General features: G+C 58.9%; 108 protein-coding genes, 1 other RNA gene and 4 pseudogenes (1 of these 113 only partly in view). 43 read left to right on the top strand and 70 right to left on the bottom strand.

Features of this window, described 5'->3' with window-relative positions; translation table 11 throughout:
* Positions 1-14 precede the first annotated feature (14 nt).
* Positions 15-482, bottom strand: coding sequence for a hypothetical protein (locus ACEPAJ_RS04935; RefSeq protein WP_425913868.1), 468 nt, complete (start codon positions 480-482; stop codon positions 15-17).
* 122 nt (positions 483-604) lie between these two features.
* On the opposite strand from ACEPAJ_RS04935, the gene ACEPAJ_RS04930 reads away from it, so the two are divergent.
* Positions 605-1,633, top strand: a complete 1,029-nt coding sequence (locus tag ACEPAJ_RS04930; protein WP_153376404.1) for an IS30-like element ISPa59 family transposase — start codon at positions 605-607, stop codon at positions 1,631-1,633.
* Between the two features lie 60 nt (positions 1,634-1,693).
* Here the strand turns inward: ACEPAJ_RS04930 and ACEPAJ_RS04925 are convergent, their stop codons facing one another.
* Positions 1,694-2,161: an EAL domain-containing protein gene (locus ACEPAJ_RS04925; protein ID WP_425913867.1), complete on the bottom strand. Its 468-nt coding sequence runs from the start codon at positions 2,159-2,161 to the stop codon at positions 1,694-1,696.
* A gap of 107 nt (positions 2,162-2,268) precedes the next feature.
* Between ACEPAJ_RS04925 and ACEPAJ_RS04920 the strand changes: the two genes are divergently transcribed.
* Positions 2,269-3,132: a LysR family transcriptional regulator gene (locus tag ACEPAJ_RS04920; RefSeq protein WP_143508164.1), complete on the top strand. Its 864-nt coding sequence runs from the start codon at positions 2,269-2,271 to the stop codon at positions 3,130-3,132.
* Positions 3,133-3,175: 43 nt separating this feature from the next.
* Here ACEPAJ_RS04920 and ACEPAJ_RS04915 read toward each other — a convergent pair whose 3' ends face one another.
* The 12 genes and pseudogenes from ACEPAJ_RS04915 to ACEPAJ_RS04860 form a co-directional block, all read right to left on the bottom strand.
* Positions 3,176-4,306 carry an HPP family protein gene (locus tag ACEPAJ_RS04915; RefSeq protein WP_143508165.1) on the bottom strand — a complete coding sequence of 377 codons (1,131 nt, stop codon included), beginning with the start codon at positions 4,304-4,306 and terminating at the stop codon, positions 3,176-3,178.
* Between the two features lie 104 nt (positions 4,307-4,410).
* Entirely contained in the window at positions 4,411-4,629 is a 219-nt protein-coding gene (locus ACEPAJ_RS04910) for a hypothetical protein (RefSeq protein WP_143508166.1), read from the bottom strand.
* Complete coding sequence (gene ccoN, locus ACEPAJ_RS04905) at positions 4,629-6,065, bottom strand: cytochrome-c oxidase, cbb3-type subunit I (RefSeq protein WP_425913865.1); 1,437 nt, start codon at positions 6,063-6,065, stop codon at positions 4,629-4,631. The genes ACEPAJ_RS04910 and ccoN overlap by 1 nt, the downstream gene beginning before the upstream one ends.
* A gap of 322 nt (positions 6,066-6,387) precedes the next feature.
* Positions 6,388-6,609 carry a hypothetical protein gene (locus ACEPAJ_RS04900; RefSeq protein WP_143508168.1) on the bottom strand — a complete coding sequence of 74 codons (222 nt, stop codon included), beginning with the start codon at positions 6,607-6,609 and terminating at the stop codon, positions 6,388-6,390.
* Complete coding sequence (locus tag ACEPAJ_RS04895; RefSeq protein WP_425913864.1) at positions 6,594-7,055, bottom strand: hypothetical protein; 462 nt, start codon at positions 7,053-7,055, stop codon at positions 6,594-6,596. Before ACEPAJ_RS04895 ends, ACEPAJ_RS04900 begins: the two co-directional genes overlap by 16 nt.
* 9 nt (positions 7,056-7,064) lie before the next feature.
* Positions 7,065-7,205 (bottom strand): hypothetical protein, encoded by a 141-nt coding sequence (locus tag ACEPAJ_RS04890; protein ID WP_185965445.1) that lies wholly within the window; start codon positions 7,203-7,205, stop codon positions 7,065-7,067.
* Positions 7,206-7,606: 401 nt separating this feature from the next.
* The gene (locus tag ACEPAJ_RS04885) at positions 7,607-8,569 is read right to left on the bottom strand and encodes a bifunctional GNAT family N-acetyltransferase/nucleoside diphosphate kinase regulator (RefSeq protein ID WP_143508170.1); all 963 of its coding nucleotides are present in this window, start codon (positions 8,567-8,569) and stop codon (positions 7,607-7,609) included.
* Between the two features lie 211 nt (positions 8,570-8,780).
* Positions 8,781-9,086, bottom strand: a pseudogene (locus ACEPAJ_RS04880) (methyl-accepting chemotaxis protein); the annotation flags it as partial.
* Positions 9,087-9,131: 45 nt separating this feature from the next.
* The gene (locus ACEPAJ_RS04875; RefSeq protein ID WP_425913862.1) at positions 9,132-10,427 is read right to left on the bottom strand and encodes a tyrosine-type recombinase/integrase; all 1,296 of its coding nucleotides are present in this window, start codon (positions 10,425-10,427) and stop codon (positions 9,132-9,134) included.
* A 593-nt stretch (positions 10,428-11,020) separates the two neighbouring features.
* Positions 11,021-11,458, bottom strand: coding sequence for a hypothetical protein (locus tag ACEPAJ_RS04870; protein ID WP_425913861.1), 438 nt, complete (start codon positions 11,456-11,458; stop codon positions 11,021-11,023).
* Positions 11,459-11,887: 429 nt separating this feature from the next.
* Positions 11,888-12,820, bottom strand: coding sequence for a glycosyltransferase family 2 protein (locus tag ACEPAJ_RS04865; RefSeq protein ID WP_425917945.1), 933 nt, complete (start codon positions 12,818-12,820; stop codon positions 11,888-11,890).
* A gap of 30 nt (positions 12,821-12,850) precedes the next feature.
* The gene (locus ACEPAJ_RS04860; protein WP_425913859.1) at positions 12,851-13,867 is read right to left on the bottom strand and encodes an NAD-dependent epimerase/dehydratase family protein; all 1,017 of its coding nucleotides are present in this window, start codon (positions 13,865-13,867) and stop codon (positions 12,851-12,853) included.
* A 768-nt stretch (positions 13,868-14,635) separates the two neighbouring features.
* On the opposite strand from ACEPAJ_RS04860, the gene ACEPAJ_RS04855 reads away from it, so the two are divergent.
* Both ACEPAJ_RS04855 and ACEPAJ_RS04850 read left to right on the top strand, forming a co-directional pair.
* A complete protein-coding gene (locus tag ACEPAJ_RS04855; protein WP_425913857.1) occupies positions 14,636-15,748 on the top strand; it encodes an acyltransferase family protein in 1,113 nt (370 codons plus the stop codon).
* Complete coding sequence (locus ACEPAJ_RS04850; RefSeq protein ID WP_425913856.1) at positions 15,745-16,848, top strand: acyltransferase family protein; 1,104 nt, start codon at positions 15,745-15,747, stop codon at positions 16,846-16,848. Before ACEPAJ_RS04855 ends, ACEPAJ_RS04850 begins: the two co-directional genes overlap by 4 nt.
* Before the next feature lie 8 nt (positions 16,849-16,856).
* On the opposite strand, the gene ACEPAJ_RS04845 is transcribed toward ACEPAJ_RS04850, so the two are convergent.
* From ACEPAJ_RS04845 to ACEPAJ_RS04800, 10 genes and pseudogenes are all read right to left on the bottom strand, one after another.
* A complete protein-coding gene (locus ACEPAJ_RS04845; protein WP_425913855.1) occupies positions 16,857-18,266 on the bottom strand; it encodes a lipid II flippase MurJ in 1,410 nt (469 codons plus the stop codon).
* A gap of 11 nt (positions 18,267-18,277) precedes the next feature.
* On the bottom strand, positions 18,278-19,696 hold the full coding sequence (locus tag ACEPAJ_RS04840; protein ID WP_425913854.1) for an O-antigen ligase family protein: 1,419 nt from the start codon (positions 19,694-19,696) through the stop codon (positions 18,278-18,280).
* Positions 19,693-20,793, bottom strand: coding sequence for a glycosyltransferase family 4 protein (locus tag ACEPAJ_RS04835; protein WP_425913852.1), 1,101 nt, complete (start codon positions 20,791-20,793; stop codon positions 19,693-19,695). The genes ACEPAJ_RS04840 and ACEPAJ_RS04835 overlap by 4 nt, the downstream gene beginning before the upstream one ends.
* Positions 20,784-22,001, bottom strand: a complete 1,218-nt coding sequence (locus ACEPAJ_RS04830) for a glycosyltransferase family 4 protein (protein WP_425913851.1) — start codon at positions 21,999-22,001, stop codon at positions 20,784-20,786. The genes ACEPAJ_RS04835 and ACEPAJ_RS04830 overlap by 10 nt, the downstream gene beginning before the upstream one ends.
* 3 nt (positions 22,002-22,004) lie before the next feature.
* Positions 22,005-23,338, bottom strand: a pseudogene (locus ACEPAJ_RS04825) (beta-xylosidase).
* Entirely contained in the window at positions 23,328-24,518 is a 1,191-nt protein-coding gene (locus tag ACEPAJ_RS04820; protein WP_425913849.1) for a glycosyltransferase, read from the bottom strand. The pseudogene ACEPAJ_RS04825 and the gene ACEPAJ_RS04820 overlap by 11 nt, the downstream one beginning before the upstream one ends.
* A complete protein-coding gene (locus ACEPAJ_RS04815; RefSeq protein ID WP_425913848.1) occupies positions 24,518-26,506 on the bottom strand; it encodes a GumC family protein in 1,989 nt (662 codons plus the stop codon). The genes ACEPAJ_RS04820 and ACEPAJ_RS04815 overlap by 1 nt, the downstream gene beginning before the upstream one ends.
* Before the next feature lie 18 nt (positions 26,507-26,524).
* A complete protein-coding gene (locus ACEPAJ_RS04810; protein WP_425913847.1) occupies positions 26,525-27,298 on the bottom strand; it encodes a polysaccharide biosynthesis/export family protein in 774 nt (257 codons plus the stop codon).
* Positions 27,299-27,597: 299 nt separating this feature from the next.
* Positions 27,598-29,055 carry a mannose-1-phosphate guanylyltransferase/mannose-6-phosphate isomerase gene (locus ACEPAJ_RS04805; protein WP_425913845.1) on the bottom strand — a complete coding sequence of 486 codons (1,458 nt, stop codon included), beginning with the start codon at positions 29,053-29,055 and terminating at the stop codon, positions 27,598-27,600.
* Between the two features lie 2 nt (positions 29,056-29,057).
* Positions 29,058-30,494 (bottom strand): undecaprenyl-phosphate glucose phosphotransferase, encoded by a 1,437-nt coding sequence (locus ACEPAJ_RS04800; RefSeq protein ID WP_425917943.1) that lies wholly within the window; start codon positions 30,492-30,494, stop codon positions 29,058-29,060.
* Between ACEPAJ_RS04800 and ACEPAJ_RS04795 the strand changes: the two genes are divergently transcribed.
* The 5 genes from ACEPAJ_RS04795 (at position 30,411) to rfbD (ending at position 34,235) form a co-directional block, all read left to right on the top strand.
* Positions 30,411-30,731, top strand: a complete 321-nt coding sequence (locus ACEPAJ_RS04795) for a hypothetical protein (protein WP_425918147.1) — start codon at positions 30,411-30,413, stop codon at positions 30,729-30,731. The genes ACEPAJ_RS04800 and ACEPAJ_RS04795 overlap by 84 nt on opposite strands.
* 162 nt (positions 30,732-30,893) lie before the next feature.
* On the top strand, positions 30,894-31,946 hold the full coding sequence (gene rfbB / locus ACEPAJ_RS04790; protein WP_425913843.1) for a dTDP-glucose 4,6-dehydratase: 1,053 nt from the start codon (positions 30,894-30,896) through the stop codon (positions 31,944-31,946).
* Between the two features lie 11 nt (positions 31,947-31,957).
* Entirely contained in the window at positions 31,958-32,824 is an 867-nt protein-coding gene (gene rfbA, locus ACEPAJ_RS04785; protein WP_425913842.1) for a glucose-1-phosphate thymidylyltransferase RfbA, read from the top strand.
* Positions 32,825-32,826: 2 nt separating this feature from the next.
* Complete coding sequence (gene rfbC, locus ACEPAJ_RS04780; RefSeq protein WP_425913841.1) at positions 32,827-33,372, top strand: dTDP-4-dehydrorhamnose 3,5-epimerase; 546 nt, start codon at positions 32,827-32,829, stop codon at positions 33,370-33,372.
* Positions 33,369-34,235, top strand: a complete 867-nt coding sequence (gene rfbD / locus ACEPAJ_RS04775; protein ID WP_425913839.1) for a dTDP-4-dehydrorhamnose reductase — start codon at positions 33,369-33,371, stop codon at positions 34,233-34,235. The genes rfbC and rfbD overlap by 4 nt, the downstream gene beginning before the upstream one ends.
* Here rfbD and ACEPAJ_RS04770 read toward each other — a convergent pair.
* Both ACEPAJ_RS04770 and ACEPAJ_RS04765 read right to left on the bottom strand, forming a co-directional pair.
* On the bottom strand, positions 34,232-34,936 hold the full coding sequence (locus tag ACEPAJ_RS04770) for a methyl-accepting chemotaxis protein (protein WP_425917941.1): 705 nt from the start codon (positions 34,934-34,936) through the stop codon (positions 34,232-34,234). The two genes, rfbD and ACEPAJ_RS04770, sit on opposite strands and share 4 nt — an antisense overlap.
* Before the next feature lie 39 nt (positions 34,937-34,975).
* The gene (locus tag ACEPAJ_RS04765; protein ID WP_425913837.1) at positions 34,976-35,857 is read right to left on the bottom strand and encodes an MCP four helix bundle domain-containing protein; all 882 of its coding nucleotides are present in this window, start codon (positions 35,855-35,857) and stop codon (positions 34,976-34,978) included.
* A 168-nt stretch (positions 35,858-36,025) separates the two neighbouring features.
* On the opposite strand from ACEPAJ_RS04765, the gene ACEPAJ_RS04760 reads away from it, so the two are divergent.
* The 5 genes from ACEPAJ_RS04760 (at position 36,026) to dctM (ending at position 42,552) form a co-directional block, all read left to right on the top strand.
* The gene (locus ACEPAJ_RS04760; RefSeq protein ID WP_425913835.1) at positions 36,026-37,840 is read left to right on the top strand and encodes a sensor histidine kinase; all 1,815 of its coding nucleotides are present in this window, start codon (positions 36,026-36,028) and stop codon (positions 37,838-37,840) included.
* Positions 37,837-39,225 carry a sigma-54-dependent transcriptional regulator gene (locus tag ACEPAJ_RS04755; protein WP_425913833.1) on the top strand — a complete coding sequence of 463 codons (1,389 nt, stop codon included), beginning with the start codon at positions 37,837-37,839 and terminating at the stop codon, positions 39,223-39,225. Before ACEPAJ_RS04760 ends, ACEPAJ_RS04755 begins: the two co-directional genes overlap by 4 nt.
* 298 nt (positions 39,226-39,523) lie before the next feature.
* Complete coding sequence (gene dctP / locus ACEPAJ_RS04750; RefSeq protein ID WP_425913831.1) at positions 39,524-40,513, top strand: C4-dicarboxylate TRAP substrate-binding protein DctP; 990 nt, start codon at positions 39,524-39,526, stop codon at positions 40,511-40,513.
* A 126-nt stretch (positions 40,514-40,639) separates the two neighbouring features.
* Positions 40,640-41,272, top strand: a complete 633-nt coding sequence (locus tag ACEPAJ_RS04745) for a TRAP transporter small permease (protein ID WP_425913830.1) — start codon at positions 40,640-40,642, stop codon at positions 41,270-41,272.
* A complete protein-coding gene (dctM, locus tag ACEPAJ_RS04740; RefSeq protein ID WP_425913828.1) occupies positions 41,269-42,552 on the top strand; it encodes a C4-dicarboxylate TRAP transporter large permease protein DctM in 1,284 nt (427 codons plus the stop codon). Before ACEPAJ_RS04745 ends, dctM begins: the two co-directional genes overlap by 4 nt.
* A 186-nt stretch (positions 42,553-42,738) precedes the next feature.
* On the opposite strand, the gene ACEPAJ_RS04735 is transcribed toward dctM, so the two are convergent.
* The 5 genes from ACEPAJ_RS04735 to ACEPAJ_RS04715 are packed head-to-tail and all read right to left on the bottom strand — an operon-like array spanning position 42,739 to position 47,569.
* Positions 42,739-43,956: a 2-octaprenyl-3-methyl-6-methoxy-1,4-benzoquinol hydroxylase gene (locus ACEPAJ_RS04735; protein WP_425913827.1), complete on the bottom strand. Its 1,218-nt coding sequence runs from the start codon at positions 43,954-43,956 to the stop codon at positions 42,739-42,741.
* A gap of 14 nt (positions 43,957-43,970) precedes the next feature.
* Positions 43,971-44,453: a DUF4442 domain-containing protein gene (locus tag ACEPAJ_RS04730; RefSeq protein WP_425913826.1), complete on the bottom strand. Its 483-nt coding sequence runs from the start codon at positions 44,451-44,453 to the stop codon at positions 43,971-43,973.
* 3 nt (positions 44,454-44,456) lie between these two features.
* Entirely contained in the window at positions 44,457-45,644 is a 1,188-nt protein-coding gene (ubiH, locus tag ACEPAJ_RS04725) for a 2-octaprenyl-6-methoxyphenyl hydroxylase (RefSeq protein WP_425913824.1), read from the bottom strand.
* A 2-nt stretch (positions 45,645-45,646) separates the two neighbouring features.
* Positions 45,647-46,981, bottom strand: coding sequence for a Xaa-Pro aminopeptidase (gene pepP / locus ACEPAJ_RS04720; RefSeq protein ID WP_425913822.1), 1,335 nt, complete (start codon positions 46,979-46,981; stop codon positions 45,647-45,649).
* A 33-nt stretch (positions 46,982-47,014) separates the two neighbouring features.
* Entirely contained in the window at positions 47,015-47,569 is a 555-nt protein-coding gene (locus tag ACEPAJ_RS04715; RefSeq protein ID WP_425913821.1) for a YecA family protein, read from the bottom strand.
* Between the two features lie 294 nt (positions 47,570-47,863).
* On the opposite strand from ACEPAJ_RS04715, the gene ACEPAJ_RS04710 reads away from it, so the two are divergent.
* The 4 genes from ACEPAJ_RS04710 (at position 47,864) to ACEPAJ_RS04695 (ending at position 49,241) form a co-directional block, all read left to right on the top strand.
* The gene (locus tag ACEPAJ_RS04710; protein WP_425913819.1) at positions 47,864-48,070 is read left to right on the top strand and encodes a TIGR02449 family protein; all 207 of its coding nucleotides are present in this window, start codon (positions 47,864-47,866) and stop codon (positions 48,068-48,070) included.
* Positions 48,070-48,384, top strand: a complete 315-nt coding sequence (locus tag ACEPAJ_RS04705) for a cell division protein ZapA (protein ID WP_425913817.1) — start codon at positions 48,070-48,072, stop codon at positions 48,382-48,384. Before ACEPAJ_RS04710 ends, ACEPAJ_RS04705 begins: the two co-directional genes overlap by 1 nt.
* Positions 48,385-48,417: 33 nt before the next feature.
* Positions 48,418-48,595: non-coding RNA, 6S RNA (ssrS, locus tag ACEPAJ_RS04700), on the top strand.
* 49 nt (positions 48,596-48,644) lie between these two features.
* Positions 48,645-49,241, top strand: coding sequence for a 5-formyltetrahydrofolate cyclo-ligase (locus tag ACEPAJ_RS04695; protein WP_425913816.1), 597 nt, complete (start codon positions 48,645-48,647; stop codon positions 49,239-49,241).
* Positions 49,242-49,282: 41 nt separating this feature from the next.
* Here ACEPAJ_RS04695 and ACEPAJ_RS04690 read toward each other — a convergent pair whose 3' ends face one another.
* On the bottom strand, positions 49,283-49,414 hold the full coding sequence (locus tag ACEPAJ_RS04690) for a hypothetical protein (RefSeq protein ID WP_425913814.1): 132 nt from the start codon (positions 49,412-49,414) through the stop codon (positions 49,283-49,285).
* Positions 49,415-49,581: 167 nt separating this feature from the next.
* On the opposite strand from ACEPAJ_RS04690, the gene ACEPAJ_RS04685 reads away from it, so the two are divergent.
* Positions 49,582-50,031, top strand: a complete 450-nt coding sequence (locus ACEPAJ_RS04685) for an EVE domain-containing protein (RefSeq protein ID WP_425913813.1) — start codon at positions 49,582-49,584, stop codon at positions 50,029-50,031.
* 24 nt (positions 50,032-50,055) lie between these two features.
* On the opposite strand, the gene ACEPAJ_RS04680 is transcribed toward ACEPAJ_RS04685, so the two are convergent.
* The gene (locus ACEPAJ_RS04680) at positions 50,056-50,475 is read right to left on the bottom strand and encodes a flagellar basal body-associated FliL family protein (protein WP_425913812.1); all 420 of its coding nucleotides are present in this window, start codon (positions 50,473-50,475) and stop codon (positions 50,056-50,058) included.
* 157 nt (positions 50,476-50,632) lie between these two features.
* On the opposite strand from ACEPAJ_RS04680, the pseudogene ACEPAJ_RS04675 reads away from it, so the two are divergent.
* Positions 50,633-51,609, top strand: a pseudogene (locus ACEPAJ_RS04675) (NADPH:quinone oxidoreductase family protein).
* A 53-nt stretch (positions 51,610-51,662) separates the two neighbouring features.
* Here the strand turns inward: ACEPAJ_RS04675 and ACEPAJ_RS04670 are convergent.
* From ACEPAJ_RS04670 to trxA, 4 genes are all read right to left on the bottom strand, one after another.
* On the bottom strand, positions 51,663-52,631 hold the full coding sequence (locus ACEPAJ_RS04670; protein ID WP_425913810.1) for a CDP-6-deoxy-delta-3,4-glucoseen reductase: 969 nt from the start codon (positions 52,629-52,631) through the stop codon (positions 51,663-51,665).
* Complete coding sequence (ubiD, locus tag ACEPAJ_RS04665) at positions 52,631-54,097, bottom strand: 4-hydroxy-3-polyprenylbenzoate decarboxylase (protein ID WP_274088236.1); 1,467 nt, start codon at positions 54,095-54,097, stop codon at positions 52,631-52,633. The genes ACEPAJ_RS04670 and ubiD overlap by 1 nt, the downstream gene beginning before the upstream one ends.
* A gap of 135 nt (positions 54,098-54,232) precedes the next feature.
* Positions 54,233-55,492 (bottom strand): transcription termination factor Rho, encoded by a 1,260-nt coding sequence (gene rho / locus ACEPAJ_RS04660; protein ID WP_274088235.1) that lies wholly within the window; start codon positions 55,490-55,492, stop codon positions 54,233-54,235.
* A gap of 259 nt (positions 55,493-55,751) precedes the next feature.
* The gene (gene trxA, locus ACEPAJ_RS04655) at positions 55,752-56,078 is read right to left on the bottom strand and encodes a thioredoxin TrxA (RefSeq protein WP_090241426.1); all 327 of its coding nucleotides are present in this window, start codon (positions 56,076-56,078) and stop codon (positions 55,752-55,754) included.
* Positions 56,079-56,357: 279 nt separating this feature from the next.
* Between trxA and ppx the strand changes: the two are divergent.
* A pseudogene (gene ppx, locus ACEPAJ_RS04650) lies at positions 56,358-57,859 on the top strand (exopolyphosphatase).
* Between the two features lie 34 nt (positions 57,860-57,893).
* Here ppx and ppk1 read toward each other — a convergent pair.
* The 3 genes from ppk1 to ACEPAJ_RS04635 form a co-directional block, all read right to left on the bottom strand.
* Entirely contained in the window at positions 57,894-60,098 is a 2,205-nt protein-coding gene (gene ppk1 / locus ACEPAJ_RS04645; protein ID WP_274088233.1) for a polyphosphate kinase 1, read from the bottom strand.
* 18 nt (positions 60,099-60,116) lie between these two features.
* Complete coding sequence (hemB, locus tag ACEPAJ_RS04640; protein ID WP_322948683.1) at positions 60,117-61,130, bottom strand: porphobilinogen synthase; 1,014 nt, start codon at positions 61,128-61,130, stop codon at positions 60,117-60,119.
* Positions 61,131-61,372: 242 nt separating this feature from the next.
* The gene (locus ACEPAJ_RS04635) at positions 61,373-62,608 is read right to left on the bottom strand and encodes a sterol desaturase family protein (RefSeq protein WP_425913807.1); all 1,236 of its coding nucleotides are present in this window, start codon (positions 62,606-62,608) and stop codon (positions 61,373-61,375) included.
* Between the two features lie 195 nt (positions 62,609-62,803).
* Between ACEPAJ_RS04635 and elbB the strand changes: the two genes are divergently transcribed.
* Complete coding sequence (gene elbB, locus ACEPAJ_RS04630; RefSeq protein ID WP_425913806.1) at positions 62,804-63,466, top strand: isoprenoid biosynthesis glyoxalase ElbB; 663 nt, start codon at positions 62,804-62,806, stop codon at positions 63,464-63,466.
* Between the two features lie 108 nt (positions 63,467-63,574).
* Positions 63,575-64,045 (top strand): thioesterase family protein, encoded by a 471-nt coding sequence (locus ACEPAJ_RS04625; RefSeq protein WP_425913804.1) that lies wholly within the window; start codon positions 63,575-63,577, stop codon positions 64,043-64,045.
* Between the two features lie 3 nt (positions 64,046-64,048).
* Here ACEPAJ_RS04625 and ACEPAJ_RS04620 read toward each other — a convergent pair whose 3' ends face one another.
* Both ACEPAJ_RS04620 and ACEPAJ_RS04615 read right to left on the bottom strand, forming a co-directional pair.
* Positions 64,049-64,504: a YaiI/YqxD family protein gene (locus ACEPAJ_RS04620; protein WP_425913803.1), complete on the bottom strand. Its 456-nt coding sequence runs from the start codon at positions 64,502-64,504 to the stop codon at positions 64,049-64,051.
* Positions 64,505-64,564: 60 nt separating this feature from the next.
* Complete coding sequence (locus tag ACEPAJ_RS04615) at positions 64,565-66,454, bottom strand: FTR1 family protein (protein ID WP_425913802.1); 1,890 nt, start codon at positions 66,452-66,454, stop codon at positions 64,565-64,567.
* 121 nt (positions 66,455-66,575) lie between these two features.
* Here ACEPAJ_RS04615 and ACEPAJ_RS04610 point away from each other — a divergent pair, with 121 nt between their 5' ends.
* Entirely contained in the window at positions 66,576-67,349 is a 774-nt protein-coding gene (locus tag ACEPAJ_RS04610) for an SDR family NAD(P)-dependent oxidoreductase (protein WP_425913801.1), read from the top strand.
* A gap of 15 nt (positions 67,350-67,364) precedes the next feature.
* Here ACEPAJ_RS04610 and rhtB read toward each other — a convergent pair whose 3' ends face one another.
* From rhtB to ACEPAJ_RS04590, 4 genes are all read right to left on the bottom strand, one after another.
* On the bottom strand, positions 67,365-67,994 hold the full coding sequence (gene rhtB, locus ACEPAJ_RS04605) for a homoserine/homoserine lactone efflux protein (protein ID WP_425917939.1): 630 nt from the start codon (positions 67,992-67,994) through the stop codon (positions 67,365-67,367).
* A gap of 82 nt (positions 67,995-68,076) precedes the next feature.
* Complete coding sequence (locus ACEPAJ_RS04600; protein WP_425913800.1) at positions 68,077-68,844, bottom strand: TerC family protein; 768 nt, start codon at positions 68,842-68,844, stop codon at positions 68,077-68,079.
* Positions 68,845-68,849: 5 nt separating this feature from the next.
* Entirely contained in the window at positions 68,850-69,404 is a 555-nt protein-coding gene (locus ACEPAJ_RS04595) for a mechanosensitive ion channel domain-containing protein (RefSeq protein WP_411912016.1), read from the bottom strand.
* A gap of 29 nt (positions 69,405-69,433) precedes the next feature.
* The gene (locus ACEPAJ_RS04590) at positions 69,434-71,344 is read right to left on the bottom strand and encodes an ATP-binding cassette domain-containing protein (protein ID WP_425913799.1); all 1,911 of its coding nucleotides are present in this window, start codon (positions 71,342-71,344) and stop codon (positions 69,434-69,436) included.
* 50 nt (positions 71,345-71,394) lie between these two features.
* Between ACEPAJ_RS04590 and ACEPAJ_RS04585 the strand changes: the two genes are divergently transcribed.
* Entirely contained in the window at positions 71,395-71,859 is a 465-nt protein-coding gene (locus ACEPAJ_RS04585) for a TIGR02444 family protein (protein ID WP_425913798.1), read from the top strand.
* Here the strand turns inward: ACEPAJ_RS04585 and ACEPAJ_RS04580 are convergent.
* Positions 71,856-72,701 carry an AlgP family protein gene (locus tag ACEPAJ_RS04580; RefSeq protein ID WP_425913796.1) on the bottom strand — a complete coding sequence of 282 codons (846 nt, stop codon included), beginning with the start codon at positions 72,699-72,701 and terminating at the stop codon, positions 71,856-71,858. The two genes, ACEPAJ_RS04585 and ACEPAJ_RS04580, sit on opposite strands and share 4 nt — an antisense overlap.
* A 124-nt stretch (positions 72,702-72,825) precedes the next feature.
* Between ACEPAJ_RS04580 and ACEPAJ_RS04575 the strand changes: the two genes are divergently transcribed.
* A complete protein-coding gene (locus ACEPAJ_RS04575; RefSeq protein WP_425913794.1) occupies positions 72,826-73,470 on the top strand; it encodes an FKBP-type peptidyl-prolyl cis-trans isomerase in 645 nt (214 codons plus the stop codon).
* A gap of 4 nt (positions 73,471-73,474) precedes the next feature.
* On the opposite strand, the gene rsd is transcribed toward ACEPAJ_RS04575, so the two are convergent.
* From rsd to ACEPAJ_RS04535, 8 genes are all read right to left on the bottom strand, one after another.
* Entirely contained in the window at positions 73,475-73,942 is a 468-nt protein-coding gene (rsd, locus tag ACEPAJ_RS04570; RefSeq protein WP_425913793.1) for a sigma D regulator, read from the bottom strand.
* Positions 73,943-74,136: 194 nt separating this feature from the next.
* On the bottom strand, positions 74,137-74,679 hold the full coding sequence (locus ACEPAJ_RS04565; protein WP_425913791.1) for a DUF3833 domain-containing protein: 543 nt from the start codon (positions 74,677-74,679) through the stop codon (positions 74,137-74,139).
* Positions 74,680-74,702: 23 nt separating this feature from the next.
* Positions 74,703-75,953: a heme biosynthesis HemY N-terminal domain-containing protein gene (locus ACEPAJ_RS04560; protein WP_425913790.1), complete on the bottom strand. Its 1,251-nt coding sequence runs from the start codon at positions 75,951-75,953 to the stop codon at positions 74,703-74,705.
* Positions 75,950-77,155, bottom strand: a complete 1,206-nt coding sequence (locus ACEPAJ_RS04555; protein WP_425913788.1) for a uroporphyrinogen-III C-methyltransferase — start codon at positions 77,153-77,155, stop codon at positions 75,950-75,952. Before ACEPAJ_RS04555 ends, ACEPAJ_RS04560 begins: the two co-directional genes overlap by 4 nt.
* Before the next feature lie 16 nt (positions 77,156-77,171).
* Positions 77,172-77,945, bottom strand: coding sequence for a uroporphyrinogen-III synthase (locus ACEPAJ_RS04550; protein WP_425913786.1), 774 nt, complete (start codon positions 77,943-77,945; stop codon positions 77,172-77,174).
* Entirely contained in the window at positions 77,942-78,880 is a 939-nt protein-coding gene (gene hemC, locus ACEPAJ_RS04545) for a hydroxymethylbilane synthase (protein WP_425913784.1), read from the bottom strand. The genes ACEPAJ_RS04550 and hemC overlap by 4 nt, the downstream gene beginning before the upstream one ends.
* A 128-nt stretch (positions 78,881-79,008) precedes the next feature.
* On the bottom strand, positions 79,009-79,755 hold the full coding sequence (locus ACEPAJ_RS04540; RefSeq protein WP_425913782.1) for a LytR/AlgR family response regulator transcription factor: 747 nt from the start codon (positions 79,753-79,755) through the stop codon (positions 79,009-79,011).
* The gene (locus ACEPAJ_RS04535) at positions 79,752-80,834 is read right to left on the bottom strand and encodes a sensor histidine kinase (RefSeq protein WP_425913781.1); all 1,083 of its coding nucleotides are present in this window, start codon (positions 80,832-80,834) and stop codon (positions 79,752-79,754) included. The genes ACEPAJ_RS04540 and ACEPAJ_RS04535 overlap by 4 nt, the downstream gene beginning before the upstream one ends.
* A gap of 252 nt (positions 80,835-81,086) precedes the next feature.
* Here ACEPAJ_RS04535 and argH point away from each other — a divergent pair, with 252 nt between their 5' ends.
* From argH to ACEPAJ_RS04505, 6 genes are all read left to right on the top strand, one after another.
* The gene (gene argH / locus ACEPAJ_RS04530) at positions 81,087-82,481 is read left to right on the top strand and encodes an argininosuccinate lyase (RefSeq protein WP_425913780.1); all 1,395 of its coding nucleotides are present in this window, start codon (positions 81,087-81,089) and stop codon (positions 82,479-82,481) included.
* 165 nt (positions 82,482-82,646) lie between these two features.
* The gene (locus ACEPAJ_RS04525; protein WP_425917937.1) at positions 82,647-83,126 is read left to right on the top strand and encodes a GNAT family N-acetyltransferase; all 480 of its coding nucleotides are present in this window, start codon (positions 82,647-82,649) and stop codon (positions 83,124-83,126) included.
* 22 nt (positions 83,127-83,148) lie between these two features.
* Positions 83,149-83,415: a hypothetical protein gene (locus ACEPAJ_RS04520; protein ID WP_274088212.1), complete on the top strand. Its 267-nt coding sequence runs from the start codon at positions 83,149-83,151 to the stop codon at positions 83,413-83,415.
* Positions 83,416-83,525: 110 nt separating this feature from the next.
* Positions 83,526-84,317: a substrate-binding periplasmic protein gene (locus tag ACEPAJ_RS04515; RefSeq protein WP_425913779.1), complete on the top strand. Its 792-nt coding sequence runs from the start codon at positions 83,526-83,528 to the stop codon at positions 84,315-84,317.
* The gene (locus ACEPAJ_RS04510; protein ID WP_274088210.1) at positions 84,314-84,568 is read left to right on the top strand and encodes a TIGR02647 family protein; all 255 of its coding nucleotides are present in this window, start codon (positions 84,314-84,316) and stop codon (positions 84,566-84,568) included. Before ACEPAJ_RS04515 ends, ACEPAJ_RS04510 begins: the two co-directional genes overlap by 4 nt.
* Positions 84,569-84,794: 226 nt before the next feature.
* Positions 84,795-87,725 carry a class I adenylate cyclase gene (locus ACEPAJ_RS04505; RefSeq protein ID WP_425913777.1) on the top strand — a complete coding sequence of 977 codons (2,931 nt, stop codon included), beginning with the start codon at positions 84,795-84,797 and terminating at the stop codon, positions 87,723-87,725.
* A 9-nt stretch (positions 87,726-87,734) separates the two neighbouring features.
* Here the strand turns inward: ACEPAJ_RS04505 and rnk are convergent, their stop codons facing one another.
* The 3 genes from rnk to cyaY all read right to left on the bottom strand — a co-directional run bounded on the left by rnk (position 87,735) and on the right by cyaY (position 88,782).
* A complete protein-coding gene (rnk, locus tag ACEPAJ_RS04500; protein WP_425913775.1) occupies positions 87,735-88,145 on the bottom strand; it encodes a nucleoside diphosphate kinase regulator in 411 nt (136 codons plus the stop codon).
* A gap of 117 nt (positions 88,146-88,262) precedes the next feature.
* A complete protein-coding gene (locus ACEPAJ_RS04495; RefSeq protein WP_425917935.1) occupies positions 88,263-88,445 on the bottom strand; it encodes a DUF1289 domain-containing protein in 183 nt (60 codons plus the stop codon).
* Between the two features lie 4 nt (positions 88,446-88,449).
* The gene (gene cyaY / locus ACEPAJ_RS04490; protein WP_425913774.1) at positions 88,450-88,782 is read right to left on the bottom strand and encodes an iron donor protein CyaY; all 333 of its coding nucleotides are present in this window, start codon (positions 88,780-88,782) and stop codon (positions 88,450-88,452) included.
* Between the two features lie 422 nt (positions 88,783-89,204).
* Between cyaY and lptM the strand changes: the two genes are divergently transcribed.
* From lptM to ACEPAJ_RS04460, 6 genes are read left to right on the top strand one after another with little or no spacing between them, the layout of a single operon-like run.
* Complete coding sequence (gene lptM, locus ACEPAJ_RS04485) at positions 89,205-89,357, top strand: LPS translocon maturation chaperone LptM (protein WP_274088206.1); 153 nt, start codon at positions 89,205-89,207, stop codon at positions 89,355-89,357.
* 9 nt (positions 89,358-89,366) lie between these two features.
* Positions 89,367-90,620 (top strand): diaminopimelate decarboxylase, encoded by a 1,254-nt coding sequence (lysA, locus tag ACEPAJ_RS04480; RefSeq protein ID WP_425913772.1) that lies wholly within the window; start codon positions 89,367-89,369, stop codon positions 90,618-90,620.
* A gap of 12 nt (positions 90,621-90,632) precedes the next feature.
* On the top strand, positions 90,633-91,463 hold the full coding sequence (gene dapF, locus ACEPAJ_RS04475) for a diaminopimelate epimerase (protein ID WP_425913770.1): 831 nt from the start codon (positions 90,633-90,635) through the stop codon (positions 91,461-91,463).
* Complete coding sequence (locus ACEPAJ_RS04470; RefSeq protein WP_274088203.1) at positions 91,460-92,158, top strand: DUF484 family protein; 699 nt, start codon at positions 91,460-91,462, stop codon at positions 92,156-92,158. The genes dapF and ACEPAJ_RS04470 overlap by 4 nt, the downstream gene beginning before the upstream one ends.
* A gap of 32 nt (positions 92,159-92,190) precedes the next feature.
* A complete protein-coding gene (gene xerC, locus ACEPAJ_RS04465; RefSeq protein WP_425913768.1) occupies positions 92,191-93,087 on the top strand; it encodes a tyrosine recombinase XerC in 897 nt (298 codons plus the stop codon).
* Entirely contained in the window at positions 93,084-93,779 is a 696-nt protein-coding gene (locus tag ACEPAJ_RS04460) for an HAD family hydrolase (RefSeq protein WP_425913767.1), read from the top strand. The genes xerC and ACEPAJ_RS04460 overlap by 4 nt, the downstream gene beginning before the upstream one ends.
* Before the next feature lie 250 nt (positions 93,780-94,029).
* Here the strand turns inward: ACEPAJ_RS04460 and sutA are convergent, their stop codons facing one another.
* Positions 94,030-94,359, bottom strand: a complete 330-nt coding sequence (gene sutA, locus ACEPAJ_RS04455) for a transcriptional regulator SutA (protein ID WP_425913765.1) — start codon at positions 94,357-94,359, stop codon at positions 94,030-94,032.
* 316 nt (positions 94,360-94,675) lie between these two features.
* Here sutA and ACEPAJ_RS04450 point away from each other — a divergent pair, with 316 nt between their 5' ends.
* The gene (locus ACEPAJ_RS04450; RefSeq protein ID WP_223181899.1) at positions 94,676-96,520 is read left to right on the top strand and encodes a hypothetical protein; all 1,845 of its coding nucleotides are present in this window, start codon (positions 94,676-94,678) and stop codon (positions 96,518-96,520) included.
* A 61-nt stretch (positions 96,521-96,581) separates the two neighbouring features.
* Here the strand turns inward: ACEPAJ_RS04450 and ACEPAJ_RS04445 are convergent, their stop codons facing one another.
* The 3 genes from ACEPAJ_RS04445 to glnK all read right to left on the bottom strand — a co-directional run bounded on the left by ACEPAJ_RS04445 (position 96,582) and on the right by glnK (position 99,599).
* Entirely contained in the window at positions 96,582-97,832 is a 1,251-nt protein-coding gene (locus tag ACEPAJ_RS04445) for an ammonium transporter (protein WP_425913763.1), read from the bottom strand.
* A gap of 78 nt (positions 97,833-97,910) precedes the next feature.
* Positions 97,911-99,224: an ammonium transporter gene (locus ACEPAJ_RS04440; RefSeq protein WP_425913761.1), complete on the bottom strand. Its 1,314-nt coding sequence runs from the start codon at positions 99,222-99,224 to the stop codon at positions 97,911-97,913.
* Between the two features lie 36 nt (positions 99,225-99,260).
* Positions 99,261-99,599, bottom strand: a complete 339-nt coding sequence (glnK, locus tag ACEPAJ_RS04435; protein WP_021700071.1) for a P-II family nitrogen regulator — start codon at positions 99,597-99,599, stop codon at positions 99,261-99,263.
* A 427-nt stretch (positions 99,600-100,026) separates the two neighbouring features.
* On the opposite strand from glnK, the gene ACEPAJ_RS04430 reads away from it, so the two are divergent.
* Both ACEPAJ_RS04430 and ACEPAJ_RS04425 read left to right on the top strand, forming a co-directional pair.
* A complete protein-coding gene (locus ACEPAJ_RS04430; protein ID WP_425913759.1) occupies positions 100,027-100,296 on the top strand; it encodes an accessory factor UbiK family protein in 270 nt (89 codons plus the stop codon).
* A gap of 38 nt (positions 100,297-100,334) precedes the next feature.
* Positions 100,335-101,834 (top strand): YifB family Mg chelatase-like AAA ATPase, encoded by a 1,500-nt coding sequence (locus ACEPAJ_RS04425; protein ID WP_425913757.1) that lies wholly within the window; start codon positions 100,335-100,337, stop codon positions 101,832-101,834.
* Between the two features lie 63 nt (positions 101,835-101,897).
* On the opposite strand, the gene ACEPAJ_RS04420 is transcribed toward ACEPAJ_RS04425, so the two are convergent.
* Together ACEPAJ_RS04420 and ACEPAJ_RS04415 are read right to left on the bottom strand one after the other, a co-directional pair.
* A complete protein-coding gene (locus tag ACEPAJ_RS04420) occupies positions 101,898-102,683 on the bottom strand; it encodes a gamma-glutamyl-gamma-aminobutyrate hydrolase family protein (protein ID WP_425913756.1) in 786 nt (261 codons plus the stop codon).
* Between the two features lie 290 nt (positions 102,684-102,973).
* A complete protein-coding gene (locus ACEPAJ_RS04415) occupies positions 102,974-103,897 on the bottom strand; it encodes a LysR substrate-binding domain-containing protein (protein WP_425913754.1) in 924 nt (307 codons plus the stop codon).
* Between the two features lie 137 nt (positions 103,898-104,034).
* On the opposite strand from ACEPAJ_RS04415, the gene ACEPAJ_RS04410 reads away from it, so the two are divergent.
* Entirely contained in the window at positions 104,035-105,432 is a 1,398-nt protein-coding gene (locus ACEPAJ_RS04410) for a NorM family multidrug efflux MATE transporter (protein ID WP_425913752.1), read from the top strand.
* On the opposite strand, the gene ACEPAJ_RS04405 is transcribed toward ACEPAJ_RS04410, so the two are convergent.
* The 5 genes from ACEPAJ_RS04405 to ACEPAJ_RS04385 form a co-directional block, all read right to left on the bottom strand.
* Positions 105,413-106,333: an SdiA-regulated domain-containing protein gene (locus ACEPAJ_RS04405; RefSeq protein WP_425913750.1), complete on the bottom strand. Its 921-nt coding sequence runs from the start codon at positions 106,331-106,333 to the stop codon at positions 105,413-105,415. The two genes, ACEPAJ_RS04410 and ACEPAJ_RS04405, sit on opposite strands and share 20 nt — an antisense overlap.
* 88 nt (positions 106,334-106,421) lie before the next feature.
* Complete coding sequence (locus ACEPAJ_RS04400; RefSeq protein ID WP_274089497.1) at positions 106,422-106,769, bottom strand: NirD/YgiW/YdeI family stress tolerance protein; 348 nt, start codon at positions 106,767-106,769, stop codon at positions 106,422-106,424.
* A gap of 84 nt (positions 106,770-106,853) precedes the next feature.
* Entirely contained in the window at positions 106,854-107,789 is a 936-nt protein-coding gene (locus tag ACEPAJ_RS04395) for an SdiA-regulated domain-containing protein (RefSeq protein WP_322948107.1), read from the bottom strand.
* Positions 107,790-107,915: 126 nt separating this feature from the next.
* The gene (locus ACEPAJ_RS04390) at positions 107,916-108,581 is read right to left on the bottom strand and encodes a fumarylacetoacetate hydrolase family protein (RefSeq protein WP_322948108.1); all 666 of its coding nucleotides are present in this window, start codon (positions 108,579-108,581) and stop codon (positions 107,916-107,918) included.
* A gap of 128 nt (positions 108,582-108,709) precedes the next feature.
* Positions 108,710-110,104: an FAD-binding oxidoreductase gene (locus ACEPAJ_RS04385; protein WP_274089500.1), complete on the bottom strand. Its 1,395-nt coding sequence runs from the start codon at positions 110,102-110,104 to the stop codon at positions 108,710-108,712.
* A 184-nt stretch (positions 110,105-110,288) separates the two neighbouring features.
* Between ACEPAJ_RS04385 and serA the strand changes: the two genes are divergently transcribed.
* Positions 110,289-111,518, top strand: a complete 1,230-nt coding sequence (gene serA, locus ACEPAJ_RS04380) for a phosphoglycerate dehydrogenase (protein WP_274089501.1) — start codon at positions 110,289-110,291, stop codon at positions 111,516-111,518.
* A gap of 203 nt (positions 111,519-111,721) precedes the next feature.
* Here serA and ACEPAJ_RS04375 read toward each other — a convergent pair whose 3' ends face one another.
* Positions 111,722-111,995, bottom strand: partial view of a DUF4399 domain-containing protein gene (locus tag ACEPAJ_RS04375; protein WP_274089502.1) — the 3' portion only. The gene runs 161 nt beyond the window's last position; 274 of the gene's 435 nt are visible here — the last part of the coding sequence; its start codon lies off the right edge, out of view — the gene reads right to left on this strand; its stop codon occupies positions 111,722-111,724.

Below are 111,995 nucleotides of genomic sequence, written 5' to 3'. Positions count from 1 at the left end.
ACTCACAAAAACCATCACACTGACACATCAAACATATTCTTTAAAAGCCTGTCGCTAAAAATAATTAGTTCTCGCAACACATCAACAAGTATTTCATCAACCAGTAGGTATAACTGCAAGTCTTTGTCATCATGAATCAGGCGATGTTCAAGTTCTCCGGCGAAAGTTGAAAGGAGCTGCGTCCCCTTGGTGCCACACGCACCTCTCATCGCATGAAGCACAGATGCTGCACCGACAGGATCTCGACGCTTGGAAAAACTACTTAACCGATCAAGTTGATTTAATTGTGAAGGCGCAAGGCTATTCAACACACTCTTTATTAAACCTAGATTGCCACCAAATCGAAAGCTAATGAACTCAAACGACTCGACAACGGAACCACTACCTACCTCTCGCAACGATACAAGTGACATCACCCCGCCACTGATTAAATGCACCTGCAATCTAGCCACAGACTTAACCAACTCAGCAGGAACAGCCAAACAATCTTCACCTAGAGTATATGGCGAGTTATTTGACATTCTATAGCCACTGCATTCCAATACGACTGGCGGCGGCAAAAACTGAGTGCAACACCTGACCTTTCCGGTACGGTGCTGCCCCTATGTCTTATTCCGAACTCAGCGTTGAAGAACGCGCCACCATTCAAATCAGCCGTGCCCAAGGGTTCAGCCTGCGCAAGATTGCTTGCTTGATCACCCGATCCCCTTCGACCATCAGCCGGGAGCTGCGCCGCAATCGAGATGTCTGTGGTGGCTACTCGGCCCGCATGGCCCAGCAGCAGATGCAGGCCCGCCGCCAAGGCTGTCGACCGAAACGAAAGCTGTTGCCGGGTGGTGAGCGCTTTCAGTTGGTGGCCCATATGCTGCGCGAGCGTTTGTCTCCCGAGCAGATTGCCGGCAAGCTGCGCAGCATGAACATTCCCAGCCTCAGAGATGCATACGTCTGTCGCGAGACGATCTATAACGCCATCTATGCCTTGCCGGTCGGCGAGCTGCGTAAGGAGCTGATCATCTGCCTGCGCCAAAGTAAGACGACGCGCCGGCCGCGCTCTGGCGGCGTGGATCGGCGTGGCCAGATCCCCGAGATGGTCAGCATCCATGTGCGCCCACCGGAGATCGAAGACCGACTGATGCCAGGGCATTGGGAAGGCGATCTGATCAAGGGCAAGGCCAACGCCTCGTCTGTAGGCACGCTGGTAGAGCGCACCAGTGGCTACCTGATGCTGGTAAAGATGAACGACGCGACGGCGACCTCGGCGATGGAAGGCTTCAGTGCAGCGCTCAATGGCATGCCGCTGGCGATGCGCAAGAGCATGACCTACGACCAGGGCCGAGAAATGGCGCGGCATGCTGAAATCACCCAGCAGACCGGGGTGGCGATTTACTTCTGCGATCCGCATAGCCCTTGGCAACGCGGCAGCAACGAAAACATCAATGGCCTGATCCGCCAGTACCTGCCCAAGGGCACGGACTTGTCGGTACACAGCCAAGAAGAACTCGACGCTATTGCACTGCAACTGAACATGCGACCGCGTAAGCGCTTCGACTTCAAGTGCCCCATCGAAGTTATGGGTGAGGTGATGCAGAAGGCCATGGCTATGCGGCATGATGCTCCAGCTTCAATTCAATGACCGTGTTGCACTCAGCTCCTGCAACCGCCACTCATAAAAGCCCCGAAATAACAACCAAAACTATTTAAAACCAAACCTACCAGAATGAAGCAGAGCGACAAACTCCTCATAAGTAATAGGTTTTGAATGCATAATCCGGCAACCTAATGACTGCAAGGCAGATATCTGCTCCAGCGTTTCAACACCCTCCGCCACCAACTCAAACTCAAACTCAAACGCTTGAGAAATCCTCACAATCGCATCAACGATTATCGCATCACTCTTATCGACTAACATGTCAATAATATTGGCGCCTTGATCTATAAGCGACTTTGCATCAAAACACGCCTGCTGCAGCACATACTTTCCCAACGGAATGATCAAGCCGGTTTCTTCAGCCAAGGGGATAAAATCTGCCGGGGAAATTAACTCACCATCTTCACCACGCCAGCGCAACAAAGCTTCCATACCAACAACCTTGTTTTCATCAGCAACTACTTTGGCTTGATAAAAAACCTCAAAAACCCGAGCATCCAATGCACTGCGCATGTGCTGTTCAAGTAGATGGCGCCCACGTGTAGACGGTGGCTTCTTACCGCCTGACAACAGGTTGAGGTGGTTATAATATTGCCTCAAAACTGCCACTGACCCCATCCATGGACATTGATCTCGCACGCACCTTCCTCGAAATCGTCCGTGGCGGCAGCTTTATTGCGGCCTCCCAGCGCATGCACGTAACCCAGACCGCGATTACCGCGCGCATCCAGAGCCTGGAGAGTCAGCTTGGCTGCAAACTGTTTGTGCGTAACCGCGCCGGGGCCAAGCTGACCGCCGACGGTGAGGTTTTCGTCGTGCACGCCAACCAGATGGTGCTCACCTGGGAAGCCGCGCAAAGGGATCTGCCCCTGGTCAAGGGCTATCACAACATCCTCCACGTGGGTGGGGAGGTCAGTCTCTGCAACCCGTTGATGCTTAAATGGGTACGGGCCTTGCGCGAGGGCATTAGCACCCATGCCGTGCGGGCCGACGTTGGCGATGCTCAACGCCTGTTGCAGCAGTTGGAAGTGGGTACACTGGATGCGGCCCTGGTTTACCAACCGAGCTATTGGCCAAGCCTACAAGTCGAGGAGTTACTGGAAGAAAAGCTGATCCAGGTTTACCTACCCGCCAATCCAGAGCCCTATATCTACATTGACTGGGGTGACGCGTTCCGACGTCAGCACGATGCCGCCTTGCCGGAAAAAGCCAAGGCATCCCTGGGCTTTAACCTTGGGCCGTTGGCCTTGCAGTACATCCTTGAACATGGCGGCAGCGGTTACTTTCGCACCCGCGTGGTGCAGAGCTACCTCGACAGCGGCGTACTGGCACGGATGGAGAAAGCACCAGAGTTCAGCTATCCGACTTATCTAGTGTATTCCCGCGAACGTGATTCGGCGGTGCTGCAGCAGGCCTTTGCCCTGCTACGCGAAGTCGTCAGAAGCGATACGGACTGGTCCCAACGCTGGGACCCGATGATCTGATCCACATACCCACCCGGGAATGACTCTCGGCAATGCCCGGATTTCAGCCCAGATGGGCAATCAGGTCACGGTGCAAGGCCGTAATCAGATCCGTCTGGGTCACGATGCCCACGAGTTCGCCTTTTTCCAAGACCGGCAGACAATGCAGCCCCATACTCGACAGCAGTGGAATCAGCTCGACCACATGGGTATCGCTGTCCGTCGAGATCGCCGGCTGGCTCATCACACGGCTGACCGGAATATTCCCACGTCCAGGAAATTTGAGGCGGCGAGCCCTGCGTGAATGACCGAGCAAGTCCGTCAGGCTGACCACACCGACCAGTCGACGCTGTTCATCAAGCACCGGCAGACTGCGCACATGGTGGTGCTCGAATAGACGCAGCGCCTGGCGCAATGTGGTGTTCGGCGTCACGCTGCGCACATCCAGGGACATGATCTGCCAGGCGCGGATATTACCCATGCTGCGCCGCAGTGCGTATTTCTCAGTGGCACGGATAAGCTGCTCTAAATCCTCGCGGGTCACGTCAATAAATTCGCCCATATCTTCCAGGGCATGATCGAGGTCACCAGCCGTAATGCCGACGCGCTCCTGCGGTGCCAGATCATCGGTATTGTGAGTTTTGCCGGTAGGCACAGCGTGCGCCCGTGGATAGCGCACCCAGCTCAGGTTGTTGTACAGCAAGGCGAAGACCAGCAGGCAACAGGCGTTGAGCATCACCGGGTAGATGATCTGCCAATCCAGGCCGCGAATATGTCCATCACCTATGGCAACACAAAACGCCACAGCGCCACCCGGCGGGTGCAGGCAACGCAGCGGGCACATGAGGATCAGGGCCAAACCGACCGCTATGCTGGCACTGAGCATAGAACTGCCAGTGCAATGGACAACCAATAGGGCCACCACCGTCGCGGTGAGGTAGCTGCCGATGATCGACCAGGGCTGCGCAAGCATCCCCGAAGACACCGCGAACAACAGCACCGCCGAGGCCCCCAGCGGACCGACTAATTGCGCGGCCACTGTGGGGCCGAATAGCTGATGACAGAGCCAGGTAGTCAACAACACGCCCAGCCCCGCGCCCAGGCCGGCACGCAGCCACTCCCGGGGATGGGTGTTCATCGACTGAGGGACGAAAGCGTAGAGCCAGTTCAGCAGCGCAGAGCGAGGTTGGGGCATGGTTCGGTGCATCTGTAGTGAGAAAAAGGGCTCACACGCGTAAGCCCTGAAGCGTGCCAAGGGGTAAGGCACGGGTCCCCTCCGTGGGTATGGAAACTCCGGATTCAGGCATCCCACCTGCTCGCTCGCGGACACGCCACTGGCTCTGCCAGCGGCTCCATTACCCGGTCGCAGACGCGGCCGGTGGCGGCGGTCATATTGCGCGCGGCCAGTGCGTCATCGGCGAACGGCAGCAGTGCGGCTTGCTCCAGCTCGTCGCACGAGCTCAGGCCGATGCAGTAATAAAGGCCGCCGCAGAACACCACGAGTCCGAGAATAAACATCAGGCATGCACTCCAACCGACTTATGTGCGGTGCGCTCGCTGGAGCGTATGGTCATCCAGGTATTCCAGGCCATCAACAACATGCCACTGGCGAAGATCGCGCCGCCCACCAGCCGCACAATAAAGCCTGGATGGCTGGCCTCAAGGGCCTCAACGAAGGAGTAAGTCAGAGTGCCGTCCTCATTGACCGCACGCCACATCAGGCCCTGGGTTATACCATTGACCCACATCGAGGCGATGTACAGCACGCTGCCCAGGGTGGCCAGCCAGAAGTGCGTGTTTATCAAGCCGACGCTGTACATCTGCTCGCGGTCATAGAGCTTGGGAATCATGTGATACAGCGTGCCGATGGAGATCATTGCCACCCAGCCCAAAGCCCCGGCGTGAACATGGCCGATGGTCCAGTCGGTGTAGTGCGACAGGGCGTTAACCGTTTTGATCGCCATCATCGGACCTTCAAAAGTCGACATGCCGTAGAACGCCAGCGAAACCACCAGAAAACGCAAGATCGGGTCGGTGCGCAACTTATGCCAGGCACCCGACAGCGTCATCATGCCGTTGATCATGCCGCCCCAGCTGGGTGCCAAGAGGATGATCGACATCGCCATACCCAGCGTCTGCGCCCAGTCCGGCAAGGCGGTGTAATGCAGATGGTGCGGACCAGCCCAGATATACAGGGCGATGATGGCCCAGAAGTGAACGATGGATAGACGGTAGGAGTAAATCGGTCGCGCAGCCTGTTTGGGCACGAAGTAATACATCATGCCTAAGAAACCCACGGACAAAATAAAGCCCACCACACTGTGCCCATACCACCACTGGATCATTGCATCGGTGGCACCGGAATAGATCGAGTATGACTTCAGTAAGCTGACGGGAACAGACAGATGATTAACCACATGCACCATGCCCGTGACGATGATGAATGCCCCGTAGAACCAGTTCCCGACATAGATATGCTTGACCGTACGCCGCGCGATGGTGCCAAAGAACAGGTAGGTGTAGGCCAGCCAAACGATGGCCACCCACAAGGCTATCGGCCACTCCATCTCGGCATATTCCTTGGAGGTGGTGATGCCTAATGGATAACTCACCAGCAAGGCTACGATTGCAGCTTGCCAGCCCCAGAACACGAAGCGCGCCAGGCCGTCGGAAACCAGCGCTGCTCGACTGGTGCGCTGCACCACATACAGCGAAGTAGCAAACAGCGCTCCGCCACCAAACGCAAAAATCACTAGATTGGTGTGAATGGGTCGGATACGCCCGAAACTGGTCCAGGGCAGACCGAAGTTCAGTTCCGGCCAGACCAATTGGGCGGCGATAAACACACCCATGGCCATGCCAAGAATGCCCCAGAGCAATGTCATCAGCGTGAACTGGCGGACGACTGCGTAGTTATAGGCAGGAGAAGGACGGGTATCGTCGGTAGCATTCATTATCAGAAGGTCCAAAGCACAGGATACGCGGCAAAGAAACCTGTCTACGCGATTTTGCAAAGCTGTCACGTAGCCGAAGAGCTCTCACAAACAAGCTCGCTAGCGCGTGATACTGGCTTCTCGGTCGACAGGGGCGCGTAGTGTGCCGGGCCTTATAGATAACAACAAACTAATAATATTATTAATTTAGTTCACTATTAATGAACTAAAAGATTACCGCTTTCTGCCAAATTGGTGTCCCTACCACGCAATAAAGCAATAACCATGGACGACTCAGCCAATCTGCTAAAGACATCGCAGCGCTAACATCGGGAGTGAACTTCTACTTGCCCCGCACTGCCAGGATACGTGTTGCGCCCCGGGTTTTCTGGCAGTACCAGAAGACCCGGCTGACCCCGCGGGTGATCGCCACGTAGGCCTGGCGTAAGCATTCATCCTGCATGGCCTGGTCGTAGCTGTTGCTGAAGAAGCCAGAGTAGACATACAGCGCGTTGCGCAGCGGGTGCGACTCAGGCGGTTGGCAATCATTTAGGATGATCTCCACTTCGGCTTGAAAACCGTTGGCACGGTGGGTGGTATAGGCCTTGACCGGCAGTCTCTTGTCCAGTTGCGCTCGGCCGCATAGGCGCACTGCTCGCTGATCTGCTTGAGTAGTTCCGGCAGGTTTGCCTTGCTGTCGAAACGCTGAATTAGGCGTATGCCGTGATCGCCCGGCTGCGTGGTCTTGATCGCCTGGCTGGGTTTCTGCTGCTTGTGCTGCACATCGCCCAGCAGCGCTTCGGCGTCACGGATAATTAGCTCGACCGAGTGATAGTTGTTGGCCAGGGTCAGCACCGCGCTGGGCTTTGCCCGCCGCTTGCCCGGAAAGTGCCGGTCGAAGTCAATAAACAGCTCCGGCGAGCTGCCGCGCCAGCCGTAGATCGAATTCCAGTCGTCCCCGATTGCCATCCGGCTGACAACATTACCCAGGCTGGCTTGGGCACGCTGCACAGCCTGCAGTCATAGGACGATCTGCGGCGAGATGTCCTGGAACTCTTCGATCAGCAGATGACTAAACGATACCAGCATAGATGCTGCCACGCCCTGCCCGCCTGCATTCAGCCACTCTGTCAGCTGGGCGAAGGCGGTATTAGAGGTCATCAGCCCCTACGCCTATGACAACGCTCGAAGTAAGGCCAAACAGTAGCAGGGCTTCGCTGAACTCACGTACCGCTGTCGGGCCCTTTAACGCCTACGGCTGCAGCGCCGCAACAGTAATGCCGACACTTTCGGCAAACCCTGCCACTCAGGGCTTGGACTTATACTGATTGTCCTGGCCACAGGCTCAAAAGCTACTTCATTTCATTCTACGGGAGGCTTTTCAATATCTACCAGCATAGCGTGGGACTTATCATTTTTGCCTTGGGCTTAGCGATTAATGGGGTTAGGGTTGCTCTTCAATTCCACCTGCTGGACGGAATTACTGGATGTCAGTGCACCCCGAATCACCAAATAGAAATACGCCTCGCTTCAGATAGGCGCACATTGAACCAAAAGCGCGCTCACAGATGGAAATGGCCAGCAGCCTCTGGCTGGTAGAGCACTTTCCTGATCTCAATCCGGCAGGTCCGATCTGAAACGCGCCATTCGATGGCGTCCCCCTCCTGATAACCGAGGATGGCAGCGCCGATATCAGAGCACACCGAATACTTGCCGAGGCTTGTGTCTGCATGCTCCGGATAGACCAAGGTTACTTCGATCTCGTCTTCGTCCAGTTGGAGCAATGCCCTGGAGTTCATCGTGACGACGTTACTTGCAACCTGCTGCGGTTTTACGACTATCGCTCTTTCAAGCTCATGCTCTAGTTCAATAACAGCGGGGCCATGCTCCAGCACGATCAGGCTCTCAAGCATAGTTTTGTCGATTTCAGTGATGTAGATCCGGCTGGAATCATCGCCAGCACCTTCGCGCAATAACTGGAGATAGCGCCGGACCGTCATGGAAAATAGCTTTAGTGCCGGCGTTTCACTCTCAAGAATAAAACCACTTCGTAAAAAGGCTTTTAGCGAGCGCACGTTGTCAGGGTGAATCTTGGCGATGAGCTTTTCTGCCCGCATCTCAAGAAAAGCCAGCTTCATGCCTTCGCGGATTGTGCTGGCACCAAGGTTTCGGCCCCATTTGTCGCTGTCCCCGATCACTAGGACAATTTCGCAATTTACGCCGGACTTAATGAGGCGGACAAAACCCACCGGAGCATCATGTCTATCATAGGCCATGAAAAATCGGCCGCCCCGGTTGAATAGATGCGTCAGGATCGGTAGTTGAGTCCGATCGATGGCTTGCTCAATGAAGCGGGAGGTATGACGCGAGTCACTCAGGTAACAGGTGACGTGCTCATCCTCCAACCAGTCCATTAGCTTCAGCGCGTGTTCCCGAGTAATTTCAGGGCACAGCGAAATGAAAGGCTTGTTCATCTTCACCACACTTGTCTGTAAAGAATGAAAGCCCTTCATGGCCATAGCCATGACGGTTCTTTCGGTAGCAGGCTATCTTAAGACATAACTCGGATATTGCCGAACGGCACGGAGATTTCGGGAAGGTCACCATTTTGCTGAGCTCGAATCAGGCAACCTCTCTTGTAAATGGTGACGTCCCCAGTGGGACTTGCTGAACAAATGTACAGGATGCACTCATTCGCGTCAGTGCTTCTGGGCGCCTAGGTCTGCCAAGCCATGATTACTGTAATTCGTTAGCGAAACGTCCAACCGCGCCAACAACTTGTTTAGCACCGTCCTGGATTTCCATAATCACGGTGCCAGCTTGGTTGGCCAGCGCTAGGCCTTGCTCGGCTTGCTCACGGCTGCTGAACATCTCTCGCATAGCTCGTTCGGCAAGCGCCTGGTTCTGCTGTACTACATTAACTATTTCTTCAGTGGCTTCGCTGGTTCGGCCAGCCAGCTTGCGCACTTCATCGGCTACTACGGCGAAGCCGCGACCATGTTCACCAGCGCGGGCAGCCTCAATAGCCCTGTACGCAGCAATGCCTCCGGCAGTAGATGGCCTTGCAACTCAGGCCAGCTCTGCCACTCAGGACTTGGACTTGTCTTTGTCCTCACTAGACGTAACAGCCTCCATGCGGCGTCCGTAAAACTCCACCCAATCCACGTCGCCAAACTCCTTCTGCAGCAACCCCTTCAGATAAGCATGCCACCCCTGGAGAGCCTCTGCCTTTTCTTCAAAGTAGGCATAGCGATCATAAATCGCATCTACCGAAAGGTCCTTGTGGTTAAGGATGCGACTACGGACTTCCTTGCCCAGGCCGTGCTTGGACATGTGTGTGGTCGCCGTGCGTCGCAGGTCATGCACGGTTGGACGCGGATAGCCATCGGCAACGCGCAGCAGACTCTCTTCTTCGACCCGATCTGAATCCTTCACGTAGTCATCGTAGAAGCGGCGCATCGCGCGATTGAGCGAAGGCTGCGTCTGCGGCTTCGTAGGCCAACGCCCGGGAAAGACGTACTGCCCAGGGCTGGGCAGCTTTTTACTGTTCGCCCAGTGCTCAGGGTCATTCGACATCACTTTCTGAACTTGCCGCTCGCGCAGATATTTCAGAATGCTCAGCACATCCTCGGACAGCGGAATAGCAATTGGGTTGTTGTTCTTTTCGAACTTACCGCTGCGATCCCAGATCCGGTCATCGAGGTCAAAGTCGACCCAACGCATAGCCACGATGCGTCCGGAGCGCTGCGCCAGCAGCAAGCTCAGCAACAGGGAAAAGCGCGTATTGGTCGTCAGCGAGGCACCGGCCAACTGGTGCAGAAACCACACGATCTCATGCCGATTGAGGCTGCGCTCCCGTGGCGTTTCCTTAGCCACCCTCTTGATCTGCACCAGGGGTGTCGCAGCCAGGATCTCGCGCTCGACGCAGAAGTTAAACATCTTGCGGATCACAGCCAGCAGACGGTTGGCCTGCACCGGTGCGGTCTTGGCCTTGTGATCAAGCAGCGCCATGACCTGCTTGCGTGTGACGTCACCGATTTTGGTGCGACCGAGGTGCGGAACAAACTCGCTGCGCAGCATGCGCTCATCTTCACGCCACGATTTTTTGTTTTTTGCAGCCCACTCTAGGTAGCTGACAACTGCCTCTTCGAACGTTGGACTGGTGCGGTACTCGACCAACTCGACGATCTTCTTCTGCCCCGGATCAATGCCCTGCTTAAGGAGCTCAACGGCCTGCATGGCTTTTGCGCGCGCTTCTGCGAGGGACAAATCGGGGTAAGTGCCCAGGGTCAGGCGGCGCGGATGGTTATGGAAGCTGTATAGCAAGATGAAACTTTTGCATGTCTTGCTGACCCGCACCCCGAAGGTGCCATGCCCAGGCATGGAAGGATCAAGATATTCGGTACGCCCTTTGGCGGGTCATATTTGAGCCGTTTGAGGGTATGTTCGTTCATGGCGACGCGCGTTTTCATACCGAAATCCTGACCGTTTCTGGGGTAGGGTTGGGGTAGGGATTATAGCGCTCGGGGTAGGGCCGGGGTAGGGTTTTGACTAAAAAACAAACAAGGGTTATATTCAGCCTCGAAAGCCATAAAAAACGTTAAAAACCTTTAAATATAAGAATTTACAAATCGTAAATGCTGTCAATTTTCATCAACCGACCTGTGAATAATTAGCCTTTGTCACTGACTTGTAATCAGTAGGTCCCGAGTTCGACTCTTGGTGCCGGCACCATACGAAACACCAAAAGGCTCACCGCAAGGTGGGCTTTTTTCGTTTGTGCTCAACACTCCTCTTGCGCTAGCCTTTTCCGCTCAACACTCCGCACCTCAGGGGCGCCTGCTTTGCATTGCAGGCTAGAACACACTCGCACTTGGTTGCGGCAGCTATGACCAGATATAGAAACACTCAGAATTTATACCCTTGCCTAGCTTTGAATGGGATGCTGTATACCACCAGTAGCCCAGCAAGAAACGTCAGGCGTATTTCTTCGCCGGACGATTTATCCATGTTGGCGCCGTCCGAATAAGATTCGCCACTAGCAGCGCATCACTACCAGCCTGCCCGGCTATGTCGTGCGGCTCCAGATGGCCACAGCCCAGAAGCGCGATGGGTTGAACTCCCAGCAGTCGCGCAACCCGCACAAGCCAGGCACCCAAGAGCTTGGGCACGATCAATGGTGATGGCAAAGTCCCAGCAAGCGCCTTAAGGATCTCAGCCTCATTTAGAGGACGCTCATAGCTCGGCACGGCCACAACAACTAACAAACTTCTGCCGTATCGCTTACGAGCGTCCCGCTCAACATTAGCGGCAGTCAAATTGCCGCAATGCTGAATAACGCAACCATCTGCGAGGACCAGTAGGTGCAGCCATGCGCCGGATTGGTGATCGTTTACGGCACCCAACTCGGCCAACAGCGCCGCTTTATAATCGCGCAGATATTGGCGAATCTCTGGGGTCAGTCGCTCAACTGGCGAGACCCACAGCTTTCCGGCAGAGCCTCGACAACCACTCCAGGCCCTCGCAGATAGTCCAGGGCGGCCACGACTAAAACTCCTCGAAGTCAGCGTCAGCGGTAGCAAATGCCTGTGAGTGCGGAGTCTGCGGAGAGCCAAGCCATTGCTTGCTTTCAGACTGCGGAGGCGCTGTGGATTCTTGCGGAAAAAATACAGGCTCAAGGATCGCATCAGTAGTAATAGCGACACGCTCCGCAACTTTCCGCACCTCTCTCTGCCCGCGGCAGACTGAATGATCTTCTGGTCACGTGAACACCTCATTGCTAGGCGAAGATTAACGCCCTATCAGGGTGCCCAGAATCATTGAGCCACAACAAATATAACCCCCTAGCCTCTGGCGTAGGGACTATCCCAATAACGCCTATACATACCTAATTTCTTTTTCACGCGGAGAGACATTCCTTTCTCACTCTGCCCTAGCTTATATGCCAACAGCTTGCAGGCATTACGAAAAATAGCCGACGGCCAAAGAGGGACATGAGGAAGCCCGAGATAAGTCAGCTCAGATTTAACGAAACGCAACCCCTCTCCACCAGCCCCACCGAAGTGCTCACGGATCCAAGGCTCTCGGGCGTGAAATACGCCCATGTCGAAATAGCGACGAAATTCCTCCCCCACACTGTAGTTATGCGAATGACGACAGCTCGCATCACCGGCGTAGGCCACCTTCCAACAGGCAAGCAGCATTTTGGCCGCCACATACATGTCCTCGGCAAAAATCACATGCTCTGGAAACCCTCCCACACTTAATAGCGCCTCGCCTCGATACGCCGCGAAGGAGTTGGACATGAATGCCGCTTTGATCCCCAGCGTAGGAACATCCGCCACCGACTTCACCTGAGAGACATGCGAATAATTAAACAAGCGCGCATGCTGAGCCAGCGGAGTGGCATCCAGATGTGGCAACTGCCGCCCACAAACCGCGCCAACACGCTCATCCGCAAAAGGTACCAGCAAACGCTTTATGGCATCTGGGTCCTCCAGATAAGCGTCCTGCGTCATGAAGACATAAATGTCATATCCCGGATTGAGACCAACCATCATTTGCCGGGTGCCGCCATGATTGAACTGGCTGCTCGGAATGGAAACAACTGACGGCGCCCGCATACGTGCAAGCTCGGCGGTGCCATCTTGCGAACTGGAGTCCACAATGAACACATCGAAGGCCGCGCTCTGTCGCTCCAGCGAGTCAAGCAATCGACCCAATTCTGCACAGCCGTTATAGGTCGGCACGATGCAAGCGACACGAAGACTCGATATTTCAGTTTGATCAGACATGCGCGTTCATACTCATTGCCACTCTTCCGGACAGTTTTGCTTCCAGTCCGCGAAAGCACTTTCCAAAGAATATTGGTAGGGATAACCATTCGCCACCAGATAGGCGGGCAGAATGTTATTAGATCTAACTAACTTACGGATGCGCACCGGACTAAATGGATGTTTGATACCCAGCGGCCTAGCCACTACATCAATGGAGTAAGCCACTGCTAGCAATAGCATGTAAGGAACGCCTGGAACCCTGTGCGTCACCCCCGCCACATTACAGACGACCTCGACATACTCTTGAATAGACGGCCCAGGATTCATCGACATATTGAACAGGCTGACATGTTCTTTATTGACCTCCTGCTGTTGTAACACCCACCACATTGCGTTACATAGTTCCTTCACATAAGTACCCGCCTTACGGGTTGCGCGGTTACCCATGTAAAAAAAGTAGCGATGCAGTACAGCATTGATCAGCCGAGATACATTCCCGCCCTCACCCGGCCCAAACACAACTCCTGGCCGCACTATCACCAGGCGCCGATTAGTGTCATCCCGCGCTTGCCAGAGTTGATGAATCTTCTCTGCTACCAGCTTGGAGCTACCATAAGCCGTGGCTGGCACGGGCAGAGAGCACTCATCCTTGACCGCCTCGCTCGGACCATAAGGAGAAATAGAGCTCGTGAAGATCATTCGGTCACAAGCAACCTTCTCTGCCCAAGAACAAACATTTTCCGCACCTAACAAATTAGTCTCGTAATACTCGATATCTTCATGGCCTGGCTCACGATGCACGGCCGCAAAGTTGGCAACCAGAGCAACCGGCTCGGCAGGCAGCCACTCAATAGGCCTGCGAACATCACCGATAATTACTTCGACTCCTTTAGAAGCCCCTAACAATTGCTGCCTGAAGAGACTACTTTTCTGCCCAAGCGCCTCATGGTCAAAAATGTAGACCTTTTCAAAGCCTTTACTCTCAAGCAGGAAGTGAGCAAAAAAACTACCAATGAACCCATTACCACCAAAAATAACAGCAACCATTTGCACCCCCAGCCAGCAAAATTAATTAACTGCCAATCCGACAGCTGAACTCATAGCCCTGCAAGCCTTAACAACCGCACACCAAGGCACACCTCATAACTGGACCACCCAGCTTGCCTCATTAAAGTTCAAACGCACTCCGACCAAAGCTAACGCCCCTCTCGACTGTAGTGCGCACCACGATCATAAACCTCCAGCACCTTGCATTCGGTATTACTGCTGAACCTTAGTTTATTATCATCGGAATAAGGCACATAAAAAAGAATGGCATTTTCACTGTAAGCCGACTCTAGACAGTGATCAGTTCTGATATATAGAAGGCCATCCATGGTGGTGTATACATCCCGATTATATTGTTTAATCAGCACTCTCACAGGGTCATCATCGGCAGCATGAAGCAAAGATGAAAACAATAGAAAAAACATCAATACAAATCTAATTAGGTGTCTTGACGTTAACCCCTTAACCATAGGTGCCCCCATAACTCAATATCACTCATCTCCGCACGAGCCGCCCTATATAAGAGCCGACATACGCCAACTTACTGCATGCAGAGGCCGTGCCAAACGACAGCTTCCACTTCCAACCCGATGGATGTTGCTTGCCAGCATTCGTCGCATGATGGCATGCTCACATATATGCCGCACGCAAAATCTAATAGACTCTTCCGTCAGACCTTATTACTTACGCCAAACTATTGATGTCATTTTTCCGACGGCGCTATTCGCCCGTGTAACAACCACGAATCTGGCATACTAGGAGCTCGCCATGTCAAAACTTAATACCTTGCAGGCATTTCGCTGCATAGGCCTAACGGGGGTCGTTATCGGTCACATGACATTCGCCGAGGAAAAATATGCTGGCGCCACTTTATTGCCACTCGCGATAAAGGACTTCAATCAGCTATTCATCGATTGGTTTTTCGTTGTCAGTGGCTTCATCATGGTCATGGTCTCTCGAGGCCGATTCCAAGTACCAAGAGAAATAGCAAAGTTCGCCTACGCCCGTGTCGCACGCATTTACCCACCGTACTGGGTTTATTTCTTTATTACCTTAGCGGTATTTCTGGTAATGCCCCAATGGGTCAATAGCGCTCATGGCGAACCCAATCTCTGGAAGTCATTCTTCTTATTTCCCGACAAAAACCTGCCCCTCGTGATGGTCGCCTGGTCACTGGTTTTTGAGATGTGGTACTACTTAGTTTTCACTTTACTCATGCTCTGCCGAGAACGTTACCTTCCATGGATTTTGGGGGGTTGGGCAGGTTTTATCATCTGCGCCAACCTAAGCCTGGACATTTCCACCCTCAGCCCTGCACTGCGTCTTGCCCTGCACCCTTATGCCATTGAGTTTGTGATGGGCTGCATGATCGCCCTGTTTTACTTCAGCCCTTTGAGCGAGCGTGTATCTACCCGCACAGCGATAGGCATGCTGCTGTTCGTCCCGCTCATTGGCGTTCCGATCGGATACAATTTTGGGCTGTTCCGTGGTGAAGGCCTTGTTCGCGTCTTTAGCCTTGGCACCCTTTTCAGCCTACTAACCATTGGCGCCACGTTGCTGGAACGAAGGGACAAGATAAGCGTACCAAACTTCATGGTGGCTATCGGCGATAGCTCCTACACCACCTACCTGGCACATCTTTTAGTCATCGGCGTGATCGGAAAACTCTGGGTCATGCTAGATCTGGCCTCGAGCGGTATTCTCGGCAATATCGTTTTCTTGGTCATAATGTTTTCGGCTGTGATCGGCTACGGGTTAGTCGGCTTCAAGTTCATTGAGGAACCGCTTATGAACAGCGCTAACCGCCTAGGAAAAAGGATCTTCAGCAAGAAAACGCCGCAGGCGGATACCGCCAAGCTAACGGCAAAGACAGCCAAATGAGCCGCTCCGTCATAAGCCGTGACAACTCGCGCCTACGCCAAAACAACTTCGACCTGATACGGCTGCTGCTGGCGTTAGCCGTCTGCCTGCTGCACGCGTACGAGCTATCGGGCGCCGGTGATCTGTCCATCATCGATACCCTGCTGTCAGGCAAGATCGCTATCGAATCATTTTTCGTGATCAGCGGCTTTCTTATATTCATGAGCTATGAAAAATCGCGCTCGTTAGTCGACTATTTCGAGAAAAGGGCGCGCCGTATTTACCCGGCCTACTTTTTCTCGGTAACCCTGACCGCGTTACTGCTCTCAAGCATCAGCGAACGCTCGCTGAGCGAGTATTTCCTGTCAAGCGAGTTCATTCGCTACATCACGTTCAACCTGGGATTTCTTAATTTCCTTCAGCCGGATCTGCCCGGCGTGTTCAGCGATAATCGCATGGCAGCGGTAAACGGCGCCCTATGGACGATCAAGATCGAAGTCATGTTCTATCTGAGCGTCCCTGCCATCGTCTGGCTTTGCCGACGAGCAGGCCGTATGCCTGTGCTGCTCATCCTGTTCGCGGCCTCAACGGCCTACTCACTGATCATGTTCAGCCTGTATGAAAGTAGTGGCCGCAGCATGTATTTTCAGCTGGAAAAACAGCTGCCGGGACAACTGCGCTTCTTCATTGTGGGCGCCGCGCTCTACTACTTGCTGCCATTGTTCGAACGCCACGTGAAACTACTGGTGCTTGCTGCCGCAATCTACTTTCTCGCCAGACCGCTGGGAGAGATTGAGGCAATTAGCCCGATCGCACTGGGCGTGCTGGTGATCTTTTTCGCGCTTTACAACTACGCTGGCAACTTCTGCAAGTTCGGCGACTTTTCCTATGGCGTTTACATACTGCACTTCCCCATCGTGCAAACACTGGTGCAGTTCGGAGCTTTCGAGGCCAACGCCTGGCTGGCCCTGCTTACCACGGTCGCCCTGACACTCACCGGCGCTGCCCTGATGTGGCACTGCGTGGAGAAACGCTGGCTACTCAAAAACAGCCACTATGTACGCGCAGGTAAGGAGACTAAAGCTGATGAGCCAACGAGAGAGGTACGTACGCCGCACTGAGCCATTCCCTAGCTGATGAGCCAGGGCCTAAGCCAGGCAGCAAGCCCCAGCATCAGCGCCAGAGCAGCGATAATAGTCACCCCGAGCTGCCAACCCGCCTCCGGGACTCCTAACGGGATCAGCAGGGCCAAGCCGGGTAATGCCAACCCAAGGCCCCATTGCCGCGCCCAGTCGAGCTCCACCAGCAGACGCTGCTTGCGCATCAACAAGAAACCAGTCAGCAGAACGCCAAGTAAGGCCGCCAGGGCAATACCCTTCAGCCCTAATAACCAAGGTAGAAGCAGCAGGAAGGCCACATTGCATGCATTGCCGCTGAGCTCACAGGTCAGCGGCAAGCGCGTGTCGCCAACGGCATAGGCATAGCGCGCCAGCAACGCATTCCAGGCGGCGAACAACAGCGTCAGCCCCAGCCAGCCTAGCAAGGCGGCCAACACCCCTCCGCCGGCCTGACTGGGAAGCAATAGTTGAATCAACGGTTCGCCCGCGCCCACCAGCCCAACGGCCACCGGAAGCGTGAGTAGGGTTGCCATAGCGACCCCTCGACTTAACAGCGCTAGGCGCTCCTGCTCAGACTTACCCCCCATCAGACCAAGCAGTACCTGATTCAGGCTCATCAGAGCGATCATCGGCAGGTTGATGAGCTTGCGCGCAAAATTCAGCCAGGTCACCGCCCCCTCGCCCAGCAACGAGGCAATCATTCTTTCCAGCAGTGCCAGCCCCTGGCTGGCCAGGGTGCTCATCAACAAAGGTCCAAGACGCTGCACCAACTGCTGGCCACAATCACGGTCGGCTTGGATACGCCACGGTCGCCAGCCCATGCCACGCATTGCCGGGATTAGCACCAGCGGCATCAGCAAGCTGCCAATCAGGCAACTGGCCGCCAAGTGCTCCGGGCTTGCCTGCTCGCCTGACACGGCAAGGTAAAGAACCGGCGGCAAGTTAAACAACAAGGATCCCAGCCCCGCCAGTACGAAGCGGGTATGCGCCTGCAGCGGGATGCAGAGCAACGCATGCAACATAAAACCGGGCACACACCAGGCCAGCAACTGCAGACTCTGAGCGGCTATCACTCGGCCTTCTTCGGACAAACCAGGGCCAATCAGCAGAACCCATAGCGGCGCAGCCAGGTAGAACAAACCGCCGACCAGCAGAGCACAACTGACAACACGTACAGTCAACGCAGACAGCCACGCCTCGCGCTGAGCAACATCGCGCTCCTGGTAAAGGGGTAAAGCCGCAGAACTGAACAACCCCGTGGCGAGAGCAATGCGCACAGCCTCCGGCAGAAATAATGCAACCAGAAAGGCATCGCTGCGCAGGCTTGCGCCCCAGGAATCGATCAGCAGCCATTCACGCGCGAACCCGGCCACTAGCCCAATCAGCGTGGCCAACGTCAGCCAGAGGGTTGAACCCAACATGCCTCAGTTCCTCACACCAGGCCTCGCCCGCTAGACCCGCTAGATTCGGTCGGCGTCACGTCGCCTGAACGCAGGCGCCGAGACTCCTGCAAGTTCAACCCAACCATCAACCAAAACAACCCGACCAAAACCGGCTGGAAGCTGAAATAGTGGTCGAACCACCCACTGAAAAGTGCCGCAAGCAGGCCTGCGGTCGTACCCAGCCAGACTGCGTTATCTGCATTCAGGTCAGTGCGTTTATCACTCGGGCGCGTCTCCTTCCACCAATTCCAGATGGCCGCAATAAACAACAGCATGCCGGGAAGACCCAACTTATAGGCGATGTTTAACCACAGGTTGGAGATGCCATGTAGATCCGTCCCGGGCACTGGTGGCTCCACCTTGAAACCTATACCCAGCGGGTAAGACGCTATCGCCCTCGGAAAGTTGGCGTACTCGGTAAAGCGCATCGAAGTACTGGCATCTCCGACGTTGAACATGGCGATGATGCGATCCTGCAGCGGCGGGTAGGACAGCACCAACAACGCGCTAAACGCAACGCCGCACAGCAGTAGGCGTCCGGTGTATGGCACCCGCCGGATGGCCATCCAGATCAGCACCACCGCCAGGCTCAATAGCGCGCCACGCGAACCGCTGAGCAGCAGCGCCACGATACCAAGCACACCAACGGAGACCCCCAGCGCGCGACGCCAGCCAACACGGGTGACGCCATAGCAAAAGGCCAGTGGCAGCACCAGCGCCATGGCCCCTCCCAGGGTATTGGGGTGAATCCAAGGCGAGCCCATACGCAGGAATATGGCTCCGGAAGTATCACCAATTACATCTTCCAGCGTCGCATAGCCCAGCTTGGTCAGCAGTGGATTGAGCGCCGCAGCAGAGTGCTCGACAAGAAAGACGGGCAAGGAGAGCAGCAGCATCGCCAACGTGCCAATCAACAGCGCTTGCACCATCGACTCTCTCGAAGCACCGTCACGCAGTAGACGGGCCACCAGGAAAATCAGGGACACGTTGGCCATCCAGCGCAACCAGTTGGAAACGCCATTGCCATCGGCATGAACCATGACCTGGCCAACCACGAAAGGAAATGCACTAAACAGGATCAACGCGAGCACATAACGCTCAGTGACCCCTTTTTTCTGGCTCCGCGTGGAGCCTTCAAAAATGCCCTGAAACAGCACGCAGGCCCATATGACCAGAATCAGCAGCTCCGATACGGTGGTACGGACACCGAGATTAATGGTCGAGTAAGGCAAGAAATTGGCGACCACTCCGAACAGCAGCAGCCCTAGTAATGGGCGGCGCAACAGGTTGAGCCCAATCACCAGGGCGATGATCAACACCATGACCTTAACCGGCGAAAGGAACCACAAGAGGACGCCGAAGATCAGGCCCGAGACCAGGGCGATGGGGAGCCCGAAAAATGATGTCATGCCTGCAACTCCTGTAGCAGTTCGGCCACACGAGCGCGGTAGGGCTGCTCTGAATAGCGATGGGCCCAGTCACGCAGAGCCTGGCGGTCGGGATCTTCGGGGTGCGCCAGACGATGCATCAACTCGACCACAGCCGCCTCATCATAGGGGCTGAAACGCGGTGTATCAGGTGGAACGATTTCATCTAAAGACGTACCGCTCGCCACGGCCACTGGCGTACCTGCAGCCATTGCCTCGATCACCGGCAGACCGAACCCCTCCGCATAGGAGGGATGCCAAAGACGCTCCGCAGCCTTGTAAAGCCCATGCAACTCGGCATCGTCAAGTACTGGCATGAGATGGACACCTGGTAGGGCTCGTTGCTCCGACGGCACAAACTCTCCACCACCGACCAAAACCAGATCCGGGATTGCTGGGTTAGCCGTGCGCGCCTTCAGCCAATGCTCGATAAACCAGGAGATATTTTTGCGCGGCTCGCGCGTACCAACCAACAGCCAGAAGCGCGAGGGCAACGGCAACGCAGGCATTACCGACTCCAGAGTAAAGGCAGGCACCAGATTGGGGAGCACACGGACCTTGTTAGCCGCGGATGGGAAAACCCGCACCACCTCGTCCGCGCTGTACTGCGACGGTGTCCAGATACGATCCGCGGCATAGACCGCGTAGCAAATCGAAAGGTTGTCGCTAATGCGATAAACCGTTTCACGCAGCCAGGTGCTGTGGTGGTTCTTAAGATGCAGCTGGAACAGGTCATGCAGCTGCAAAACGTAACGAACACCCACCGGCCGAGGAGGTAGGGGAAGCCCCATATTGAAGGTGCAAATATGCACGTCGATCTCCGACTGCCTTAACGCCCATGGCATGTAGCAGAGCTCGAAACGCAAACGCCGCGGTAGACGCTGCTGCCCCTCGACAGGGCTCTCCCAGCGCGGGCAGTGTGCCCGGCCTCGTAGTGGATGACCGGCGGGGGCGGGTGTGAATAGGTGCAAGTCGACGCCCGGTAGCTCACCCAACACCTTGGCCAACGCCACGTTCTGGCGCCCAATCCCATTATTAGGATTACTGATCCCAGGGCGGTAATCCAAGCCTACTCGCATGCTGATTCCTCGGGGCTACCAATAGCTTCGTACACCGCCAGCAGTTGCTGCGCCGCCACGCTCCAGTCATGTGCCCTGTCAACATAAGTACGACCAGCGCGCCCCATTTGCGCTGCAGCTGCGGGGTCGCTGAGCTGCCCTAATACAGCGACAGCAAGGGCCTCGGCATTCTCACCCCCGTCATATTCAATCCCCGCCGTTACGGCCAATCCAGAAACTCCCTGCGCAGTGGTGACCACCGCCAGGCCTGCCGCCATGGCTTCGAGCACCTTAAGTTTTGAGCCCCCGCCCGTGCGTAGCGGTGCCAAGAACACCGCAGCCTGAGCCTGTAGATCTCTCAGATCAGGCACGAAGTCGTGCCACTCGATTCGCTCATCCGGCCAGCGTTGCCTCCATTCGGCCGGTAAGGCATTTCCGGCAATGGTGATACGCGCACCCGGCCGCGCCTGCCAGACACGCGGCATCACCTCATCCATGGTCCACTCCACCGCATCCACATTCGGCGGATATTCGTAGTTACCGATAAACAACAGGCGCTCGCTGTCATAGGTGGGGCTCACCTGCGCATAGCGCGCGCAATCGACACCATTGACGACCACCGGAACGTCCCGGCCCGTCATATTCCCTAGCATCCGCGCATCGGCTTCAGTCACAGCCACCACCTGCGCAGCCAAGCACATGACATGCCGTTCCCAGCGGCGATAGCGCCACTGGTCGATCCACACCAGAGGCCTGAGCCAGGTCGGGAAGCGATCATAAATCGCCCCACCCAGCGCGGACTCAACATTGTGCTCAGTGAGAATGAAGGGTGCTGCAGCCTGCCGCAGCGCCTGCTCATAGGGTTGAAAGCTGTAGCTGTGCTCGATCTGCACCACATCCCAAGACTGACTCAGTAAGTCGACGAAACAACGACTAAGTTTCGGCGCATAGCCATTAATGCTGGCCAACATCGGCAGCGGTGATGCCATGACGGCCAGCAAGGTAGTCGGGCTACGTAAAGAACGGCGCGGCAGCACAATCAGTTGCTCAAGCAGTGGCTCGAGGGCCTGCCGTGCGGCATCGTCGAGCTCAGTCTTGCTCTGTACCAATAGCGTGATGCGATGCCCTGCCTGCGCCAGTGCGCGCAACAGGTGGAACTGACGCGTCTTGCCGCCACTGCTTGTCGGCCACGGTAGGTAAGGCAGAACCCAGAGAACTCTAAGCGACATCACTCAATCCCATACCAGCAGTTGCAGGCTGGGTTTGAGCCCCACCACCAATGCATCGCCCTCAGCCTGCAGAGCCTGCTCCGTACCACGCAACGGATCATAGAGAGCCGCCTGACGGATTCCATTGAGGTGCAATTTGCCTGCCGAGGCACTCCAAACCATCAGCAAATGCCGACCATCCGCGCGCGTCCACGCCACGCTGTATAGATCCTTCGGTGTCTGAGCGAATACAGGAGGTTCTGCAGGCTCCAGGCGAGGTCCGGTGACGGTAAGAAAGTTCTTCAGGGCATGAAAGACCGGCTTAGGCTCACCATCAAGATCGAGCAGCCCGTAAGACTGGTCGCGCACGCTGGCGCGAGCATCTAGGTCACTCAGGTTGAACAGGAAGATACGGTCGTAATCCAGTGCGCTCATCAGCGCTAACCGGCGAAGGGTGTAATCTGCCTGCCCGGAAACACCGATAAGTGCCTGCATTTCCTTCGGTCCCGAGTAGCTGGACCAACCCCATTCGGTAGCCCAGATCTGCTTGACCCCTCGCCACGCAATCCGCCATTAACGAAGCGCGCGGTCTCAAGAAAGTCGTTTTTGCCGATCTCATTGCTCTCGGGGTACTCAGTGTAGGGGTGGTAAGCGACGATCAACCCATAGTCTGCCAGACCCTTCTCTAACAGAGACTTCAGCATCAGATCCATATTGCGCGTGGGCATTTGACTGAAATAGGCCATGCCTGCCGTTACCAGTGGCTTGTCGGGGAAACGCTTGCGCACCGTCACCACAGCATCGTGCAGCAACGCTGCGTAGGCATCCGGATCTTCCCTAGGTCTCCAGAATGGAGGCAAATTCGGCTCATTCCAAATCTGCCAAGCCTCGAACTGTGGATAGCGCTCGATGAATCGAGTCAGGCTGTCGCTGTACAGGCGATTATCCTTAGGCGGAAAGGAGTCCTGATAAGGCGAATTGGCCGGCGCAGTGGTCGCGAAAGGCGCGGAGCCCGAAAGAAACCCCACAGCCTTGAGTTGCTGTTCTGCCATGACCTTGGTCGCGGCATCGAACGGGGCATAGTAGCGGCCTGGCTCGGCCTCCAACAAGGCCCAATGCATGGCGATACGAACCCATTGCAGATCAAGCTCGTGCAGGCGAGCCATCTGCTTGCGGTAGGTGGCCTCGGGGAAAAAATGGAACTGCGCGTTGACGCCCAAATAATCCTTCCAAACCACACTTCTGTTCGGCTTGAGGCTAGTGACCTCCGCCTCGGCATTACGACTACCAAGAATAGTTACACCGAACAGAACCCCTGCAACCAAGAGCACCGACAGAAGAATACGTTTATTTCTCATGGGTTCTACCCTCACACAGACTGGTGAAAAGTGTCTTGAACCGCTGAGCAGTCAAAGGCCAGAGACGTTCGCGACCTACCTGCGCCGCACGTTCAGCCCACTGGAGGCAGCGCTCTGGCGCCTCCAGCAAGCTTTGCAACTCGTTAGCCAACGCGTGGATATCACCCTGCGGAAAGAGCGCTCCATTTCCCGCTGATACCTCCTCAGCAAAGGCGCGGGCATCTGACGTCAGAACGCCACGCCCGCAGGCAGCCGCCCAGGACAATGCACCACTGGTACCACGCTGCTCGCCCAATAGCCTCAGCTTCTTCGACTCACGGTAAGGCAGGACCATTACGTGATGTGCCTGAATTTGCGGCGCAATTTCCTCGACTGGCAGATCCAGGCGCCACTCGAGAAGTGACTCCAGCCCCAGCTCAACGATGCGCTGGCGCAATTGATCGAGATAGCTACCGCCTGGCTCGAAGGCCATCTCCGGCGCACTCCCACCTGCCAGGGTCAGGCGCACGCGCGAAAACAGCTGCGGCTGGCGACGAACCACCAAAGCCAGAGCATCGAGCAGGTCCTCAATTCCTTTTCCCCGATAGATAAAGCCGAAATAGAGCAGCCGAAGCGGCTCTAGCGGCGGCAGCGGCACTGAGGTTATAGCTTGATTGCCATGCGCGATGACATGAACCTGGGGCGGCGGCAAATGCATCCGCCGCACCAAGCAGTTACGCCCGGTTTCGGTGAGGGTCACCAAGGCGTTTAGATTCCTGGCCAGTTGGCGCTCCTCATACAAGCACAAGGGGTCAGCCAATACCGTTGCCGCCTGCGGCCAGGGAGACCGCCAGGACTGCACTAACGACAGGGGCCAAGGCAACGACACACGCCGCCATACCAGCCGCTCGGGATCATGCACAGTTGCCGACAAGGGTAAGCGTGGAAACCGGGCTCGCAGAGCTCGCAACGCCTGAAACTCGGCCAAACGCCCGCCACCTAGTTCGGCATGCACGACGTCCACACCCGCCCAATCGAACTCCATTATGCGTGCCACGGCACGTTGCGGATCATTGCCGCAGCCGGCCAACGGAGTAATCACCTGCACTCCAGCTGATTCCAGAGCGGCCTTAAACACGGCCGCATAGTCAGCGATGCCCGTCTGCTCGGGCGGCAGCGGTGCCAGCAGTGCAACCCGCATCAAACCAAGCCTCGTACCTTGGTGATTATCTGCAGAACGCGATCAGGCACCTCGAAGCGACGACGGTTGATGATTACGCCATCTATCTTATTGAAGGCAGTGTGCAGCACACCGATGGCATGTTCGACTGTAGGAACATTACTATGCTGCGCCTCGACGACCAGCACGAGAAGATCGGCGCGACGCAGACTGACGAAAGCCTCTGGACTGGACAACAACGCCGAAGCATCCAGCAGCACGATTTCACCTGGCTGAGCCGGCGCATCACCAATACGAACCTTATAGCCACGTTCTTCAAGTAAACGGCGTAGATGACTAACAATAAAACTGACCCCCTCGCCACGGCGCGCAGACGTCAAGCCCAGCACCAGACCACGCTCAGCCACCTGATCCAGTGGCATCAGGCCATACAAACGGTAGAGTGCGGCTAGGAAAGCACTGTTATGAGTAGGCTCGCCGGAAACCTCGGGCAGCGTGGTCCACAGAGGGATACCAAACATGTTTTCGAAGCGGCCACCATCGTGGATACGCTGATCCAGCAGATAGCAGAGGTAGATCACAAGAAAACCGACCACGATGCTCAGCGGCAGAGCCAGCAGCAGCATCAGTAGGCTCTTGGGGAAAACCCGGCTTGGGTTAAAGGTGGCCTGCTCGATCATCGCGATATTGCTGATACGACTGTTATCCAACTCGCGATCGATACGGGCCTTTTCCAGACTTTCGTCATACAGCGCGAAATTTCTCTCGGCGGCTGTCAGCTCACGCTGCAGGCGGGCCAGCTCCGGTTCAACTGACAGCGCCTTGACCCGCGACTGCTCGAGCAGCTTGAGCTGTTCGTCCTGACGTACAAGCTGAGCGTTGAGTCGGGCAAGGTCCGACTGCTGGTCCATAAAGTTGCTGCGCAAACGCTCAGCAATAGGGTTAGGCGCCCGGTTCTGGGAAACCTGCAAGGTATCGGACTCGGCCTTTACCATGGTTTCCAAGCTGGTGATGCTCTCATCGATACTCTTTACGGGCGGGGCATTCTTGGTGAAGGTCCGCAGCAAGTCCTGACGCTCAGCGCGCTTGCCGTTGAGCATACGCAGCAAGTCCTGCTGAACCGGGTTGAGCGCGACTTCACGCGAGGTGCTGATTTCAGCAGGCAGACTTTTGATCTGCTGAGCAAGTGTGGCCAGGCTCCCTTCAGTTGCAGCAATCTGCCGGCGAGTGTTGAACTTATCGCTGCGTAACTGGTTGATGCGCTCGGAAAGATTCTGCAGATGCGCTTCGATACTAATGGCACCTAGCTCATCCAAACGCCCTGCCAACTCCTGCTTGAGTTTGAAAATCTCTGCCGCACTGGCTTCGCTCTGGGTTAGATAGAAGTCATAAAGGCTACGACGCCCCAGCGCACGAGTACGCTCCTCCAGATAAAGCTCGACCCAACTCTGCACCACCGTCTGAGCCACGGCCGGATCACTCCAGCGGAAGCGGATATCTATCACCGACGAGCCTGGGGCATGGGTGACACTGAACTTGTCTTCTAACTTGGTAGCCAGCCGATCGACTGGCGTCTGCTCTTCGGCAAGCCCCAGCACCTGCAAAAAGCCACGGACAAGCTCGATGACACCACTGACCACCTGGCTGACATAGTACTTAAGTGTAGGGAGGAAACCTTCTGGGCGCGGAGCATTGGCCAGCGTTTCTAGATAGCGCTCTGCCACCTGCCGACTGATAGGCCGACCGGTCAACATTCGCTCCTCATCCAAGATCGGGTCACGCTGAGTGGCAGGCATCACAATAGATTGCCGGTCTGCCACTTCGATCGGTAGCGTGTTGCTGTCACGCCCCGGCTTGACCAGCAAACGAGCACTGGACTCGAAGGAGGTCGGCAACAAAAAGGCACCAAGCAACACCACTACTAACGTAGCAATGACCGCCAGCTTGAACTCCTGAAAGAAGATGAAAAATAGGCGCAGCAAATCACGGAATGTACGAACTTCGATCATGAGGGCTGTCCTTAGTGACTAATTACTGTTGCCACGGAGGTCATAACTAGCCCCGATGCCAATGGTTTTAACAAAGGGAATCAATTGATTGAGGTAGAGGTCGACTCCCTCAATACGATTGCCCAACCCGGACTTGGGTACGAACACCACGTCACCACGCTGCAGCGCAACGACTCGATGACCTTGCTCGCCGCCTTGTAGCAACTGACTGTAATCAACGAAGTAAGTCTTGTAACGACCCTCGGCGTCCGAACGCAGCAAAGCCACATTACGGCTATCCGCATTAGGCAGAACCCCACCCGCAGTGACGATGGCCTGTTGCAGGGTGGTGGCGACATTGGTTGAGTACGGCTGAGGATTACGCACCGAGCCGCCCACGAATATCGTATTGCCAGGCGCCTGATTGATATTCACGGTAACCCCGGGATCACGGTAATAGGGCGTCAACCGTTCACGCAGCTCGCTGCTTAACTGCTCAGTCGTTTTACCTACCGCCTGAACTTTGCCGATGAAGGGGTAGGAAAAGTTACCGTCATTCATCACAACATAAAGAGTCAGCTCATATATGGAGTTGGCTGTAAACGCAGAAATCGTTGGGGTCTCCCCACCGTCACGGACGATACGCAATGTATCGCCCGGATAGATTCTCTCTTGTACTGGAGGCAGGTCGGCGAGTTTCAGTGCAGCCGCCTGGCCCGCCTCAACAGTGTCGGAATCAGGCAAAGCGATACGTGCAGGTGTGGTGCATGCGACCAAGCCAAACGTCAGAACAAACAGCAAAAATACTTTCATAGTGGGAATTTCCTTTTAGACCCCAAACTTCACTTCCAATACCCCGGAAATATGTTCAAACAACGCAGCCCCTTGAAAAGCAAAAACACTAGCCTTGACCGACGCGATAACCCAATAGCTTCATTGCACGCCGTACCAATACATCGGCGCGCCAGACTGAACTGACGGCCCGCGACACTCGTAACCCGGATTTCGCACCCGGCAAACTCGTAAAACTGCAAAATTTTCGCACTATGCACCAGTAACAGTCCGCCATATGAGCACTTGCAGTGCGCCCATAATACTCAGTGTGAGTTCTACTAAGTCGTCTTCTCGCTTGCAGGAACACGGCCATAGATATCATTGAAGCGAACGATGTCATCCTCGCCAAGGTACTCACCGCTCTGCACTTCGATCATCACCAACTCAATCACACCAGGATTGACCAGACGATGACTGTGCCCGGCGGGAATAAAGGTTGACTCATTGGTGTTGAGTAGAAAATCGCGCTCGCCATTAACCACGCGAGCCATGCCGCTGACCACGATCCAATGCTCACTGCGATGATGGTGCATCTGCAGCGAGAGCGACTCACCCGGACGTACCATAATGCGTTTGATTTTGAATCGAGCACCCTCTTCGAGCACCGTGTAGGTTCCCCAGGGACGGGTCACAGTACGGTGTAATCGGTATGCCTCATGCCCCCGGCGTTTCAGTTCCTGGGCGATATATTTGACGTCCTGGGTACTGCTGGCATCGGCAATCAACAGCGCGTCAGGCGTATCGACCACTACAAGACCATGAACCCCCACAGCCCCAACTAAACGCTTTGGAGAGTCAATGTAACAGTCATGCACATTGTGCAGCACCACATCACCATTGACCTGGTTGCCATTGGCATCGCCCTCACTCAACTCACGCAGTGCCTGCCAGGAGCCAATATCACTCCAGCCAAGATCACAGGGAACCACGGCCACCTTCAAGGAACGCTCCATCAGCGCATAATCAATGGATATGTCTGGCACCTCAGTGAAACTTTGGCTATCCAGCTCACACTGCGTGCCCTGCTTACCTTCTGTCGACTGACTTTGGCTCAGGCACTTCTCCACAGCCTCAACCACCAGCGGCGCGTGTTCACGCAGCTCGCGTAGCAGCACATCGACACGAAAACAGAACATGCCGGCATTCCACAGGTGTTTACCACCGGCCAGGTAGGATTCGGCAGTAGCCAAATCAGGCTTTTCGACGAAACTGGCAACACTAAAGCCGTCCGCGCCCAGTGCTTCGCCCAGCTGGATATAGCCGTAGCCTGTCTCAGCGCGCCCAGGGCGGATACCAAATGTCACCAGCCAACCAGACTCAGCCAGGTTGCGTGCCTGCGCGATGGCAGCAGCGAATGCAGCCTGGTCGTTAATTAAGTGATCAGCAGGCAACACCAGCAGATGTGCATCCTCACCGTAATGATGGGCAACATGAAGAGCCGCTGCGGCGATAGCCGGCGCGGTGTTGCGCCCCATTGGCTCAAGCAGGAAATCCAACGACAGATGCCTACGATTTAACGGACGATAATCGTCCAGCGTACGAAACAGCAGCTCACGATTGATCACCGTTAGCAGTTGCGCCACATCATCGAGTCCGGCAACGCGCTCAAAAGTCTTCTGTAGCAAGCTACGCCCATCACTTAGCCGCATAAAAGGCTTGGGCATAGCCTCACGTGAGACTGGCCACAGACGGGTACCGGCACCACCGGCAACGACGCAGGGAATTAGAGCGCTCATGGCTAATAGGCCTCTCGAGTAAACAGCAATGCGGGGATGGTACGAAACAGAATGTAAAGGTCAAACCATACCGACCAACTCTCGATGTACTCCAAGTCGTATTCCACACGCTTCTCGATCTTTTCCAATGTGTCTGTCTCACCCCTATAGCCATTAACCTGCGCCAAACCCGTAATACCTGGCTTCACGCGATGACGAGCGCTGTACTGTTCAACAGCCTCCTCAAACAACACACCTGCGGCTTTTGTTGCGGTGGCATGAGGGCGTGGCCCCACCATCGACATGCTGCCCAGCAACACATTGAACAGTTGCGGCAACTCGTCCAGACTTGTCTTACGAATAAACCGACCCACTCGCGTCACCCTATCGTCATTACGCGTTGTTTGTCGCTCGGCGTTTGCATCGCTTTGGTGATGAAACATAGAGCGAAACTTAAAAACCTCAATCAGACGATTGTTATAACCGTATCGTTTCTGTCGAAACAACACTGGGCCTGGAGAATCAAATTTTATGGCGAGCGCTATCACTAACATCAATGGTAATACCGCGATAATAGCCAGCCCTGACAGCAATAAATCTTCTAATCGCTTAATTAACGGAGACCAACCCGACAACGGTATTTGCGACACATTGAACATTGGCAAACCACCGACACTGGCAATACGATTGTGTGCATGCCGGAATGCAACCATGTCCGGCACCAACAAAACATTCACGGGCAAGCGGCTCAGGTCACGAACAATCTGACCAATACGGTTTTCGGCAGACCATGGCAACGCCACCAAAACCTGAGTGACCCTCTCGTCACGAATCATTTGCTCTAACTGATCGCTATTACCTATAACCGGTAAGCCAGCTAGTGTCTCAGGCATACGCCCTATCCGATCATCAATAAAGCCAAGTAATCCCGAACGAATATCTTGCCCCCGCTGCAGATATTGGGCGAGGCGAACACCATTTTCAGTCCCCCCAACAATCACCGCAACTTGCAAGAAGTGCCCACGCTTGATCAAGTAGCGAAAAATAGCTAACAGCAATAAACGCTCAATACCAAACGCAGCAAGGCTAAAGGCAAACCAAAACGCCAGAAACGGCAACGATATGTATCGAAAAAGCTCAAGAGCCTGATGCATAAACAGCAATAAACAGAATGCAGACGTCCACGCAAACAACATGATCCGGAAACGCAAAAGATTGCTGAATATTTCTTCGGAATAAACGCCAAGTGCCTGAAACACCAGAACGCTCAACACTCCAAAAAACAATAAGAACCCGAAGTAAATATGATTTATTTCATTAAGGCTATCGGTCAGCAGCCACAACAAAATGAATCCAGGAAAACTTGCAGTCACCCCATGCACAACACGAATTACGGCCAGAAGATATTCAACAAACCCTGGCTGCGCCAAGAGCAGACTGTCGACCCGATGCTGTCGCACAAACACCCCCAACCTGAAATTTCCGCACAACAGCTAAAGCCAAATAAAAAACGTCAGATTTACGGCACCCTTATCCCTCCAGTGCCGCGCGAACTTAACCATGATTCAAGTGAGTATTTCAAGTCGAATAATGGCCATACGCTACCTATGGGCGACTTATTATTGACGCCATTTAATATCCGGAGTGATAAACCATCAGCCAAGGAAGGCAGCCACCCCCACAACAGTGCGCAATGAGCACGCATGGTCAATAAGAGCGCATCCACAACAAACCAGTGAAGAATCACCACAAAGCAACTCAGTTTGCTCATATAATCCAGCGTTTTTATCTATATGAAACTCATAACGCCAGTACAACCGGCGTGCCTTGCAATAACTTCTTCGAGCTAGGCAGTTACTATGCACATCATCGTTACCGGCGGAGCCGGCTTTATCGGCTCGGCACTGATTCGTCATCTGCTGAACAACACCGAACATCAGGTGCTCAACCTCGACAAGTTGACCTACGCAGGCAATCTTGAGTCGTTAGCAAGCGTGGAAAACCATCCACAGTATCGTTTCCTGCAGGCTGACATCGCCGATAGCGCGACTGTCAGCCAGGCACTGGCTGAATTTCAGCCGGATGCGATCATGCACCTGGCGGCCGAATCCCATGTCGATCGCTCTATCGATGGCCCATCGGCCTTTATCCAGACCAATATTGTCGGCACCTATGCGCTGCTTGAGGCCACTCGCAGCTACTGGTCGCAGCTTGACCCTGCGCGCAAAGCAGCGTTTCGCTTCCACCATATTTCCACTGATGAAGTCTATGGCGATCTGCATGGCGTGGATGATTTGTTCACCGAAACCACACCCTATGCACCCAGCTCACCCTACTCAGCGAGCAAGGCGGCGTCCGATCATCTGGTTCGCGCCTGGCAACGGACTTATGGGCTGCCTGTACTGATCACAAACTGCTCGAACAATTACGGCCCCTATCACTTCCCGGAAAAATTGATTCCGCTCGTCATTCTTAATGCCTTGGATGGCAAGCCGCTGCCGGTGTATGGCAACGGCCAGCAAGTACGTGATTGGCTATATGTGGAAGACCATGCCCGTGCGCTGCTCAAGGTCGTCACCGAGGGCCAAGTCGGCGAAACCTACAACATCGGTGGGCATAATGAGCAGACAAACCTGCATGTAGTGGAAAGTATCTGCGCACTGCTGGATGAACTGACTCCACGCCAAAACGGCTCTTATAAAGAACAGATCAGCTTCGTTAGCGACCGCCCAGGCCACGACCTGCGCTACGCCATCGATGCCAGCAAGATCGAGCGCGAGCTGGGCTGGAAACCCACCGAGACCTTCGCCAGCGGCCTGCGCAAAACCGTGCTCTGGTACATGGATAACCTCGACTGGTGCCGCCGCGTGCAGGATGGTAGCTACCAACGCGAACGCCTCGGCGCACTTTAAGGAGCAGCACGATGAAAGGCATCATTCTCGCAGGCGGTTCTGGCAGCCGCCTGCACCCCATCACTCTGGGCGTATCCAAACAGCTGCTGCCGATCTATGACAAGCCGATGATCTACTACCCGATCTCGGTGCTGATGCTCGCCGGCGTGCGCGAGATTCTGATCATCTCCACCCCGCAGGACCTGCCCAACTTTCAGAAGATGCTCGGTGACGGCAGCCAATTTGGCGTGCACTTCGAATACATCGAGCAGCCCTCACCCGATGGCCTGGCGCAGGCCTTTATTTTGGGCGAAGCTTTTATCGGTAAGGACTCTGTGTGCCTGATCCTTGGCGACAACATCTTCCATGGCCAGCACTTCACCGAGAAACTCCTGCGCGCCGCCGCCGAACCCAGCGGTGCCACTGTATTCGGCTACTGGGTTAATGACCCACAACGTTTTGGCGTGGTCGAGTTCGACGCTCAGGGTAAGGCCATCTCGATCGAGGAAAAGCCCACAGAACCGAAGTCGAGCTACGCGGTGACCGGTCTGTACTTCTACGATAACGATGTAATCGAAATCGCCAAGGCGGTTAAACCTTCACCACGCGGCGAACTGGAAATTACCGACGTTAACAACGCTTACCTGAAACGGGGCGACTTGCGCGTTGAGCGCTTCGGCCGCGGCTTTGCCTGGCTCGATACCGGTACCCACGACAGCCTGCTGGAAGCCTCGCAATACGTGCAGACCATCGAACACCGTCAAGGGCTGAAAGTCGCCTGCCTGGAAGAAATCGCCTACCAACAAGGCTGGATTGATCGCCAGCAATTACTGGTACAAGCCAACGCCTTCGGCAAAACCGGCTACGGCCAGTACTTATTCAAACTGTCGGAGGAGTGACCATGCAGGCTATTGCCACTGGCATCCCCGAGGTACTGATCCTAGAACCCAAAGTGTTCGGCGACCAACGCGGCTTCTTCTTTGAGAGTTTCAATGCCCGTCGTTTCGCAGAAGCCACTGGCCTGCAGCGCGAGTTCGTCCAGGACAACCATTCGCGCTCACAGCGCGGCGTGCTGCGCGGCCTGCATTACCAAGTACAGCAGGCGCAGGGCAAATTGGTCAGGGTCACGGCAGGCGAAGTGTATGACGTAGCTGTAGACCTACGCCGTAGCTCAGCTACTTTCGGCCGCTGGGTCGGTGTGCACTTGTCCGCCGAAAACAACCGCCAAATGTGGGTGCCGGAAGGGTTTGCCCATGGCTTTGTGGTACTCAGCGAATTCGCCGAGTTTCTCTACAAAACCACCGACTACTACGCCCCCGAACATGAGCGCTGTATCCGCTGGGATGATCCGACTCTAGCCATCAACTGGCCGCTCGAAGACGCGCCACAGCTATCGGCCAAGGATCAAGCTGGCACCAGCTTTGACGATGCGCAGGTGTTCCCATGAAGATTCTGCTACTCGGCCAGCACGGCCAGGTTAGCCAGGAACTGCAGCACGCTCTAAAAGATGCAGGCGAGCTGACCGTGCTAGGCCGCGATCAGCTGGACCTCGCTCATGCCGAACGGATTCGCCAATCAGTTCTAACCCACCGCCCTGCGCTGATTATCAACGCCGCCGCGCATACCGCCGTGGATCAGGCCGAGAGCGAGCCGGAGCTGGCCTTCGCGATCAACGCCACAGCACCCGGCATTCTGGCTGAAGTAGCGGCGGAGCTAGAGGTGCCACTGATCCATTACTCCACCGATTATGTCTTCGATGGCAACCAAGTCGAGCCCTACCGCGAAAGCGACACCGCCAATCCCCTGAGTGTTTACGGGCGCAGCAAGCTGGCCGGAGAGCAGGCGATTCAGGCGGTTGGCGGTATGCACCTGATTCTGCGCACCAGTTGGGTTTACTCGCAGCACGGCCGTAACTTTCTGCTAACCATGCAACGGCTGCTGCAGGAACGCGAAACGCTTAACGTGGTGGCCGATCAGATCGGCGCACCGACCTGGGCCGGCAGTATTGCCCAGACCACAGCGCAACTAATTGAACATTGGCGCAACGGCCAAGCTGGCCCCTGGGGCGTTTACCACCTGACCGCACAGGGTGAAACGAGCTGGTTTGGTTTCGCCCAGGCGATTGCCGAACACCTGCAGAGCCAAGACAAAACCTTGGCGACGCTGCACCCCATCCCCAGCAGCGCCTACCCGACCCCGGCACAGCGCCCACTCAACTCGCGCTTGGACTGTAACCACCTGCAGGATAATTGGCATATTCAGCTACCCCACTGGCAAGCGGCCCTGAGCGAGTGCCTAACACGCAACTAAGCCCTGAAACGCTGAATCTGCTGCTGCAAGCCGCTCGCCAATTGCGCCAGATTACGGCTGGCAACCGAGCTCTGCTCGGCACTGTTGACCACCTCACCAATACTGTCGTTTAGGCTGCTGATGTTCTGGCTGATCTCATTCGCCACCGCCGTCTGCTCCTCGGTGGCAGCGGAGATCTGCACATTGCCATCGGCAATACCTTCGATGGCATGGGCAATGTGATTAAGCACCTCACCAGCCTCACGGGCATGACTGACACTGTTCTGTGCCTGGTCTCGCGATAGCTGCATCGCACTCACTGCGCTCCGGGCGCCGCCTTGCAGGGCGTCGATCATGCTGCGAATCGACTCGGTGGCTTTCTGCGTATTGCTGGCCAGGCTACGGACCTCATCAGCCACCACGGCAAAACCGCGCCCGGCCTCTCCCGCACGCGCAGCTTCAATGGCGGCATTTAGTGCCAGCAGGTTGGTCTGCTCAGCGATACTCTGGATCACCCCAAGCACCTTACTGATTTCATCACTCTGACTGTGCAGGGTGTCGATCACCTCCCCGGCTTTTTCCACCGACACCGACAGGCCCTGAATCGACGCGAGGTTAGCCTGCACCAGCTCGCTGCCCTGGCGTGCTTCCTTGTTCGCATCCGCCGCATTGCTTGCAGTGGACTGGGCATTACGCGCCACTTCCTGCACTGCCACACTCATCTGGTGCACGGCAGTGGCGACCATATTGGTCTGGTCGCCCTAGGCAGTGGCTGCCTGACTGACCTGAGCACTGATCGCACTCATTTCCTCGGAGGCTGCCGCCAACTGAGTGGCGGTATCGGTCAGGTGGCGAATCAGTGCTTGCTGGTGCTCCAACATAGTGTTGAAGGCCCGTGCGGTGTCAGACACCTCATCACGACCACTGACATCAGCACGCAAGGTTAGGTTGGAGGATTGCTGCACTTCGCTGATCAAGCTGCGTAGACCGGCCAGTGGGCGAATAATCGACAGGCTTATCAACAGCGCCGCGACGAGCACAAGGACTAACGCCACCGCACCAATCAGCACAAAGGTGTTGCGGATTGACTGGTACTGCGCCGTGGTCTCTGAGTTGAGCTGCTCGCCTTCGCTCAACTGCAGACTGATCAGACCTTCCAGGTCACCACCCAAAGGATCGAACGTGTCATACAGCGTGCGGTTAAAGCTACCCGCCTCAGCCGCCAACAACTGACCATTACTGAGCTGCCCCAAGTACTGATCAACCAGTTGCTGCACGCGCTGCAAGTGTGGCTGGGTGCGTTCAACCCGACTGCGCTCATCACCGGTCAAGCGAGTACCGGTGTACTCAGCCCACGCCTTATCTCCGCGACTGCGGGCATCGCTAAAGGCTTTGCGCAGCGTGGCCTCATCAAAAATTCCGGCGCGGTACTTGTGCAGTGCATCAACCATCGCAACCGCATAGACGTCGGAAACCACCTTTAGCTGGCTAACAGGCCGCATGCGGTCATTAAATAACTCATCAAAACTTTGATTGATCTTACTGGCGTTGGACAACGCCATGCCGATCACGGCAATCAGTACCAACAGCGGCACCACTGCTAATAGCAGTAATCGCGCCCTTACCGTCAATTGAGCCAGCATCGGGTATCTCCAGGGACTAAAGCGCAGCCGTCCATGCAGGGCGCAAGCAGGATGGCATCAATACTCCAGGGAGATGCCGAGCGATTTCAGTATTAGCCCATATTGGTAAGCTTGCCCACTTATTGCATAACCGCCATTCTCACCCGACAGCCCTGCCCGAGTAAGCGCATGCCAGCTCCGTCACCCCACCCTCGCCGCCCACGCTGGAGAAGCCTGGCCATTTTAGTTCTGCTGCTGGCTCCCCTGCTGTGGCCACTGCAACAGTTGACGGAACGTTACTACAGCGGGGTGTTGGTCGAACAGAACCGGCAAACCCTCGACCTGTATGTGGCCAACCTGCTGGGCACCCTGCGGCGCTATGAAGTCTTGCCGCCCATTCTGGCGGACTTGCCGGCCTTGCGCAGCGCCCTGCAGAACCCTGAGCAAGCCCAGCTGCGCACCACGGCCAATCACCTGCTCGACCAGATCCGCCAGCAGACCGGGGCTGATGTGATCTATCTGATGGCGGCCAATGGCACCACACTGGCGGCATCAAACTGGCTGCAGGAAGACTCCTTCGTGGCGCGCAATTTCTCCTACCGCCCCTACTTCCTTGAAGCCATGCAGGGCAGACCTGGACGCTTTTTCGGCTTGGGCACGACCTCCGGCAAGCGCGGCTACTTCTTCGCCGCGCCGATCCGCGACGGTGAGAAAATTCTCGGGGTGATGGTGGTTAAAGTCGACCTTGATCACACCGAAACACTCTGGGGCAAACGCCCGGAGCATCTGCTGGTAAGCGATAGCTATGGCGTGGTCATTCTCACCTCACAGGCCGACTGGCGCTTTCACGCGACCCGCGAACTGGACAACGCTGAGCGCGCGGCAATTGCCGATACCCAGCCCTATCGCATCCAGTCACCCCCGCCACTGCAACTCAACCGCGATGCCTGGCTGAGCCAGGGGCAGATCCTCGATGAGATCGGCTGGACCGTAAGCATCCTGACGCCACGCTCACAACTCGATCAGCCAGTGCGCACCACCATGGCGGTCGGCGGAAGCACCCTGTTAGCGCTGGTCCTGCTGATCGGCCTGCTGATGCAGCGCCGCCGCCACTATCTGGAGCGCATCGCCCTCGACAGCCAAGCGCGCCAGCAGCTTGAGCAGCGCGTACTAGAGCGCACCCAGGACCTGGAACGGCTCAACAGCCGGCTGAAAGAGGAAGTCCTGGAGCGTGAACAGGCGCAGCAAGAACTGGTGCAAGCCCAAGACGAACTGGTGCAGGCCAGCAAACTTACGGCCCTGGGCACCATGAGTGCGAGCATCAGTCACGAACTTAATCAGCCGCTGGCCGCGATCCGTAGTTACGCCGACAACGCCTGCGTGTTGCTCGACCACCAACGCGGCGACGATGCCCGCGCCAACCTCAAGCTGATCAGCCAACTCACCGAGCGCATGGCCTCGATTATTTCCCACCTGCGTGCCTTCGCTCGACGTGATCGCCACGCCCCGGAAAGCGTGGCCCTGCAGCCAGCTATTGATGACGCCCTGGCGTTACTGGCCAAGCGCCGTCAGGCCATGCATGTAGAGCTGATTCGCGATCTGCCAGACGCGACCCTATGGGTGCAGGCCGGGGAAACCCGCCTGCGCCAGGTACTCGGCAACCTGCTGGCCAACGCCCTTGATGCCTTGAGCGAAGTGCCGCAGCCACGCCGTCTTTGGTTAAGTGCCGAACTCACCGCCGAGGGCGTCGATCTACACCTGCGTGACAATGGCCCCGGTTTTAGCCAGGAGGCGCTGCAGCGCGCTCGCGAGCCATTCTTCACCACCAAAACCAGCGCCCAAGGCCTCGGCTTGGGCCTGGCCATTTGCGATACCCTGATGCGCGCCCTGGGCGGCGAACTGCTTTTTACCAACCATCCTGATGGCGGCGCCCAGCTAACCCTGCGTTTGCGTGCAGCAGCACAGGGCATCAAAACTCAGTCGCCAGAGGATTTTGTTGTATGAGCATGATCGACTCCCGCACTCAGGTGCTGCTGATCGACGATGATCCGCACCTGCGTCAGGCGCTGAGCCAAACCCTCGACCTGGCCGGAATCAAGGTCAGCAGCCTGGCTGATGCCCACGGCGTGGCGGCGCGCATCGAGCGCGACTGGCCCGGCGTTGTGGTCAGTGATATCCGTATGCCCGGCATCGACGGCCTAGAGCTGCTGCAACAACTGCAAGAGCAGGACCCGGAACTGCCAGTTTTGCTGATTACCGGGCACGGTGACGTCCCGCTGGCGGTGCAGGCCATGCGCGCCGGCGCCTATGATTTTCTGGAAAAACCTTTTGCCAGCGACAACCTGCTCGACAGCGTGCGTCGCGCCCTGGCTTTACGCCGCCTAGTGCTGGATAACCGCAGCTTGCGCATGGCCCTGGCTGATCGCCACACCCTCTCGGCACGTTTAATCGGCCAATCGCCAGCAATGCTGCGTCTGCGCGAGCAGATCGGCGCATTGGCCGGCATCAACAGCGATGTGCTGATCCTCGGTGAAACCGGCGCCGGTAAGGAAGTGGTGGCGCGCGCCCTGCACGATTTGTCGAGCCGCCGTGCTGGGCCGTTTGTGGCCATCAACGCCGGCGCGCTGGCCGAATCGGTGGTGGAAAGCGAACTGTTCGGCCACGAACAAGGCGCCTTTACCGGCGCGCAGAAACGCCGCATCGGCAAATTCGAGTTCGCCAATGGCGGCACCCTGTTCCTCGATGAGATAGAGAGCATGAGCCTCGAGGTGCAGGTTAAATTGCTGCGCCTGCTGCAAGAGCGAGTGGTTGAGCGTCTTGGCGGCAACCAGCTGATCCCCCTGGATATACGAGTCATTGCCGCGACCAAGGAAGACCTGCGTCAGGCCGCCGACCAGGGACGTTTCCGCGCTGACCTGTATTACCGCCTGAACGTTGCCCCGCTGCGCATCCCTGCCCTGCGTGAACGCGGCGAAGATGCCCTGCAGTTGTTCCAGCACTTTGCCGAAGCGGCCAGCAGCCGCCACGGCTTGGCCGAACGCCACCTGCAACCCGGCCAACGCGCGGCGCTGCTGCGCCATCCCTGGCCGGGTAATGTGCGTGAATTACAAAACGCCGCCGAGCGCTTCGCCCTCGGCCTGGAACTGGACCTCGACCTCCAACCCCAGGCCGCTCCAGCCAGCAATGACGAGAACGGCAGCGGCCTAAATGCCCAGGTGGAAGCCTTCGAGCGCAGCCTGATCAGCGCCGAACTGAGCCGCTCGTACAACTCGCTACGCAGCCTGGCCGAAGCTCTGGGCGTACCGCGTAAAACCCTGCACGACAAATTGCGCAAACATGGGCTGAACTTTGCCGACACTGGCGGAAGCTCGCCAGATAGCCTCGATTAACTGGCGGATTTCCGCCAAAACCCACATAAATCGTGCTGACAGAACACCCCCCACATGTTCTGCAGCAACCCGCCAACCACTGCCAACACTGCGCTCTACCAGGTAATAGGGCCCAAGCTAAGGGCCTGGCATGGCGGTTGCTCTACCCTCTTGCAGGCGATGTATAAACGCAAAAATCTAGGCCATTGCTGCCCAGCGTCCGTCACTTTTTCTGACAGGCCGCCTAGACTTGAGCATGTTCGCCCGACTTGCAGCGCTGCGGCGCATTACGCGATACAAAAACAAGAGGAAAGACTCCATGTTCAAACTGACTGCCAAGGCGCTGGCTTGCGCCCTGTCGCTGAGCATCGCCGGCATGGCCCAAGCGGCCGATCCGATCGTAATCAAGTTCTCACACGTGGTCGCCGACCACACCCCTAAAGGCCAAGGTGCCGCGTTGTTCAAGAAGCTCGCCGAAGAGCGCTTGGGCGACAAGGTCAAGGTCGAGGTGTACCCCAACTCCTCACTGTTCGGTGACGGCAAGGAAATGGAAGCGCTGTTGCTCGGTGACGTGCAGCTGATCGCCCCATCGCTGGCTAAATTCGAGCAGTACACCAAGCAAATCCAGGTATTTGACCTGCCGTTCCTGTTCCAGGACATGGCCGCTGTTGACCGCTTCCAGCTGAGCCCGGAAGGTCAGGCGCTGCTGAAATCCATGGAAGATAAGAACATCACTGGCCTGGCCTACTGGCACAACGGCCTCAAGCAGCTGTCCGCCAACAAGGCGCTGCGTGAGCCGAAAGATGCCCGTGGCTTGAAATTCCGTGTACAGGCATCCGCCGTGCTGGAAGAGCAGTTCAAAGCCGTGCGCGCCAACCCACGTAAAATGAGCTTCGCCGAGGTTTACCAAGGTCTGCAGACTGGCGTGGTGAACGGTGCCGAGAACCCCTACTCGAACATCTACAGCCAGAAAATGCATGAAGTGCAGAAGTTCATCACCGAATCCAACCACGGTGTTCTGGACTACATGCTGATCACCAACACCACGTTCTGGAACGGCCTGCCTGCTGATGTACGCAGCGAGCTGGACAAGATCATCGTGGAAGTGACGGCCGAAGTGAACAAACAGGCTGGCGCCCTCAACGACGGTGACAAGCAGCGCATCCTCGACGCGAAAACCACCGAGATCATCACCCTGACGCCTGAGCAGCGTGCTGAGTGGCGCGCTGCCATGAAGCCGGTGTGGAGCAAGTTTGAAGGCGAAATCGGTACAGACCTGATCAAGGCGGCCGACGCAGCCAACCAGTAAGGCGGTACAGGCTGCGGCCTGAACCCAACCACAGCGCAACCCTGCGGCTGCGCCATTGGCTGAATACCCAGGCGGCTTTCTGCTCGCCTGGGTATACCGCCCTCTAAACCACTGGAGACTTTATTGATGAACGCCTTGCGGCGCGTCTGGGAGCACTTCGAGGAAGGCTTTATTGCTTTTCTGCTGGCTGCCATGACGCTGGTGACTTTCGTCTACGTGATCCTCAACAACCTCTACACACTGTTCTACAACCTGGCGGACCGCTGGGAAGGTAGCAGTGAGTTGTTCTTCGCCATTGGCGACAGCATTCTTGGCATGGCCCAGTCGATGACCTGGAGCATTGCCCTGACCAAAGCATTATTTGCCTGGCTGATCTTCTTCGGCCTGGCCTACGGCGTGCGCACCGCCGGGCATATCGGCGTTGATGCACTGGTCAAACTGGCGAGCAAACCGGTGCAGCGGGTGATCGGCCTGATCGCTTGCCTGGCCTGCCTGGGCTATGCCGGGCTGATCTCTGTCGCCAGTTTCGACTGGGTCAAAACCCTCTTTACCGCCGGCATCGGCGCCGAGGACCTCGGTCACTACGGCATCATGCAGTGGCATATCACGGCGATCGTGCCGTTCGGATACGCCATGGTTTTTATCCGTTTTCTGGAAATTTTCGTGCGCATCCTGCGCAACCAACAGACGGGCCTGGGCCTGGCTGATGAGGCCGCTGACGCGCTGAAAATCAATGAACACGGGGAGCATAAGCAATGACCATTCTGTTCCTCTTCCTCCTGCTGTTTTTGCTGATGTTTATCGGCGTGCCGATTGCTGCCTCCCTGGGCCTGGCTGGCTCAGTGACCATCATGCTGTTCAGCCCGGATTCGGTGCGCTCGCTGGCAATCAAACTGTTTGAAACGTCCGAGCACTACACCCTACTGGCAATCCCGTTCTTCCTGCTGTCCGGTGCGTTTATGACAACGGGCGGTGTGGCGCAGCGCCTGATCGATTTCGCCAACGCCTGCGTCGGCCATATCCGCGGCGGCCTGGCGATTTCTGCAGTGATGGCCTGCATGCTGTTCGCCGCGCTGTCCGGCTCAAGCCCGGCCACGGTCGCGGCGGTAGGCTCAATTGCCATCGCCGGCATGGTGCGCTCGGGTTATCCGCAAGCCTTCGGCGCGGGCATCGTGTGCAACGCCGGCACCCTGGGCATCCTGATTCCGCCGTCGATCGTCATGGTGGTGTATGCCGCCGCGACCGAACAGTCGGTGGGCAAGCTGTTTATGGCCGGCGTGATACCCGGCCTGATGCTGGGTGTGGCGCTGATGGTGGCGATCTATATCGTCGCGCGGAAGATGAACCTGCCCGCCATGCCGCGCGCCAGCCTGCGCCAGTTGCTGACCACTGCACGCAAGGCGATCTGGGGCCTGTTGTTGATGGTGATCATCCTTGGCGGCATCTACTCCGGCATGTTCACCCCAACCGAAGCAGCCGCCGTGGCGGCAGTCTACGCCGGCTTCGTGGCACTGTTTGTGTACAAGGATCTGAGCTTCCGCGAGTGCCCTAAGGTGCTATTGGACTCCGGCAAATTGACCATCATGCTGATGTTCATCATTGCCAACGCCATGCTCTTCGCCCACGTGCTGACCACCGAGCAAATCCCCCAAACCATCACCGCCTGGGTGATCGAGATGGGCTTGCAGCCTTGGCAGTTCCTGCTGGTGGTGAACATCGTGCTGCTGGTGGCGGGTGCCTTTATGGAGCCGTCGGCGATCATCCTGATCCTGGCGCCAATCCTGTTCCCGATTGCCGTACAGCTGGGCATCGACCCGATCCACCTGGGCATCATCATGGTGGTGAACATGGAGATCGGTCTGATCACCCCACCGGTGGGGCTCAACCTGTTCGTCACCTCGGCGGTCACCGGCATGCCACTGACTGCCGTGATCAAGGCGGCCTGGCCATGGCTGATGCTGCTGCTCGGCTTCCTGATGATCATCACGTATGTGCCGGCCGTATCCATGGCGCTGCCCAACTGGCTGGGCATGAACTGACAGCGACTCCGTGTGTACTTCCCTACACACTTTCAGCCCGGCCTTAGCGCCGGGCTTTTTTGTGCATCGCGTTTGTAGGGTGGGTTAGCCGCATACCGCCATTGCCAGGTCCGCGCTACTTTAGGCGCGGCGTAACCCACCATCGACACAATGCGTTGCATTATTTGCAGGGTTAGATCGCCCGCGTTAAACCCGCGCCAACTCCGGCAAGTCGCCTGATAACCCCAGCGCCTGTCGTACAAACAGCGCTTTGGCTTCCGGCAGCTCATCGACCCAGTTGAGGCCACTGTTGCGCAGCCAGCGCAGCGGCAGAGGATCGGCCTGAAACAACCGTTCGAAGCCTTCCATCGCGGCCATCATCGCCAGGTTATGCGGCATACGCCGACGCTCGTAACGGCTGAGTACCTTGGCATCGCTCAAACGCTCACCCCGCTGGGCGGCGTGCAGCAGCACCTCGGCCAGTACCGCGACATCGAGAAACCCCAGGTTGACGCCCTGCCCGGCCAGCGGATGAATGCTGTGAGCGGCATCGCCGATCAGCGCCAGGCCGTCTTCAACATAACGCTTGGCGTGACGTTGGCGCAGCGGGATGCACAGCCGCGTATCGGCGTGCAGCACCTCACCCAGACGATGCTCGAAGGCAAAACCCAAGGCGCGGCGGAAACCAGCATCATCCAGGGCCATCAGCCGCTCGGCCTCAGTTGGCGTGACCGACCAGACAATCGAACACCAGTGCTCGCCTTCTGGCCCAGCCAACGGCAAAAAGGCCAACGGACCGTCATCGGTAAACCGCTGCCAAGCGGTCGCCTGGTGCGGCTTGCTGCAGCGCACACTGGTGACGATGGCGTGGTGCAGATAATCCCACTCACGGGTTGCGCTACCGGCCAGACGCCGCACCGCCGAGTTGGCGCCATCAGCGGCAATCAGCAGCGGCGCGCGCAACTCGCGGCCATCATTCAGGCTCAGCAGCCAACCATCGCCGGAACGACGCAGCTGCTCCACCCGAGCATTGGCCAACAGACCAATCGAGCTGTCGTGCAGGCGCTCAAGCAGCGCATCCTGCACCACGCGGTTCTCGACGATATGACCGAGCACCTCTGCATGCACACTGGCCGCGCTGAAATGAATCTGCCCGGTGCCGGAACCGTCCCAGACCTGCATCTCGCCATAGGGGCAGACGCGGCGGGCAGCGATGCCCTGCCAAACGCCGAGGCGCTCGAGGATGCGTTGGCTGGCCCCAGACAGCGCACTCACGCGCGGCTCGAACGCGGCCTGCGGGTCAAAGGGTTTGACGCTCAGCGGGCTGCCGTCGACCAGCAGAATGTCCAGCCCCTGATCGTCCAGGGCCAGCGCCAATGCGCTGCCTACCATGCCTGCGCCAACGATGATCAGATCCGCTTGCATCACATATTCCTTGTTCAGGCTGCCTGCCGAACGCGCGGCTTAAGCCGCACGTAAAGAGTCTTGTGCACCCGCGCCACCAAGGTGCCGCTGCCATCGCGGACTTCCACATGCAGCTCGGGCAGGTATTTGTCACCGTCTGCGGTGTGCTGGCGGATGTTGCTAAGCAGCTGCTCGTCGATGCTGAAGTCGGCGTACACCGGGCCTTTGCCGGGGGCGATAAAGTCGATGCGCGCGGCCTTGTCCCAGACAATAAAATCGCGACCGAGATTTTCCATGATCATCAGCATGAAGAACGGATCGGTCATCGAATACAGGCTGCCGCCAAACTGGGTACCGACATAGTTGCGGTTATACCAGCCGAGGCCCATCTTCACCTGCACCTGACGGAAGTCCGCGCTGATCTGCCGCACCCGCACACCCGCCCCCAGGTAGGGCGGATAGAGGTTCATTGCCCAGCGTAGCAGTCGCGCCTTGCGCGCCAATTTCTTCGCAGGCATGGCTCAAGACTCCGAACGGGTGCCAAGGCCCATGGCCTGGCGGGCGAACCAGCGTTTCGCCGGAGGAAGAAGATCGAGGCCAAGCAAACCGAGGTTGCGCCCGGCGGCCAGCAACGGCTGGCCGGTACTGAACAACCGGGTGACTTGATCGGAAAAGCCCACGGTGAGCTGTTGATCCACCTGCTGACGGCTCAGGTAGCGCTGCAAGGTGGCCAGATCACCCAGCGGTGCAGTGCTTTCCAGCAGGGTTTCGGCCAGTACCAGGGTATCGCGCAGCGACAGGTTGTAGCCCTGCCCGGCAATCGGATGCAGGCTGTGCGCCGCGTTGCCGAGTACCACCAGGTGCTGGCGCACCTGCTCCTTGGCGGCCGTCAGCGCCAGCGGATAGAGATGCCGCGTACCGACCTGACGCAAGCTGCCCAGCCGGTAACCAAAGGCCTGCTGCAGCTCGCCGAGAAACGCCGCATCGTCCAACGTCGCCAGGCGCTCGGCTTCTAGCGTGGCACGGGTCCAGACCAATGCGCAGCGGTTATCCGCCAGCGGCAGTAGAGCCATCGGCCCCTCTTCGGTAAAGCGCTCAAAGGCCAGGCCGTGGTGCGGTTCCTGCGGGCTGACGTTGGCGATTAATGCACTCTGCCCATAGGGCGTGGTGCTGACGGCGATGCCCAGCAGCTCACGCAGCCCAGAGCGGCCACCCTCGGCGAGAATCGCCAGGTTGCACTCAAGCTCGCTACCATCGTCCAGGGTCAACCGGTAGCCATCGGCCAACGCCTGCATGCGCGTGACCTGAGCCGGGCTACGCCAGCTCACCACCTGCGGGTCCAGCGCCTGCCATAAACATTCGCCGAGCCAAGCGTTTTCCACAACATAACCCAGCGCTGGCACGCCCTCTTCCTCGGCGCTCAGGCGCGCAGCGGCAAAGCGGCCACGGTCGGAGACATGGATCTGCTTGATCGGTTCGGCGCGCTGGCTGATCTGCGACCACAGGCCAAGGCGTTGATAGATCTGCTGCGAACCGAACGACAGCGCCGTCGAACGTGCGTCATAGCTGGGTTGATAACCGTTGCCTGGGGTGAACGGCTCGATCAGGCAAATGTTCCAGCCACGCCGCTTGGCTTCAGCTTGAAGGGCCACGGCCAGGCTCGCGCCGACCAGGCCGCCGCCGATAATCGCGATATCCACCCGCGCCACGCTTAAGCCGCCGCGCTGCGTGCGGCAGCCATCAGCGCTTCGATCTCAGCCACGGTCTTCGGTACGCCGCCAGTAAGAATCTCGCAACCGGTCTTGGTCACCACCACATCGTCTTCGATGCGCACACCAATACCGCGCCACTTCTTCGCCACGTCTAGATTGTCCACGGCAATATAAATACCCGGTTCGACGGTCATGGCCATGCCGACTTCCAGCTCGCGCCATTCGCCGCCGACCTTGTACTCGCCGACATCGTGCACATCCATGCCCAGCCAATGGCCGGCGCGGTGCATGTAAAAGGGTTTGTAAGCCTCGGCGGCAATCAGCTCGTCAACCTCACCCTGTAGCAGGCCCAACTCGACCAACCCAGCGGTGATTACCTGCACCGTGGCCTCGTGGGCCTGGTTCCAGTGCTTGCCAGGGCCGATTTCCTTGAACGCAGCTTCCTGAGAGGCCAGCACCAACTCATAAATGGCCTTTTGCTCCGGGGAAAACGTGCCGCTGACCGGGAAGGTCCGGGTGATATCGCTGGCGTAGCAGTCGATCTCGCAGCCAGCATCAATCAGCACCAGATCGCCATCTTTCAGCGATGCGTCATTTTCGCGGTAATGCAGGATGCAGGCGTTCTTACCCGCTGCGACGATGGAGCCATAGGCCGGCATCTTCGCTCCGCCTTTGCGGAATTCGTAATCCAGTTCGGCTTCCAGGTGGTACTCGAACAGGCCGGCACGGCTGGCCTGCATCGCGCGCACATGGGCACGGCAGGAGATGTCAGCCGCTTCCTTCATGACCTTGATTTCCGCCGCAGACTTGTACAAACGCAGGTCGTGGAGCAGGTGCTCAAGGGTGACGAACTCATTGGGCGGCGTCGCGCCCTGACGCGCCTTGGAGCGGATCATGTTGATCCACTCCATCAACTGGCGGTCGAACTCGTGATGGGTGCCCATGGAGGAGTAGACCCGGTCACGCCCCTCAATCAGCCCCGGCAGGATGTCGTCGATATCACCAATCGGGAACGCATCATCGGCGCCGTACTGGCTAATCGCACCGTCCTGGCCGGCACGCAGACCGTCCCACATCTCCCGCAGCGGATCGCGCTCGCGACAGAACAAAACGTACTCGCCATGTTCACGACCCGGAATCAGCACAATCACCGCCTCCGGCTCGGGAAAGCCGGAGAGGTACTGGAAATCGCTGTCCTGGCGGTAGATGTGCTCAACATCGCGGTTGCGGATATACACCGGCGCAGCCGGCAGAATCGCGATGCTGTTGGGTTCCATCTGCGCCATCAGCGCCTTGCGCCGACGGGCGTATTCCGACTTGGGGATGCTGATCATGGGCAGATTGAGTCCACTTCTATTGCATGAAAATCAATGCAGCGACGGTTTCGCCGCGGCGACTACAGGTTTGGCGCATTCGCTGAACAGCAGCAGTGGCGCAACACGCAGGTATTCCATCACTTCCATGTAATCAGTTTCACCGTCCTCGGATTCTTCCAGGGCATTCTGTACCTGGGAAATCGCCGCGAGGTCTTGCAGCACTTCCATGGCTTCAGCGCTCAGGGCGCTGTCACGGGCGGTCAAACCAAAGCCACCGAGGAAGCCCTGACACCATTGTCCCAGAGCCACAGCGCGCTCGCTAAGCGGCGCATCGTCGCTGGGCAACAGCAGTACCACGGTGACATCGTTACTGGTCAGTTCGCCCTTGACCATTTCCTGGAGGCCAATCAGCGCCTGGCGCACGGTATCTTCCGGCGCGCCGCCCAGTAGTTCAGCGGCATCAACCAGCCAGGAGTCGATCTCGAACCCTGCACCGGCACAGCTGCGACCCAGCAACAGGCCATGCAATTCAGCAGGGGAAACGTTGTGGCCGCTGCTGGCAAGCAGCGCGGCAAAAGCGGAATACGGCGAATTTGAAGTTGGCATAGATAACTAGGCGCAAAGCTGCGCAATCACTAGAATGGAGGCCCTGTATCCTAGCACCGGCAAGCCTGCCAAGACTAATCAAGTGGCTCGGCGGCCATGCACAAATCGCCCCTTGCCACGAATAATTACCGCCCCGTGATCGGCGGGTGAAATGCATCAACCTGTAGTGCCAATCTGCCCCACACTGCTAAATACGTAAACTAAAGGCACCGCGCTCCGTCCGATACTGTCGAAGCCACCTTAAAGACGCTATTTTTACTTGCCAGCCCACTCACCCAGTACGAGTAGAGAACCATGGACGACGTCGACCTGCAGGCGCTTACGACCAAGTTGGACCTGCTGATCCAGCGTGTCGAGCAGCTCAAGGCGCACAACCGACAGCTTATGGCGAGCGAAAAGGCCTGGCGTGAAGAGCGATCCCACTTAATTGAAAAGAACGAAATGGCCCGGCATAAGGTCGAATCCATGATTTCGCGCCTTAGAGCCTTGGAGCAGGATTAATGTCCCAGTCGAACACGTTGACCGTCCAGATCATGGACAAAGAATATTGCATCGCTTGCCCGAGCGATGAACGCAGCAATCTGGAGAGTGCCGCGCGCTACCTGGATGGCAAGATGCGCGAGATCCGCTCAAGCGGCAAAGTCATTGGTGCCGACCGCGTCGCCGTGATGGCCGCGCTGAACATCACCCACGACCTGCTACACAAACAGCAATACCTTGATGAACAGGCCGGAGCTAACCGCGAACACGTGCGCAACCTGCTTAATCGTGTCGATAGCGCCCTGGCCCAGAACAGCAATGAGCAAGGCAGCTAATTACGCGCCGACGGTTTCGGGTATACTGGCCACCGCTCCCTGGAGTGTGCGCCAGTTGGTCATGTCCCTGAGCCGATTCGCACAACCCCGGGGTTGCAAGTTGAGACCGGTGTGCATGTCCGCTTGACGGAAAGCCTTAAGGTCTCCTGCAACCTCCACCTTGAACTTTCGGGTTCAAGGGCTAAGCCGACAGCGGCACGCCGGGGAGTCACTTTTTCCAGCCAGTTGCCCTTCCGCGACAACGGCTACTGCAACCGCCCATGCCCGATACAACTGCCCTAAGCCGCTTACAGCTGCGCCGTCATCTGCGCGCACAGCGTCGCGCGCTCAGCCCCCACGCCCAACGGCAGGCCGCCCACGGCTTATACAAACAACTGGCACAGCACCCGCTGTTTCGCCGGGCACGACAGATTGCCCTGTACCTTCCCAACGATGGCGAGATTGATCCGCGGCCACTGCTTCGTGCCGCGCAAAAACGCGGAAAGGCCACCTACCTGCCGGTGCTCAGCCCCTGGCCGCAAAGCAAGATGGTCTTTCAACGCGTCCGCGCCGGCCAGCCCCTGCGCAAAAACCGCTTTGGCATTTACGAACCCCAACGCAATTACAAACAGCAACGCAAAGTATGGGCATTGGATCTGGTGCTACTGCCGCTGGTTGGCTTCGACCGCCATGGCGCTCGTTTGGGGATGGGTGGAGGATTTTATGACCGCAGCCTCGCCTACCTCAGCCTGCGCAAAAATTGGCACAAACCGACATTGCTAGGTCTAGCGCATGAGTGTCAGCTGGTTGAGCGCCTGACCATGGCCAGCTGGGACGTGCCGCTTCAAGGTACCGTGACGGACAAGGCATGGTATTAAATGACCAAGGCGGTACCGCGTCCCTGCGGTACCCAGCAGGCTCAGCGCGCCACGCTGGACTGCGTCACCGGCGCTGGCTGGTGCTCCCATAGGCTCTGGGTGTAACCCGTGGTTACCACGCCCAAGCTGAACAGAATCACCAATACCCACAACACATCTGGTTTACGTTTCATTCTCTGCCTCCCCCTTAAGGCATAGCCTGCGGTGTATCCACGACAATTATTGTTATAGATCCAGCAACGGCGACCACCCACGCAGCCAATTGGCGACACAATAGCTCGACAAAAACTCAGCAGACAGCCGGTGCCCGTTAAAGGACCGAAACACAGGAGCAAAGTTCATGCCTTACTGGCTGATGAAATCAGAACCCGACGAACTCTCCATCCACGACCTGCAGCGCCTTGAGCAAACGCGCTGGGATGGCGTGCGTAATTACCAGGCGCGCAACTTCTTGCGCAGCATGCAGCCAGGCGACTTGTTCTTTTTTTATCACTCCAGCTGCCCGGAGCCAGGCATTGCCGGCATCGCCCGCATTGTCTCCGCCGCCTACCCCGACCCCACTGCGCTAGAGCCTGACAGCCACTATTTCGACGCCAAAGCCAGCGCGGCTAAAAACCCCTGGAGCGCGGTCGATGTAGCCTTTGTCGAGGTGTTCAAGCGCGTCATTTCCCTGGCACAGCTGAAAGCCCAGAGTGCGCTATTGGAGTTGCCGCTGGTGCAGAAGGGCAGCCGCCTCTCCGTCATGCCGGTCAGTGCTGAGGAATGGGCAGCCATCCTGGCGCTGCGCTGAAATAGTGCAACGCCAGGCAAACCTTTACTGAATGATTAAGTTATTGAACAGCAGGTCTTCTACCAGCGGCTTGCCTTCTTCCTGTGTCAGCACGTCCTGCACCTGCTTGAGTGCTTCGGCGCGCAGCGTTTCCCGCGCGCCTGCCGCCGCCATGCCTTCATTCGTCTGCTGGGAAAACAACATGACCAGCTGATTGCGGATCAGCGGCTCATGGTGTTTGATCTTTTCTTCGACATCCTTGCCAGTAACCCGCAGCGAGAGGTCGGCCTTAAAGAACTTAAGCTTGGGGCCGTCACCAAAATTACCCACCAGGGCCGGCACCAGGGTGACGTAGGCAACCGCCGGAGCAGCGCCTTCTTCCCCCTCGGGCTCTTCCTTGCTTTCCGAAGCCTGCGCCATCAAGGGCAAGGACAGAGCCAACAGCAATGCGATCCAGACTTTCACAGGCGATATTCCTCAAGGGTTCAGTGCCTAGCATAGCCACACTCAGGCGGCGGCCCAAGCCCCAGCCTTATGCATGACCATCATGCACAAGTATGCTCGTTGACCGGGCAGCACTCACACCTACACTGCATGGCCAATAACCGCAGAGGAAAGCCCGATGAAAGCCGTGCTGTGCAAAGCCTTCGGCCCCGCCGAAACCCTGGTACTGGAAGAAGTCGCCAGCCCCGAAGCGAAGAAGAATGAAGTGCTGATGGAAGTGCATGCCGCCGGGGTCAACTTCCCCGATACGCTGATCATCGAAGGCAAATACCAGTTCAAACCGCCCTTCCCCTTTTCCCCAGGCGGTGAAGCATCTGGCGTAGTCACGGCCGTCGGTGAAAAAGTCAGCCACCTGAAAGTCGGCGACCGGGTGATGGCCCTTACCGGCTGGGGCAGCTTCGCCGAAGAGGTGGCGGTGCCCGGCTATAACGTCATGCCAATTCCCGCGAGCATGGACTTTGCCAGCGCCGCCGCTTTCGGCATGACGTACGGCACCTCGATGCACGCCCTCAAGCAGCGCGCCAACCTGCAGCCCGGGGAAACCCTACTGGTACTCGGCGCCTCTGGCGGTGTCGGCCTGGCAGCCGTGGAAATCGGCAAAGCCATGGGCGCCAAGGTCATAGCCGCAGCAAGCAGCGCGGAGAAACTCGAAGTGGCCAAGGCCGCTGGGGCCGATGAACTAATCAACTACAGCGAAAGCAACCTCAAAGATGAGGTCAAGCGTCTGACCGGCGGCCAGGGCGCCGACGTGATCTATGACCCGGTCGGCGGCGATCTATTCGACGCGGCGATTCGTAGCATTGCCTGGAATGGCCGCTTGCTGGTGGTGGGTTTTGCCAGCGGGCGCATTCCCGAGCTGCCGGTTAACCTGCCGCTACTCAAAGGTGCTGCGGTTGTCGGGGTGTTCTGGGGGCGTTCGCCCAGCGCCAGCCACAGGAAAATGCCGCTAACTTCCAGCAGCTGTTTGCCTGGCACGCCGAAGGCAAACTCAAGCCACTGGTCTCGCAGACGTTCCCACTGGCGCAGGCCGCCGAGGCGATCAACATGCTGGGCCAGCGCAAGGCAGTGGGCAAAGTGGTGGTGCAGGTGCGCTGACACCACGCGACAGCAAAAGGCCGCCCATCAGGCGGCCTTTTTTGTTAACGCGGTTAACCGCGTGGCGCGTAGGCGAAGACGTCTGCGCGCATCTGATGCGCATCCATACCCGCCTCTACCAGAGCATCGAGGGTGGCATAAACCATCGCCGGCGAGCCGCTGGCGTAGACGTGTAATGCGTTGAGGTCGGCAAAGTCTTCACGCACGGCCTCATGCAGCAGACCGCAACGCCCCGGCCAGCCGCACTGATCGCTGACCACCTGATGCAGAAACAGGTTGGGCACTTGTTGCCACTGCGCCCAGTGCTCCATTTGGTAAAAGTCTTCTGGGCGGCGTGCGCCCCAGTACAGATGCACCGGGTGGGCAAAGCCGATAGCCCGACAATGCTCGATCAAACTGTGCATTTGCGCCATACCGGTACCGGCGGCAATCAGCACCAGCGGCCCATCCGGCAGTTCGGCCAGGTGGGTATCGCCGAACGGCAGCTTCACCCGCACCAGGCCCGTGGTCCGCAATTGTTCTACGAGGGCGACAGTCGCCTCGTCGCGGGCCAGTACATGCAACTCCAGCTCGCGACCATAGTGCGGAGCCGATGCCAGGGAAAAGGCCGCGTAATCATCAGCGTCGCGCTGCAGCAGCAGGTATTGCCCGGCGTGATAACGCGGCGCCTTGCCCGCAGGCGCTTGCAGGCGCAGACGAAACACATCACCGCCCAGGTCATCACAGGCGGCAACCTGGCAGGCCAACTCGCGCACCGGCAGCTCTCCTGGGGCAAGCACGCCATCCCAATGCAGCACACAGTCTTCCAGCGGTTCTGCCAGGCAGGTGAACAGCTCACCCTGGGCCAGCTCAACCCCACCTTGCTGCACACGGCCTTCAACCAATAGCGCCGCGCAGATATGGCAATTGCCATTACGGCAGCTTTGCGGACAGTCGTAGCCCAGGCGCCGCGCCGCATCGAGAATGCGCTCGTGGGGCTGGACTTCCAGTACTGCACCTGAAGGATTCAGGGTGACTTTCATCAATCAATTCCCAACTCAGACCACAACGCATCGACGCGCTGCTTGACCGCTTCATCCTGAACGATAGCCCGACCCCACTCGCGCGTGGTCTCGCCCGGCCACTTGTGGGTGGCGTCCAGGCCCATCTTCGAACCCAAGCCCGAGATCGGCGAGGCGAAGTCCAGGTAGTCGATCGGTGTGTTATCGATCATCACCGTGTCGCGCTTGGGGTCCATGCGCGTGGTGATGGCCCAGATCACATCGTTCCAGTCCCGCGCATTGATGTCGTCATCGGTGACGATGACAAACTTGGTGTACATAAACTGGCGCAGGAAGCTCCACACACCGAGCATCACCCGCTTGGCGTGGCCGGGGTACTGCTTTTTGATGGTGACCACCGCCAGGCGGTAGGAACAGCCCTCCGGCGGCAGGTAGAAGTCGACGATCTCGGGGTACTGCTTCTGCAGAATCGGCACAAACACTTCGTTCAGCGCCACGCCGAGAATCGCCGGCTCATCCGGTGGCCGGCCGGTGTAGGTGCTGTGGTAAATCGGCTTTTGCCTACGCGTGATGCGCTCAACGGTGAACACCGGGAAGCTGTCCACCTCGTTGTAATAGCCGGTGTGGTCGCCGTAAGGGCCTTCCGGGGCCATCTCACCAGGGTGAATCACCCCCTCGAGGACGATTTCGGCACTGGCCGGAACCTGCAGATCACTGCCGCGACACTTCACCAGCTCGGTTCTGTTGCCGCGCAACAGGCCAGCAAAGGCATATTCAGACAAGGTATCCGGCACCGGTGTGACCGCGCCGAGAATGGTCGCAGGATCAGCCCCCAGCGCCACCGCAACCGGGTAGGGACGATCCGGGTATTTCTGGCACCAGTCGCGAAAATCCAGTGCGCCGCCGCGGTGGCTGAGCCAGCGCATAATCACTTTGTTGCGGCCAATCACCTGCTGACGGTAAATGCCGAGGTTCTGTCGTTCCTTGTTAGGCCCTTTGGTGATGGTCAGGCCCCAGGTGATCAGCGGCCCCACATCGCCCGGCCAGCAGGTCTGCACAGGCAGCTTGCCGAGGTCGACGTCATCACCCTCTTCGATCACTTCCTGGCACGGCGCGTCTTTAACGACTTTTGGCGCCATGGCCAGTACCTTGCGGAAAATCGGCAGCTTGCTCCAGGCATCCTTCAGACCCTTCGGCGGCTCAGGCTCCTTCAAAAACGCCAGCAGCTTGCCGATTTCACGCAGCTCGCTGACCTCTTCCGCGCCCATGCCCAGGGCGACCCGCTTCGGTGTACCGAACAGGTTACCAAGCACTGGCACGTCAAAGCCCGTGGGATTCTCGAACAGCAGCGCCGGCCCACCTTTACGCAACGTGCGGTCGCAAATTTCCGTCATCTCCAGCACGGGAGAGACGGGTGTCTGGATACGCTTGAGTTCACCGCGCTGTTCCAGGCCGCGAATAAAGTCGCGCAGGTCACGATACTGCATGCAAATGCCTCGTTTCGAGCCGAGCAATAGGGGCGCAAAGTTTAGCGCCGAACTCGGTCTTTCAGAAGGGAAAGCCAATATGCAGAGACACAAAAGCCGGGCTTACCCGGCTTTTGTTGTAGGGCGAAAGACGCCTTACTTACGCTTCATCGACTGGAAGAACTCTTCGTTCGTCTTAGTCGCTTTCAACTTGTCGGTGAGGAACTCGATGGCGGCAATTTCATCCATCGGGTGCAGCAGCTTGCGCAGAATCCACATGCGCTGCAGTTCGTCCTCGGCGGTCAACAGCTCTTCGCGACGGGTACCGGCGCGGTTGATGTTGATCGCAGGGAACACACGCTTCTCGGCGATACGACGGTCCAGCGGCAGCTCCATGTTGCCGGTGCCTTTGAACTCTTCGTAGATCACTTCATCCATCTTCGAGCCGGTTTCCACCAGCGCGGTGGCGATGATGGTCAGCGAACCGCCTTCTTCGATGTTACGCGCGGCGCCAAAGAAGCGTTTCGGCTTCTCCAAGGCGTGAGCATCGACACCACCGGTGAGCACCTTGCCGGAGCTTGGGATCACGGTGTTGTAAGCACGCGCCAGACGGGTGATGGAGTCGAGCAGGATGACTACATCCTTCTTGTGCTCAACCAGGCGCTTGGCCTTTTCGATGACCATTTCGGCCACCTGCACGTGGCGGGTTGGTGGCTCATCGAAGGTCGAGGCCACCACTTCGCCGCGCACGGTGCGCTGCATTTCGGTCACTTCTTCCGGGCGCTCGTCGATCAGCAGAACGATCAGGTGGCACTCGGGGTTGTTGCGCGCAATGTTCGCCGCGATGTTCTGCAGCATGATGGTCTTACCGGCTTTCGGCGGTGCGACGATCAGGCCACGCTGGCCTTTACCGATCGGGGCGCAGAGGTCGATCACCCGGCCGGTGATGTCTTCGGTAGAGCCGTTACCGGCTTCCATGACCAAACGCTTGGTCGGGAACAGCGGCGTCAGGTTCTCGAAGAGAATCTTGTTCTTGGCGTTTTCCGGGCGGTCGTAGTTGATCGTGTCAACCTTGAGCAGCGCGAAGTAACGCTCGCCTTCTTTCGGCGGGCGTATCTTGCCGACGATGGTATCGCCGGTACGCAAGTTGAAGCGGCGGATCTGGCTCGGCGAGACGTAGATGTCATCGGGGCCAGCGAGGTACGAGGCATCCGCAGAGCGGAGAAAGCCGAAACCGTCCTGGAGAATCTCCAGCACGCCATCACCGGAGATTTCCTCACCGCTTTTAGCGTGTTTCTTCAACAGGGAGAAAATCACGTCCTGCTTGCGTGAACGAGCCATGTTATCCAGGCCCTGTTGTTCAGCGAGTTCCAGCAGTTCGGTAATCGGCTTTTGCTTGAGTTCGGTCAGATTCATAGGAATGACGTAATTCATGAAGGAGGGGAAATAAGCTATTTAGCTTGGGAGCCAGCGCCGCAGAGAAGGCGAGTTGATCGCCTGCTTATGTATCGAAGGATTCGGATAGGAATGCGTCGGCGACGGCTTGCAGGGGGCTGCATAGGAAATACAGCGAAGCCGAATGTAACACCGGTTTTATTCGTACGTCCAGCGCCCAGGCAGAAAAAAGCCCCGCAATGTGCGGGGCTTCTAGCGCTTGTTGGCGTCTCAGTACAACTTAGATGTTGCTATCGAGGAACGCCGCCAGCTGCGACTTGGACAGTGCGCCCACTTTGGTGGCTTCAACATTGCCGTTCTTGAACAGCATCAGCGTTGGGATGCCACGCACGCCAAACTTCGGCGGGGTGTCCTGGTTTTCATCGATGTTCAGCTTGCAGACTTTCAGCTTGCCCTGATAGGTCTGGGCGATCTCATCGAGCACCGGCGCTATCATTTTGCACGGGCCGCACCACTCAGCCCAGTAGTCGACCAGCACCGGCCCTTCGGCCTGCAGGACATCTTGGTCGAAGCTGGCATCGCTGACATTGGTGATGAATTCGCTCATGGAAAGTCTCCGTGTTCGGAAGCAAAAGATGGGCGACATCATAGCCCGGCTTTCTCCACACAGGAAGGCGGCGGCAATTGAGCTTCTCTATGGTGCAGCCCCAAAACGACCACGCAGGCCTTTACCACGCAATTTATTCAGACCACCGGTCAGCCCAGCGCCAGCGCTGCATGCATCGCCGTACAGCGGCGTTGGCGGGCGCCTGCGACATCAGTATGCGTTGGCGAGGCCAGGCTATCGTGGCACGATGACACGGTTCCGCTCTGAGATGGTTCTGCCATGCCGCATACCCCTGCCGAGTCTTTCCCTTTGATTGCAGCTATCGACCTAGGCTCCAACAGCTTCCATATGGTGCTGGCCAAAGCCGATCACGGCGAGATCCGCATCCTCGAACGCCTCGGCGATAAGGTCCAACTGGCCGCCGGCATTGACGAGCAGCGCCTGCTCAGCGAAGAGGCTATGCAGCGTGGGCTCGACTGCCTGCGCCGCTTCGCCCAGCTGACCGCCAGCCTGCCAGAAGGTGCGGTGCGTGTAGTGGGCACCAACGCCCTGCGCGAGGCGCGCAACCGTGGCGAGTTTATCCGCCGCGCCGAAGAAATTCTCGGGCACCCGGTGGAAGTCATATCCGGCCGTGAAGAAGCCCGCCTAATCTACCTCGGCGTGTCGCACAGCATTGCCGACACCCCGGTAAACGCCTGGTCGCCGATATTGGCGGCGGCAGTACCGAATTCATCATCGGCCAACGCTTCGAACCCATGCTGCGCGAAAGCCTGCAGATGGGCTGCGTCAGCTTTACCCAGCGTTTCTTCAAGGACGGCAAGATTACTCCCGCTCGCTATGCCCAGGCTTACACCGCGGCTCGGCTGGAGATCATGGGCATCGAGCACGCCCTGCGTCGCCTCGGTTGGGAAGACGCAGTGGGTGCTTCCGGCACCATCAAGGCCATCGGCCTGACTATTCAAGCGGCCGGGCTTGGCTCGGGCGAGGTCAATGCCGAAGGGCTGGCCTGGCTGAAACGCAAAGTGTTCAAGATTGGCGATGCGGAAAAACTCGATCTCGACGGCATCAAGGTCGATCGCCGCGGGATTTTCCCGGCCGGCCTGGCGATTCTCGAGGCAATCTTCGATGCCTGTGATATCCAACGCATGAGCCACTCGGAAGGCGCGCTGCGTGAAGGCGTGCTGTATGACCTGCTGGGCCGGCATCAGCATGAAGACGTGCGTGAACGCACGCTCAGCTCGCTGATGGAGCGTTACCACGTCGACCTGGAGCAGGCGGCGCGGGTTGAAAGCAAGGCGCTGTCTGCGCTGGGCAAGGTCGCCAAGGACTGGCAACTGCAAGACGACTGCCACCGCGAGCTGCTCAGCTGGGCCGCCAAAGTGCATGAGGTGGGCCTGGATATTGCCCACTACCAGTACCACAAGCACGGCGCTTACCTGGTGGAGCACTCAGACCTTTCAGGTTTTTCCCGCCAGGATCAACAGATGCTTGCCCTGCTGGTACGCGGTCATCGGCGCAATATCCCCAAGGATAAGTTCGCCGACTTCGGTGCCGAGGGCATCAAGCTGATGCGTCTGTGTGTGCTGCTGCGCTTTGCCATCCTGTTTCACCACATTCGCGGCAGCCAAGAAATGCCCGAGGTGCAGCTCAAGGCTCGTGAACAGAGCCTGGAAATTCAATTCCCGGATGGTTGGCTGGCAAACAATCCGCTGACCCAGGCCGATTTCACCCAGGAAGCGGAGTGGCTGAAGCGTATTGGCGTCGAACTGAGCGTACGCTGAGGCGGCGCCAGCACGGCGCCACCTGCGCACAGGTTTAACGGGCGCTGATCAGCGGCGCCGTCAACTTCTCCAGCAAACCAGCCTGCGCGCTGCGCGGGTTCTGGTTGCCACTCGGGCTGCAGCGCAGGTAGCGCCCATCCGATTGCAGCACCCAGGCCTGGGTGTTGTCGCTCAGGTAGCTTTCCAGCTCCTTCTTGACCCGCAGAATCAACTTCTTGCCTTCTACTGGGAAGCAGGTCTCGACGCGCTTATCGAGGTTGCGCTCCATCCAGTCGGCGCTGGACAGGTAGATCTGCTCTTCGCCGCCATTGAGGAAGTAGAACACCCGCGTGTGCTCGAGGAAGCGGCCAATAATCGAGCGCACCTGAATATTGTGCGAGACCCCGGCAATGCCCGGGCGCAGGCAGCACATGCCGCGCACCACCAGCTCAATCTTCACCCCGGCCTGGCTGGCCTTGTACAGCGCGCGGATTATCTTGGCATCGGTCAGCGAGTTGAACTTGGCCATGATGTGCGCCGGCTTGCCTTCGGCAGCCTGGGCGGTTTCGCGGGCGATCATGTCGAGCAGGGTCTTTTTCAAGGTAAACGGCGCATGCAGCAGCTTCTTCATGCGCAGCGTCTTACCCATGCCGATTAGCTGGCTGAACAACTTGGAGACGTCCTCACACAGCGCCACATCAGCGGTCAGCAGGCTGTAGTCGGTGTACAACTTGGCGTTGCCGGCGTGGTAGTTACCGGTGCCCAAGTGCGCGTAGCGGACGATATCGCCGCTCTCACGACGCAGAATCAGCATCATCTTGGCGTGGGTCTTGAAGCCCACCACACCGTAGATCACCACCGCACCGGCCGCCTGCAAGCGGCTGGCCAGCGCCAGGTTGGACTCCTCGTCAAAGCGTGCACGCAACTCGATCACCGCGGTGACTTCCTTGCCGTTACGCGCGGCATCGACCAGCGCATCGACGATTTCCGAGTTGGCCCCCGAGCGGTACAGGGTCTGCTTGATGGCCAGCACATGCGGGTCTTTCGCCGCCTGACGCAGCAGGTCGACCACGGGGGTAAAGGACTCAAACGGATGCAGCAGGAGAATGTCCTGCTTGCTGACCACACTGAAAATGTTCTCAGCGTTCTGCAGTAATTTTGGGATCACCGGAGTGAATGGCGTGTATTGCAGCTCTGGATGGCTCTCCAGACCGGTGATACTGAACAGCCGCGTCAGGTTGACCGGACCATTGACCCGGTACAACTCGGCCTCCGTCAGGTTGAACTGCTTGAGCAGGTAGTTGAGCAATGGCTGTGGGCAGGTGTCGACCACCTCCAGGCGCACCGCATCGCCATAACGCCGGCTGAACAGCTCACCACGTAGGGCGCGGGCCAGGTCTTCGACGTCTTCGGTGTCCACCGACAGGTCGGCGTTACGGGTCAGGCGGAACTGGTAGCAGCCCTTGACCTTCATGCCCTGGAACAGGTCATCGGCGTGGGCGTGGATCATCGAGGAGAGGAACACGAAGTTGTCGCCCGGACCGCCGACATCCTCCGGCACCTTGATGATGCGCGGCAGCAGACGCGGCGCGGGAATGATCGCCAGACCGGAGTCGCGGCCGAAGGCGTCGATGCCTTCCAGCTCGACAATAAAGTTCAGGCTCTTGTTCACCAGCAGCGGGAACGGGTGCGTCGGGTCGAGACCGATCGGGGTGATGATCGGCGCGATCTCGTCGCGGAAATAGCGGCGAACCCAGGCTTTGAGCTTGGCATTCCAGAAACGTCGACGGATAAAGTTGACGTTGTGCTTGGCCAGTGCCGGGAACAGGTTGTCGTTGAGAATGGCGTATTGGCGCTCAACCTGCTCGTGTACCAACTCGGCAATCCGCGCCAGCGCCTGATGCGGTTGCAAGCCATCGGCGCCAGCCTGTTCGCGGGCGAAGTTGATCTGCTTCTTCAGGCCGGCCACACGAATCTCAAAGAACTCGTCGAGGTTGCTGGAGAAGATAAGCAGGAACTTCAGCCGCTCCAGCAACGGGTAGGACTCATCCAGCGCCTGTTCCAGCACGCGGATATTGAATTGCAGTTGTGAAAGCTCGCGGTGGATATACAGGCTGCTGTCATCCAGGTTGTGGATCACCACGGGCGCAGGTGCGACGGGCGCGGGGGCTTCGATCACAGGGGGTTCCACGGCTACAACCTCGTCGACGACCGGCTGGGCGTCTTGCAATTCAGGGGTACTGAGTCCTTCGGTGTTCATTGAAAAGTCCTGGAGGGGCTAGTGCCCCTGTTTCAGTAGTTCTGCCGCGCGCACGGCGAAATAAGTCAGGATGCCATCAGCACCCGCACGCTTGAAGGCGGTCAGTGACTCGAGAATCACCGCCTCGCTCAACCAGCCATTCTGGATAGCCGCCATATGCATGGCGTACTCACCGCTGACCTGATAGACAAAGGTCGGCACTTTGAATTCCGCTTTGACCCGGCAAAGAATGTCCAGGTAGGGCATGCCCGGCTTGACCATGACCATGTCCGCGCCTTCGGCCAGATCTGCTGCCACTTCGTGCAGCGCTTCATCGCTATTGGCGGGGTCCATCTGGTAGCTGGCCTTGTTCGCCTTACCCAGGTTCGCCGCCGAACCCACCGCATCGCGGAACGGCCCGTAGTAGGCGCTGGCGTACTTGGCCGAGTAGGCCATGATGCGCACATTGGAATGATCAGCCAACTCCAGCGCCTCGCGGATCGCCTGCACACGGCCGTCCATCATGTCCGAAGGGGCAACCACCTGGGCACCGGCGTCCGCATGCGACAGCGCCTGCTTGACCAAGGCATCGACGGTGATGTCGTTCTGCACGTAGCCATCGGCGTCGAGAATGCCGTCCTGACCGTGGGTGGTGAATGGGTCCAGGGCCACATCGCTGATCACCCCCAGTTCAGGGAACTTGGCGCGCAGGGCACGGATCGCGCGCTGGGCAATGCCGTCCGGGTTCCAGGCTTCTTCACCGAGCAGAGATTTCTTCTCCAGCGGCGTCACCGGGAACAGCGCCAATGCCGGAATCCCCAAGGCCACCCAGTGCTCAGCTTCTTTGAGCAGCAGGTCGATGGACAAGCGCTCAACACCCGGCATCGAGGCAATCGCTTCGCGGCGGTTTTCGCCGTCGAGGACGAACACCGGCAGAATCAGGTCATCAACACTCAGGCGGTTTTCACGCACCAGGCGCCGGGAGAAATCGTCACGGCGATTGCGACGCAGGCGAGTGGCGGGAAACAGGCGATTGGCGGGGGTAAAGCTCACGACAGACTCCAAAGCCCGTAGCGACGGGCAAGTGTGACAGTTATAAGCGGCCATTATGACCAAAGTATGACAACGCACGACAGCGCTGCGACCGCTTGCCGCAAGCCCAGCCAGCATAACCCTTGGAGCATGACGAGAATATGCCGAACTGGACAGAGTCAGCCGCCGCTTAAACGCCTGAAACGACAACGGTGGAGCAAGCCTGCGCCTGTCCACCGTTGTGGGGCCTGGCCGTTAGCACATTAGGCAGGCACTGCGTTCTCCCCACGTGGCGTCCAGAACAGCGCACCCAGGCTAAGCAGGCTGTAGCCCAACAGCAGCGCCCAGAGCAGCGGCTGACTGGCCAGCAACTCCAGCTGCACAGAAAGCCAGGCCGCCGGCAGGTTTAGCAGCAACCGCAGCACTTCCAGCCGCTTGGCACTGGGGCGGTTCTCCAGCCAGACCCCAAGCACATACAAGCCGACAGCCATCCAGGCCACGCCCAAGAGCATCTGCGCCAGGCTTAGATCGTTACCCAGGCCCAGCAACAGCGTGCCGCCGAGCACATAGAGGCTGAATTGCACAGCGGCATAGCACTTCTGCGCCAAGCTCAGCGGCACATCGAACTTAACGAACTGGCTCAAATCTGCCTTGTGTTGCGGGTATTTCGCCGCGACATCCGCTGGCCGCCAGCCCGTGCGCATAAACCAGATGCGCAACTTGTCCCACCAGGACTCGGCGCGCACGGCATCACGCCACAGCGCCACATAGAACTGCACATTGGCCCACAGCGGATTCCAACTGGCCAGCGGCGTGGTTACGCCGAACACCACCGGCTGGTCATCCAACTCCTCCTGAAAGGTGCCGAACAGGCGATCCCAGACAATGAACACGCCGCCGTAGTTGCGATCCATATACACAGCATTCTGCGCATGGTGCACACGGTGGTTGGACGGCGTGATAAACAGCCACTCGTACCAGCCCAGCTTAGGGATATGCCGGGTATGCACCCAGAACTGATAAAGCAGGTTCAGCGCCGCCGCCGTCAAAAACACCAGCGGCGGCACACCGGCCACGGCCATCGGCAGGTAGAAGATCCAGCCGAAGAGAAACCCGCTGCTGGTCTGCCGTAGCGCAGTGGAGAGGTTGTATTCCTCACTCTGGTGATGCACCGAGTGCGCCGCCCACAGCACGTTGCGCTCATGGCCCAAGCGGTGGTTCCAGTAATAACAGAAGTCGTAGAAAACGAAGGCGAACAGCCAGACCCACAGGCTACTGGCTGATAACTCAAACAGCGCCACGTGCTGCCAGGCCACTGTGTAGGCGAATACACCAACGGCCTTGGTCAACAGGCCCACAGTGGTCGACAGCACGCCAGCGCTGAGGCTGTTGATGGCATCGGAAAACCGGTAAGTGCTGAGGCCGCGCCAACGGTCGAGCAGCAACTCCAGCGCGATCAACCCAAAGAAAAACGGTACGGCGTAGAGGATGTAATTCATGGCGTCACCATTTGCAAAGAAGCGCCATATCGCTGCATGGGGCTAACAGCTAGGATGGCTGCATAAATCTTAGCCCAGTGGTGCACGCCTCTTGCAGCACACCATGCCAAACTAGGTAGCAGATGGCGACAAGCGTGTTCAGGCGCCGACAAATCACAACTCAGCCCAGTGCAGCTGGCAACTCAGGAGAACTTGATGAACAAAAACGTCGCGGTGATTCTTTCCGGCTGTGGTGTCTACGATGGCGCGGAAATCCACGAAAGCGTGATCACCCTGCTACGCCTCGATCAGCGCGGCGCCAAGGTGCAATGCTTTGCCCCCAACGTGGCGCAACTGCATGTGGTCGACCACTACAGCGGCGATGAAATGGACGAAACCCGCAACGTGCTGGTGGAGTCGGCGCGTATTGCGCGCGGCAAGATCAAGGACGTTAAGGAGCTGCATGTCGGTGACTTCGACGCGCTGATCATGCCGGGCGGCTTTGGCGTGGCGAAAAACCTCTCTGACTTTGCCATCAGCGGCGCCAACTGCACGGTGCAGCCGGATGTACTGAGCGCCACCCAGGCCTTCGTCAAAGCTGGTAAGCCGGTCGGACTGATGTGCATTGCCCCGGCGCTGGCGGCAAAAATATTTGGTAGCGGCGTGATCTGCACCATCGGCAACGATCATGAAACCTCCGCAACATTGGTGCAGATGGGTGCTGAGCATCACGAGTGCGATGTCAGCGAAATTGTTGAAGATGCCGAGCGCAAGCTGGTGACGACGCCGGCTTATATGGTTGCCCAATCAATCAGCGAAGCCGCCTCGGGCATCAACAAGCTGGTGGATCGGGTGCTGGAGCTCAGCCACCCGGTTTAAGCAATCCAAGGCCAATCCCGCCAATGCGCGCGGCACACCCGCCGCGCCACTGGCCAGATCAGCCACAGTGCGGCAGGTTGATCGTCCCTTCGTCCAGGCACGATCTCCATGAGCAACCCACCTTTCGAGCTGAACGCCGAGCTGCAACAAGCGGTCAGTCAGTTCTTCCAGCGTATTCCCTTCAACCAGATGCTCGGCATCGAGCTGGATGAGTTGAGCAGCCAGCGCGTCACCATGCACCTGCCGATGAAGCCCGAGCTGATCGGTAACTTCGTCCACGGCATTCTGCATGGCGGGGTGATTTCCTCACTGCTGGATGTCGCGGGCGGCGCCATGGCCCTGATTGGCGCCTTCGACAAACACCAGCACCTGTCCAGCGCCGAACGCATGACGCGGCTGTCCAAACTCGGCACCATCGACCTGCGTATCGATTACCTGCGCCCCGGGCGCGGCCAGCGCTTTACGGCCACCGCCGTACTGCTGCGCAGCGGCAACAAGGTAGCGGTGGTGCGCAGCGAATTGCACAGCGATGACGGCACCCTGGTGGCGGTCGGCACCGGCACCTATCTGTGCGGATAGGCGTCAGGCCTGACGCTGCATGCGCGTGAGGATGCGGTCCAGTGAATTGGCAAAGGCCTGCTTGTCGCGCTCGCCATAAGGCGGCTGCCCGCCACCGACTTGGCCCGACTCACGCAGCTCGGTGAACAAGTTACGCACCGCCAGTTTGTCGCCCATGTTGCGCTCATCAAACTCACGGCCGCGCGGGTCAAGCACCGCCACGCCCTTTTTCACCAGGCGATCAGCCAACGGTACATCGCTGCAAATCACCAGCTCACCGGGCACGGCATGTTCCACCAGGTAATCATCGGCGGCATCCGGGCCACTGGGTACCACGATCAGCCGCACACAGCTGTAGGCCGGCTTAACCTGAGCCTGACCGGCCACCAATAACACCTCGAAGCGTCGCTTCAGGGCGAACTTCACCACCTGATCCTTGGCCGCCTTGGGGCAGGCATCGGCATCAATCCATACGCGCATGGCACATTACTCTTTGCAGGCAAGCCGACATGGTAAGCCATGCCGGCAACCGCTTGGCGCTTAGACCGCTAGCCGACGCTGCTCGCCCAACCAGCTACGCCCATAAAACAGCGCAATGGCCGCCAACGCGACGGCCTGGGCCGCGAGGCCGTAAGCATCCGCATGAATACCCAGCCAGTCGAATTCGAAGAAGGCCACGGGGTGCGTGTTCAGCACGCCGGCTTCTTGCAAGGCCGCCACACCGTGACCGGCAAACACCACCGAGAGCACGCACAATAGCACCGCGTTAGCGCCGAAGAAGGTCGCCAGCGGTAGCTTGCGTGAACCGCGCAGAATCACCCAGGCCAAGCCAAGCAGCAGCGCCAGAGCGGCAGCGGCACCCGCCAGGACCATGCCATGCCCCTGCGGGCCGGCCTGCAGCCAGAGGGTTTCGTAGAACAGGATGACTTCAAACAGCTCGCGGTACACCGAGAAGAACGCCAGTACGGCAAAGCCGAAACGGCCACCACCACCGACCAGACTGCTCTTGATGTAATCCTGCCACGCCGCGGCATGCCGGCGGTCATGCATCCACACGCCCAGCCAGAGCACCATGACACTGGCAAACAGCGCGGTAACGCCCTCAAGCACCTCGCGCTGAGCGCCGCTGACATCTATCAGGTACGCCGCCAGCGCCCAGGTGGCCACCCCGGCCAGCAGGGCCAAGCCCCAACCGACGTGCACACTGCGCACCGCCTGCTGCTGCCCGGTGTTACGCAGGAAGGCGAGAATCGCCGCCAACACCAGAATCGCCTCCAACCCTTCGCGCAGCAGGATCAGCAAGCTGGAGAAGAAGCTCAGCGAATCCGACAAACCATCGCTGTCGAGCAATGCCGCGGAAGTGGCCAGCTCGGTCTTGGCCTGCTCCAGACGTTGCGCCGCCTGAGGCACCGACAAGCCGTCTTGCAGCGCCTGCCGGTAAGCCATTAGGGCGCGCTCGGTGGTTTTGCGCTGCGCCGGATCGAGGTTGTTCAACGCCCCCTCGACCAGCTCGAAGCCTTCCAGATAAGCCGCGACAGAAAGGTCATAGGCCTGCTCGTGATCGCCGTCGCGGTAGGCGCTAAGGCTGCGCTCAAGCATCGCCTGGGTATGCCCAATCAACTGCTGCGGGCCGCGTTGTTGCGCCGGCGGCTGCGCACGTTGAGCGCGGAACCGTGCAGCAGCCGCCTCACCTTGCTCAGCGCTGACTTCGGCAGGGGTCATACCCGACAACGCAGTCAGGCTGAACGGCTCACCCTGGGCAGTTGAAGTGGCGCTAAACCCGGCGATATAACTCGCCAGGTCCCAACGCTGGCGCTCATCCAGCTGATCAGCAAAGGCCGCCATATCGGTGCCGTCGATACCCAGACCGACGGTGTTGTACAGGTCATACAGGCTTAACCTGTCCAGCCGCGTCAGGTCGCGCAGGTTAGACGGTGGCGGCTCCAAACCAAGGCCGGCCGGCCCATCGCCGGCACCGCTGGCACCATGGCAAACGCTACAGTGCTGGGCGAACAACGGCGCGCCACGGCTGGGGTTGGGCGTGATGGCCGGAGCCTGGCTGACGCCATAGGCCGTGGCCAGCGTCGCGGCCAGTTCACGGGCCTTCAGGGCGACCTGGTTGCCCTCGACACGCTGCTCGATACCCGTGCGCAGACTGGCCACGCCCTGCTGCAGTTCGGCCTGCTCGTCACGCGCCGGCAGCGCAACGATCAAGCCTTGCAGTACAGTAAGAAATTCCAGCTGCTCGCGGTATTCGCCGGAGTCGACAACTTGTCCATTGGACACGGTGGCTGGGTAGTCAGCCCCCAGGTAACCCAACAAATGCAAAGCTTGCGCCGCGCCCTCAATAGGCTCGGCCATAACAGCCAGGCTGCACAGCGCCAACACGGGCACCAGCAACCAGCTGCAGAAACGCAATACGGAAGTCATAGAGGATAGGATCCAAATACGAATGAATGACAATACCATTGTCATCCTCATACTGACTTTCCTCAACCTCTGATCGACCAAGACCTGCGACGGATTGTCGCAATCACGCAGGAGTGCTCCGATGAGTTTTTCGCAACGCCTCGACGAACCGGCCTATGCACTGGTCTGTGGCGCCAGCCGTGGTATCGGCCTGGCACTGACCACGCAGCTATTGGCCCGCGCAGATATAGCCGGTGTTTGGGCGGTTGCCCGCCAAGCCAGCCAAGCTCCTGAACTGAAGGCACTGGCCCTAGAACATGGCACGCGCCTGCACTGCCTGGATGTCGATGTATGCGATGAACAGGCCCTAAGTGAATTGGCCACACAGCTGCGCGCGGCCATACCGCGCCTGCACCTGCTGCTGTGCACGGTCGGAGTGCTACAGGACGGCGCCGCAAGAGCTGAAAAAGGGCTGGCCCAACTCAACCTTGAGGGGCTGCTAACCACCTTTGCACGCAACAGCTTCGCGCCGATCTTGCTGCTCAAGCATCTGCTGCCGTTGTTACGCGGCAAGCACCCGTGCACGGTCGCGGCGCTGTCGGCACGGGTTGGCTCAATTGGCGACAACCGCCTCGGCGGCTGGTACAGCTACCGCGCCAGCAAGGCCGCACTCAACCAGTTGCTGCACACCGCCAGCATTGAGCTCAGCCGCCTGAATCCCAACAGCTGCGTACTCAGCCTGCACCCCGGCACCACCGACACTGAGCTGTCGAAACCCTTTCAGGCCAATGTGCCGGCCGACCAACTGTTCACCCCAAGCTACGCCGCCGAATGCCTGCTGGCGCAGGTTGAGCAACACGGCCCGGCGCAGACCGGCAGCTTCTGGGGCTGGGACGGCCAGCCGATTCCCTGGTAGCTAAACCCGCTTAGATCAGATCGGCGCGCGGCGCACACTGGCCAGCAAGGCCGCCGCACCAATAAACAGCGCGCCGAAGGTGCGGTTCATCAGTTGCTGTTGGCGTGGCGAACGCAGCGCACGCAACACCCGCGCCGCCAGGCCGGTGTAGCCAGCCATAACGATCAGATCAACGCAGATCATGGTCACGCCTATCAGCAGGTACTGGATCAACAACGGTGCCTGTGGATTGATGAATTGCGGCAACACCGCGAGTATAAAAACGATCGCCTTGGGGTTACCGAAATTGACCAGAAAACCGCGCAACACCAAGCTCAGCGGCCGCCCGATGGGACGCTCGGTTTGCGCCGTCATATCACTGGGCAAGGCCTGCCACTGGCGATAGCCGAGGTACACCAGGTACGCCACGCCAAACCACTTGATCAGACTGAAGGCCAACTCCGACGCTGCCAAGACCGCCCCGACCCCAGCCGCCACAATAGCGATCTGCAACGCCAAGCCCAGCTGCAAACCTAGAGCATTCCAGTAGCCCCGCCAGAAGCCATACTGCAAACCGGCCGACATCGAAGCAATCGCCCCGGCGCCTGGCGACAGGCTGATGATCCAACAGGCAACAAAGAACGCAAGCCAGGTTTCCAATACCATCGCACACACCTCAAACGGAACAATAAAAAAGGGGTAAGCCATGCAGCCTACCCCTTGTTGTGTAACTCGCACAGCCAGTGAATCAGTCCGGCGAACCTTTACGCAGCTGCACTGGATCCAACCCTTCTTCCTTGCGCGCGCGGGCACGGGCCACACGCATGCGGATATTGACGGCTTCCACCGCCAGCGAGAAGGCCATGGCGAAGTACACATAACCCTTAGGCACATGCACGCCGAAGGCTTCAGCAACCAGCACAGTACCGACCACGATGAGGAACGACAGGGCGAGTATTTTCAGGCTCGGGTGCTTGTCGATAAAGTCGCTGATGGTGCCTGCCGAGAGCATCATCACGATCACCGAGATGATGATGGCCGCGACCATGACGGGCACGTTATCGACCAGGCCGACAGCAGTGATTACCGAGTCGAGCGAAAAGACGATATCGATGATGGCTATCTGCACGATGATGCCCATAAAGCCATAGGTCTTGCCGCCGACGGTCTGGGCTTCCTCTTCGCCTTCCAGGCTGTGGAAGATCTCGGCGGTGCTCTTCCACAACAGGAACAGACCACCGAAGAGCAGGATCAGATCACGCCCGGAGAAGCCTTGATCGAACACATGGAACAGGTCGGCCGTCAGGCGCATCACCCAGCTGATCGACAGCAGCAGCAAAATGCGCGTGCCCATGGCCAGCGCCAGGCCAAAGAAGCGCGCCTTGGGTTGCTGATGCTTGGGCAGGCGGCTGACCAGGATCGAGATAAAGATGATGTTGTCGATGCCGAGGACAATTTCCAGGGCAGTCAGGGTCAGAAACGCGACCCAAATTTCAGGGTTGCTCAGCCATTCCATAGGAATCAGATCTCGGAGGTACGCTCAGGGGGGAGTTGACCATTACGCCAGCGGCGCACGGCTTTTTGGAAAAACAGGCTATTGGGAATCTGCACCCAGGCGCCGGGCGCATCACCGCTGAGGTCTTCCAGGGTGGTGTAGAACAGGTTGATCGCTACCACGCGCCCACGCACGCCGGGTTTGTCGGCACTTTCCAGCACCTCGACACAATCACCCAGGCGGAACGGCCCCATGGCGAAAATCAGCAGCGCGCAGAACATGTTGGACAACACGCTCCAGATGGCGAAAAAGGCAATCGCCGCCACGGCGGCAAACCCCGTGAGGGCCGTCCACAGCACCTGAGCGGAAACGCCCAAACGCTCCAGCACCAACATAAAGGCACTGCCGAGAATCAACCAGCGCAGCAAACCGCGCAACGGCATCAGTAGCTCGGCCGGTAGCTGCGGATAACGGTTGCCGAGACGGGTGATACCGCGAGTGAAGATGCGCTGAAACACCCAGGCCAGCAGCAGGATCAAGATCACCTGGCCAGTTCTGACCAGCGGTTCGCGCCAGGTCATCAGCCATTCAAGGGTAGGCAGGGTGATGTTCAACTGGCCGCTTCCAGCTCAGCCTGCAAGGCTTCGAGGGTTTCCAGTGCAGACATCCAACGATCCTCCAGATCGGCTTCGCGGCTTTTCAGCTTAGCCTGCTCGGCCAGGGCATCACGCAATGCGTCCTTCTGCGCGGTTTCGTAGATATCGCTGTCAGCCAAACGAGCTTCCACGGCAGCCAGCTTTTCATGCAGCTGGCCCAGCTCTTTCTCCAGCTTGTCGGCTTCACGCTTGTGCGGCGCCAGTTGCTGACGCAAAGCGGCTGCGGCCTGTCGCTGCACACGCTTGTCGGCTTTATCCGGATTGATCTCGCCGCTGCTGGTCGGTGCCTGCCGCGTGCGGTAATCCACCAGCCAACGCGCGTAGTCTTCCAGATCACCATCGAAGGGCTGAACCTGACCATCGGCGACCAGCAGAAACTCATCGGTGGTGCTTTTCAGCAAGTGCCGGTCGTGGGACACCACCACTACGGCACCGCTGAATTCCTGCAGCGCCATGGTCAACGCCAGGCGCATCTCCAGGTCAAGGTGGTTGGTGGGTTCGTCGAGCAGCAGCAGGTTGGGCTTGCCCCAGGCAATCAACGCCAAGGCCAGACGGGCTTTTTCACCGCCGGAGAAATTCAGCACCGGCTCGTCACAACGCGGGCCACGGAAGTCAAAACCACCGAGGAAATCGCGCAGGGTCTGCTCACGCTCGGTCGGTGCCAGGCGCTGGAAGTGCAGCAATGGGCTGGCCTTGTCATCTAGGGCATCGAGCTGGTGTTGGGCAAAGTAGCCAACCACCAGGTTCTCGCCGCGCTGCAGGTGACCGCTGATGGGTTGCAACTCGTTCGACAGGTTCTTGATCAGGGTCGACTTACCCGCGCCGTTCGGCCCGAGCAGGCCCAAGCGCGCGCCGGGAACCAAGCTCAGTTTGACCTTTTCCAGTACCACCTTGTCGCCATAACCGAGGCGGCCTTCGCTAAGGTTCAGCAGCGGGCTGGAAATCTTGTCCGCCTCGCGGAAGCTGAAATCAAAGGGCGAGTCGACATGCGCGGCCGACAGCTCTTCCATGCGCTCCAGCGCCTTGATCCGGCTCTGCGCCTGACGGGCTTTAGTGGCTTGCGCCTTGAAGCGAGCGATGTATTTTTCCATGTGCGCACGCTGCACTTGCTGCTTCTCGTACGCTTGCTGCTGCTGCGCCAGGCGTTCGGCCCGAGTGCGCTCGAAGGCCGAATAACCGCCGCGATACAGGGTCAGCTTCTGCTGATCGAGGTGGGCCACGTGATCGACCACCGCATCGAGGAAGTCACGGTCGTGAGAAATCAACAGCAACGTGCCGGGATAGCCCTTCAACCAGCTTTCCAGCCAGAGAATCGCATCCAGATCGAGGTGGTTGGTGGGCTCGTCGAGCAGCAGCAGGTCGGACGGGCACATCAGCGCCTGCGCCAGATTCAGGCGCATACGCCAACCGCCGGAGAAGTCGCCGACGCGCCGGTCCATCTGCGCGCTGTCGAAACCCAGGCCGGCAAGCAACTTGCGCGCACGGGCATCGGCGGTGTAGCCGTCGAGGGTGTCCAGCTCGATGTGCAAGCGCGCCACCGCAGCGCCGTCATGCGCGGCTTCGGCGATGGCCAATTCGGCCTGCACCCGACGCAACTGCACGTCACCATCAAGCACATAGTCCACCGCCTGGCGCTCGACTGCGTCGATCTCCTGGCGCATGTGGGCCACTCGCCAATCGGCGGGAATCAGGCAGTCGCCCGCGTCCGCACTCAGCTCGCCACGAAACAGGGCAAACAGGCTGGATTTGCCGGCGCCATTGGCGCCGATCAGGCCGGCTTTGTGGCCGGGGTGCAGGGTCATCTCGGCGTCTTCTAGCAAACGCTGAGGGCCACGCTGTAAAGTCAGGTTCTGGAGTCGGATCATAATGGCGGCGGAGTCTACCAGAGTCCCCCTTGAGAAATCCGGAAAGCACCATGTCCACTGATCTGTGGCGATTCGCCGAAGCACTCTATCAACGCCCCGGCGTCGAAGCCGCCTGCCTGCAATTACAAGCGCAAGGGGCTGACGTCTGCCTGCTGCTGTGCGCCGCCTGGCTGGAGCGTCATCAGGTGACCTGCAACCAAGCACGCATCAATGCCCTGCATGGCCTTGCGCAGCCTTGGCAGCAGCAGGTAATCGAACCCCTGCGACAGGTACGGCAAGCCTGGCGCGAGCAGGCTCAACGCGATAAGCCCTTGGCGCACCTGCGCGAACAGGTGAAATGGCTTGAGTTAGAGGCTGAGCGAGAGCTGCTGGAACGTCTGGCAGCGCAGATTCAGAACTGGCGAAACGACGCCGCAATAGCGCCCGCAGAATGGCTGGAACGCCTGACGGGTGATGCGGCCGACCACGATGCGCTGCACAGGCTACGCACCGCGGCGGCTCAACTCACGGACTAAACGGCGCCAGGCGCGGCGCTGTCAGCGGCTGTAACAGGCGCTTCGACCTTGGCAGCTACAGGCTTACTGGCGGGCTTAGCTGCTGGAGCTTTTTTAAAGGCAGGCTTAGCGGCAGTCGCCCTGCTCGCGGCAGGCTTGGCGCTGCTGGCAACTGCCGGCGTCTTGACTGGCGGTTTTGCCGCTGGCTTGGCTGCAGCGGGTGCTTTGGCCGGTGCCTTAGCAGGCGCCTTGGCGGCTGGTTTCGCGGGCGCCTTAGCGGCAACTGGCTTGGCCGGCGCTTTCGCCACAGGCTTTGCTACCGCAGGGGCTTTAGCCGCTGGCTTCGCCGGAACCTTGGCAGTGCTTGTCGCAGGCTTGCTGGCGGGCGCTTTTGCCGGGGCTTTGCGGGCCACTGGCTTGGCCGCAGGCTTGACCATCGCCGCCTTGGCAGTGCGGCTATCCAACGCCTTGTTCGCGGCTTCTTTGACCTTACCGACGCCCTGAGCCAGTTTCAGGCTTTCCTGAGCGTCACGCTTAAGCTCGGCAATATAGCTGCGGGTTTCGCTTTGACGGTCTTTCAAGGTATCGAGCAGTTGCTCCAACTCAGACACAGCGTCTTTTGCTTTGGCCTGGGCCTTGGCTTTACCCGCAACGGCGGCGTCCTGCATTTTGCTGCGTGCTTTATGCAGTTTTTCCTGAGCTTTGCCGCGCTGCTTTTCCAGCTTGGCGAGCAACTTCTCAGCATCAACCAAGGCACGCGTGCACGCGTCCTCAAGATGCTCAAGCAGGCTACTGGAAAGCTGCTGCAGCAAGTGCAGTGGGGTACTCACTGAGTTCTTCTTTGCGTTCTTTTTAGCCGACATGACGCGCCTCCTGGCGGATGAGATGACGTCATACTAGACCTCCTCTCGCCTGCCTTGCCACCTCGTGCATTGAGGTGGCGCACTTGGCAGGCATAATCGGTGCACCTTCGGCCGGAGAACCGCCATGTCACGCTTTACCCTGCTTCTGATCTGCCTGCTCACGCCCTGGGCTCAAGCAGATAATTACGACCATGATCTCGCCTACAGCCTGGGGGTCAAACTCGGCGAGCGGCTGCGCGATGAGGTGCCTGATTTACAGCTGCAGGCCCTGCTCGACGGGCTGCGCCAGGCCTACCACGACGAGCCGCTGGCACTGGACGCCAAGCGCATCGAAAGCCTGCTGGCTGAGCATGAAACGCATCTGAGCGCAGCGCCGGAACGCGTCGAAAAAGCCAAGGCCGCCGAGCGCCGCTTTCTCGCCAGGGAGAAAGCCAAAGCAGGCGTGCGCGTGCTGCAGGATGGTGTGCTGATGCAGGAACTGCGCGCGGGCAGCGGTCGCAAACCGGGCCCGAAAGACCGTATTCAAGTGCGCTATATCGGTTTTTTGGCCGATGGCAGCCAGTTTGACGAAAGCCAGACTGCGCAGTGGTTTCGCTTGGATAGCGTAATCGCCGGATGGCGCAGCGCCGTGCAGGAGATGCCGGTGGGCGCGCAGTGGCGTTTGGTGATTCCCTCGGCCCAGGCGTATGGCGAAGAGGGTGCAGGGGATCTGATCCCCCCCTACGCACCCCTGGTGTTCGAACTGGAATTGCTCGACACCAAGGAGTAGCGAGTCAGAGCGCTGGCGCGGCCTGTTCCTGGTGGGCGTTGTGCAGGACTTCAATCAGGCAGTCCTCCAACTCGAAACGCTCATGCAGGAGCTGACCCAGGCGTTTCAGCTCATCAAGCAGCGATGCTGAATCAGCGCAGTCGCCCGTGTCGCAGCGGTCATTAAACGCCAGCGCAACTTCGGTAATGACCTCGATACGCGGGTAGATTTGCTTGGCTAATTCAAGCCCGCGCTGATCACCAAATGCTTTGGCTTCGCTGGTCAATTGCTCATAGACCTCGAAGTGACCCGCCGACACATAGTCGACCAGGATTTCGCAGAAGTTCAGCAGCGTCTTGGCCTTTGGCGCTTGCGCTGAACTGTCGATGGCCGCGTATGCCTCCACCAGTTCCTTGCGCTCTTGCAGCCAGCGATCAATCAGCAGGTGAACCCCACCCCAGCGTTCTTGGGCGTTCTGACAACTCTCGAGCATGATGACCTCTACTTCCCTATTGCTATTAGTGTTGTTCGCCTGCATCGAGACAGTTTTTTGTCAGTTCGTGCAGGGTCGGGGAAGACAGCCGTGAAGCGGCAACTTTCCGGCAGTGCTGCAGCCAGACTATTCCCGCAGGCCTAAGCCTTCAAGGCAGCTCCGGAGATAATTTCATACAAGCGTTTAACCGGCAATTACTGAGTACCCTCAACCACCGCGGGCTTATAAAAGCTCAGGGTAACCTGGCCAAGATCAATGCCCCACTTGGACATACGCGCCCGGTTGAGCATAACCTGACCGTCTATCAGGTACATCCAATCATCAAAATCAACGACATAGGTCGAGTCATCAACCTTCAGGCGCAGCTGGTAACGCCAATTTAGGGCGTTACCAGCAACGTGACCGATAGCCTCGCCCACCACATCATCGGCAGTGCCACGCCAACTGCCATCGACCTGTTTCTTCAGGGTCCAGACGCGCCGTTCGGTGCTGCCATCGCTGTAGGTGAAGCGCTCATCGAGCACGCCAACATCGCCTTGCCAAGTACCGGTCATGGCGACGTGGAAACGCTTAACCACCCCCCCAGAACGGTTCTGAAACATGCCCCAGGCCTGCAACTCACCGTTGAAGTAATCACTCAACTCCAGGCTGGGCTGCTCATGGGCATAGTCGCTTACCTGGGGCCCCGCACAACCGAGCAGTAACGCCGCCAGGCATCCCATCAACAAGGCTCGCATAAGCACCTCGCAAAACGCTTAGTTCAGGTGGTTGCCGGTAAAGCCGGCGCGCACAACCGTGAATCGAGCAGATTCAGACCTTCTTGATACAGGCTGTTACTGCGCTCCAGGTCACCCAACTGCGCTTGCAGACGGGCCAGCTCGGTGCAGGTTTCCGGATGACGCTGGAAGGTCAGGCTGCTTTCCAGGTAATCCTGGGCCTTACCCCACAGTTGGCTGTGCAGGCATAGTCGCCCCAACGTCAACAGCAAGCCGGCATCGTCAGGGTGCTGCTTCAGCCAGCCTTCGGCCGCCTGTAACTGCCGCCCCAGGTCCGCCCCACGCAGCAAGCCGTACAAACGCACCAGGGCCGTGTCGTAATGCTGTTTGAGGAAATGCCGCAGCAGCTCTTCCGCCTCAGCTTCGGCGCCCAGTTGGCGCAGTTGCTCGGCATACACCGCCACCAATTCGGGCTGCTTATGCTGTGCTGCCGGCATGGCTTGCCAGGCCTGTTGCAACACCCCTAGGGCCGCTTGCGCGTCGCCGTCTACCTGCTGCCCCGCCTGCAACAAGCGCCCGCGCCAAGCCTGGCGTTCCAGTTCGCTCAATTCGGCATTGCCGAGGATTTTTTCCTTACGCAGATCCGGCAACAGGCCAAGCAGGGCCGACCAATCTTCAGACTGCAGATAAAGCTGCTGCAGCTGGCGCAGCACGAGGTGGTGGTGCGGGTGGCGCGAGCGCATGACCTGCAAGGTCTCCAGCGCCTCAGCAGTCTGGCCGCGCGCCAGTTGTAGCTCAGCATGCTGCAAGGCAATCGCCAGCTCCGCTTGCGGCTGACGATTGAGGGCCTGTTCCAGCAGGTCGTCACTGTCTTCGTGTTGACCCAGCTGGTGCGCTGCACGCGCAGCACCCAGGTAATAACTCAACGGCTGCGGCGAATGGTTTGCCGCCTGTTTCAGGTGACGCAGCGCACGCGCCCAGCGGCCTTCGGCCAGGTCAAGAAAGCCCTGCTGCGATGCCACACGCACACGGCGACGATTGTGCAGAGAGGACCAGGGGTTGAGTAAAGCACCAGACGTGACCAGCAACCTCGAACTCAGGCGCACCAGGTAAACCAACAGCCAAGCCACCAGCACCAGCGCTACAAATGCCCACAGACTGGACTCATAACGGAAGCCCTGAAAGGCAATCAGCACATAGCCCTTGTCCTTGGCCAACGGCAGACCGAACAACACCAGGCTGGCGACGCCGGCGACAACCGCCAAGATCAACAGCAACCAGTAGATACGCTTCATTGCAGCGCCTCCTGCGATGAAGCCTCAGCTGCCTCTGTGGCACTGGCAGTTGGCTTAGTCTCGCTCGGCTGCTGCAGACGCGCGGCCTGCTTGGCCTGAATATATGCCTGCACGGCATTCAGCGTCGGCGCTAAGTCCGGAGGTGTCACCGCAATCGGCTGCTCAGCCAACTCATCGATCCGCGCGCGCAAGGCACGGCTGTTCGGGTTGTCCAAATCAAAGTGCGCATCCAACACCTCGCGCGCCTGCTGCAACGCCTGTCGATAAACAGCGCTCTGGCCATGCAACGCGCCCCACTGCGCCTGCTCCAGCGCCAGACTGAGCGCCAGACGCACCTGAGTCAGGCTCTGGCCGGCTAACATCGGGCGAATATTGTGATCGGCATTGAAGTCGATGCGGAAATATTCCGACAAAGTCTGCAAGGCGCGCTGCCACCATTGCGGCTCAGCTGCACCCTCGCTCGCCAACTCACTGAGCACGCCACCTTCACCACTAAACACCGGAGCTTGGGCGTTGAGTTGCGCCACCTGTTCACGCAACGCGCCAAGCTGGAGGAACAACCCGGTACGGTCAGGGTTGAGGGTCGAACGTAGCGCTTGCAGGCTCTTGGCCAACTGCTCGCGAGCAGCAAACGCAGCGGGATCATCCTGTTCCCGGAGGATTTCATCGGCGGCCTGCACCAGCGCGGTGGCGCTGTTGATGTCCTGCAACGCAGACAGTCGCAGACTGGCCAAGCGCAGCAGGTGCTCGGCTTCAGCCAGGCGCCAGTCTTGCCGGCTGGCTCCCAGTACTGTTTCCAGACGCTGATTAAGTAACTGCTGGCCACCCTGCAACTGCGTCAGCAGGCGACGACGCGACTCCAGCTCATCAACGCTGGGCAGCTGGTCTATACGCGCCTCCAGCGCCCGACCAACCTGCGTCAGACTCTGCGCCGCGCTCAGCGCTTCATTACGCCCATCCTGCAACTGGCTCAGCTGCTGCTTCTCGCGTGCATCCATCCCGTGGAGCTGCCAAAGCCCCCAGCCCCCAGCTCCGGCACCTGCCGCCGCAATCAGTAATGCCAGCAGCGCCAGGCCGTTACCACGCGCGGCCGTTTTATTCGCGGCGGGTGCAGGCTTGAGCGGTATGTTCGTGGCGGCATCCACCGGCGTCTGCTCTTGCTCGTTCGGGGCTTGATCTTTCGGAGTAGTTGCTTCGCTCACGTATCCATCCTTTGCGTCAGAGATCAGGGGTAGGTTGCGCTTGCAACGCCGCCAGCAACGCCGCGGCACTCGCGCCGCGACAGTCCACAACAAATTGCGCACCAGCCGCACGGGCCATTTCGGCGACGCGCGGACTGGGTACAAACAAGGGTAGCAGGGCCAGCTGTGTCCAGGCCTCGGCAGCCAGCTCACGCAAATGCACAAAGCCCTGCCCACTGCTGACCATCAGGGCGTTCAAGTGTTCGGCCTCAACCTGTTTGGCCAGCGCCGCCGGCGGGTATTCCGGCAGCACCCGACGATACAGGGCGAGACAGTCCACCTGCACGCCTTGGCCGCGCAAACACTCGGCCATGTACTCTCGACCACCTTCACCACGCAAGATCAGCACCCGCGGATTAGCGGCCGCCGCCAGAGCTTGCTGAAATGGCGGCAGCGCCAGCAGCGCCTCACTGTCATCGGCTTGATCGGGGTAATGCACCTGCAGGCCATGCTCCTGAAGGATCTGCGCTGTAGCAGCACCAACACTGAACCAAGGCTGCGTGACAGGCATTGCCACCTGGTAGCGCTGCAATAGCTCGAGCCCCAGGCGCGCCGCCGGCTTACTCACTACGATCACGGCGCAGTAGCGGCTCAGCGCCGTAAGTGTGGCGCGAAGTTCGGCACACTCGCCCAGCGCCTCGATAGCCAGCAACGGCAAACTACTGCTGTAAATGCCCTGTTGGGCCAAGGTTGCAGCGAGCGCGGCCGACTCCTGAGTCGGCCGCGTTAGCAGCAAACGCCACCCTTTCACTCGGCTGCGGCCTCACCGTATACGGCTTGCAGAATGGCCTCTGCGCCCTGCGCTAGCAGGGCTTCAGCCACCGCAACGCCCAGCTGTTCGGCATCTGCGCTACTGGCGCGCTGCTCGGCGCGGAGCAGTTGCGAACCATCCGGCTGGCCGACCAAACCACGCAACCACAGCTGCTCACCTTCAAGCAGCGCATAGCAGGCGATCGGAACCTGGCAGCCACCGTTCAGGTGTTTGTTCAGCGCGCGCTCGGCCGTTACCCGCACCGCGGTGTCGCGGTGATGCAGAGGGGCCAACAGGGCATGGATTTCACTGTCGGCGCTGCGGCACTCAATCCCCACAGCCCCCTGACCGCCGGCCGGCAGGCTGTCTTCGGCGCTGATCGAGGCGCGAATACGGTTTTCGAAGCCAAGACGGATCAGGCCCGCTGCGGCGAGGATGATCGCGTCGTAATCGCCGGCATCCAGCTTGGCCAGGCGGGTGTTGACGTTGCCACGCAGGAACTGGATTTTCAGATCCGGCCGGCGCGCCAGCAGCTGCGCCTGGCGACGCAGGCTGGAGGTGCCGACCACACTGCCCGCGGGCAACGCATCAAGGCTGGCATAGGTGTTTGAAACGAAGGCGTCACGCGGGTCTTCACGCTCGCAGATGCAATACAGACCCAGGCCTTCAGGGAAGTCCATCGGCACATCCTTCATCGAATGCACGGCGATGTCGGCTTGGTTCTCCAGCAGCGCGGTTTCCAGCTCTTTAACAAACAGCCCCTTGCCGCCGATTTTCGCCAGCGGCGCGTCGAGCAGTTTGTCGCCACGGCTGACCATCGGCACCAGGCTGACCTTGAGGCCAGGGTGCGCGTGCTCCAAACGGGCTTTGACGTGTTCGGCCTGCCACAGGGCCAGGGCACTTTTACGGGTGGCAATGCGGATTTCGCGAGACATGAGCAATTCCAGAAAACGAACTGCCGAGGATAATAACAGGCTGGCCCACATCAGGCCTGCAACCGGACAGCCAATGCCCTTTCGCCTCTACGATTGGATTGCCGACGTGGAGCAGATCCAACCAGACGCTAAAGGTTGTGCATCAACTTGCGCACCCCAGCCACATGCCGGCGGCTGACAATCAGCGCCTCCTCGTCCATACCTTTGAGAAACAGCTGAAAATGCCCGAGTGGCGTGCGCTGTAGCCGCTCAATGCGCTCGCGTGCCACCAGGGCATTACGGTGAATCCGCACGAAGCGATCACCAAATTCGTCTTCCAGCGCCTTTAGTGGCTCATCCAGCAGCACTTCGCCGCCAGCGTGGCGCAGGGTCACGTATTTGTGATCGGCGATGAAATAGATCACCTGGTCCAGCGGGATCAGCTCGATCCCTTTGCGCGTACGCGCACTGATATGGCTGCGCGGGCCACCGCCACTGTCCCCCGCTGGGCGAGTCAATGCGGCCAGTTGCACGCGGTTGGGCCGCTCGGCTTTCTTCAGCGCTTCACTGAGGCTTTCCGCCCGCACCGGCTTGACCAGATAGCCCACCGCACTGACCTGGAAAGCTTCCAAGGCAAACTCGTCATGAGCCGTACAAAAAATCACCGCCGGCGGCGCCTCGCGCTCACACAGTTTGGCGGCCACCTGCAGCCCATCCATGCCAGGCATGCGGATATCCAAAAGCACCACATCCGGTTTCAGGCTGTCGATTAGGCTCAGGGCCTCCTCGCCGTTGCTGGCTGAGGGTTCAAGCACACGATAGCCATCGAGCTCGCCCACCATACGGCTTAGGCGCTCACGGGCCAGGGGTTCATCATCGACAATCAGGACATTCATAATGCACGGGCTTCCTGCTTGGGTCTCACACAAGGATAGCGTAGACACGCGAAATGGCGGCCGTCACGGCGCTCTACGCTAAGACTGGCCCGCGGGCCGAAAAGTGCCACCAGCCGCGCATCAATATTGCTCAGCGCCTGATGCGTGCCGTTCGATGGCGGTTGCTCGCCGAGTTGTTCGTATGGATTGCTCACGCACAGCTGAAATACCCCCTCGTGATAACTCGCCTCAACCCGCACCAAGCCACCTTCGATACGCGGCGCAATGCCGTAGATCAAGGCGTTTTCCAATAAGGGCTGCAACGTCAGTTGTGGAATCGGCAGATCGTCCGGCACGCCGGCCACCTCCCATTGCAACTGTAGACGCTCGCCGAGCCGATAGCGCTCAATCGACAAATATCGTTGCGCCAGCTCCAGCTCTTCACGCCAAGGCACCAGATTGCCGGGCTTGGCCAGGCTCGCGCGGAACAGGTCGGAGAGATCCAGCACCGCCTGCTCAGCCTTATAGGGGTCAACCACCACCAAGCTGGCAATGCTGTTCAGGCTGTTAAACAGAAAGTGCGGGCGGATGCGCGCCTGCAGTGACTCGATGCGCGCACGTAGCTCGGCCTGCTCCTGCTTACGCCATTGGCTTTGCAGATAGAAGTAGCGCAGCAGCAGCGCCGACATGATCAAGCTGATCAAGGCATGCCGCAGGTACAGGTTGACCTCGCCAATCCGCGGCAGCGGCCCGCCCAGCTCGTAATAATCGGCGACGGCGGTACAGCCCAATGTCAGCGCGACCACAATGGCGCAGCACAAGGCACCCGCCGTGGCGGCGCGCATGCGTGCCATCAAAGGCCGCAAACGGCACAGCACGGCGGCCGAGAGCAGCACGATCCACTGCACAAACAATGACGTTAGCGCCAGGCGCACCCAGTCAAAGCCCGGCAGCATGGGTTCGGCGAGCACCAGTACCAGCACCAGCAACTCGGCCAGCAACACCATGCTCAGCAACGCTTCCGGCTCGCACAGTTCAGGGACGAAGAAGTCATCGACCGGGAGAGGCTGCTTTTCTGATAACGGTTTTTTTATTTTCATCGCCGCAGTTTCCGCGTGAGCCGCCCCAGCAGCAAGATAGACCGCTACGGCCGGACAAAATAAAGCACCGAAATGCGCCCACCACAATAAAACTGTGAACGGCGCAACATTACCCGCCCTGGGCCACGCGGCAGCAGCCGATAACGCGACGCGGCGAATTTACCGGCCAGCCTGTTATTATCGGCACACTTTTCCGTCTTGCCGGCCGCCACGTGTGGCCAGCCCGTTTTAGCGCACCAGCGAGCGAAGCCCATGAGCACTGAAAAAACCAACCAATCCTGGGGCGGCCGCTTCAGCGAGCCCGTCGACGCCTTTGTTGCCCGTTTTACCGCCTCCGTCGAATTCGACAAGCGCCTGTATCGCCACGACATCATGGGCTCCATCGCCCACGCCACCATGCTGGCCAAGGTCGGCGTACTCAGCGATGGAGAGCGTGACGCCATCATCGAAGGCCTGAAGCAGATCCAGGGCGAAATCGAGGCGGGTCAGTTCGACTGGCGCGTCGACCTGGAAGACGTGCACATGAACATCGAAGCGCGCCTGACCGACCGCATCGGCGTCACCGGCAAAAAACTGCACACCGGGCGCAGTCGCAACGACCAAGTCGCGACGGACATTCGCCTGTGGCTGCGTGACGAAATTGACCTGATCCTCGGCGAAATCACCCGCCTGCAACAGGGCCTGCTGGAGCAGGCCGAGCGCGAAGCCGAGACCATAATGCCGGGCTTCACCCACCTGCAAACTGCGCAGCCCGTGACCTTCGGCCATCACCTGCTGGCCTGGTTTGAGATGCTCAGCCGCGACTACGAGCGCCTGGTCGACTGCCGCAAGCGCACCAACCGTATGCCCCTCGGCTCGGCCGCGCTGGCCGGCACCACCTATCCGATTCAGCGCGAAGTCACCGCGCAGCTGCTGGGCTTCGACGCAGTCGGCGGCAACTCGCTGGACGGCGTGTCGGATCGCGACTTTGCCATCGAATTCTGCGCCGCAGCCTCGATTGCCATGATGCACCTGTCGCGCTTCTCCGAAGAGCTGGTGCTGTGGACCAGCGCGCAGTTCCAGTTCATCGACCTGCCGGATCGCTTCTGCACCGGCAGCTCGATCATGCCGCAAAAGAAAAACCCTGACGTGCCGGAGCTGGTACGCGGCAAAACCGGCCGTGTATTCGGCGCGTTGATGGGCCTGCTGACCCTGATGAAAGGCCAACCGCTGGCCTACAACAAGGACAACCAGGAAGACAAAGAGCCGCTGTTCGACGCCGCCGACACCCTACGCGACTCGCTGCGCGCCTTCGCCGACATGATCCCGGCGATCAAACCCAAACACGCGATCATGCGTGAAGCGGCGCTGCGCGGTTTCTCCACCGCCACCGACCTCGCCGATTACCTGGTGCGCCGTGGCCTGCCGTTCCGTGACTGCCACGAGATCGTCGGCCACGCAGTGAAATACGGCGTGGACAGCGGTAAGGACCTGGCGGAAATGAGCCTGGAAGAGCTGCGGCAGTTCAGCGAGCAGATCGAGCAGGACGTGTTCGCCGTACTGACCCTGGAAGGCTCGGTGAATGCCCGCGACCATATCGGCGGCACCGCACCGAATCAGGTACGCGCCGCCGTGGTGCGTGGCAAAGCCCTGCTGGCTGAGCGGTAAGCCCCTCCCATGACCGATACAAAGCGCCCACGATTTCGCTTCTCCGCTGATCGAAACTCAGCAAGCCGTCGTGTGCGCTACATCGAAGGCACCCAGGAGGCAGAAGGGCTCTGCACCATTTGTCTCCTGGATGAGCACAATCCGCTGCCCGTTGAGAACACCACCATGGCCCTGCACATCCGCCCCGCAACCGTCGAAGACGCGGCCCTGATCTTGCGCTTTATCACCGACCTGGCGATCTATGAGAAAGCCGAACACGAGGTGAAAACCGATGTGGCCGGCATCCAGGCCAGTTTGTTTGGCCCTGACAGCACGTCGCACGCGCTGATTTGCGAGCAGGACGGCGTGCCGGTTGGCTATGCCGTATATTTTTTCAGCTATTCGACCTGGCTAGGCAAGCACGGAATCTACCTCGAAGACCTGTACGTCAGCCCCGACCACCGCAAAATCGGCGCTGGCAAGGCATTGCTCCGGCACCTCGCACAACTGGCCGTGAGCAAAGGGTGCGGCCGTCTGGAGTGGGCCGTACTGGACTGGAACACCCCCGCTATTGAGTTTTATGAGTCCTTCGGCGCCAAGCCCCAAGACGAATGGACCACCTACCGCCTGACTGGCCAAGCCTTGTTGAACTTTGCCCAGAGTTAGACCACCCCTTTCGGAGCACAAAATGAGCGAGCAAGACGACGAAGCGTTTGCCGAGGACACCCTGACCCAGGCCATTGAGAACCAACTCGAAGCGGGCGAGCCAGCCTTCGTCCAAGCCGTGCTGAACAAGTTGACCCTGGTCGGCTATGAGCGTGAGGCAATCATCGAGTTGATGGCGCTGGTGTTGGCCGATGAAATCGAGGTGATGTTGCGTGATGACCGCGCCTTTGACCTCGCCCGTTACGAGCAAGGCCTGCGCGCCCTGCCCGAGTTACCAGCACAAAACTGAAGCGCACTTGACCCAGGGCACTGTTCAAACGGGCTAGCAGGTTGTTACTGTCGGACAATCTGACCCCACAAGGCGCAGCACCGATGATGCATTGGCTTGAGCGAAGCGGCATGTTGCTCATCTTGCTCTGCTCACTGACCCCACCCGCGATCACGGCGGCCGAGCTCCCGCGCATTGGTGCAGAGGACGACTGGTATCCCTACACCGCTTGGCGTGATGGGCAGATCGTGGGTATGTCAGCAGACATTGTGCGCGCAGCCTTCGACAGCAGCGACACGCCGATCGAGCTCGCCTCTTACCCTTATCCGCGCTGCATGGAACTGGCCCGCACCGGCAGCCTGGTGGCGTGTTTCAACACCACCCCAAATCCACGCATCGAAGCGCAATTCCTCTTGCCACAGGAAATGCTGTTCAGTGATGACATCCTGCTCTGGGCGCGCAACGGCGCCCCACCCCTGGATAACCTTGATGACCTCGCCGGCAAGCGAGTGGCGGTAACCATCGGCTACACCTACGGCGCGCATTTTGACGCCCGCCAGGACATCCAGCGCGTACCGGTGCGCCGTGACCTCAATGGTTTTCTCATGCTGCAGCGTGACCGGGTCGATTACGTGGTCGCATTTCGCGGCACCACCCAGGCACTGATCCAGCAACATCCGCAGCTGGCCAATCACTTCGTCGCCCTGGCCACCGTCCACCAGCCGCAGCTCTACCTGACCTTCTCCCGCCACCACCCAGAGGCCCCAGCACTGCTGCAGCGCTTTGAGTTGGGTATGCGGCAGATAAGAAGCGACGGCACCTATCAGAAAATTCTTGAGCGCTGGCAGTTACCGGCTCGGCAAGCTGCAGCGCACACCACTACACTGCTGGACAGCCACGACAACAAGACGGAGTCACCATGAACGCATTTACTTCTGACCTGATCGACGAACTGGAAATACTCGCCTTGTACAACCTGAGCAACCACCTGGAAGGACTCAAAGTACACAACAATGCTTCGATCAAAGCCCAGAAGGCGATTACTCGCCTGCATGAGAAAGGCCTGATCAGCGAGGCAGACGGTGGCTACCTGACCAGCCTGGGCATTGATGCGGCCGAACATACCCAGGGCCTGCTGACCATCCTGTCACCCAAAGCCGCCTTACTGACATAAGCCACTTCAGCCACGTACGCGCCGGGCGATATGGCAGCAGACCCTCTGCCTTGTGCTGCACATCGCGCCCCACGGCCCAATACTGCTAGGCAGTTGTTCTCAGGCGTACCACCAGCCCACGTGCTGCGCCTGAGCGCCCCAACCGGACGGCACACACCTTGTTTCAACAGGTTCCAAGTACGGGAGCAGCTGATAGGCTTGCCCCAGATTCCCAGTGAGCATGAGCATGAGTCGCACCCAGGAAATTCGCCCGGACATTGAAGAGGGTATCGATCGTAAGGTCCTGACGCAGCTACGCGCACGCTTCCTCCACGTGAATCAAGGCCGCCTGCAGCGCGCCATGCAGGCTTTATCAACGCGCCAACAACTGGTGCTGAAACTGCTGCCGCTGCTGCTCCACGTCAACCATCCATTGCTGCCTGGCTATGTGTCCGCGCTAACCCCGGCCGGCCTTAGCGGCTTCGAGCCGGATGACGAGCTACTGTCTGAAGTGCAGCGCCTGACCCGCTCATTTGCCTACAAGCCGTATCGCGGTAAGCAGGCCCTGCCGATCCATGGTCTGTTTCTGATGGGCAGCCTGGGTACCGTGGCCCAGGCCGAGCAGAGCGACATGGACCTGTGGGTGTGCCACGCCAGTGACCTTAGTGCGCAACAAGTGCTTGAGCTGGGGAAGAAATGCGCACTACTGGAAAGCTGGGCCGCCACCTTTGGTGCCGAGGCGCACTTCTTTTTAATCGACCCCGCGCGCTTCACTCAGGGCGAGCGCGAAGCGCAACTGACCTCGGATGACTGCGGCACGACCCAGCACTACCTGCTGCTCGACGAGTTCTACCGCACTGCGATCTGGCTCGGTGGACGCACGCCACTGTGGTGGCTGGTGCCGGTGTATGAAGAACAGCGTTACCAGCACTACACCGACACCTTGCTGGCCAAGCGCTTTGTCCGCGCCGAAGACGTCATCGACCTCGGCCACCTGGCACGCATTCCGCCTGAAGAGTTTATCGGCGCGGGCATGTGGCAACTGTTTAAGGGCATCGAGTCACCCTATAAGTCGGTGCTTAAGCTGCTGCTGACCGAGGTCTATGCCAGCGAACACCCAAAGGTTGAATGCCTGGCGCTGCGCTTCAAGCAAGCAGTATTCGCCAACCGCCTGGATGTCGACGAGCTCGACCCCTATATCGTCGTCTACCGTCGCCTGGAGGAGTACCTCAAGACCCGTGGCGAGCATGAACGCCTGGAGCTGATCCGCCGCTGCCTGTACCTCAAGGTCGATAAAAAGCTCAGCCGCCCACCGCGCCACAACCGCAAGAGCTGGCAACGCCTGCTGCTCGAACGCCTGACCGGCGACTGGAACTGGGACAGCCGCCAACTGGCCATGCTCGACAGCCGCAGCCAATGGAAGGTGCGCCAGGTCAGCGCCGAGCGGCGCATGCTGGTTAATGAGCTGACCTACAGCTACCGTTTTCTCTCGCAATTCGCCCGTAACGCAGACGTGGGTAGCTCACTCAACAGCCGCGATCTGGGCATTCTCGGTCGCCGCCTGTATGCCGCCTTCGAGCGTAAGGCCGGCAAGATCGAATTTATCAACCCCGGCATCGCCCCAGACCTCGGCGAAGACACCCTGACCCTGGCGCAGAGCCCCAGCCCGGATGAACCCAATGAAACCCTCTGGGCGCTCTACAGTGGCAGTGTTAACGCACAAGACCTGGCAGATTTCTCGCCGCTCAAACGCTCGCGCGAGCTGATCGAGCTGCTCGCCTGGTGCCAGCGCAACGGCGTGATCGACAACAGCACGCGGCTGTCGCTGCACCCTGGTAGCAGCGACCTGACTGAGTATGAGCTGTCCAATCTACTCAGCAGCCTGCAACAGGTCATACCGCTGCCGCTGCCCGCGGTCGACGAAGCCGCCCTGCTCAGTGCCAGTGTGCCCAAAGAGGTGCTGCTGCTGATCAACGTCGGTATCGACCCGCTGAAACAGTTCAGCCAGATGAACATGCACATGACCAGCGAGCGCACCGATGCGCTGGGCTATTCCGGGGTGCGTGAGAACCTGATTCTGACCCTCGACCAAATCACCCTGAACAGCTGGAACGAGTTACTGGTCACCCGTTATGACGGCCCGACGGCACTGCTCGACTGCCTGCGCGACTTCCTCAACGCCCTGCCAGCCAGCGGCCAAAAACCTAATTTGCAGGTGCGCTGCTTCTGCCGCAACCGCGCCACGGCGATAGCCGAACGGGTCGAGGAGCTGTTCCGCGAAACCCTTGCCAGCTTCAGCAGCCAACAGGCCAACCGCTACCTGCTGCAAATCAAACAGCAGTATCACTTACTCGAACTGAAGCCCGGCCACGTCAGCCACAGCAGCCTAAAAGACCTGCCCACATTGATCGAACACTTGGGCGAAGAGCTGCCCGGCTACAGCGATTTGCACCTGGACCGCAGCGCCTTGGAAGGTGAAGACCTGGCGCTGATCCTGCCCTTGGGGCGGCCGCAGTGCATCCAAGTGTTCTACCGGCTGAACGAAGCCAGCGCCACGGCCGAGCTGAGCGTGCTCGATGAGCACAACGCGCTATGGCGTCAGCAGATGCCGTACCGTGACGAACAAAGCCTGCTGACCCCACTGCAACGCTTTCTGCAATCAGTGCTGTACCGGCGCAACGCCCTGCTGCCGCTGGATAACCTGCCAGCACATCAGCCGCTGGAGATTCTCTATTACCAAGTGCTGCCGGATGCGCCGTTACGCGCGCAGCGTCTGGAGCGGCGAGCGCCGCCGCTGTCACCGATCAGCCACCCGTTTTATGACGTGCAAGCCATTGTCGAGCCAGGCGATAGCAAAAAATCTCCGGGAGAGATTTTTGATGTCGCGAAGCGACGGCCCACAGGGTGGTCGCCAGGGATGGCAGGCCACAAGCGCACGCACGTCACGCTGTACTGTAACCACCGGGAGTTTTCTGAATTGGAATACGCCGGCGACTTGTTCGCCGCCGTCGCCCAGCACATCCTCGCGCAACGCCGTGATAGCGCGCGCTACCCCTGCTACATCACCGACCTGGATCTATCAGCCGTGCTCGGCGAGGGGCATATGCAGAGCGTGCATTACCTGCGCTACAAGAGCCGCCTGGAAGCGGCACTCAATCAGGCCCTGCAGAAAGCCTGAGTTCGTTGGTTAGGCGCGGTTATATTCGCCCGCCGCTTCCGGCTGGTATTCCACCGCCAGCAGGGTCAGCTTGAGCACTTTGCCGCTGGGCGTAACCCAGTCGATATGCTGACCCACAGACAGGCCGAGCAGGGCTGTGCCAACCGGCGCCAGCACCGACACACAGCCTTCGCCACCCGCGTCCTGCGGGTAGACCAAGGTCAGGTGGTAATCCTTACCACTGCTTTCTTCGCGGCAATGCACCCGCGAATTCATGGTCACTACCCCGGCCGGCACTTCGTCATGACCCACCACATCGGCACGATCAAGTTCGGCCTGCAACGCGACGGCATTGGGGCCGAAATCGTCGAGACTGTCGAGCAGATGCTCCAAGCGCTGCAGGTCAAGACGGGTGATGGTGAGCGAAGAGGTGCTGGTCATGGTGCGGGTATATCCCCTTTACGGATCGTGAAAAAAGCAAAACCCCATCACGAAGACGGGGTTTTGCAAGATTTTGCTGACCGTACCACAGCCACTCAAATAAACAAGACCGCCCGGTCAAGGGTTCTCGCTGCGCCGCTGCAAGCGTGCCTCAGCCGCCGCGCAGATCGCGCGCTGGCGCAGCCGATCGGCCTTGCTCCAGTCGAGAATGTCCTGCAGCGTACGGCCACAACCCAGGCAGATATCCTGCTCATCCAGGCAGCACTGGCGGCGGCAGGGCGATGCGACCTGCTCGCCCATCGCCTCAGAGTTCTTCGAACTCAAGGTCGGCACCCGATTGCTCAAGCGTGATACGTACCAGCATTTCGCCCAGCTGCTCGTCGCTGCTGTCGCAGATCCAGCGCTCGCTGGCCGGGTCGTAATCGAAATGGAAGCCACCGGAACGTGCCGCCAGCCAGAGCTGACGCAGGGGCTCCTGGCGGCTGAAGATCAACTGCGTGCCGTTCTCGAAACGTACGGTCAGCACCCCGGCCGAGTTTTCCAGATCAAGGTCCAGGTCGCAGTCATCGAAAATATCTTCCACCGCCTGTTGGGTGGCATCGACCAGATCGTGAAAGCGGGCTTCGGTCAAACTCATTACGACATACCTCAAAAAATTCAGCGACTACAAAAAGCCTTGGATCGCGAGTGCTATGAAAGCGCGGCGGTTAGGCAAGGCGCCAGTAGGTGAGAAACGCAGCGCAGCATAGTAACAGCCAACGCTTGCGCCACAGGGGTGAACGGATTGAAGGATAACCCGGCCTCGCGCAAACGCCGCAGCAGGGTACGCGGACTCATTGGCAAACGCCCCAGGTAATCGAGCAAACCTTGCCAGCAGGCGACGCAAGCCGAACGGTTCACGACTATGGAGCTGTCTATCCAGGCGCCTGATAACGGGTGCCGAGCACTCTCTCCCACGCAACAAGCAAGGCCGCGCCAGACGGGACCCCTGGCGCATAGGCAAGGCGTCGGGGGCTCGGTATACTCCGGCGCAATCATGCTTTTTACAGGGATTTCATCATGAAGCGGTTGTTTACTGCCCTCTTCACCGTGGTTGCTATCAGCTCACTGCTCGCTGGCTGCGGCCAGAAAGGCCCGCTGTTCCTGCCGGAAGAAAGCGCGTCCGTGGCCGCACAGGCGGAACCCGCTACTGAACCTGCACAAACCGAATAAGGACAGCGCATGAACGCCTTCAACTACCGCGACGGTACGCTGTTCGCGGAAGGGGTGGCGTTGTCCGCCATCGCCCAACGCTTCGGCACGCCGACTTACGTCTATTCCCGTGCACATATCGAAGCCCAGTACCGCGCCTATGCTGATGCCCTGCAGGGCATGCCGCATCTGGTCTGCTTCGCCGTCAAAGCCAACTCCAATATCGGTGTGCTGAATGTCCTGGCGCGCCTTGGCGCTGGTTTTGACATCGTCTCCCGTGGCGAACTGGAGCGTGTATTGGCCGCCGGTGGCGACGCGAACAAGATCGTCTTCTCCGGTGTCGGCAAGAGCCGCGACGACATGCGTCGCGCCCTGGAAGTCGGCGTGCACTGCTTCAACGTCGAGTCCACTGACGAGCTGGAACGCCTGCAAGTGGTGGCTGCTGAACTGGGCCAGACTGCGGCCATCTCGCTGCGGGTCAACCCGGATGTGGACGCGGGTACGCACCCGTACATTTCCACCGGGCTGAAAGAGAACAAATTTGGTATCGCCATCAGCGATGCCCCGGCCGTATACGCCCGCGCCGCAGCGCTGCCAAACCTGCAGGTGGTGGGCGTCGATTGCCATATCGGCTCGCAACTGACCACGCTGCCACCGTTCCTCGATGCCCTCGACCGCCTGCTCGCACTGATCGACAACCTGGCCGGTCAAGGCATCCAGATCAAGCACCTGGACTTGGGCGGCGGCCTCGGCGTGCAGTACCGCGACGAACAGCCACCGCTGGCCGGCGATTACATAAAAGCGGTACGTGAGCGCATTGCCGGGCGTGAGTTGAAGCTGGTATTCGAGCCAGGCCGCTCGATTGTCGCCAACGCCGGCGTATTGCTGACCCAGGTCGAATACCTCAAGCACACCGAGCACAAAGACTTTGCCATCGTCGACGCGGCGATGAACGACCTGATCCGCCCAGCGCTGTACCAAGCTTGGATGGATGTGATCGCCGTGCAGCCGCGTGCCGGTGCGACGCGCAATTACGACATCGTCGGGCCGATTTGCGAAACCGGCGATTTCCTCGCCAAGGACCGCGAGCTGGCCCTGGCCGAAGGCGACCTGCTGGCCGTGTGCTCAGCCGGTGCTTATGGCTTTGTCATGAGTTCCAACTACAACACCCGCGGCCGCGCCGCCGAGGTGATGGTGGATGGCGAACAGGTCTTCGAAGTGCGTCGTCGCGAGACGCTCAGCGAGCTTTTTGCAGGCGAACACTGCCTGCCGCCCGCGAGCTAAAAGGACGAGTTCATGTTATTGCGTTTTACCAAGATGCACGGCCTCGGCAATGACTTCATGGTCCTTGACCTGATCAGCCAGCACGCGCACATACAGCCGAAAAACGCCAAGCAATGGGGCGATCGCCACACCGGCGTGGGCTTCGATCAGCTGCTGCTGGTCGAGCCGCCGAGCAACCCGGACGTGGACTTCCGTTACCGCATCTTCAATGCCGACGGCTCGGAAGTGGAGCAGTGCGGCAACGGCGCGCGCTGCTTCGCCCGCTTCGTGCTGGACAAGCGCCTGACGGTGAAAAAACAGATCCGCGTGGAAACCAAGGGCGGCATTATCGAGCTGGACGTGCGCAGCGACGGGCAGATCAGCGTCAACATGGGGGCACCGCGCCTGGTCCCGGCGGACATCCCCTTCCAGGCCGAACAGCAGGCGTTGAGCTACAGCGTTGCCGTCGACGGGCAGACCGTTGAGTTGGCCGCGGTGTCCATGGGTAACCCGCATGCCGTGCTGCGCGTCGACAGCGTCGATAGCGCGCCGGTGCACAGCCTGGGGCCGAAGCTCGAACACCACCCGCGCTTCCCGCAACGGGTTAATGTTGGCTTCCTGCAAGTGCTTGACCGTCACCGCGCCAAGCTGCGCGTGTGGGAGCGTGGCGCCGGGGAAACCCAGGCCTGCGGCACCGGTGCCTGCGCCGCGGCGGTAGCGGCGATCAGCCAGGGCTGGATGGACTCGCCGGTGCAGATTGAGTTGCCCGGCGGCAAACTGAGCATTGAATGGGCAGGCCCGGGCCAGCCCGTTATGATGACCGGCCCCGCTGTACGCGTGTACGAAGGACAGGTTCGTCTATGACCGATAAGCAGGATTCACCCAAGCCACTGGATTCGGAGACAGTTGCCGCCTACCTGCGCCTGCATCCGGAGTTCTTTATCGATCACGACGAGTTGATCCCCGAGCTGCGTATCCCGCACCAACGTGGCGACACCGTGTCGCTGGTCGAGCGCCAGGTGAAGCTGCTGCGCGAGCGCAATATCGAAATGCGTCAGCGCCTCTCGCAATTGATGGATGTGGCCCGCGACAACGACCGCCTGTTCGACAAGACCCGCCGCCTGGTGCTCGACCTGCTCGACGCCAACAGCCTGGAAGAAGTGGTCAGCTGCGTGGAAGACAGCCTGCGCAGCGAGTTTCAGGTGCCCTTCGTTAGTCTGATCCTGTTCAGTGAAGCGCCGTTACCCGTTGGCCGTTCAGTCAGCAGCGCCGAAGCGCACCAGGCTGTCGGCAGCCTGCTGGCGGGCGGCAAGACCATCTGCGGCGTACTGCGTGAGCATGAGTTGAATTTCCTATTCGGCAGCAAGGACGGCAAACAGGTCGGCTCGGCTGCGGTGGTCAGCATCACTCATCAAGGCCTGCATGGTGTGCTGGCGATTGGCAGCAGCGATCCACAGCATTACAAAAGCTCGCTGGGCACCCTATTTCTCGGCTATATCGCCGAAGTCCTGGCCCGTGTCGTGCCCGGTTTTGCCACACCCTTGCGCTCGGTGCGTTAACCGACGCAGCGACCGCACCGCAGGGAGCCTCCATGCAAGACCTCCTGGACGCCTACCTCGAACATCTGCGCAGTGAGCGCCAGCTCTCCTCGCACACCCTGATCGGCTATCGGCACGACCTGAGCACGCTCTTGGCGTTGTGTGCGCCCGAGCACATTGACCGCTGGTCTGCGCTCGACAGCGCGCGACTGCGGCGCATGGTCGGACGCCTGCACATGCAAGGGCAATCCAGCCGCAGCTTGGCGCGCCTGCTTTCCGCGACCCGCGGCCTGTACCGTTACCTGATTCGCGAAGGCCACTGCGAAAGCGACCCCGCCAGCGGCCTGATGCCGCCCAAAGGCGAACGCCGCCTACCGAAAACCCTGGACGCCGACCGCACGGCACAACTGCTCGACGGCGCCCTGGAAGACGACTTTATCGCCCTGCGCGACCAGGCCATGCTGGAGCTGTTCTATTCCTCCGGCTTGCGCCTGTCGGAGCTGGTCAGCCTCAACCTGGACGGCCTCGACCTGCCTGCCGGTCTGGTACGCGTCACCGGTAAAGGCAACAAAACCCGCGAGCTGCCCATTGGCCGCATGGCACGTCAGGCCATGGAGCAATGGTTGCCGTTACGGGCCCTGGCCAAGCCTGCCGATGGCGCTGTGTTTATCAGCCAGCAAGGCCGGCGCATTGGCCCGCGTGCAGTGCAGCTGCGCGTACGCCAGGCAGGCGTGCGCGAGCTGGGCCAGCACCTGCATCCGCATATGCTGCGTCACAGCTTCGCCAGCCATATGCTGGAGTCGTCCCAAGACTTGCGCGCGGTGCAGGAACTGCTCGGCCATGCTGACATCGCCACCACCCAGATATACACCCACCTGGATTTCCAGCACCTGGCTACGGTCTATGACCAGGCTCACCCACGGGCCAAACGCAAAGGCAGTACAGAATGAGTATTCAGCTGATCACATTCGACCTCGACGACACGCTGTGGGATGTCACGCCGGTGATGCAGGACGCTGAGGCGGCGCTGCGCAACTGGCTGGCTCTGCACGCGCCGCGCCTCGGCGCTGTGCCGGTGGAGCATCTGTGGTCAATTCGTGCCAGCCTGCTGCTGGCCGAACCGATGCTCAAGCACCGCCTCAGCGAGCTGCGTCGGCGCATCCTCCTGCATGCCCTGGCAGACGCGGGTTACCCGCACAGCGAGGCACAGGCGCTGGCCGAAGCCGGCTTTCAGATCTTTCTCGCGGCGCGCCATCAGGTCGAACTGTTCGCTGAGGTGCACCCCACACTTGAAGCCCTGGCCAATCGCTTTCAGCTTGGGGTCATCACCAACGGTAACGCCGATGTGCGCCGCCTCGGCCTGGCGGACTACTTTCAATTCGCCCTCTGCGCCGAAGAGTTGGGCGTCGGCAAACCCGACCCTAAACCGTTCACAGAAGCCCTGAAGCGCGCCGGCATTGCCGCCGAACACGCGTTGCATATTGGCGACCATCCCAGCGATGATATTGCCGGGGCTCAGGCGGCGGGTCTGCGCGCCATCTGGTTCAACCCCCAGGGCAAACCCTGGGAGGCCGACAATCACCCGGATGGGCAGATCCGCAGCTTGGCAGAATTGCCGGCCTTGCTGCACAGCTGGAGCTGAGCGGCGAGCATATAGGGCGCAAGGTTTAGGTTGGGTTAGCGGCCATCCCCAGCGCGTGCACGCCACCGATTCAGGTGCCGCGTAACCCAACAGCTCTCCGGCAGACACGCAGCAGTGATGGGTGACACCGCCCCAGAAATACGCCTTTGCCAAAGATCGCCACCGCGGCTAAGCCTGCCTACGACCCGAGCACCCACAAAAAAGCCCACAGGCTTATGGCCTGTGGGCTTTTCGGGTTTACTGCAGGCGCTTAGATAGGGCGGCTGCCGTATTTGCCTTCGGGCTTCTTGGGCGGGTCGGAGACCACATTCGCCTCGACCTCCTGCACCTTGCCGCCACGCGAGAGAAACTCTTCCATGGCGCGGGCCAGGGCATCACGGTCTTTCTGCTTGGCTTCAACGCTCGGCAGATCGTCTACCGAGACAGCAGCCTTGGCTTTTTTAGGCTTGCTGGCGACTACAACTTCATCGTCGCCGTCGTCGTCATCGCTGACATCGCCATCATCAGCGGTGGCCAGCTCCTCACCTTCGTCTTCGTCAGCGCTTTCTAATTCGTCGTTTTCCAGATCATCGTCGCTCATGTTCCAACCTCATGACTTGCGAAAAGCAGAGTAGTTATAGCCCAGCGGCGTCAGCTTTCTAACGTCGCTGATAAAAAATCCAGTGGTCTTGCCTGGGCTGAGCGCTACGCATCGGCGAGCGGCACTCAACGGCGCGCATTTTAGGGTCTGTTGCTGCCTGATCACAACCGCGCGCGTGCTTAAAAACAGCAGACTTTTACGGCCCACAGAAAAAACAAAGGGCGCCATCAGGCCGAGCCGTTCGCTTAATCTGTTGAAATTTTGAGGTGCATGGTCTTGTATGAGGCTATGCACCTCATCTTTTCAGGAGACAGCCATGGGGAAGAAATCTTCCCAAGGCCAAGCAGTCGAATCAGCGGATACGGCCAAGGCGAAAAATCCCCTCGCTGACGCAGATGGTGCACAAGCTGCTCGCAAGCAGCGCTCACCCGCAGCCCATCAGGGCATTCAGGTCAATTTCTGCAAAAATCCAATTTGCGCGAATTTTGGTTCGCCAGTAGGCGACAAGCTTTCTCGTTCCCAAAATCCATACCGAATCGCAGCCTCAGGAAAAGGCTTGCCGGTTGGTTATTGCTATAGCTGCAACGAAAGCTTTCCCCTGAAAAGTAACAAAGGTATCCATGAAGAGCTAGAGCGGATGTTGGCTTTCTTGGTTGAAGCCACGGTGCAATCTTGCTGCCCGGTTGACGGTTGTTCCAATCATGCAATGCCAGTCTCCAGCGGTAAGGCCTTCTACTCTGCATTTGGGGTGACCAGTACGGGCAGCCAACGTTACCTCTGCAAAGGCACGGTAGATGGCAAGCCATGCGGCAAAACCTTTTCCGTTGCCAGTAAATCAACCAGCCGCCAGCGCCTGACTCACAAGAACAAGAGCATCTTCAAGCTAATCGTCAACAAGGTGCCAGTGCGCAGGATTGCCGAAATTGAAGAAATCGCCCTGCAAACGGTCTACGACAAGATCGACTTTATCCATCGGCAGTGTTTGGCCTTCGCCAGTGAGCGGGAGTCGAAACTTCCTGATATGCCCATTCGTCGCCTGTACATCAGCGTGGATCGCCAGGATTACGTGATCAACTGGTCTCGGCGTGATGATCGGCGTAACACGGTGGTTTCGGCTGTTGCGTCAGCCGATAACACCAGTCAGTACATTTTCGCCATGCATCTCAATTTCGACCCTCGACTTGATCCAGAGGCCATTGAGGAGGATGCCAAGCAGATCGCCGACATCAACCTGCCGACTCCTCACCGTAAGTATGCAAGGCTCTGGATGGCCTCTGACTATTTAGCTTCCATGGCTGCATCGAAGAAATCCAAGGCATCTGGCAGCCTGGAAGGTGATATCGCTGCGACCTACTCCAGCTCTGAGAAGCGAGAGGATGTCGAAATCTCGGATGAGCCTACCAAAGACGAAAAGCTGCCGGATCGGGGCATGCAAACTCATTCCGAGTACACCCTGTACGGCCACTTCCTGTATTTGCGTCACCTGCTGGCCAGTGTCGAAAAGCTCAGGTTCTTTCTCGACCAGGACTCGGGGATGCGGGCGGCATGCTTGGCAGCGTTCCAAGAAGGAATCAAATCCCGTCGAGTCGATGCCTTTTACGTGAGGATCAACAAGATGATGACCGTGGATCAGAAGCGCAGGCTGATCAATGAGTCGAATAAGGCTATCGCCAAGGTGATGAAAGAGAATCTCGGCTTGAACAAGCGAGAGGCCGTCTTGATGCTGCTCAAGCAGCGTATCGAGGAGGCAAAGCTCATCGGAAAATGGAAGGATCGCTGGGTGTTTCACCCGCTGGCAACGATGAACGAGCCTGAAAAGGCCTTATGCCATCTGACCGACCTAGGTGACCTTGAGCCTGATCACGCAGCTTGGCTTTACAACAGAGCCAGCCTGCACGGTGTCGATTCGTACTTCAACCGAGTTAGGCGGCGTCAGTCGCTCCTGGAACGGGGCATTTCATCCCAATCGAATACTGGACGGGTCTGGAGTGGTTACGCGCCGTACAGCCCAAATCAGGTTCAAAAGCTGCTCGATATCCTGCGAGTGGTACAGAACTACGTGCTGAAGGGCGGTAAGGACAAGAAAACACCGGCTATGCGCCTTGGATTAGCCAAAGGCCCAGTGAAATACGAGGATATCCTGTACTTCACCGGGCCTTAGGTTTTCAACAGATTAAGCGAACGGCTCGCCATCAGGCGCCCTTGTTCAAACCCAGCAGGAATTAACGCTTGGTGAATTCCGGGTAGGCTTCCATACCGCACTCGGCGATATCCACACCTTCGTATTCTTCTTCTTCACTGACGCGCAGCCCCATCACCAGCTTGATGATGGACCAGACGATCAGGCTGCAGACGAAGACCCAGGCGAAGATTGAACCGATACCGAGCAGCTGTGCGCCCAAAGTAGCGTCGCTATTGGTCAGGCAAACCGCCAGCAGGCCCCAGATACCGACCACGCCGTGCACCGAGATGGCGCCGACTGGATCGTCGAGCTTGAGCTTGTCCAGACCCAGAATCGCGAAGACCACCAGTACACCACCTACACCACCGATCAGGGTGGCCTGCAGGGCAGTTGGGGTCAGCGGTTCGGCAGTGATTGCCACCAGGCCAGCCAAGGCACCGTTGAGGGCCATGGTCAGGTCAGCTTTGCCGAACAGGATGCGTGCCACGATCAGTGCCGCGATCAGGCCACCGGCAGCGGCCATGTTGGTGTTAACGAACACGTTGGCCACGGCGTTGGCGTCTTCGATGGTGCTCATCTTCAGCTGCGAGCCACCGTTGAAGCCGAACCAGCCCATCCACAGGATGAAGGTACCCAGCGCTGCCATCGGCAGGTTGGCACCCGGAATGGCGTTAACCTGGCCATTCGGGCCGTACTTGCCTTTACGTGCACCGAGCAGCAGTACGCCAGCCAGGGCGGCAGTTGCGCCGGCCATGTGCACCACACCGGAACCGGCGAAGTCGAGGAAGCCGGCTTCGTTGAGGAAGCCCGAACCCCATTTCCAGAAGCCCTGTACCGGGTAGATGAAACCGGTCATCACCACAGCGAATGCCAGGAAGGCAAACAGCTTCATGCGCTCAGCCACAGCACCGGAAACGATCGACATGCAGGTCGCAGCAAACACCACCTGGAAGAAGAAGTCCGAACGCGCCGAGTAGTAAGGCGCGTCGTCACCGCCGGCCAGAACCGACTCAACGCTGTTTTCGTCACCGAGCAGGAAGCCGAAGCTTGGCAGGATGCCGCCTTCCGGGCTGGAGTACATGATGTGGTAGCCGATCACCAGGTACATGATGCTCGCGACTGCGTACAGGGCGATGTTCTTGGTGAGAATTTCAGTGGTGTTTTTGGCGCGCACCAGACCGGATTCGAGCATGGCAAAACCCGCTGCCATCCACATCACCAGAGCGCCGCAAACCAAAAAGTAGAAGGTATCAAAACCGTACTGCAGTGCAGTCAATGCTGTGTTGTCCATGGTTCACCTCTTGCCGTTACGCTTTTTAGCGCTATTCGGTTAAGGCGTCCGGGTTGGCGCCGGACGCACTCCGTGTGCTTACAGGTTGTAGCCGCGCTCGTTATGCAGGGCGAGATCGAGACCGATGGTCTCTTCCTCTTCACTGACACGCAGGCCCATTACTAGGTCGATCACTTTCAGGATTACGAAGGTCACCACTGCGGTGTACACCACCGTGAAGGCCACCCCTTTGAACTGAATCCACAACTGCGCCGCAATGTCTTCCACCGCGCCGAAACCGCCCAAGGCCGGCGCGGCGAACGCCCCAGTGAGAATAGCGCCGACAATCCCGCCCACGGCATGTACGCCGAACACGTCGAGGGAATCGTCATAACCCAGTTTGCGTTTCAGGCTGGTGGCGCAGAAGAAGCAGATCACCCCACTGGCCAGGCCAATCGCCAGAGCGCCCATCGGCCCCGCCGTACCGGATGCCGGTGTAATCGCCACCAGTCCCGCCACAGCACCCGAGGCAATGCCCAAGACGCTGGGTTTGCGATGCGTGATCCACTCGGCGAACATCCAGCTCAGCGCCGCTGTAGCGGTGGCAATCTGAGTGACCAGCATGGCCATACCGGCGCTGCCGTTGGCGGCCAGCGCAGAGCCTGCGTTAAAGCCGAACCAGCCGACCCAGAGCATGCTTGCGCCGATCAGGGTGTAGCCCAAGTTATGCGGCGGCATCGCAGTAGTAGGAAAGCCCTTACGCTTGCCCAGCACCAGACAGGCCACCAGACCGGCGATACCGGCGTTGATATGCACCACGGTGCCACCGGCGAAGTCGAGCACGCCCCAGTCCCACATCAGCGCCCCGTCGCCGCCCCAGACCATGTGCGCGATCGGCGCATAGACCAGGGTGAACCACACCGTCATAAAGACCAGCATGGCCGAGAACTTCATGCGCTCGGCAAAGGCACCGACAATCAGTGCCGGGGTGATGATGGCGAAGGTCATCTGGAAGGTGATGAAGACACTCTCCGGAATCCCAGCCACCAGGCTGTCCAGGGTCAAACCAGAAAGGAAGGCTTTGGAGAAACCACCGACGAAGGAATTGAGGTTGAGTACCCCCTGCTCCATGCCGGTCGTGTCGAAGGCCATGCTGTAGCCATAGACGACCCAAAGAATGCTGATCAACCCGGTAATCGCAAAACACTGCATCAACACTGACAGCACGTTCTTCGAACGCACCATGCCAGCGTAGAAAAGCGCCAGACCGGGGATGGTCATAAACAGCACCAGTACAGTGGCAACCAACATCCAAGCGGTGTCGCCGCTGTTCAGGCTGGTCTCTTCGGCCATGGCAAAGCCAGGAACGAGAGACAAAAGGGCTCCTAGCCCTGCGATTTTTCGCAGAGTCATGGTTTAACTCCTGGGGCGTGGGGTTCGTGCGGAGGCTTAAACTGCGTCGGTGCCGGTTTCGCCGGTACGGATGCGGATTGCCTGTTCCAGGTTTACAACGAAAATCTTGCCGTCACCGATCTTGCCGGTGTTGGCAGCTTTAGTGATGGCCTCGATCACACGATCGAGTTGATCGTCAGCGATGGCCACGTCGATTTTTACTTTTGGCAAGAAATCGACCACGTATTCAGCACCGCGGTACAGCTCGGTATGGCCCTTCTGACGACCAAAGCCTTTGACTTCAGTGACCGTGATGCCCTGCACGCCGATCTCCGACAGTGACTCACGAACGTCGTCCAGCTTGAACGGCTTGATGATGGCAGTGACTAGCTTCATGAAACTCTCTCCCGTGTATGGTGGACTTGCCCCAGGAATTACGAACCCGGTCCAAGTCTAAGCGCAGTGCCTGGCTTTTGTAATGCATCGCAGCCCTGATCCAACGGCACCGATACTCAGCAACCGCTCCCAACGAAACACTTCCCCGCTTCGCCTGACGCACCGGAACTGCATCAGTGCTTGCGTCACAGGAGACATAGCAGAAAGCTTGCCAGGTCAGGTAAAACCGATTTATTTCATGCAGTTACCCAGTAAACGGGCGTTTTAGCCCGGTAATAGCCAACAGCCAGCGCACAACAACGGTGCAACATCCCGCCAAGCTGCGCGCGAAAACCGTGCAAGCAGCCCCCATCCCGCGCCAATCGCACCCGGCAAGCCGGTTAAAACTGCGTGCTACACTGCCGCCATCTGTAAACGGAACCTCATTATGCTGCCACCTAAAGCCCTGCTAGACGCCCTGACCACCCATGCCTCGCGCCTGTTCAACGGCGATGCGCCCTTGCCGCGCAGTGAATTCGAAGCCCAGTTCAAGGTGCTGTTGCAAAGCGCCTTCAGCAAACTCGACCTGGTCAGCCGCGACGAATTCGACAGCCAGATGGTCGTCTTAGCCCGCACTCGCGCTCGCCTGGAGGCCCTCGAAGCCAAGGTCAGCGAGATGGAAGCCCGCAACGCAGATACCACCGCGCCCAACGAGTAATACCCGAGCGGATGCATCTGCCGATCAAGGAGTGATCGATGTCCCTGGCCATAGTCCACAGCCGCGCCCAAGTCGGCATTGAAGCGCCCGCCGTCACCGTCGAGGCCCACTTGGCCAACGGCCTGCCATCACTGGCGCTGGTCGGCTTGCCAGAGACCGCGGTCAAAGAAAGCAAGGACCGCGTGCGCAGCGCCATCCTCAACTGCGCCTTCGACTTCCCGCCCCGACGCATCACCCTCAATCTGGCCCCGGCCGATCTGCCCAAGGACGGCGGCCGCTTCGACTTGGCGATTGCCCTCGGCATTCTTGCCGCCAGCGGTCAGGTCCCCGTGGCGGTGCTGGAACAGCTCGAATGCTTGGGCGAACTGGCGCTCTCCGGGGCTATTCGCTCGGTTCAAGGCGTATTACCCGCAGCACTGGCGGCCCGCGCCGCCGGGCGCACCTTGGTGGTGCCCAAGGCCAATGCCGAGGAAGCCAGCCTGGCATCTGGGCTGACGGTGATTGCCGTCGAGCACTTGTTGGAAGTCGCCGCGCACCTCAACGGGCACACACCACTCGCGCCCTATCAAGCCCAGGGGTTGTTGCGCCACGTGCTGCCCTACCCGGATTTAGCCGAAGTGCAGGGGCAGATTGCCGCCAAACGCGCACTGCTGGTGGCCGCCGCAGGTTCGCATAATTTGCTGTTTACCGGCCCGCCCGGCACCGGCAAAACCCTGCTGGCCAGCCGCCTGCCCGGCTTACTGCCGCCCCTCAACGAGGCGGAAGCGCTGGAAGTCGCCGCCATCCATTCCGTGGCCAGCCACACGCCGCTGAGCGCCTGGCCGCAAAGACCGTTTCGTACACCGCATCACAGCGCATCGGGCCCGGCGCTGGTGGGTGGCGGTAGTCGCCCGCAGCCCGGCGAAATCACCTTGGCCCATCACGGCGTGTTGTTTTTAGATGAGCTGCCCGAGTTTGATCGCAAGGTGCTAGAAGTCCTGCGCGAGCCGCTGGAAAGCGGGCATATCGTGATTGCCCGTGCGCGCGACAAGGTCCGTTTTCCCGCGCGCTTCCAGCTGGTGGCCGCGATGAACCCTTGCCCCTGCGGACACTTGGGCGACCCTTCCGGGCGCTGTCGTTGCAGCAGCGAGCAAATCCAACGCTACCGCAACAAACTCTCCGGCCCTTTTCTCGACCGCATCGATTTGCACCTGACTGTGCCGCGTGAAACCACCCGCCTCAACCCCAGCACTGAGCCCGGCCCAAGCAGCGCCGAGCTGGCCGCCCAGGTGGTTAGAGCACGTCAGCAACAACTGGAGCGCCAAGGCTGCAGCAACGCACACCTCGACCTTAACGGCGTGCAGCAGCACTGCAGCTTGCCCGACGCCGACCGCCAGTGGCTGGAAAACGCCTGCGAGCGCCTGGGCCTGAGCCTGCGCGCCGCTCACCGCGTATTGAAAGTGGCACGCACCCTGGCCGACCTGGACGGCGCCGCAGATATCAGCCGCAGCCATTTGGGCGAAGCTTTGCAGTACCGCCCAAGCGGCGGCGCAGCCTGAATCACCGGCATAAAGAAGCCCCGCATGCGGGGCTTCTTGGATACAGCAGGGCAAAGCGGAGTGTTAGTCGCGCTGTGCGGCGTACTCACGGCAAGCGTCGCCAAACGCTTTGAAGATTTTCACCGAATGCGGGTTTTGCGCGGCCTGCCACTCCGGGTGCCATTGCACCGCCAAGGTGAACTGCTCAACGCCCGGCAGGTGAATTGCCTCAACCAAACCATCTTCGGCGTGGGCCAGAGCCTCAACGCCCTCACCCAACTGATCAAGCGCCTGGCCATGCAGCGAATTAACCGGGAACGCCTCATCGCCCATCAGCTCAGCAAACCAGCTGCCGGGCAGCGCCTGCACGGTATGGCTGTCGGCATACTGCACCGCCACTGGGTCGTTTGAGTCTTCACGGTGATCGTTCAAGCCCGGCACTTCGTAGGCTTTCTGGTGAATGGTGCCACCCAGCGCCACGTTAATTTCCTGCATACCACGGCAAATGGCGAACAACGGCAAACCGCGCTTGAGGGCCGCGCGAATCAGCGGAATATCAAACAGATCACGCTCTTTATCCTGGCCCTTGCTCGGGGTTTTGTTCTTTTGACCGTACAGCGCCGGGTCGATATTGCTCCCCGCACCCGTCAGGTACACACCATCGACCATGGACAGGTACTGGTCGATGTCATCGACGCCACAGCAGCTCGGGGCCAATAACGGCACACAGCCAGCTATCTCCGCCAACGGCGTGATGTATTTGTGGGTCATGACCTGATAAGCGTGGCCTTTGCGTTCCTGGGTGCCCATGGACATCAGGACCACCGGTTTACGCGCCGCAGGGCGCTTGTTGGTATCGTTGTTGGACATACTTCACCTTGGGGCCGGACAGCCGGCCATTGCTATGCAGGGCGTCAAACACTGTGGCACGCACCCTGTTGTGCGCGTGGCTTAAGGACTTAGAAGCCCCTGAACCCTGCGAGCAAGTCTGCCAAAGCCGTAAAATATGTCAAACGAATAAGTGCAAATTGTTTGACAAACGCCCATCAAGACAGCCATAAACTTGCGACTAAAAAACAATAAGCCATTGAAAAATAATAATAAAAACTTAAAGCGCGCAATTTATTAGTCCAATATTTTTTACGCCTGGCGCAACGCATTTAATCCCCTGGCAGACGCTGCACTGGCGGTAATTGCATGGCCGCTACGTCAGCCAACAGATAATCACGCAGCCGCCGGAAACGCTCCTGACCACGCCGCGCCTTGGGCCAAACCAGGTAGTAGCTGTCGCCGCTGGGCACTGCACTGGGCCAAGGCAGACCGAGCCGCCCTTGCGCGACATCCTCGGCGACCATCACCAAGTCACCGATGGATACGCCATAACCGCGCGCGGCCGCCACGATGCCCAGCTCCAGGGTGTCGAACACCTGGCCACCCTTGAGCGGCACTTGATCGGCCAGCCCCATGGCCTGCAACCAGCGCCGCCAATCGCGGCGATCCGGGGTGGGGTGCAACAACTCGGCGGCCTGCAGACGCGACAGATCCCAAGGCTGCTCGCTCAACGCCTCAGGGGCGCAGACGGGGATCAGCCACTCGGCAAACAGCTCAGTGCTTTCCCATTCCTCCGGAAAGTCGCCCTGCCCGAGCAGCACCGCGCAGTCGAACGGCTCATGCAGAAAGTCCACCTTGTCCACATCCATCCAGGCACTGGTCAGCTGCACTTCGCTGGCACTGCTCAGGCGGTAATGCGACAGGCGCGCCAGCAACCAACGCATGGTCAGTGTCGAGGGTGCTTTTAGGCGCAGCACGCTGTCATCGACGCGCAGGGTATTGCAGGCGCGCTCCAGCGCCTCAAAGCCATCACGCAGCCCCGGCAGTAGCAGGCGCGCCGTCTCGGTGAGTTGCAGGCTGCGGCCCCGACGCTCAAACAGGCGACAGGCAAAGTGCTCTTCAAGGGTGCGCACATGGCGGCTGACCGCACTCTGGGTAATCGCCAACTCTTCGCCGGCGCGGGTGAAGGAGCAGTGCCGCGCTGCCGCTTCAAAGGCGCGTAAGGCATACAGCGGCGGCAAGCGCGGGTTCATACGGTTAATCCATGAGTAATAGTCATATCTGGCATCGCTATTATCCTTTTGTGCTGGCACCAATAGCGCTGGAAAATTGAGCATTCTCTGCCTGCACGGAGCACCCGAGCAAGCCTTCTAACTGAGTAGAACTCATCATGCTGCAACCGCTTCGTGGCGAGCTACGCGCCATCTTGAAACTTGCTGGGCCGCTAATTGCGGCGCAACTAGCGCACGTACTAATGGTGTTTACCGACACGGTAATGATGGGCCTGCTCGGCCCCGCCACTTTGGCAGCCGGCGGACTGGGCGCGGCCAGCTATTCCTTCGTATCGATCTTCTGCGTCGGGGTGATTGCCTCGGTCGGCAACCTGGTGGCTATCCGTCATGGCGCGCAAGATGCCGCAGGTGTTACCCGACTGACGCAGAACGGCCTTTGGCTCGGCTGGGGCTTAGCGCTACTGGCCGGCCTGGCGCTGTGGAACCTGGGCCCGGCGCTGCTGTATTTCGGCCAGCAGCCGGAGAACGTCAGCGGCGGTATGCAGTTTCTCTCAACCCTGGTGCTTGCCCTACCCGGATACATGAGTTTTATGGCGCTGCGCGGCTTTACCAGCGCCATCGGCCGCCCAGGCCCGGTGATGGCTATCAGCATTGGCGGGGCACTGGCCAACTTCATCCTCAACTATGCCTTGATCAAGGGCTGGTTCGGCTTGCCCTCACTGGGCCTGGCCGGGATCGGCCTGGTGACTGCCGTGGTGATGAATATTATGGCACTGCTGCTGGCCTGGCATGTACTGCACCACAGCGCCTACAGCCCTTATCCGTTGTGGCGCGGGCTGCTGCGGCCGGTGTGGGCCGAGCTGAAAGAACTGCTGCGCCTGGGCCTGCCGATTGGCGGCACCTATGCAGTAGAGTCCGGGCTGTTTGCCTTTGCCGCACTGTGCATGGGCGCGCTGGGCAGCACGCAGCTGGCGGCTCACCAGATCGCGATCATGTCGGTGTACGTGGCGTTTATGGTGCCGGTGGGGATTTCCTACGCAGTGACCTTCCGTATCGGCCAGCACTTTGGTGCCGGCCGCCTACTGCAAGCGCGCCAAGCCGGCCGCCTGGGCCTGGGACTGGGCGCGCTGTGCATGCTCGGGTTTGCCTGCCTGTTCTGGCTGGCGCCGCACTGGGTGGTTGGGCTGTTTCTCGACTCCGCAGACCCGACCTATCACGAGGTGGTAGCGCTGGCCGTAGCCCTGCTGGCGATTGCCGCTTGGTTCGAATTCTTCGACGGCATCCAAACCATCGCCATGGGCGCGATCCGTGGTCTCAAGGACGCCAAGACCACCTTTTGGGTCGGCCTCGGCTGCTACTGGGCCGTGGGTGCGCCGCTGGCCTGGACGCTGGCCTTCCCGTTGGGCTGGGGCGCTCATGGCGTGTGGTGGGGGCTGGCCGGTGGCCTGGCCTGCGCCGCCATCGGCTTAACCCTGGGTTTTGAATGGAAGACCGCTCGCCTGTTGCAACCCTCAACCGCCGCGCTTACGTCACGGCTTAAGCCCCAGGCTTCTTGAAGCGGTAGAACAGGTTCGGCTCGCTGACCAGGTAAAGGGTGCCCTGGTCATCCATCGCAATCCCTTCGCCCTGGGGCACACTGCGTTTAAGACCGTTTCGGCCCCTCAGCAGTGACAGGCTGCTGATCGGCTTGCCCTCGGTGTCCAGCTCCAGCACCAGCCGCGACTCGTCGGATAACGCGAGCAAGTGCCCACTGCGCTCATCGAACTGCAAGCTGGAAAGGTCACGCACAAACAACCTAGCGTCGCGCTGCCGGTCATCCACCACATGCACGGCAAACGGCTGCGCCGAATCGAGCTGGGGGAAGCCATGGATTTCGTAGATACGCAGTGGATCGCGCTCCTTGGCGACAAACAGGCGCTGGCCGACCGAGTCGTAGGCCAACCCCTCAAAGCCCTTGTTGCCACTCAGACCAATGCTCAAGGACAGCTGTTGGGACTGCTCGGCATGCAGGGCTGTGGTGCCGTCATCCACGCGCACCTTGATCAGCCGCTGACGTCGCTCGTCAGTGATTACATACAAGCCCTTGCCGATGTACTCGACCGCCTCGGCATCGCCAAAACCATGCAGGTCGATACGCCGCAGTAACTTGCCATCCAGCGACAGCTCGATCAGCTGCGCCTTCTGATTGGTTACGGTAAACAGGCTGTTGCGGTCCGGGTCGTAGGTCAGCGCCGAGACATCATCATCCAACCCCTCAATCACCTGAGCCTCGATATCCACCTGATAGTCCGAGAGCAGCATTGGCGCCTGCTGGCCGGTGCTCGCCTGTTGCCACTGCTGCACGTTGAACCAGGCCCGCTCAAACAGACGGTATTCCTGTGCGAAGAGTGCAAGTAGCAGCAACAGCAGCGCAGCAAGACTCAGCAGCAGGCGTTTCAGGGTGAAATGATCTCGCATCGCGCTGCACTCTCAACAATAACCGGTGACAAAACGGCGTAAGCCCGAAGCAAGGCTTCGGGCTTACGTAGACACTCGATGGGGCGAGTTACTTGACCAGTTCAAGGTGCTCGACATCGATTTCGCGGCTGGTCAGGTCAAGGTCGACTTCGCCGGTGATCTTCACTGTCGCCGTTTCGGAAATAGCCTGGGCTGGCCAGTGCTCATCGTCGATTTCAACCGTGATGGTGCCGCTGGCATCCTTGAATTCATACAACTCGTCCTGCAGACGCTTGACGATTTGCCCTTGCAGCAGCACTGGCGTGTCGTCAGCAGCCTCCAGCGCCGCGGCCACCGTAGTGACTTGGGTGACCGCGCCAGGGCCGGTATAGCCGGTCGCCAGTGCGGCAGTGGAAAACAGTGGTGCCAGCAGTAAAGCCAAGGTGAAACGCTTCATGGGATAACCCTCCAGTTGGTTAGTTGATGTAACCAGAATAGAAGGCGTAGCTGAAATCAGGCTTAATCGGTGCTTAACCCAAGCTTAATCCGCTTGGGCGGGCGGCGCGCTCGCCGGTTCTTTGCGCAACACATAGAACAGGTTGGGCTCACTGACGATATAAATATTGCCGTCCGCATCCATGGTCACCCCTTCGGCCTGAGCGATGCCACGCTGCAGGCCATTCATGCCTCGGGCCAGGCTGATAAAGCTGACCGGCTCGCCCTGCTCGTCCACTTCCAGCAGCAGCCGAGATTCATCTGACAGCACCAGCGCATGACCGGTGCGGGCGTCGTAGCTCAACGAGGAAATATCGCGCAGAAACAGATGCCCGGACGTCATCGGCTGCAAGGTACCGGCGGCGCCCTCCTCACCGGGAAACGGCAGGCTAAACAGACCCAATGGGCCACGCTCCTTACCCAGCAGCACGCGCTCATTGCGACCGTCCCAGGCAATCCCCTCGAAGCCCTTATTGCCGGCATCGGCAAACCCCAGGTCATAAGAGGCCAAGTCGGCAAATTCCAGGCTATGGGTCAGCGCGCCGAGCTTGAACGTGGTGAGGGTGCGCTTGCGCTCATCAATAATCGCCAAGCGACCACCGGAGAGCATTTCCACCCCTTCAGGATTGGCAAAGCCATGCAGAACGATGCGCCGAATCACCTCCCCCGTGAGGGTCAGCTCGATCAGCTGTGGACGTTTCCCGGTGACGGTGAACAGCGTGTTGGTCTCGGCGCTGTAGGTCAGCCCGGACAACTCCTCGTTTTCGAGCCCCTGCAGGGGCTTGCCTTGCAGGATCGCCCGATAACCCGGCAGCCAGATGCTCTGCGCCTGCTCGTCGGCATTCACCCGCTGCTCTTTGGCCCAAAAAGCCAGCCGATCATCCCAATGCAGATAACTGGCTGAAAACAGGCCAGCCGCCAGCAGAACAACCAGCAGTATCCGCCGGTAAAGCGGCCCCCGTGGGGCAATCCAGATCGACATCGCACACAACTCATATAAGAACGATGGCAGTCAGACTAGAGCGCTACGCTTAAGTTTCTGTTAAACCGCAAAGCCAGCAGGCACCTCCAGGTGCCTGCACCAACAAGGCTGCGGGTCAGGCGTCGGCTAGAGCGCGCGGCTGGCGAAACGACTATGGCCAACCAGTTCCAGAACCAGCTCATCACCTTTGTGCAGCGCCCCCACACCCGCAGGTGTGCCGGTAAGGATGACATCGCCAGGCTGTAAGCTGAAATGCCCGCAGATGTGCTGGATCATCGGCAGAATCGGGTTGAGCATGTCGCGGCTGTTGCCGTCCTGCCGTACTTCACCGTTGATCGCCAGACGAATGCCAATATCCGCCAAATCCTCAATCGCATCACCCGGAATAAAGGGCGCCAACACACAGGCACCGTCAAACGACTTGGCGATTTCCCAGGGGTAGCCCTTGGCCTTGAGCGTCGCCTGCAGGTCGCGCAGGGTCAGGTCTAACGCTGGGGCAAAGCCGGAAATCGCATCGCGTACTTCCTCAGCATTCGGCGTGCGCGACAGCGGCTTGCCAATCAGCACGGCAATTTCCGCCTCGTAATGCACATCGCCCTTACCCTCAACCAGGGTAAAGCCGTCATCCAGCGGCACCACACAACTGCCCGCCTTGATAAACAGCAAGGGCTCGGTCGGCACCGGGTTATTCAGTTCCTTGGCATGTTCGGCGTAATTACGGCCAATACACACCACCTTGCCCATGGGGAAGTGGATATGGGTGCCATCGACATACTGGTGCTGGTAACTCATCACCGACTCCTGTGCCTGCTGAATAATGGATTGCTCATGCTGGACGAGTGAGGCCGCGCTGTCGTTTCGACTAAAGGCGCAGCCTGGCTAGCGCTACGGTTGAACGCCTTTAGCAATGGCTTGAGCCGTCAGAGCGGGAAGATCTTGCCCGGGTTCATAATCCCGTTCGGGTCAAACACCGCCTTGATCGCCTTCATATAGCCAATCTCGGCTTCCGAGCGGCTGTAGGTCAGGTAATCGCGCTTGGTCATGCCCACGCCGTGTTCGGCGCTGATCGAGCCGTTGTACTTCTGCACGGTCTCGAACACCCACTTGTTGACCGTGGCGCACTTGGCGAAGAATTCGTCCTTGGACAGGTTCTCCGGCTTCAAGATATTCAGGTGCAGGTTGCCGTCGCCGATGTGGCCGAACCAAACGATTTCGAAGTCCGGGTAGTGCTCGCCGACGATGGCATCGATGTCATGCAAGAATGCCGGCACCTTGGAGACAGTGACCGAAATGTCGTTCTTGTACGGCGTCCAGTGGCTGATGGTTTCCGAGATGTACTCGCGCAGCTTCCACAGGTTCTGCAGCTGCTGCTCGCTCTGGCTCATCACGCCGTCCAGCACCCAGCCCTGCTCGACGCAATGCTCGAACGTGGCCAGGGCCGCTTCGGCGACTTCCTCGGTGGTGGCTTCGAACTCCAGCAGAGCGTAGAACGGGCAGTCGGTTTCAAAGGCGGCCGGCACATCGCCACGGGCCATGATCTTGGCCAGGGCCTTGTCGGAGAAGAACTCGAAAGCAGTCAGGTCCAGCTTGTTCTGGAAGGCGTGCAGCACCGGCATGATCGAATCGAAGTCCGGCGTACCAAGCACCATCGCGGTGAGGTTCTTCGGCGCGCGATCCAGACGCATGGTCGCTTCAACCACGAAACCCAGGGTGCCTTCGGCGCCGATAAACAGCTGGCGCATGTCATAGCCGGTGGCGTTTTTGATCAGGTCCTTGTTCAGCTCCAGCAGCTCGCCGGTGCCGGTGACCACTTTCAAACCTGCGACCCAATTACGGGTCATGCCGTAGCGAATCACCTTGATCCCGCCGGCATTGGTGCCGATGTTGCCGCCAATCTGGCTGGAACCTGCCGAGGCGAAGTCCACCGGGTAGTAAAGGCCTTTATCTTCGGCGAACATCTGCAGCTGCTTGGTCACCACACCCGGCTGACACACGGCGGTGCGGTCGAATTCGTTGAATTCGAGAATCTGGTTCATGTAGTCGAAGGCGACGACCACTTCACCATTGGCGGCCACGGCGCCAGCGGACAAGCCGGTACGGCCACCTGACGGCACCAGTGCAACCTTGTGCTGATTAGCCCAACGGACGATCGTTTGCACCTGCTCGATGCTCTTGGGGAAGGCAATCGCCAGCGGCGCAGGGGCGAAATGCTTGGTCCAGTCCTTGCCGTAGGTGTTGAGGGAATCGGCATCGGTAAGCACCTTGCCGGGCTCCACCAGGGTCTTCAGCTCTTCGATCAGCGCAGGGTTGGTCATCTACGGAACTCTCAAACGATTCATGGTCACCCTGAGCACGCTTCATCTGCCAGGATAGGTGTTTCGCGGGGCTCGTATGCTAGCATACGCCCCCGTGAATCGTGCCCCCGGGCCGATCTGCGGGCTGCGGCCGGCCGCGCCCGGCCTCCTCCCTGACACTATTTGTGGGACAACAGGTACTCCGATGAGCAAGACCTCTCTCGACAAGAGCAAGATCAAGTTCCTTCTTCTTGAAGGCGTCCACCAGAATGCAGTGGACACCCTGAAGGCCGCTGGTTACACCAACATCGAGTACCTCAAGGGCGCACTCTCCGACGACGAGCTGAAAGAAAAGATCGCCGACGCGCACTTTATTGGTATCCGTTCGCGCACTCAGCTGACTGAAGAAGTCTTCGACTGCGCCAAGCGTCTGGTCGCTGTAGGCTGCTTCTGCATCGGCACCAACCAGGTCAACCTGGATGCAGCCCGCGAGCGCGGCATCGCCGTATTCAACGCACCGTATTCGAACACCCGCTCGGTCGCTGAGCTGGTGCTGGCCCAAGCGATCCTGCTGCTGCGCGGCATCCCCGAGAAGAACGCTTCCTGCCACCGCGGTGGCTGGATCAAATCGGCGGCTAACTCCTTCGAGATCCGCGGCAAAAAGCTCGGCATCGTCGGCTACGGTTCGATCGGCACGCAGCTCTCGGTACTCGCCGAGTCACTGGGCATGCAGGTGTTTTTCTACGACCCGCTGACCAAATTGCCGCTGGGTAACGCCACCCAAATCGGCAGCCTCACCGAGCTGCTGGGCATGAGCGACATCGTTTCCTTGCACGTGCCTGAGATCGACAGCACCAAGTGGATGATTGGCGAGAAAGAAATTCGCGCCATGAAAAAAGGCGGCATCCTGATCAACGCCGCACGCGGTACCGTGGTGGTGCTGGAAGCCCTGGCCGAAGCGATCAAGGACGAGCACCTGATTGGCGCCGCCATCGACGTGTTCCCAGTCGAGCCGAAGTCCAACGACGAAGAGTTCGAAAGCCCGCTGCGTGGCCTGGATCGAGTGATCCTGACTCCGCACATTGGTGGCTCGACCGCCGAAGCACAGGCCAACATCGGCCTGGAAGTGGCCGAGAAACTGGTCAAGTACAGCGACAACGGCACCTCGGTGTCTTCGGTCAACTTCCCTGAAGTGGCTCTACCGGCTCACCCAGGCAAGCACCGCCTGTTGCACATTCACCAGAACGTGCCGGGCGTGATGAGCGAGATCAACAACGTGTTCGCCGAAAACGGCATCAACATCTCCGGTCAGTTCCTGCAGACCAATGCCAAGGTTGGTTACGTGGTGATCGACGTCGACGCAGAGTACTCCGACCTGGCGCTGGAGAAGTTGCAGCACGTGAATGGCACCATCCGTAGCCGCGTCCTGTTCTAAGAATTTGTTCACGATCTGCTGCGCGTCGGCGATACGGCGTTAGAAATGGCCTCGGGCTGCTCATTTACAGCCAGTAAACTCCGCGCCCTCGGCCATTTCTACCTTGTCTCGCTCTAGCTCGCTAGATCCGAAATAATTTCTAAAGGCTGTGACAACAAAAAAGGGAAGCTTCGGCTTCCCTTTTTTGTATGCGTTGCAGCGCCTTACTTCACCGTCACGCTGATCGTCTCGGACATCACCGATGGATTCAGCGGCACGTGGTTCTTGTCGCCAACCAGCAGTTGCAGCGTGTGCTTGCCAGGCGCCAGGGTCAGCTCGGTTTCGGTTTGGCCTTTACCGAAGTGCCGCACGTTGTCGGTCATCGGCAAGGGCTGATCCAGGGCCGGCGCCTGCTTGAGGTCAACCAGCAGGTGATGGTGGCCGGTGTGCGGCACATCGACACCCGCCGGGGCTACGCCCATGCCCTTGAGGCCGAAC

The organism is Pseudomonas sp. GWSMS-1, assembly GCF_049847425.1.
Taxonomy (GTDB): domain Bacteria; phylum Pseudomonadota; class Gammaproteobacteria; order Pseudomonadales; family Pseudomonadaceae; genus Aquipseudomonas.
Note: the sequence above shows the minus strand (reverse complement) of the source record. Positions and strands in the feature narration are given on the sequence as shown.

What these genes read in the sequence shown, in the direction of transcription:
- ACEPAJ_RS04580 (WP_425913796.1), bottom strand. Translation starts at nt 72,701, where the DNA reads ATGTCGGCTAAAAAGAACGCAAAGAAGAACTCAGTGAGTACCCCACTG.
- hemC (WP_425913784.1), bottom strand. Translation starts at nt 78,880, where the DNA reads ATGTCTCGCGAAATCCGCATTGCCACCCGTAAAAGTGCCCTGGCCCTG.
- ACEPAJ_RS04805 (WP_425913845.1), bottom strand. Translation starts at nt 29,055, where the DNA reads ATGAGCGCTCTAATTCCCTGCGTCGTTGCCGGTGGTGCCGGTACCCGT.
- pepP (WP_425913822.1), bottom strand. Translation starts at nt 46,981, where the DNA reads ATGATCAGCATCCCCAAGTCGGAATACGCCCGTCGGCGCAAGGCGCTG.
- ACEPAJ_RS04610 (WP_425913801.1), top strand. Translation starts at nt 66,576, where the DNA reads ATGAGTTTTTCGCAACGCCTCGACGAACCGGCCTATGCACTGGTCTGT.
- dctP (WP_425913831.1), top strand. Translation starts at nt 39,524, where the DNA reads ATGTTCAAACTGACTGCCAAGGCGCTGGCTTGCGCCCTGTCGCTGAGC.
- ACEPAJ_RS04495 (WP_425917935.1), bottom strand. Translation starts at nt 88,445, where the DNA reads ATGGGCGAGCAGGTCGCATCGCCCTGCCGCCGCCAGTGCTGCCTGGAT.
- elbB (WP_425913806.1), top strand. Translation starts at nt 62,804, where the DNA reads ATGAACAAAAACGTCGCGGTGATTCTTTCCGGCTGTGGTGTCTACGAT.
- ACEPAJ_RS04565 (WP_425913791.1), bottom strand. Translation starts at nt 74,679, where the DNA reads ATGCGAGCCTTGTTGATGGGATGCCTGGCGGCGTTACTGCTCGGTTGT.
- ACEPAJ_RS04815 (WP_425913848.1), bottom strand. Translation starts at nt 26,506, where the DNA reads ATGATCGAAGTTCGTACATTCCGTGATTTGCTGCGCCTATTTTTCATC.
- glnK (WP_021700071.1), bottom strand. Translation starts at nt 99,599, where the DNA reads ATGAAGCTAGTCACTGCCATCATCAAGCCGTTCAAGCTGGACGACGTT.
- sutA (WP_425913765.1), bottom strand. Translation starts at nt 94,359, where the DNA reads ATGAGCGACGATGATCTGGAAAACGACGAATTAGAAAGCGCTGACGAA.
- ACEPAJ_RS04670 (WP_425913810.1), bottom strand. Translation starts at nt 52,631, where the DNA reads ATGAAAGTCACCCTGAATCCTTCAGGTGCAGTACTGGAAGTCCAGCCC.
- ACEPAJ_RS04460 (WP_425913767.1), top strand. Translation starts at nt 93,084, where the DNA reads ATGAGTATTCAGCTGATCACATTCGACCTCGACGACACGCTGTGGGAT.
- ACEPAJ_RS04525 (WP_425917937.1), top strand. Translation starts at nt 82,647, where the DNA reads ATGGCCCTGCACATCCGCCCCGCAACCGTCGAAGACGCGGCCCTGATC.
- ACEPAJ_RS04635 (WP_425913807.1), bottom strand. Translation starts at nt 62,608, where the DNA reads ATGAATTACATCCTCTACGCCGTACCGTTTTTCTTTGGGTTGATCGCG.
- ACEPAJ_RS04795 (WP_425918147.1), top strand. Translation starts at nt 30,411, where the DNA reads ATGCACAACACGAATTACGGCCAGAAGATATTCAACAAACCCTGGCTG.
- ACEPAJ_RS04625 (WP_425913804.1), top strand. Translation starts at nt 63,575, where the DNA reads ATGAGCAACCCACCTTTCGAGCTGAACGCCGAGCTGCAACAAGCGGTC.
- xerC (WP_425913768.1), top strand. Translation starts at nt 92,191, where the DNA reads ATGCAAGACCTCCTGGACGCCTACCTCGAACATCTGCGCAGTGAGCGC.
- ACEPAJ_RS04560 (WP_425913790.1), bottom strand. Translation starts at nt 75,953, where the DNA reads ATGAAGCGTATCTACTGGTTGCTGTTGATCTTGGCGGTTGTCGCCGGC.
- rho (WP_274088235.1), bottom strand. Translation starts at nt 55,492, where the DNA reads ATGAATCTGACCGAACTCAAGCAAAAGCCGATTACCGAACTGCTGGAA.
- ACEPAJ_RS04830 (WP_425913851.1), bottom strand. Translation starts at nt 22,001, where the DNA reads ATGTCGCTTAGAGTTCTCTGGGTTCTGCCTTACCTACCGTGGCCGACA.
- lysA (WP_425913772.1), top strand. Translation starts at nt 89,367, where the DNA reads ATGAACGCCTTCAACTACCGCGACGGTACGCTGTTCGCGGAAGGGGTG.
- ACEPAJ_RS04510 (WP_274088210.1), top strand. Translation starts at nt 84,314, where the DNA reads ATGAACGCATTTACTTCTGACCTGATCGACGAACTGGAAATACTCGCC.
- dapF (WP_425913770.1), top strand. Translation starts at nt 90,633, where the DNA reads ATGTTATTGCGTTTTACCAAGATGCACGGCCTCGGCAATGACTTCATG.
- ACEPAJ_RS04595 (WP_411912016.1), bottom strand. Translation starts at nt 69,404, where the DNA reads ATGACCTGGCGCGAACCGCTGGTCAGAACTGGCCAGGTGATCTTGATC.
- argH (WP_425913780.1), top strand. Translation starts at nt 81,087, where the DNA reads ATGAGCACTGAAAAAACCAACCAATCCTGGGGCGGCCGCTTCAGCGAG.
- ACEPAJ_RS04575 (WP_425913794.1), top strand. Translation starts at nt 72,826, where the DNA reads ATGTCACGCTTTACCCTGCTTCTGATCTGCCTGCTCACGCCCTGGGCT.
- ACEPAJ_RS04855 (WP_425913857.1), top strand. Translation starts at nt 14,636, where the DNA reads ATGTCAAAACTTAATACCTTGCAGGCATTTCGCTGCATAGGCCTAACG.
- ACEPAJ_RS04695 (WP_425913816.1), top strand. Translation starts at nt 48,645, where the DNA reads ATGCCCGATACAACTGCCCTAAGCCGCTTACAGCTGCGCCGTCATCTG.
- ACEPAJ_RS04860 (WP_425913859.1), bottom strand. Translation starts at nt 13,867, where the DNA reads ATGGTTGCTGTTATTTTTGGTGGTAATGGGTTCATTGGTAGTTTTTTT.
- ACEPAJ_RS04515 (WP_425913779.1), top strand. Translation starts at nt 83,526, where the DNA reads ATGTTGCTCATCTTGCTCTGCTCACTGACCCCACCCGCGATCACGGCG.
- ACEPAJ_RS04875 (WP_425913862.1), bottom strand. Translation starts at nt 10,427, where the DNA reads ATGCCTGGGCATGGCACCTTCGGGGTGCGGGTCAGCAAGACATGCAAA.
- ACEPAJ_RS04395 (WP_322948107.1), bottom strand. Translation starts at nt 107,789, where the DNA reads ATGTCGATCTGGATTGCCCCACGGGGGCCGCTTTACCGGCGGATACTG.
- ACEPAJ_RS04730 (WP_425913826.1), bottom strand. Translation starts at nt 44,453, where the DNA reads ATGCCTGCGAAGAAATTGGCGCGCAAGGCGCGACTGCTACGCTGGGCA.
- ACEPAJ_RS04400 (WP_274089497.1), bottom strand. Translation starts at nt 106,769, where the DNA reads ATGAAGCGTTTCACCTTGGCTTTACTGCTGGCACCACTGTTTTCCACT.
- ACEPAJ_RS04705 (WP_425913817.1), top strand. Translation starts at nt 48,070, where the DNA reads ATGTCCCAGTCGAACACGTTGACCGTCCAGATCATGGACAAAGAATAT.
- cyaY (WP_425913774.1), bottom strand. Translation starts at nt 88,782, where the DNA reads ATGAGTTTGACCGAAGCCCGCTTTCACGATCTGGTCGATGCCACCCAA.
- rfbA (WP_425913842.1), top strand. Translation starts at nt 31,958, where the DNA reads ATGAAAGGCATCATTCTCGCAGGCGGTTCTGGCAGCCGCCTGCACCCC.
- ACEPAJ_RS04540 (WP_425913782.1), bottom strand. Translation starts at nt 79,755, where the DNA reads ATGAATGTCCTGATTGTCGATGATGAACCCCTGGCCCGTGAGCGCCTA.
- ACEPAJ_RS04820 (WP_425913849.1), bottom strand. Translation starts at nt 24,518, where the DNA reads ATGCGGGTTGCACTGCTGGCACCGCTGCCGCCCGAGCAGACGGGCATC.
- ACEPAJ_RS04765 (WP_425913837.1), bottom strand. Translation starts at nt 35,857, where the DNA reads ATGCTGGCTCAATTGACGGTAAGGGCGCGATTACTGCTATTAGCAGTG.
- ACEPAJ_RS04710 (WP_425913819.1), top strand. Translation starts at nt 47,864, where the DNA reads ATGGACGACGTCGACCTGCAGGCGCTTACGACCAAGTTGGACCTGCTG.
- ACEPAJ_RS04745 (WP_425913830.1), top strand. Translation starts at nt 40,640, where the DNA reads ATGAACGCCTTGCGGCGCGTCTGGGAGCACTTCGAGGAAGGCTTTATT.
- ACEPAJ_RS04445 (WP_425913763.1), bottom strand. Translation starts at nt 97,832, where the DNA reads ATGGACAACACAGCATTGACTGCACTGCAGTACGGTTTTGATACCTTC.
- ACEPAJ_RS04420 (WP_425913756.1), bottom strand. Translation starts at nt 102,683, where the DNA reads ATGTCCAACAACGATACCAACAAGCGCCCTGCGGCGCGTAAACCGGTG.
- ACEPAJ_RS04585 (WP_425913798.1), top strand. Translation starts at nt 71,395, where the DNA reads ATGTCCACTGATCTGTGGCGATTCGCCGAAGCACTCTATCAACGCCCC.
- trxA (WP_090241426.1), bottom strand. Translation starts at nt 56,078, where the DNA reads ATGAGCGAATTCATCACCAATGTCAGCGATGCCAGCTTCGACCAAGAT.
- ACEPAJ_RS04840 (WP_425913854.1), bottom strand. Translation starts at nt 19,696, where the DNA reads ATGACATCATTTTTCGGGCTCCCCATCGCCCTGGTCTCGGGCCTGATC.
- ACEPAJ_RS04450 (WP_223181899.1), top strand. Translation starts at nt 94,676, where the DNA reads ATGGGGAAGAAATCTTCCCAAGGCCAAGCAGTCGAATCAGCGGATACG.
- lptM (WP_274088206.1), top strand. Translation starts at nt 89,205, where the DNA reads ATGAAGCGGTTGTTTACTGCCCTCTTCACCGTGGTTGCTATCAGCTCA.
- ACEPAJ_RS04425 (WP_425913757.1), top strand. Translation starts at nt 100,335, where the DNA reads ATGTCCCTGGCCATAGTCCACAGCCGCGCCCAAGTCGGCATTGAAGCG.
- ACEPAJ_RS04430 (WP_425913759.1), top strand. Translation starts at nt 100,027, where the DNA reads ATGCTGCCACCTAAAGCCCTGCTAGACGCCCTGACCACCCATGCCTCG.
- ACEPAJ_RS04925 (WP_425913867.1), bottom strand. Translation starts at nt 2,161, where the DNA reads ATGCGCAGTGCATTGGATGCTCGGGTTTTTGAGGTTTTTTATCAAGCC.
- rhtB (WP_425917939.1), bottom strand. Translation starts at nt 67,994, where the DNA reads ATGGTATTGGAAACCTGGCTTGCGTTCTTTGTTGCCTGTTGGATCATC.
- rfbC (WP_425913841.1), top strand. Translation starts at nt 32,827, where the DNA reads ATGCAGGCTATTGCCACTGGCATCCCCGAGGTACTGATCCTAGAACCC.
- ppk1 (WP_274088233.1), bottom strand. Translation starts at nt 60,098, where the DNA reads ATGAACACCGAAGGACTCAGTACCCCTGAATTGCAAGACGCCCAGCCG.
- ACEPAJ_RS04885 (WP_143508170.1), bottom strand. Translation starts at nt 8,569, where the DNA reads ATGGCTATGGCCATGAAGGGCTTTCATTCTTTACAGACAAGTGTGGTG.
- ACEPAJ_RS04735 (WP_425913827.1), bottom strand. Translation starts at nt 43,956, where the DNA reads ATGCAAGCGGATCTGATCATCGTTGGCGCAGGCATGGTAGGCAGCGCA.
- serA (WP_274089501.1), top strand. Translation starts at nt 110,289, where the DNA reads ATGAGCAAGACCTCTCTCGACAAGAGCAAGATCAAGTTCCTTCTTCTT.
- ACEPAJ_RS04505 (WP_425913777.1), top strand. Translation starts at nt 84,795, where the DNA reads ATGAGTCGCACCCAGGAAATTCGCCCGGACATTGAAGAGGGTATCGAT.
- ACEPAJ_RS04890 (WP_185965445.1), bottom strand. Translation starts at nt 7,205, where the DNA reads ATGACCTCTAATACCGCCTTCGCCCAGCTGACAGAGTGGCTGAATGCA.
- ACEPAJ_RS04590 (WP_425913799.1), bottom strand. Translation starts at nt 71,344, where the DNA reads ATGATCCGACTCCAGAACCTGACTTTACAGCGTGGCCCTCAGCGTTTG.
- ACEPAJ_RS04685 (WP_425913813.1), top strand. Translation starts at nt 49,582, where the DNA reads ATGCCTTACTGGCTGATGAAATCAGAACCCGACGAACTCTCCATCCAC.
- ACEPAJ_RS04835 (WP_425913852.1), bottom strand. Translation starts at nt 20,793, where the DNA reads ATGCGAGTAGGCTTGGATTACCGCCCTGGGATCAGTAATCCTAATAAT.
- ACEPAJ_RS04615 (WP_425913802.1), bottom strand. Translation starts at nt 66,454, where the DNA reads ATGACTTCCGTATTGCGTTTCTGCAGCTGGTTGCTGGTGCCCGTGTTG.
- rsd (WP_425913793.1), bottom strand. Translation starts at nt 73,942, where the DNA reads ATGCTCGAGAGTTGTCAGAACGCCCAAGAACGCTGGGGTGGGGTTCAC.
- ACEPAJ_RS04620 (WP_425913803.1), bottom strand. Translation starts at nt 64,504, where the DNA reads ATGCGCGTATGGATTGATGCCGATGCCTGCCCCAAGGCGGCCAAGGAT.
- ACEPAJ_RS04690 (WP_425913814.1), bottom strand. Translation starts at nt 49,414, where the DNA reads ATGAAACGTAAACCAGATGTGTTGTGGGTATTGGTGATTCTGTTCAGC.
- ACEPAJ_RS04755 (WP_425913833.1), top strand. Translation starts at nt 37,837, where the DNA reads ATGAGCATGATCGACTCCCGCACTCAGGTGCTGCTGATCGACGATGAT.
- ACEPAJ_RS04415 (WP_425913754.1), bottom strand. Translation starts at nt 103,897, where the DNA reads ATGAACCCGCGCTTGCCGCCGCTGTATGCCTTACGCGCCTTTGAAGCG.
- rfbD (WP_425913839.1), top strand. Translation starts at nt 33,369, where the DNA reads ATGAAGATTCTGCTACTCGGCCAGCACGGCCAGGTTAGCCAGGAACTG.
- ACEPAJ_RS04770 (WP_425917941.1), bottom strand. Translation starts at nt 34,936, where the DNA reads ATGAGTGTGGCAGTGCAGGAAGTGGCGCGTAATGCCCAGTCCACTGCA.
- ACEPAJ_RS04920 (WP_143508164.1), top strand. Translation starts at nt 2,269, where the DNA reads ATGGACATTGATCTCGCACGCACCTTCCTCGAAATCGTCCGTGGCGGC.
- ACEPAJ_RS04715 (WP_425913821.1), bottom strand. Translation starts at nt 47,569, where the DNA reads ATGCCAACTTCAAATTCGCCGTATTCCGCTTTTGCCGCGCTGCTTGCC.
- ACEPAJ_RS04810 (WP_425913847.1), bottom strand. Translation starts at nt 27,298, where the DNA reads ATGAAAGTATTTTTGCTGTTTGTTCTGACGTTTGGCTTGGTCGCATGC.
- ACEPAJ_RS04910 (WP_143508166.1), bottom strand. Translation starts at nt 4,629, where the DNA reads ATGTTTATTCTCGGACTCGTGGTGTTCTGCGGCGGCCTTTATTACTGC.
- ACEPAJ_RS04915 (WP_143508165.1), bottom strand. Translation starts at nt 4,306, where the DNA reads ATGCCCCAACCTCGCTCTGCGCTGCTGAACTGGCTCTACGCTTTCGTC.
- dctM (WP_425913828.1), top strand. Translation starts at nt 41,269, where the DNA reads ATGACCATTCTGTTCCTCTTCCTCCTGCTGTTTTTGCTGATGTTTATC.
- ACEPAJ_RS04385 (WP_274089500.1), bottom strand. Translation starts at nt 110,104, where the DNA reads ATGACCAACCCTGCGCTGATCGAAGAGCTGAAGACCCTGGTGGAGCCC.
- ACEPAJ_RS04850 (WP_425913856.1), top strand. Translation starts at nt 15,745, where the DNA reads ATGAGCCGCTCCGTCATAAGCCGTGACAACTCGCGCCTACGCCAAAAC.
- ACEPAJ_RS04535 (WP_425913781.1), bottom strand. Translation starts at nt 80,834, where the DNA reads ATGAAAATAAAAAAACCGTTATCAGAAAAGCAGCCTCTCCCGGTCGAT.
- ccoN (WP_425913865.1), bottom strand. Translation starts at nt 6,065, where the DNA reads ATGAATGCTACCGACGATACCCGTCCTTCTCCTGCCTATAACTACGCA.
- ACEPAJ_RS04600 (WP_425913800.1), bottom strand. Translation starts at nt 68,844, where the DNA reads ATGGAATGGCTGAGCAACCCTGAAATTTGGGTCGCGTTTCTGACCCTG.
- rfbB (WP_425913843.1), top strand. Translation starts at nt 30,894, where the DNA reads ATGCACATCATCGTTACCGGCGGAGCCGGCTTTATCGGCTCGGCACTG.
- ACEPAJ_RS04845 (WP_425913855.1), bottom strand. Translation starts at nt 18,266, where the DNA reads ATGTTGGGTTCAACCCTCTGGCTGACGTTGGCCACGCTGATTGGGCTA.
- ACEPAJ_RS04390 (WP_322948108.1), bottom strand. Translation starts at nt 108,581, where the DNA reads ATGAGTTACCAGCACCAGTATGTCGATGGCACCCATATCCACTTCCCC.
- ACEPAJ_RS04410 (WP_425913752.1), top strand. Translation starts at nt 104,035, where the DNA reads ATGCTGCAACCGCTTCGTGGCGAGCTACGCGCCATCTTGAAACTTGCT.
- ubiD (WP_274088236.1), bottom strand. Translation starts at nt 54,097, where the DNA reads ATGCAGTATCGTGACCTGCGCGACTTTATTCGCGGCCTGGAACAGCGC.
- ACEPAJ_RS04760 (WP_425913835.1), top strand. Translation starts at nt 36,026, where the DNA reads ATGCCAGCTCCGTCACCCCACCCTCGCCGCCCACGCTGGAGAAGCCTG.
- ACEPAJ_RS04930 (WP_153376404.1), top strand. Translation starts at nt 605, where the DNA reads ATGTCTTATTCCGAACTCAGCGTTGAAGAACGCGCCACCATTCAAATC.
- ACEPAJ_RS04405 (WP_425913750.1), bottom strand. Translation starts at nt 106,333, where the DNA reads ATGCGAGATCATTTCACCCTGAAACGCCTGCTGCTGAGTCTTGCTGCG.
- ACEPAJ_RS04520 (WP_274088212.1), top strand. Translation starts at nt 83,149, where the DNA reads ATGAGCGAGCAAGACGACGAAGCGTTTGCCGAGGACACCCTGACCCAG.
- rnk (WP_425913775.1), bottom strand. Translation starts at nt 88,145, where the DNA reads ATGACCAGCACCTCTTCGCTCACCATCACCCGTCTTGACCTGCAGCGC.
- ACEPAJ_RS04470 (WP_274088203.1), top strand. Translation starts at nt 91,460, where the DNA reads ATGACCGATAAGCAGGATTCACCCAAGCCACTGGATTCGGAGACAGTT.
- ACEPAJ_RS04440 (WP_425913761.1), bottom strand. Translation starts at nt 99,224, where the DNA reads ATGACTCTGCGAAAAATCGCAGGGCTAGGAGCCCTTTTGTCTCTCGTT.